The organism is Bradyrhizobium sp. 195 (assembly GCF_023101665.1).
Classification (GTDB): domain Bacteria; phylum Pseudomonadota; class Alphaproteobacteria; order Rhizobiales; family Xanthobacteraceae; genus Bradyrhizobium.
On the sequence record NZ_CP082162.1, the window covers coordinates 115,042 to 227,920 of the forward strand.

Sequence of the window (112,879 nt, forward strand, 5' to 3'; positions counted from 1 at the left end):
GCCGCTTTGGCGATAATTGATTACGACGCGACTTCCGCTTCGGGTCAAAATGCGAAGAACTCAACCTTTAGCAAATCTAGGGCGTGGACTCATTAGCGCGCAACCAAATTCGGATTGATGCGAGTTTGACGAACGCCAGATAGTTGACCGCGAGTTTGTCATATCGGGTCGCGACACGCCGACACTGCTTGATCTTGTTGAAGAACCAAGTTGCGCGTGCGATACAAATACGGGCTGAAGCAGATAGGATTTTTGCGATTTCGTTTGGAGGAATGTTCGCCCATGCTCCTTGCTGGCGAGCAAGTTCCCTGATCCAGTCGGCGTCGTAGCCGCGATCCGCGAGCAGCATCGCCTGTGGAGGCAAGGCGTTGAGGAGAACTGAACACAGTCGATTATCATGCGCCTCGCCGGGCGTTAGTGCGAGATGCACCGGCAGGCCATTGGTGTCCACGACCGCGTGAATCTTGCTGGTCAGGCCCCCTCGCGAGCGACCCATATCCTGGTGATCGTTTTTCGAGATGCAGGCTCCGTGCTGGTGGACGCGCACGACTGAGGTATCGATCATCTGCACCGCGGTATCGTGACCGGCAGCAAGCGCGTCCATGATTTGATCCCAGACGCCAGCCTGCCGCCACCGAACGAAGCGATTGTAACAGGTGGTGCGGGGACCATAGGTCGCGGGCAGGTCGCGCCCTGGCGCACCTGACCGCAGGACCCAAAAGATGCCATTGAGCACGCGGCGGTCATTTACCCGCCGAACGCCGCGCGGCTTGTTCGGCAGCATCGGCTTAATGGCGGTCCACTCATAGTCGCTGAGCTCGTAACGCATGATTCGATGCTCCGGTTTCGGAGCTTGGATCACGTCTCGGGCGGCGCCATCAACCCGCCCGGCCTATAGCGAAGGCGCTAATGCTCTGAATTTACTTCCGTTTCGGGTGTATAGCCGACATGGTCGGACTTGCCGCTGGGTCGCTCGTGTAGCACACCAAAACCGGACTTTTCGAACCGACAGAGCCGAGTAGTTTCAGAAAATGCTCATGAAGGCGGATTTCGATCCAGAAACCGTGATGACTTGATCCTGTAAGCCGTTCGTTTTTGCATAGACCGCTAGGGCAATTGCGAGAATAATCATCCAAGCACAATTTTGGGGTGCCTCTTCGTGGGAGATCGACATGACTGTTCGATCCAGAGTGTTGGTGGCCGCCTTAACGGGTTCGATATGCGCACTGACGCCAGCCGTTTCGCAGGCGCAATGGCCGGATGTCCGTGAGGCCAAGGCGATTGCCGAGGAGGGCTTCATCTATGGCCTTCCGATTGTGATGAACTACGCTGTGATGTACGAGTTCGCTATCGACCGAAGCTCAAACCAGTACAAGGCGCCGTTCAATCAGATCTACAATTTCAAGAACGTTGCAACCTATAAAGACACTGCGGTTGTCACACCGAACAGCGATACGCCCTATTCTGTTCTTTGGCTTGATCTTCGCGCTGAACCAATCGTTGTTTCTGTGCCGGCCGTGGAGAAGGCTCGCTACTACACGGTGCAGCTGATCGACGGCAACACGTTCAATTTTGGTTATATTGGCAGCCGCGCGACCGGCAGTGACGCCGGAGATTATATGGTCGTTGGGCCGAACTGGCAGGGAGCCACTCCGCCCGGAATCAAGAAAGTCTTTCAGTCTTCGACACAGTTTACTTTCGCTGCCATTCGCACTCAGCTCTTCAATCCGGAAGACATGCCCAATGTCGCAAAGGTTCAGGCCGGCTATAAAGCGCAGCCGCTATCGGCCTATCTCAAGCAATCCGCGCCGCCCGCGATGCCTGCGATCGACTTTCCCAAAGCCGATGCGGAGCTCGTGAAGAAGAGCTTCTTCGAGTATCTCGACTTCGCGCTCCAGTTTGCGCCAGCAGGACCGGAAGAGCGCACCATTCGAGAGAAGCTCGCGCGCATCGGCGTCGGCGCGGGCAAGACCTTTGACTTCAAGGACCTTCCGCTCACACACAAAGTCGAAATCGGGCTTGGCATGAAGGAAGGCGACGAGAAAGTGGAGAAGTACCTCGAGAGCGGCAGCAAGAACATCAACGGGTGGAAAGTCGAGTCGCTCTTCGGAGACCGGCTGTTCTACAGCGTGACTGGCTGAAGCGGGCCGCCGCTGCCAAAGGCGGCATTTATGGCAATGACGCTGCGGAAGCAGTCTACCGAATGACAAAAACGCTCGCCGATGGCGAAACACTCGATGCTTCAAAGCACAAGTACACAGTCACTTTTCCCGCCGGCCAATATCCGCCGGTCGAGGCGTTCTGGTCGATAACGATGTATGACGGCAAGAGCCAACTGCTGATCGAGAATCCCATCAACCGATACTTGATCAATTCACCGATGCTGCCCGGCCTGAAGAAGAATCCGGACGGCTCTCTGACGCTGCACATCCAGAAGGACTCACCCGGCGCCGACAAGGAATCCAACTGGTTGCCGGCGCCGAATGGCGAAATGTACCTCGTGATGCGGCTGTATTGGCCGAAGACCGAAGCACCATCGATCCTGCCACCGGGCACGGGCACCTGGCAGCCGCCCGGCATCAAGAAGGTTTCATAGATGACACGAACGAATTGAAAGGTCTGGAGTCATGAGAACCGTCACGCGAAGAGGATTTGTCGGTGGAGTTGCTTTGCTCCCGGCACTCCATTTCTCGGCAGCCAACGCCCAGCCCGGCGTCAGTCCGGCGGAAGCCCGCGCCATCGCCAAGGAGGCATATATATACGGCTTCCCGATCGTGGACAATTACCGCGTTCAGCATGCGTATTGGATGGATAAAACGAACCCCGAATACAAAGGTCCTTTTAACGAGATATGGAACAGCGCGCGTCTCTTTTCGCCGGCGGACAAGGCGATTCAGACACCCAACTCGGACACGCTTTACTCCTTTTATCGGCGCGGACCTCCGTTCCGAACCTCTCGTACTCACTGTGCCGGCGATTGAAAAAGAGCGCTATTTCAGCGTCCAGCTCATCGATTACTACACATTTAACTTCGACTACATCGGGACCCGAACGACCGGCAACGGAGGCGGCAGCTTCCTGCTCGCCGGGCCCGGCTGGAAGGGCGAAACGCCCAAGGGCGTCAAGAAAGTCTTTCGCTGCGAGACCGAACTTGCGTTCCCGGGATATCGCACACAGCTTTTCAACCCGGATGACATCGACAATGTGAGGAAGGTCCAGGCGGGCTATAAGGTACAGCCGCTCTCTGCATTTCTCGGCCAGCCTGCACCAAAGGCTGCCCCGGCCATCGATTTCATCAAACCGCTCACGCCCGCAGAAGAGAAGACCTCGCCAGAGTTCTTCAGCATCCTGAACTTCGTCCTGCAGTACTGCCCGACGGTCCCGTCGGAGAAAGCACTCATGGCGCGCTTCGCCAAGATCGGCGTCGGCGCAGGCAAGACCGTACGCATCCGGTGAAGGCCCCTAGCTAGGCCGCTTTCTGGGGGAAGGCTGATCGCGCTTAGGCAGCGTGAGCTATGCTTTGAGGCTGCCAATTCCAAGGCAGCAGTTCGTCAATGCGCTTGGCAGGATGATCCGGCAGGCGCGCCAGCACGTCGGCGAGCCAAGCCTGTGGATCGATGTCATTGAGCTTGGCGGTGGCGATGAGGCTGTAGATGGCAGCCGCACGCCGGCCGCCCTCGTCGGACCCGGCGAAGGTCCAATTTTTTCGCCCCACGGCGACCGCCCGTAGCTCACGCTCGGCAGCATTGTTCGACATGCAAAGCCGTCCGTCATGAAGGAAGCGGCTAAATGCATCCCAGCGGCTGAGGCAATAATTGATCGCTTTGGTCGTGTCGTTGTTCCTGGAGAGCTTGGCGCGCTGCTCGCGTAACCACGCCTCCAGCTCGGCGATCAGGGAGCGGCTACGCTCCTGGCGCACACGCAAACGCTCCTGCGCAGTAAGACCGTTGATCTCGCGCTCGATGGCGAACAGGACATCGATGCGCTTGACTGCCTCGGTCGCGATCGGCGCCTTGCTGAGCCGCGCGAGATCAAAGAACTTGCGCCTGCCGTGCGCCCAGCACGCAGCCTCGATAATTGGGCCGCCCTTACGATTGGCCTCGTAGAGCCTGCCAAAGCCGGCGTAGGCGTCGGCCTGCATCAGTCCGGCATAGCCCGCCAGATGCTGCTCCGGATGCGCGCCGCCACGGTCGGGCGAGTAGAAGAACGCGGCCGCCGGCGGATCTGGGCCAGCAAACGGACGGTCGTCGCGGACGTAGGTCCAGAGCCGGCCGGTCCGGGTCTTGCCCTTGGCCAGGACTGGCACCGTGGTGTCATCGGCGTGGATGCGCTCGGCTGCGAAGACGTGGTTCCGGATCACATCGACCAAAGGCATCAGGGTTGCCGCGGAGGCACCTACCCAGTCCGCGAGCGTCGATACGTCGAGATTAATGCCTTCACGCTGGTAGACGTCGCTCTGACGATGAAGCGGCAGGTGCAGGCCGTACTTGGCGAACAGGACATGGGCCAGCAGCTTGGGCCCTGCACGCCCGCGCGCAATCGAATGCGAGGGAGCCGGCGGCTGAGTGATCGCTTCGCAGGCTCGGCAGACGAGCTTCTCGCGCACGTGCTGGATCACCTTCCATTGGCGCGGAACGAGCTCCAGCGTCTCGGTCACGTCCTCGCCAATCTTGCGCAATCGGCTGTCGCCGCAGCATGGGCAGATGGCAGGCACCGGATAAACAATACGCTGCCGCGGCAAATGCTCCGGCAGCGGCCGGCGGGCTGGCTTGCGACGCTCGAACGATGGCACCGCAATCTTCTCGGCTGCCATCTGCGCTGCGGTCTCAGCTTGCGCCGCGTTCTCCTCCAGGTCAGCCAGCTGCAGCTCGAGCTGGTCCAGCAATGCGCCGCGCTCGGAGGACTGTCCGAACTGCTCGTGCCGCAGCTTCTTGATCGTGAGCTTGAGCTTCTCGATCAGCAAGCTCCCCGCCTGGGCCTCGGCTTCCGCGGCCAACCGGGCCGCTCGCTCGGCGCGCAGCATCGCCTGCAGCGTGGTCACATCGTCGGGAATAGAATCATCCCGTGCCCATCGCCGACCAGAGAATCACAAGACGCGGTCTCTGTCCGAACCGCCGATCCCGCTACCGATTCAAATCCCAGCGATCAGCCGGCCGCCTGCGGTCGCCAGGTATGTTGCGGCATCCGCCAGTCGATGCCCTCAAGCAGGTAGCCAAGCTGGGCTGGTGTGATCGTCACTACGCCATCAGCCGACGACGGCCACAGGAAGTGGCCCCGCTCCAGCCGCTTGGCGTAGAGCGACATGCCGAGCCCATCGTGCCACAGGATCTTGATCAGCTTGCCGCTTTTGCCACGGAACACATAGAGGTCGCCACCGTGCGGGTCTCGCTTGAAGGCTTCCTGCACCAGCAAGCCCAGCGAGTTCATGCCGCGACGCATATCGGTGTGGCCGGTCGCAATCCACACCCGCACGCCCGACGCAATGGGGATCACCGTAGGCGCCCATCTGCCAGCGCCGCCGCGGCGGCCTTCAGCGTCGCCGCGTCGACCGGACCCGTGATCCGCATCCGAGCTCCGGTCGCAAACTCGATCTCGATCGCTCCGCCGCTGCTGGCCGGCGCGACTGGACAAGGCGTCGGCCCTGACTCCGCGACCACCATCGCCGGTACGAAGCCAGGTTGATCGGCGGCGTCCTTCGGCTCCGGCCGAAACGAGCGTCGCCATCGCAGCAGCAGTGAGCGCGAAACGCCATACCGCCGCGCCGTTGCCGCGACTTGGCGCGGCGCCTGTAAGCTCTCCAGGACGATCTTGAGCTTCTCGTCCTCGGACCAGCGCCGTCGCCGGCCCGTGTCCACCACCTCAAGCCGTTCGACTTGGGCACTGCGCCTATCACTGTCCATAAGGACAGTTCTCAACAACACGCCTCATTCGGCAAGGCGGCCTTCACCGGACGGATACGCAAGACCTTTGATGCGAGCAAGCTCTCGCCCGAGATGAAGACGGCCATCGAGCAGGGCGTGGCCGACGCCTGGACTGCCTTCGCTGGTCTGAAGAAGGAATTTGATGAGGGGAAGGTGACTGCGGGCGACGTGTTCGGCACTGCGTACCTAAAGGGAAACTATCTCTACCGCATGGCGGCCGCCGTTCTTGGAATTTACGGCAACTCCAAGCAGGAGGCGATGTATCCGGTTTATTACGTGGACGCGACGAAGCAGAAGCTGGACGGTGCCAACCGCTATTCCTTGCGCTTTGCAACGGGCCCTTGCCACCTGTCAACGCGTTCTGGTCGCTGACCATGTACGAAGAGCCGCAGAGTCTGCTCGTGGCCAATCCGCTCAACCGCTATCTGATCAATTCACCAATGCTGCCGCAGCTCAAGCGCGATGCCGACGGCGGGCTGACGATGATTATCCAAAACGAATCCCCCGGTAAGGAAAAGGAAGCCAACTGGCTGCCCGCGCCAAAGGGGCCATTCTCCATGATCATGCGCCTCTACTGGCCGAAGGAAGCAGCGGTGGAAGGCAAGTGGAAGCAACCGCCACTGCAGCGGGCGGGGTGAAGCACCGGGCCGCATCAATCTCGTAAAACCCATAGGCTCTAGTGCGGTGATCGAGCTATGCTCACGTCCGATCTGGGCCCATCACGCATTTCGCTGCTATGCAGCAACACGTCGGCTATCGGGGCATAGCGGACTCTGGCGTGGCGTCAGCCCAGCAAATTTATGGGTTAACGGCCTAGTCTGCCGCGTCTCGATAAGCGGACCTCAACGAGGTGCGCCGCGACTTCGCTGATGGGCAACAGGCGACACCAAGGATTTGCGACTCGACCCCGCGACCGCGGTCGGACCTCTGGAACTCCCTGGACCTGCGGCTGTTGTAGCGCACAGAGGGCCTCATGCATGGACATGGTCACACGCGTTCGCGGTCCGGATACCATCCCATCGGGCCAAGTTTCTCCGGTGAGCTCACACGACGAGTGGGGCATGCTGGAGGAAGTGATAGTCGGAAGGCTTGAGGGGGCGGTTATCCCGTCCGATCATCCGGTTGTGACCTGCAACATTCCGGGCATGGCGGCGCGTGCCCAGGCGCTGTTCGCAGGCTTCCGTTACCCAAAGATCATGATCGAACCGGCTCAGCGTGAGCTTGATGGCTTTGTGGCGCTGCTACAGTCGCTGGGTATCATCGTAAGGCGGCCGGACGCCGTCGATCACAGGAAACGCTTCAGCACGCCGGAATGGTCCTCGCGCGGCTTCTGCAATTCCTGCCCGCGCGACAGCATGCTCGTGATCGGCGACGAGATCATTGAAACCCCAATGGTTTGGCCCTGTCGGTACTTCGAGACGCATTCCTATCGTCCGATTCTGAAAGACTATTTCCAACGTGGCGCGCGGTGGACGAGCGCGCCCAGACCGCAACTGACGGACGAATTGTTCGACCCAGAATTCCGCGTCCCTAAGAAAGGCGAGCCGATCTCATACATCCTCACCGAATTCGAGCCGGTCTTTGACGCCGCCGACTTCTTTCGCTGCGGGCGCGACCTATTCGTGACCCGCAGCAACGTCACGAATGCATCTGGTATCGAATGGCTGCGTCGCCACCTTGGCGACGGTTATCGCATCCATGAGATTGAGAGCTGCTGTCTCAATCCAATGCACATCGACACCACCATATTGCCGCTTGGGCCCGGCAAGATTCTGATCAATCCCGAATACATAGACGTCGACCACCTTCCGGCCATCTTGAAAGGATGGGACATCCTCGTGGCCCCCGAGCCCGACCCGATAACCGATCCTATGCTCAGGATCACTTCGCTGTGCGGGAAATGGCTCAACATGAACGTACTGATGGTAGATGAGAAACGCGTCATCGTAGATCCACATCATATTGCGATGACGCGTGCGTTGGAGAATTGGGGATTCGAACCGATTCTCTGTGAGTTCTTACACTATGCCGCATTTGGTGGCGGCTTCCACTGCGCCACACTCGACGTCCGACGGCGCGGCACATTGAAGAGCTATTTTGAACCGACTTCCAACACGTCTCGTCGCACCGTTCTGCCTAAGTGGTGAGAGACCGGCTTTATTCGTTACGTCGTGATCGGCAGCGCAGTGCGTCCACGAGGAGCATGCTGCGGTCGCACAGCTTCAGCGCCTCGTCGCTCCAAGAGGGCACCTCATCGAAGGTAACGAGCGACTCCTGCGCATCGCCAACTTCAGCATAGGGAGCCTTAGTCCATCGATGCCTCCCGTATCTTCGTTGAATGGGTGAGGGAGGAGCCTAGCCAGAATTTACGCAAGGCCCTATCATCAAGACTGCCGACCGGAAGGACAATCGGCGGACCGGCCAGGAGGAGTCAATCATGCGAAAGACGTCACTCCGTTCTTTGCAATTCGCTCTTGCACTCGTCGCCTTGGGTTTCACCGTGAGTCAGTCGCTGCCGCAGGCTAAAGCTGAGGAAGCCCGCTGGATCACGCTGTTCGATGGCAAAGACCTCGAACAATGGGATCAGGTCGGGAAGTCCAATTGGCATCTGGCGGACGGCACGGTGATTGCCGACAAGATGGAAGACAAGGAGGCCGGTTATCTCGTCAGCAAGAAGCCGTACAAGGACTTCGTGCTGCGCATCGAATTCTGGCCGAGCGATGATGCAAACAGCGGCATTTACTTCCGCTGCCTCGATGCCAAGAAGATCACCGACCGTACCTGCTACGAAGCAAATATCTTTGACCAGCGGCCCGATCCAAGTTACGGCACCGGCGCGATCACACGTTACATCGAGATCAATCCGATGCCGAAAGCCGGCGGCAAATGGAACACATTCGAGATCACGGCGAAGGGGCGCGACATCACGGTCGTGCTCAACGGTCAGAAAACAGCCGAACTGCGGAACGGAATGTTCGATGAAGGCTCGATCGCCCTGCAACACGGCGCGGGAACGATCAAATTCCGTAAAGTAGAGATCAAGCCTTTGTAAGGCGGGTCTGCGCGACGGCACGAGACTGCTGCACCGCGAATTTCGAGTAGGCGAATGTCGCCTGAGGGTCACAAGCGGCGGTCCGGCGCTCGCATACGGCAGGTCCGATCTTCCCTTAATACCAGACCTCCTGCGCCAATGACACCGGTCTGATCCAAGAGCTCGCGCAATAATCGGGGCGCCGCGCACCCCCATCTTGCGCGTCCAAAGCCGCCGCACCGCCGAGCCTCGTGACGGCAGGCACCACCCGTAAATTTCCCAAGTGTCGGCTAGTAGGCTCGCTGGTTAACTAGGGCGGGTTGAGCGCCGCACCATGAAAACGCGGAAGCCAAAACAGTGGGACGAGCAGGAGGTCCGACGATTGGTCAGGCTCGCCCCGTGAAACTAGAGGCGGCTGTGGGTCAGGAGGCCACCATGCCCAAACAGGTCGTGATAGCTCTCTGCTCTTTGGCAGTTGCGTGCCGGGTAGGTTTCAGCATGGTGGCGTTGGTTGCGCAAAATGGCACGAACGCTCACCACGGAAATGTGCAACGTGAGGTGAAATAGTCTGGGAAGCTGGCTTCAAACCGTAGTCTTCCAGCAAACCATCGGCGGCGGCCCTTAGTGCATGGTGCGGCCGATTGTGAAATGGATCATATTGCGAGCCAGAAATGTCGCGATAGGATCATTCCACCGGGGCTGGCCGTATATTTCACTTAGATCTTTTCACCCGGTGTCTTTTGACCATGCGAGATCGCAGCGAGAACATCGCTGCGGCCTTCGTGCAGGCCGGCTGCTTTTAATCACCAACAAGCTTTGTTTCCCTCGCTGCAAGTTCTACGAGTTTTCTGTACCGACAATTTGCGGAATCCAAATTGCCGTGGAGGACATTTATGCCCAAGGAGAATTGCCTGATTGTTCGTGCCGCCGGGAAACGATTGGACCTGTTACGAGGCGAGGCTGCCCGCATCGCCAAGGGAGCTAACGCCGGCTGGTGGACGGACCGAGCGGAGATCGGCACCAGGTTCTGCTTTGAAGATTCTAAGTCAAAAGAGCTGTTCGCACTCACCTGCGACAGCCTCGGCATCACCTGTCAGGACGGCTAATCCATTGAAAAACCCGCCGGCCTGGAAGCCGGAGGTGTTTGGACTGCAGACCAGACCGGACAGACCATGAGCAGTTGCAGCATGAAGGCTCGCCAGCTGCGAACGAAAGGCCGGGAGTTGAGGCGGTGGCCCACAAAGGGAAGCGGGATTGTGTCAGCGACGATCTGGACGCGCCTGAAGGGGCACGACTTTGTCCATGTCGCTGTGACCGGAGCGCCGGCTTTGCAGCTTCACCACCTGCTCGAGTTCGAGAGCCTCTATGGCGAGCTCATCTGCCAAGCGTTCGAAAAGGGCGCGCCTTTGCGAGTCGCTGGTTCGCCTGCTCATAAGGGCCAAATCCGCGGCATCGGCACGGAGTTTGTCCAATTTTTCCCTGAGGTCCGCCATGGTATCGGCCCCGTCCTGGACCCACCTCGTCATGTGGTGACGGGATGCAGGTCAACGGGAACAGGCTATGGGTTCTTCCTTAACCGATTGTTAGGCCGACATTCATTAGGGCCGATATGTCAACGATCGCCCGCCAGCTTTGCCGAGCGGGGGTCTGCGGCTATTTCGCTCAATCCTTCAGTGCGCACGTGGTCACGAGCAGCATGGTCCGGCTGCATCGCCAATCGGATCCCAACATTGGCTCATTGACTCCATGAGGAGTACCGATGGCCATAGTAGTACCAGCGGCCACTAGAACAGCGATGGTCAGCGCGAGCGTTCGATAGGTTGCCAAGTTCCACTTCATTGCGCTTCCCTCCAGTGGAAGCGCCCATGCTACGCGCAGAGATACCTCCCGCTTGTGAACTACTTCACACGGCATTTCTCAACAGTCATCACAGTCGCGTGCAGCAAGCCCCGCCACGTGGACCGGCGGCACTTGAGAGCAGTCCGCTCTCTTACACAACTTGCCGTCGAGACAGCAAAATTGCACTTCACCCGTTTTGGCCAGGGAAGGGGCCCACCTGCTGCGACAAAAACTCTTTCGGTAGTGCTGACTCGACCGTTGTAAACACCGTAGTATTTATTCGCACAGGCGCAGAAAAGCGTGCACAATCAATAGAGTTGACAAGACACCCCTGGTTCCGAACGCGCCGAGGCTTCCAGCGCGCTGCCGACACAGCTCAGGAGGCTGCTGCAGAGGTCGTTTTGCCCGGACTGATTACAGGCGCCGCGCCAAGTCGCGGCAACGGCGCGGCGGTATGGCGTTTCGCGCTCACTGCTGCTGCGATGGCGACGCTCGTTTCGGCCGGAGCCGAAGGATGCCGCCGATCAACCTGGCTTCGTACCGGCGATGGTGGTCGCGGAGTCAGGGCCGACGCCTTGTCCAGTCGCGCCGGCCAGCAGCGGCGGAGCGATCGAGATCGAGTTTGCGACCGGAGCTCGGATGCGGATCACGGGTCCGGTCGACGCGGCGACGCTGAAGGCCGCCGCGGCGGCGCTGGCAGATGGGCGCCTACGGTGATCCCCATTGCGTCGGGCGTGCGGGTGTGGATTGCGACCGGCCACACCGATCACGGCATTTCGTATCGGGAACGGCGAGAGAAAATCGGACGCTGGGTGGGGACGAGAGCTCAAGCCTCGCGGACGAAAATTGGACTGGCAACCAGGAAGTTGGGCGATGCGAGGATCACTTTGGCAACGAATGCCACAGGTCGGGGACGATTTCTAACGCGCTTTAGAGCATCGACAACAGACGCTTCCATCTGTTTCTCGAAATTCTCATACCTCTCTCTCTTTGCCGGGAAAGTCGGATTAATTTCGTCGCTCGTTTCTGCCATGAACTTGATGTCGTAGTAGTCGATCGTGTGGTTCGCGTCCTGTTTCGCCGCACCAATCAAACTCGACGACGAACCTATTAATGCAACGCTTTTCGAGCCGACGATGCCGCCAAAAAACGCGATCTCTGCCGCGTAATCCGCGACGCGGCCGAATGAGAGGTTGGCAGTATCATCGACATACGCTTTCGGGGCGGCAATCGTACCGCACTCCCCTCCCGCGAGAATTTGGTTTCTGATTTCTTCCGCCTTTGCGTAGATCGACTTCTCCCCGGCGTCGCTATCCACCGATGCTTCAAAAAATGGCATCTTCAGTTTTATGGCAGCTTTGATTTTGCTGAAGCGCGTCACTCCAATCTGGCTGTGAAGCATGCCCACCTTAGTTTCGGAAATGTACAGGTAGTATTTCATCGGCAGCCTCATTTGTTTGTCAAAATGCGCCAAGCGGATGCTCATCGAGTTCGGGTCGCGCTAGAAGCGGGCGATACGGCGGACAGCGGGCAGGTCCGTTACGGGCCATGAGCCGAACTTCCGCACCGGCCGTTTAGCTCCCGTTAGTGTTTGGTGATGCAGAGCTGACACGTGTCCAACCGTGTAGGGCGCTATGAAACGCGCAAAACAGACTTTGGCTTTAGTTGGCTCGGTGCTGTCGATGTCTGTCATCGCAAGCGCAACTTACTTTCTGTTTTGGCATAAGAGCCTGACGGCAATTCTTTCCTTTGTGTCTATCGTCCCCGTCTTTCTAATTAACGCCCTCGGCCTTCTGAAATTAGCTCGCGATAGGTGAGCGCACCGCCGTATATCCGCTCTGGGTCACAAGCGTTCTTCGAACGCATGCCTCCTGGAAGCGGACGTTGCAACCGTCGGAGCGAAGCCCGTTGCGGGCCAGAAGACGACTTGGAATGATATCCTCGGAGGTCGGTGAAGAGCGTGGCTGGCTAACCGTTCACTCCCTTCAAGATTGCAGAACCTCAAAAACCACGGCGACCCGTCTTCTTATCTCGTCCTCGATTTCTTTGAGCAACTGGAGGAGGTTGGGGCCGTTCATTTCCTCACGCGCCGCCCGCTTATAGCGCTCCAGGATCGTCAGCTCCGTCGTCGAAGGAGGCCCAGCCCCGTTTTCCATGCGCGTTTACCATTCCAAAGTTCGTGGCCTCTACTCTAGCTCATCGTCCCAAACGTGTTTGCGGCACGACTGGCATTGGAAGTATCGGACGTTTCGATCAGTGTTGGGATCAAACATCTTAAGGACAACGACCAACACCCCCGAACACCGAGGACAAGAAGGTCTGGGCGACGCGGTCCGCGATGTGGCGAGCTCGGTCATCAGGCATGCATAAGCTGAGTCCAGACCTTCCGCATTGTCCTGGGTTAGTAAATCAGGCCTGATCTTTGTCCGGCTCGCGCGGCTTCCCGAGGAATGTTGACGGCAGTGGCTGCCTCAACAGCTCCATGCTGCGTGCGATGAGCTCGCGCGTTCGGGCGATCAGCTCGATGTCACGCCAGGCGAGATGCCGCCGCAAATCAATATGGTCATTGTTGATCGGCTTGGACATCAGCCGCTCCTCTGCCTAGCAGGCGGGAGCGCGGCGCGTCTCTCAGTCACCGACGCCTACGGGCAAGCCTCGGCCGGTGATACACAGACCGTGGGCTTATTTCTCGCGGATAGCCAGCTAATTAAATCGGGCCATGCAAAAAGATCCAGTGTGAAGGCCGGAACATGTCGGGCTGGGTGATGCTCGCTACGTGCGAAAGCGCTGGGTTAATCGGCCCCGGGCGCCAACTGGCGGCCTTGCTCTTTGTCTTCTTGGTAGCCTCTGACCTCTGTCCGTACCGTGTAGCTAGCGAGCAAAGCGCGGCGGCATTCACTGCGGATCATCTCGCCATGCCGAGCGATGGCGTCGCGCTCGTCCCGCAGTTTGCGGGCTTCCTGGATGGCAATATCGGCACGGAAGAGCAAGGCGTCGGGCATTCGTCAAAATGCCCGCGCTTGTTAAAGGTCGCATTTGCATAGGTTAGGAATCCGGCAAGGGGCCTTTGTCCTCCACTTGGCGAGACCGCCAGAGCATTTCGCTTGAGATAGCGATGTGCTCGACGACGGCGGATCGAGCTAAGACGCTCTTGGCTTGAAGCCGTTCAAGCTCGCCAGTGATCATTTTGTGCAGGATGTCCGGTAAGGGAAACTCGGTCATCGGAACCCTCCTTGGTTCCTACAAAACGCTGTTCCCCGCGGCCGGTTCCCCCACCCAAAGTAAGGCCGCAGGCGCTGCGTTGAAACAGAACCTGCGGCCGGTGCCTCGACGTTCCGCACGATCGGCGGGGCACGCCACGTTGCTAGCACAATGGACGGCTAGCATGTACTGGCGGGCCCATTGATCATGCAAGGCTGTTTGGGGAGTTCTCACGCTCTGCCTGTCATCTCACCTGAAACAAATCCATCCCCTTCAGGGGCGCCTCGGCGCGCTGGAACGTTTGGTGCCGCGGCGCGTCCTGAAGGCATCGATCCTGTTGCCTGGATCGACCGATGGACACAGTAGTTGCCTATGCGATCTCGGCCTTTATCGTCGGCTTTGGCATCGGGATCTTCATTGCCGGTCTAAACTCTGGCGCGCCAGCTTTCTGGGCCTGCGTCGCCCTGATACCCGTTGCGATCGGGCTCCTGCGCTTTCGGTCCCAAATAAGAAATCCATCCCCTTCAGGGGCGCTCGGTGCGCCGCCCGGGACTGTACCCACGTGCCTAATCCGAATTGCCTACTGCCCAATGCGCTCCCTCGGCTGATCGACACGGGCAGAGAAACGGCCCCAGCAAAATCACGATGGTGCTGGGGCCGCTGAAGTGCCTGGCGGTAATGGGAAACGCCAAGGTGGTTTGAGCCTAGGAAAAACCGGCAATCCGTTCTGTCCGCTTTTGCACACACCGGTTATAGTTCCCGTTTGGGAACGGACCGACCGCAATGAAAGACATGCAGGCTCAGTTGGAAAAGCTCCGCACGGATGCGGCGGAGTGCGCCCTCATCCGCGATTTGGCCAGCGATGCTAAGAAGCGAGAACTCTTCAGCCGGCTGGCGGATCACCTGAGCGGGCTCGCCGCCGAAGTCGAGCGCGCGATTGCGGAGGGTGTGAAGAGCAAAGGATGACTCGCGGCTGGGGGCGGCCTTTCGAAGATCCTACCTAGGCGGGTTTCCCCAGTTGGTGACGCTGTGATACCTCGGCGAGTGCAGGAAAGGCCCGCCAGTAAGGCGCCAATTCGGCGGCCTTAGTTCATCTTCCGGCGGAGCTTCCGGATGATCTCCCGCAAATCGTTGGCGTACTCTTCAATGATCCGCCGGGCCTCCTCTAGGCGCGACGGCTTGGATTCCTTATTCCTCTGTCTGTTTGTCAGGATCGGGCATGGCCCGATAGTTTTGCCGGGGAGGTAGGAGAAGATTGATCTAGCTCAATCTCGAGCTCACTTTTCTAGCTCTTTCAAGATGCGCTCGCGGTGCTCAATGTGCTGCATCTGAGTCGCGAAGAAGTTGTTTAGGAGCTTCTGAGCCTCGGTCGTGTCGGCTCCGATGCGGGCAATGCGCGCGATCAGCTGTTCCTGCTCTGCAATGCGGCGCTCACCTTCGGCAATATGCCGCTCGGCTAGTTCGAGATGGCGAAGCTCCATTTCTCGGTCCACGGCCAAAAGCTAGAACAAAACAGGCCACCGCAAAAGTTAAATCAGCCGCTGTATTCCCGGAAAGTAGAACAAGGCCCAACTGCAGGAACAAAGGCCGCCTTTGTCAGCTTGAGGCTCGCTGGCTCGGCAACCGAGCTGGCAGAGCCGGTCCCGGCCATACCCCCAAGCCCCCTGGCAGCCGGGGCCGCGCTTCTGCTCAAGGGTCCTCACGTCGTGGACAAAAGAGCGACGGAGGACGACTTGCGGGTTCTTGTAGCCGAAGACGAAGACATGATCCGGGACGTGATCGCGGACATCCTGGAAACGCACGGCCATGAGGTGATGCAGGCCGAGAGCGGTGAGCGCGCCCTCCAGCTCTGCGCCGAGGCGGCTCCCGAGCTGTTATTCACCGACATCAGGCTGGGGGGCTCGCTGTCAGGTTGGGATGTCGCCATTCAATGCCGGGAGGCCAACCCGGGCATCCCGGTCATCTACGCAACCGGCTACAATCAGGCCGTTCCGCGTCCGGTCTCAGGCAGCATCATGCTCCAGAAGCCGTTCAGCCTCGAACGTCTACTCGAGGCGATGAAGTCGCTCACGCGCAAGTAGTGGCTGCACATCCCCGTGCGCCGCCTTGCCAATGCAACGCGGAACGATAACCTACCGCCGCCATTTCCTTCCTTTGAGTAGGAGTAGCGTATGCGTCAGTCCCCTTCGCTCGTCCCGCTGCGCAGCGTCGAAGAATACGGCGCATCGAGCTTTCAGCCGTGTGCTTGACCAGTTTGGCTAGACGACGCTATTTGCACGCACCGTAATACTGCGAAGGAACGAAACTGCCTCCTAGGATGGAGTGTCGGCTGTGCACTGACCTTCCGTCCCCGTGGCTGATCGAGGTCGTCTGTATCACTCCAGTACCCAGCGTCTCTGCGAAAGTGATGGCCTGATCACCATTGAATACAGCAACATCGGACATTCCGGCATTGCCGATGAGGACGGCCTTTTTCGTCAAACTATCTAGGGCAAATTCGAGCCTAAAACTTTCCCGCTGCACTCCTGCCGGCGAGGCCATTACATCGTACTTGCAGACCCAGCGAAGTGTGTCAGCCTTCACCGGCCCGCTTATGAAGGTTGCCGCGGCCGAGAATATTGCCACTGCGATTCTATAGATCATGATCCCCCCCGCATTCCGCATTGTACGTAGTTTGTCTGGGAGCAGGTGAACTTTCGGAAATCTCCGAAGGGTCGATAGTGGAGGCCCGATTGATTTGCCTCATCTTCTGAGGAATGATGCCGGCCTTTTGGAGCCGGTTATGCCTGCGTACCTCGTCCGAACAATCAAGGAGCATGACCTTGTAGGCGTGTTCTTCGCGTCGAATACGCGTGAATTGGCTTACCTCATAGATGAAGTCCTGGACCCCGAGCACTGCGAATATCGCCTGCTGGGTCCGGGGGGAGTGATCTGGGACGGGCCGGCTGTGAAAATCCTCCTGCCGAGAAGCAAGGACGATGATGATGATGACGAGGAAAAAGACAGTGACGTTCCTTGGAAAGATGCTCGGTTTACCGAACTCTGGTACTATGAAGGCTTCTACAAAAGGCTCGCTGGCGAAAGGTAGGTCACTCGCTAGTTGATCTTTACGGCATCGATCCAGAGACGCCCGACCCCGAACCGCCGCCCCCTCCTGCCAAGAAGCGCCCTGCTGCTAAGGTGCTGCCATTTAGACGGCGCCATCAATCCGAATGAATGTTCAACTTGAGACCCAGCCCGCCGCTTGCCGGGCGCCATCCGGCATACCAAAGCACGCGCTTGCCGGAATAGGAAATGAACGGAAGCCGAGCCCAGCCGCACTTGATGATTGACCATTTCCAGCCGCATTGCGGCGGGACTGCATCATATAGCGTCGTCAGCATGATCGGCGCCGGCCCTGTCACCGTGTAATCGTAACCCTCAACGCCAAGCACGAAGCCCATGAAGTTGCCCATGGGATTGCGGCAGAACCAATAGAGGTTGCGGAGCCATTGTGCCTTTACGCCCGGCAAATACGGTTCGCCGTTGTTGATATCTGGCGCGGACCAACTGTCGCCATTGCGCAGAAACCAGAGGAATCCCTTCGGCCAAGGCGTGGCCGTAACGAATGCGGTTTCCGTCGTGCTCACAAAACCCTCATGATCTTGTTAAGCGCAATCGTCGGCTGCATGTTCGTGAACGCCGTACTTGTGCCGCCCTGCGCCGTTCCTGTGAACGTAGAGGTGCCCTGTGATGCGGAGATGCTGGCACCGCCCGAGCTGGGGATACCAAACGCGCCGCCGCCTGTCGTGGTGGATGAGTTTTGGCTGTTGGCATTATGCGAAATGGAAATCGAGCCGTTCGTGATCGTACCGGCCGGCGTGTATGGAGGCAGGTTGGCAGTCACCAACCCGCTGGACTGTCCGCCGCCCGTGGCGCCCAGCCTCGCGCCAGACGGCGCCATGGCGGCCGAGATCGTCCTTCACCAGGTAGACCGTCTCTTCGTCGCCGCCCGGCACGATCGAGGGCGTCCAGCCCCTACCCATGACGCAACTCCGCAACGCGAACATAACCGGGATTCAAGCCTGGTTTCTGGCAATGGTTCCGATTGCCTACCAGAGGCCACAATTTCAACCTTTGAGTTGACGGCCGGTCGCGTGAAATCACGGGACGCTAGCGGCATTGTATTTTCGCGTTTCGGAGGGGAAGCCCGATGCGCCTGGTGTTGCCATATCTCGGAATTGGTCTGTGCGCGGCGCTTGCGGCGTGGATGTCGGTGATGCTGCTTCACTGAGGGGGCAGCAGATCTTCGCTCGGTGCCAGCAGCTTCACGTAGGTTCCACTCTCGTGAAGCATCAGCCAGCCCTGCTCGACCGCATAGCGCAGTCCGGCTCCGAACTCCGCGCCGCTGGCCTTCAGCGTGAACAGGAAGGGCGCGTTGATCTTCTCGATGTGGACGCGGCCGTCGAGCGGCTCGACGCCGGCGGCGAGTTCGACCAGCTTGCGCGCGGCGGCCTCCGGATTGGCGTAGGGACGGGGCTCGGCGTGCTTCATGCACCTATCCCCGGTGGGCGGCCTGGATGTGGGCTTCAATGTGGTCGATGGTGATCGTCTCGCCGCAGAAGCAGCGCGAACGGCCGTCCTGGTTCTGCGTGGGCATGCGGCAGTCCGTGTCCCACATGCGACGTTTCCAGGCTTGGAAGTCGCGGTCTTGGCGCCAGCTCTCGAACTGATCCTCGGTCAAGGTCGGCGCGAGCTTCGACCAGGCGGCCTCGAACTGCTCGCGGGCTTCCTCGAAGGACGAGGCACTACCGGTGAGTTGGCTCCGCATGCCTGGATGGAAGCCGAGAATCCATCCCCACTGATCGGTATGACCAGGCACTCCCGATCGCCGGCCAATCTGCCCGATGCGTACGTCGCCGAAATAGATCTGCCAACCGTTGTGATTGTCCGATCTGCGGGTGAGGGCAATCATGGCTTAATTCTATCGAGCCTGCTGCAGGTGACCCACCAAAATAGACGTTCCAAAAAGCGAATCCACTGTTCATGGACAGGTGGTGGCCCACCGGCCGACGAGTTGATTACCCTATTGAGATGCAGGGGTACGACGGCCCCCCTTGCAGCTGAATCTCAAGAAACCTTCCGGTGATGTCCTTCCGGATCTGTGCCGAGGAATGTCTAGGCAGGCTCAGATTTCCTGCACTGTGAATCACGAGGCCAGCGACAATCCGTTTGAGAAGAACGGTGATGTTCACTCTTCTAGCGTAGCGTCGCTCTTGATCGGAAGAGAGGCCTTTGATTTCTTGGACAAGATCGAGCAGCCCTGCTTTTAGCTCGTCGCCAGCTTGGCCGAGCAATGCTGGGTGAGCCAGAAAAGCAAGAACGGTGATCTCAAAGTCTTTGTATGTCCAGGCGGAGCGGCTACAGGCGCCATCACTCAAGACCTGCTCGCATACGAGGACCTGCACATTCGAAATCCGATGGAAGATGACTTTGCTGCCGCAATAGGCACACAAGCATAGGTCACCGAAAATGTTAGCGAGATCATTTCCCTTGCGCCCACGATGCGCCAGATTCTGTTGGCGTGCCGCCTGCGCAGCATCAAAAGTGGTTTTGTCTATGACTGCAGGGTAATAGCCGGAAATGGGATGGCCGCTCGGGATACCTCTCTTATGACCCCCGGCGAAGGACTTCGGCTGGTACTCACCGTAGGTCGCCCGGTTCCTGAGCATGGAGTCTATGGTGGCGTTGTCCCAGTTAAGCGATTGGGTGAAGGTCGGCACCTTTAGTTCGTCGAGATAATTCGCGATGGCGTAGCTGCCCATCCCGCCGATTGCGAGTTGGAAAATCTTTCGCACGGTTTCGGCCCGGTTCGGCAGGAACACGAAGGACAACCGGTCTTGAGTGAGGCCAAGCCAACTTGGCGCCGCTGAGATCTTTTTGCTGCTCTCTTTAGACATAGTGATCCTGGTCCGAATGGCTGGCTGCGATGTCGAAGCGGACATTCGATTCGTCCCCCAGAGCAAATCGATTCCCGCCTTCAGGTGCACTAGACGTGGATGTTCCCGCGTTGGGGATCCATTCGTCGGCGAGGCACTCACGCCCCTGTGAGCGCCGGAACTTTCATACCTAACAATAGCTTAGGCAAGAATTCCCCTCAAGAAACTGCGTGATTTTTGTGCAACACCTGTCCGAAAACAAGCTTCATAGGCCCGTTTCGGAGCGTTCTCTTGTTGTGTGTGCATGGGGCATCGATCATGGTGACTGCGCGACGGAGGGGGGCATCCCGAGGTCGTCCCGTTTAGGTCATTTCGCTTAAGTCCCTCGCGTTCATGCGGGTGTGTCCGAAGACGCGAAGGGGACCAAAGCGGTGATTTAGAGGGGGTTGGGGAATTGGCCGTCCGGTCAGTGACCTTCCCTGAAGAGCAACTTGGAGGTTTAACATGAAGTTGGTTAAGAGCCTTTTGCTCGGCTCAGCGGCGGGTCTGATCGCCGTGGGCGGAGCGCAGGCAGCCGATCTCCCCGTGAAGGCCAAAGCGGTCGAATACGTGAAGATCTGCTCGCTCTACGGAGCCGGGTTCTACTACATCCCGGGCACCGACACCTGCATCAAGCTGGGTGGTTATCTGCGCGCTGAAGTCGCGCTGAACACCAACTCGGTCTTCAGCGGCCAGCAGACCGGTAACAACGGTGCGCGCAACCGCCTGACGAACTACTACACCATGCGCGCTCGTGAAGATCTCAACATCGACACGCGCACCGCGACCGAGTACGGCGTCGTCCGTACCTTCTTCGACGGCGTGTTCTCCTGGACCACCGGCAACTACTCCGGCACCGGCAGCGCAACCGGCGCGACCGCCTACAGCAGCACGCTGGCGCTCAACACCTCCGGCGCCACCCCGGCGCTCGTTGGTTCGGCGGTCAACGGCACTGACGGCGCGACCTCGGGCGGTTCGCTCGGCGTGTACTACGCCTTCATCCAGTTCGCTGGCTTCACCATGGGTAAGGCCGTGTCGCAGTTCGACGCGCCCTGGACCAACTATCCCGGCAACAACTTCGACAGCCTCGTCGGCGGTTCCGGCACGGTCACTGGTGTCAACCAGTTCACCTACACTGCTGACTTCGGTCAGGGCGTGACGGCGTCGTTCTCGGCTGAAGACGCGACGGCCTACTACCAGGCCGGCAACGTCAACATGACCGGCGCTTCGGTGGCTGGCATCGCTGGCGGTGCGTATGGCTCCAACGCCATCGGCGGCTCGCGTTCGCCGAACCTCGTCGGTATGGTCCGTGTCGACCAGGCCTGGGGTCTGTTCCAGGCGTCGGTCGCTGCTCACGACAACCACGTTGCCTACTACGGCGCCACCGAGCCGACTGGCCACCCCGACGACAAGTGGGGTTGGGCTGTTCAGCTCGCTCTGTCGATCAAGAACATCCCGACTGGTGCGGGTGACGTGATCAACATCCAGGGCGTCTACACCGACGGCGCGTCCCGCTACAACTTCCAGAACCTGGCGGGCGGCAGCTACTCGATGTTCGGCAGCTCGGGCGTTGCCTACCAGAGCGTCGGCTTCGCCTTTGCTCCGGACACCGTGTTCGTGACCGGCTCCTCGCAGGAGACTGTGAAGACCTGGGGCTTCCGTGGTGCGTACACCCACAACTGGGATCCCTACTGGAACACCGCGATCTACGGTGCCTACGCTCAGGCGCAGTTCGGCTCGCTGGCTAAGACCACGATCTGCGGTCCGACCGGTGTTGGTGGTGTGTTCGGCGGTCTCGCCGGTGTGACGGGTTGTAATCCTGACTTTGCCATCGGCCAGGTCGGTATCATCACCCGCTGGACTCCGGTCAAGAACCTCACGTTCTCGGCTGACCTGAACTGGACCCACCTCGACCAGAAGTACTCCGGTACTTTTGCTTACCCGGGTTCGGGCACGACGGCCAAGCCGGCCGCTGTGTACGAGCTGAAGGATCAGGACACCATCACCCTGCTCCTCCGCGCTCAGCGCAACTGGTAAGTTCGGTCTAACGACTGCGCATTGGAGCTCTTGGTGGGAAGCCGCCGAGAGCTCCTCAGAGCCCTCGGCGGGAGACTGCCGAGGGCTCTGGCGTCTTGGCTAGATTCCGAAGATCACAAGATTTCGATTGCCAACAGTCGGGCGGCCAGTCGAACATTCTTGGCGATTGCCAAAAGCGCAGTGTTCAACTCAGCCAGCCTTCCTTCACCAAGCTCGGCGAACATCGTTGAGCTCAGGCTTGCCTTCTTTTTGGATAGCTTAGCGATTGCAGTCATCGCTTGCTCAGTTAATGACATCGGCACGAAGCGGGCATCATCCGAGCGCGTTCGGCGCACAAGAAGGCCTGCCTTTTCCAGGCTCTTGGTTTGATTTGCTACATACGCCGGGTGGACACGTAGCTTGCTGGCAATGTCAATTCCCGCGACTCCAAGTCCTTCATCCAAGTCCGCAATCGCCATCAGCATGAGCCACTGAGGCTCGCTGATACCGAGCAGTCGAGCCCAGACATTGTGAATGTCCTCTAGTTGGGAGTGGATTTCGATAATATTCCAAACGAAATCCGTCATAGCTCTGTCGAGTTTCGTCTCACCCATGAAAGTCCTGCTTCGCTTGCGCCCAATACTCCTACGTAATAATCGCCGCCTGCGATTTGATGGCTGCGGCAATCAATACGGGCTGTAGGGCGGCGGCATAACGAGTGCACGGCCTAGTTTTCCGACTCTGCTTCTCGCGCGAAGCTCAATCTATCGATGCCAGTCCGCAAACAGAAGAGTGCGGCACCCATAATCACCAATGCGCTCCGCAGTCGTCGACCGGGATCCGGGCGCTCGCGCGAGGACGAGTACCCGTAAATTTCCAGGTAAGGTCGCCGTAGTGGGTGGCCTCTTTTCACGGAATCTTAGGAGCCAGTGGCAAGCCTCTGGCTTGGTGCTGTGCTCCGGCCCCATGTCCCCCCCTGCGGGTCGGAGTAAGTCCCAACGGCCCCAGTCACCGCCAAATGGCTGGGGCCGTTTCTTTGGTCCGCCGCCGCGTGAAGCCGCTCTCCGCCAGAGCCCTAACTTTCTTAAAGTGCAAGACCCGCCTCAGTTCTCGTAGTCCCAGACCGCGCGCCGGAACATTCACGAGTGCGCGCGCTTGGGAGACCATGACCAGCTCCATCATCCTCATTCCCGGCATGCTGAAGCCGCTGCGGCTCGCCCGCGTCTACGGGTTTCTGGTCGAGCGCGGAGACGGCATGTATCACCCGGGGGGCAGCCAACCGGCATGTTCGTTAGGATTGGCGCAGAAGATGGTTGAAGGTGGCTGGCTGGTGAAGCAGGGGCAGCGCTATGAGCCCACCGAGCAGGGACTAAGGGCGGCAGAATGATCTGACGGGTGCGGCCCTCGGGATATCACCTGTGTGCTCGCGCGTCTTGGATCCGCAACGTTCTCGGTGAGGTTGAACCTTTTGATAACGGCCAAGACCCATGTCTAGGATCATAATCGCGGCGTTCATTTTACCTTGCCGGAGGTCAAATGAGTTCGCATCAGCAGCATTGCGCCCTGCCAACCCACACTCTCCTAGAACTGCTGGACAGAGACGTAACCAGTCTCAAGCAGCAGCGGCGCCGCCTAGAGAGATTGCGCGACCGGGTGAGGCGAGCACAGGTTCTCGCACCGACTTTGGGCGTCAAAGAGGTGCAAGGAACGTCAGGGCAGCCCGGGCCCAGATAGCCTCTGAGGTTTCGTGATGAGGAATCAAATTGAAGATCTGCAGATGCTACGCCTCATAAAGGCATTCCAGAAGATCAAGGATGAGAGTAACCGTCGCCTCGTGCTTCGCTATGTCGAAGAGCTCTCAGAGAAAGAGGCTCGAACGCACGGGAAAGAGGCGACGAACTGAATCGCTCCGGCGCGAGATCCCCCAATCGCGTGCGTCGATTTCTTTCTCCCATTGGTGGCAGCGCCGGCTTCGGCGGTCGCTTCTAGGATTCTTGTGGCTGCAGCGTACATCGGTGGCGAGGAGAGTTGGAGAGGCCGCCAACGCAAGCACCGCTACCCTTTCAGCTTTCCTCTGATCGTCTTCAGGCAAGCCAGCCTGGACAAGCTCCGAGCTGATGCAACGCAGGCGGTGTAACGCGCGATCTTGCGACGACCCAAATATGCGCGCTGTATGCGAAATTAGCCGATCACTTCACTGCATTGATCAGCGAGGTAGAGGCGGCTAAGAGCCGGTCGAACCCTGATTGTGGGAGCGACGTCGGGTGCGCGGAAATGTAATGGCGCTCGTTTACATCCGGCGCCGGGGCACGGCGGCAAGTTGTTTGAAATGCTTCCACGAGGTTCCCTTCTTGCGCACTTTCCTGCATAGTTCGGCATGGCAAAAGTAAAAGTGAGCTTCAAACCACTCCGTAAGTCTGAGGACGACTGGCTGTCATCGCCGAGTACCCAGGCGCAGAACCCCGAAATCACGGGCTTTACGAGCAAAGCCGATATTGACGATTGGATGAATGGAGAGCGTCGGATCGCCTGGCTCCGATCACAGGGTTACGCGAAGTGACACAATAACTCCTTCCTCGGCTATCGCATGGCTGTGAAGCTTCTACAGGCGCTCTCGGTGAAGATCCGGCTACGACCTCTACTCCGTTTCATTCGCCGGCATTCTCGTTGTTAGTCGAGGCTGTCTCATTCGCGGTGGGACCCGATGGCCGGAAGTGGTCCGTCCCCGAAACTCAACGCTAGCGGCCCGACCTCTCGGTCTAAATGAAGGGGTCATTAGCTCGCTTTTCAAGTTGGCGGTCAGCTTATAAAATAGCAGTCACGGCTGCAGAACAATGCGCGGCCGTGATCAATGGGAGCAAGGATCATCTATGGCCAAACCGAAACGCAACGCCGAGCAGCAGATCGCTGATCAGGCCGACCTAAAGGCGCAAAACCCGAATGGGGCGCGGCAAGCGATTGCGGATAGCCAAGCAGATCCAGAGTTCCAGGAAAACCATAGACGTCTCAGAGCGGAGCGCTTGGCGCGAGATGCCGGGCCCAAAAGCAAGAATTGACCCCTGAGAGAAGCATCAGATCGGATAAGATGACAAAAGAATTTGGTGAATACGAGCCGCCGAAACCAATCAGTAAAGCAGAGCGTGAAGCTCGCAAGGCCTTCCGCCAAGTCGACGCGGAAAAGGCCATGTCCGAGCACGCGCTCGCCGATAAGGCCTTTGCTCAGAATCGAGAGCGGCTGAAGGCAGAGCGGTTGGCACGGGAAGCCGCAGCGGCCCCGGTGCCAAAGAAGCAACCCAAGACGAAGAAGAAGTGAACCCGCACGAGTGGTGTTATGTCGAGTGCGATGGAATTGATTGTAGATGGCTACGCCGGCCCGAAGACTATCAGTCCCTTGAGAACCTGAGATGCACGGCCGGCGCTCGGCGGTGAACCTCAAGGCTAGAACAGGCTTTGACTGCCGGGCATCAATTTTTCAGGTGGAGGAGGACGTCGCGGCTATGGCGAGACTTCAGACGCTTCCGGCGGGATCGGGCATAGCGTCGGCGGAGATTTCCAACCCTTTCGCCATTGCCCATTCCATCAATGCGGGGGAAATATGCGGGATCATTGAGGGTGATCCCTATGGGGCTTTCTATCCGCTTCTACCTGCCGGTGGACTCTATCCAAGGACGATCTGGACGCTATTGCGGACGATATCTGGCGGCGGAAAACAGCCAGCCAGCCCAGGATCGAACGGGCCAGAGGAGCCGCGCCTAAGCCGCCCAAGGTGACGTATGAAGCGAAAGAAGTCATACAGGAGGTTCAAGGGCGGATCACAAGCATCGACAACAAACTGCGGTGGCTCAGCGAACTCGATCTCAAGGGGTTTGCCTTCGAGGCCGACGAAATCTCCAAAGGAGACACGAGTCGCCCAATTTGGCTGGGTGTTGTTCAACTTGCCGATCGCTATCGCGAGATCCAAGCACGCCGGCGTAGCGGTAAAGGCACCTGGTACGCGGTTCTGACCATCATGCGTTGGGACACCGTTCGGCGAGCGGCGGAGACGACCGCGACATTTCACAAGCAGTGCAGCTCAAAGGCACAAGCCGAGGAAACCGCACGAAGCATGCTCGTTGAGCACGCCAAAGACTTCAACGGTGAGACCTCGATTGAAGCCGAGGTCCTGTGCGACCTTGAGTGGGACGAGGAGGGGGAGATGAGGTTGCTGTGAGCGCCGTTTTGACCGGCAGGAATGAATTGGAAACTACGCAACGAATTCGCAATGAAATGGGCGAAAATGGCGTGAACAAAACGTGACGATAGGTGGCGCCACCTTAAGAAACATCAATGACTTAGAAAACATTCACTGCGTTCGGGACGCACGGGTCGCAGGTTTCGCAACTACCGGCCATAGATTTACAATTTGCTTGTAACTAATTGATTTCGTTGGGCCAGATTTCGAGGCCTTTTACAACTAAGTGCCTGAACTAATTCGCTAAGCACGAGACTCTTAATCAGCGGGTCCCAGGTTCGAGCCCTGGTGCGCCCACCATTTAAAGGGCTTAGCGACGAAAACCGTTTGAGCAACTGATTTCTCAAACGGTCTTCTCAGGCCAAATAGTCAACCAGCCCTCGATAGCGCGAGCGGCAGCGTCGCCCACACTCCAGAAATTCGCCCCATGAGTGAGGCCTCGGCCGACTTCAGCCGAATGAGCAGGAATGATGCTGCAAAGGATTCAACACCGCGATGGGAATCGTGGGTTTGACTCCCACTCTCGGCACCGTTGCCACCAGTCCCCACGGAGCTTCGCTTCATAGCCTCAGCTCAACGCGTGACCGGCTAGCCCGTACACCCACGGCTCATTTTCCTTGCGGTTCAGGAATCGCCGGCCCTTAGACATCGTTGTGACGGTATCGGTCATTCCGAGGCGGCTCTGTTGAAGGAAGTCGGCAAACAGACCCGTCTGCTCCCGCGTATCGACGCGGACGAATTGTCCCGCGAGATCCTCGAGATGCACGGCGGTGAGATGGATCGCGTCACAATCATTGCTGGCGACGATCGGGCCGATCACATGACCGCGCCCGAATTCTCGCTTCATGGAAAAACCGACGGCCTCTCCGCCACGGCGCAAGACGGAGATTGACGCACCTTCAGAAAGCAATGCGAGCAGCTTCCGCCGGTTAGTTCCGAACGCGCGCTCATCCAGTGCCGCGATCTCTCCGATGTTCGCCGCAGATAGCGAGCTCAATTCACCGGCCAGAGCCGGCACCGGCGGAGGTGGTGAGACGATCTCTCCTTGCCATAGATATACGGTGGCTTCCTTCGTGAACCCCAGTGATAGATACAGGTGATAGGCGGCATGGGTCGAGTTGAGGGTCAAATTCCGGTCGCCACACCGCTCGAACACCTGCTCCATGAGCCAGCGGCCAGTACCTTGTGCCTGGGTTCGGGGCGATGTGATCACCAGGCCAATCGTCGCGAATTCCTGGCTATAAGGGAACCACATCGCGCTGCCGAAAACGCGGTCTATGCCATCCACGGCGACGATGCCGTGGCCGGCGCGGCGTAGAAAATCCCAGTCCTTGGGGCGATGCGGCCAGCCGACACCGATCGAAAGCGCGTGGAGCAGCTTCACATCAACGTCATTGATGTCCTTGGCCACCAGTTCAAAGGACTTCACGCGTACCGTTCGTCCCATTCAGCTCATCCATTCCTTCGCGGGGCTCAAAAGCCGCGGCCTATCCCCCGCCGGCCTTCTGCTGCGTGCCGCGCAAGCCCTCTTTTGCAGCAGCATAGCGCGGAAGGCCAGCAGGTTTCGCCTGTTTGGCAGGCGGTAATCGGAATGTTTCGCCGCCAGTGCAACTCGATTCAGCAGGGAAAGCTACTGGTCGCGGCCTATCGATATCCGACAACAGCAGGCAGGGTGAGCCCCAGTGAACGTGAAGGCTTCGCGCGAGGGCTCGCCGCCTTTCCAGCCCTCGGTGGCCGGCCAGGCCGGTCTCAACGCGCCGCATCCCGGGCGAGGACCTGAGAGGACCACGTCGATGGCGTTCCTTTTCAATTCCGATGCTGCTCGGGCGGCTATATTCCGGCAGGCCTTTGCGCGCGAGCTCCCTGATCTTGAATTCTATCATTCCGGTGAACGCGTTGATCCGGAAAAGATACGTTACCTGCTGACCTGGAACGTACCCAATGATGTCGCGCGGTTTCGAAACCTGGAAGTGGTCTTTTCCATCGGTGCGGGGGTCGATCAATTCAAGCCGGAGGCTATACCTGGCCATGTCAAGATCGTGCGCATGGTCGAGGATGGCATCCTACGGATGATGCAGGAATACGTTGCGCTTGGGGTACTGACACTCCATCGCGAGATGCTTGCCTATCGGGAGCAGCAGGGAAGAGGCCAATGGCAGGCTCTTGCAACGCCCCAGGCGGCCGATCGGCGCGTCGGCTTTCTGGGCCTGGGCATGTTGGCACAAGCTGCGATTGACCGTCTGAAGCCGTTTGGATTCCCGCTTGCCGCGTGGAGCCGCAGCAACAAGACGATCGAGGGCGTCACCTGCTTCCACGGCGGTGGTCAGCTCGGCGACTTCCTGAAAGGAACGGACATTCTCGTCTGTCTTCTGCCTCTGACGGAGCAAACAAGCGGCATCCTGAACGCACAGCTGTTCTCTCTCCTACCGGCGGGAGCAAGGCTGCTGCATGTCGGCCGCGGTCCGCAGCTTGACCAGGACGCACTCATCGAAGCGCTCGACAACGGACATCTCGCCGCAGCGATGCTCGACGTGACCGATCCCGAGCCGCTGCCGGAAGCCCATGCGCTCTGGTCGCATCCGAAGGTGATCATCACGCCGCACATCGCGTCGGTGACGCAACCGCATACGGCCGCGCAATCCGTCATAGAGAACATCCGGCGCCACCGCGCCGGACGAAATCCGATCGGCCTCGTCGATCGAACACTCGGCTACTAACAGGAAAGATGCCATGTCACTTCTGATTGCTATCGACACGAATCCGAACTTCGCACCGAAGAACGCCGTGCCGGCGCCGGAACGGCTCATTTCGGGCAATCCGTCCTTCAAGACCTGGGCGCAGGACGCCTCGAAGGTCGAGAAGGTGCTGACTGGCGTTTGGGAGGCAACACCCGGCGAGACCCATTCCATCAAGGGCACCACCTTCGAGTTCTGCCATATCCTCTCAGGTCTCATCGAAATCGAGGAAAAGGGTGGCGAGACCAGGCGGTTTCGGGCCGGCGACAGCTTTGTCATGAAGCCAGGCTTTGTCGGCGTCTGGCGCACGATCGAGACCGTGCGAAAGATCTACGTCTGCCATTATGACTGAGACGATGCCCGAGGGCTGAGCCGCGGTTGGAAGATTCGACTTACGAGGCGGCATCTGACGAGATTCAGAGCCGCCAGGCACTTCATTCTCAATGAAAAATGCGGCGTGCGGGCGTGTATTGCTCGCACGAGCCGGCTTCGCCGCGCCACTCGCAAATCAGGCAGTGACGGCAGGGTCGAGCCCGAGGCAAGGAGGACAGCCATGATTGCATTGAAGGACAAGGATCTGTTTCGGCAGCAAGCACCGATCGGCGGCAACTGGCGGGACGCGAGCACGAAAGCCGTTGTTGATGTCATCGATCCTGCGAGCCAGAGAGTGCTTGGTACCATCCCCGACATGGGCCGAGACGAGACCAGGGCAGCAATCGAGACGGCGGCCGCTGCATTCAAGCACTGGAAGGCAAAGGCTCATGCCGAGCGTGCCGCGCTGCTGGAGCGCTGGTATGACCTCATGCAGCGCCACGAGGAGGACTTGGCGCTTCTGCTGACGCTGGAACAGGGCAAGCCACTTGCCGAATCGCTCGGCGAAATCCGCTACGGGGCCTCCTTCGTCAAATGGTTCGCAGAGGAGGCCCGGCGGATCAACGGATCGACGATCCCGTCACCCACCGTCGACCGCCGTATCCTGGTGCTGAAAGAGCCGGTGGGCGTCTGCGGGATCATCACGCCCTGGAATTTCCCGAACGCGATGATTACCCGCAAAGTGGCGCCTGCGCTGGCCGCGGGCTGCACCGTGGTCATCAAGCCCTCCGAATTTACACCATTCTCGGCCCTTGCCATCGCTGTTTTGGCTGAGCGGGCGGGGATACCGGCGGGCGTGATCAACGTCGTGACGGGCATGCCGGCGGACATTGGCAAGGAGCTGATGGCCAACGAAACCGTCCGCAAGATCTCGTTCACCGGATCGACCCGCGTCGGCGCCTTGTTGATGAAAGGTGCTGCCGACAACATCAAGCGGCTCAGCCTCGAGCTCGGCGGCAACGCGCCGTTCATCGTCTTCGACGATGCCGATATCGACCGGGCCGTCGAGGGCGCGATTGCGTCGAAATTCCGCAATGGCGGGCAGACGTGCGTCTGCTGCAATCGCATCCTCGTTCAGTCCGGCATTTACGACGCCTTCGCCCAGAAGCTTGCCAGCCGGGTGGCGAAAATGAAGGTCGGTCCCGGCACGGAAGACGGCGTTGCGATCGGGCCGATGATCAATGCAGCGGCGATCGAGAAGATCAAGCGGCACGTCGTGGACGCCCTGGACAAGGGCGCAAAGATCATCTCGGAGAGTGAAACGGTGGCGGAAGGTCGGCAATATGCCCGCCCTCTGGTGCTCGGCGGCGCCACGACTGAGATGCTCCTGGCTTCGGAAGAGACCTTCGGGCCGGTCGCGCCGCTCTTCCGCTTCGAGACCGAGGACGAGGCGATTGCGATCGCCAATGGCACACCCTTCGGCCTTGCCGCATATTTCTACACCGAGAGCCTCAAGCGTTCCTGGCGTGTTGCCGAAGCGCTGGAGTTCGGCATGGTCGGCCTGAACACCGGCCTGATCTCGACGGAGGTCGCGCCTTTCGGCGGCGTCAAGCAGTCCGGCATCGGACGCGAGGGATCGCAGCTCGGGATCGAAGAATATCTCGAGACGAAGGCGCTCCATGTGGGCGGGCTGGACTGACTGGCCCATCGGATCGGCGGCGGAAGCAAAAAAGGGGGCGGCTGAACCGCCCCCTTTTCCTTGACCAGCGCAGATCTCTCTTACTGAAGTGCCGCGAGATATCCCGAAAGGATTGCGCTCAGGCGCTCTTGCGAAGAGGCTCCAGGCCGACTGCGGCAGCCAAGCCGCCGATGCCGGAGACCTCGGTGTATTCATAGAAGGGGTTCGCTGGCTCGTGACCGCGGTTCACCCATACCTTGCTCTTGATACCCAGATCGTAGGCGGTCATCAGATCGTAGCGGAACGAGGAGGAGACGTGGGTGATATCTTCCGGGCCGCAGCCCAGCTTGTCGAACATGTACTCGAAGCCTTTCATGTGCGGCTTGTAGGCGCCAGTCTCCTCGGCCGTGATGACCGTGTGGAAGGGAGCACCGAGCTTCTCCACGTTGGACATGATGAGGTTCTTCATCGAGTTCGACAGGATGACCAGCGGGATCTCCTTGGCAACCTTGGCCAGGCCAGCCGGGACGTCGGCATGTGGACCCCACGTGTGGATCTCATCATTGATGCGCTGGGCGTGCTCCGGCTTAAAGACGACACCATTGCGCTTGCAGGCGCGCTCCAGCGCGTTGTGCACGACCTCGAAGTACGGTTTCCAGGCGCCGAGAACCTCGTCCAGGCGATAGGCTGCAAAGTCCTTGATGAACTTTGCCATCGCCACGGCAGAAAGCTCCGAGCCATAGACACGGGTCGCAGCGCCGGCCATGTCGAAATTGGTCAGCGTTCCGTAGCAGTCGAAGGTGATGTATTTCGGTCTGAATGTCGCCATAGCTCCAATCCTTGCGATCTCGCACCGCTTGCCGGTACGACACACAGCCTAGCGAGCACCGGCGAGATAAAGCGCCGATGTCGCGGTGGTCGGGAGCAGATTGTGTCGTATCGTGTCGGAGCCGTGGCAGAGAGTTGCGCGACGACGGCTCTCCTCGTTTAGCCTCAATGCCGTCGCCGAACCATGCCGGCATAAGATGCCGCAGTGGTGCCCAATCAAAGTCAAAACGCCCTCAGTCCATGTCCTGCCTGGGAGCAAGTGCTGTCTTAAGCAACTTATGTTGAGCCCGGACACAGCGGCTGCTCGCACAAACGTCGCGGCCGACCTGGAGGACAATATGTTGAGCAACTCGCTAATTGAGCTCGATCGCGCGCATCTGATTCACCCGGTCTCTTCTTATCGCAGCCACGAGGCGACGGGCGTCCGCGTGCTGAAGTCAGGCAAGGGCGCGACGCTGACCGATGTCTCGGGACGTCAATTGCTGGACGGCTTTGCGGGTCTGTGGTGTGTCAATGCCGGTTACGGACAGGACAGCATCGTTGAAGCGGCTACGCGACAGCTGCAGGAGCTGCCTTATGCGACGGGCTATTTCGGTTTGGGCTCGGACCCGGCGATCCGGCTGGCGGCCAGGTTGGCTGAATTGGCGCCTGGTGATCTGAACCATGTCTACTTCACCTTGGGCGGCTCCGACGCCGTCGACAGCACCATCCGGTTCATCCGCTACTATTATCATGCCAAGGGTAGGCCGCAGAAGGACCAGTTCATTTCCGTCGAATCTGGCTACCACGGATCGTCGACGGCAGGATCAGGCCTGACTGCGCTGCCGGCGTTTCATGCGGGCTTTGGAGTGCCATACAACTGGCAGCACAAAATTTCGTCGCACTACGCCTATCGCAATCCTGTCGGCTCGCATCCGCAGGCTATCATCGCGGCGTCGGTCGCGGCCTTGCGGGCCAAGATCGCCGAACTCGGCGCCGAACGCGTCGCCGCCTTCTATGTCGAGCCGATACAGGGGTCGGGAGGCGTCCTCGTTCCGCCGCCGTCCTGGCTCAAGGCGATGCATGCGGTCTGCAAGGAGCACGATATTCTGTTCGTGGCCGATGAGGTCATCACCGGCTTTGGCCGTGTCGGTCCGCTCTTCGCCTGCGAGGAAGATGATGTCGTGCCGGATCTCATGACCACGGCAAAGGGGCTGACCTCGGGGTACGTGCCGATGGGGGCCGTTCTCATGTCAGACGGCGTCTACAACACGATTGCCGACGGTGCCGGCAAGGCGGCCGTCGGCCACGGCTACACCTATTCCGCTCATCCCGTCAGCGCAGCCGTTGGGCTCGCGTGCCTTGATCTCTATGAAAACGGCTTGCTGGACAACGGCCGCAAGGCCGGGCACCGCCTGATGGAAGGTCTTCGCGCGCTTGCCGATCATCCGCTTGTCGGCGATGTCCGCGGTCGCGGCATGCTGGCCGCAATCGAGCTCGTGACTGACAAGGAGCTCAAGACGCCTCTGCCGGCGGAAGCCGACGCAGCGCGCCGCATCTTCGATCGCGCATGGGACAATGGTCTCGTGATCCGCGCTTTCGCGCAAGGCGTGCTGGGCTATGCGCCGCCGCTGTGTTGCACCGATGACGACATCGACGGCATTATTGAGCGGACAAAGACTACGCTCGACCAAACGCTCGAAGACAAGGACGTCCGCGCGGCGATGAAGGGATGATCATCGGCGCTGCCGGTTGGCGCCATGTTCTTAGCCATTGAAGATGCTTTCGAGCGGCAGATGGGATTTCACGATCGGGGACTTCAGCACGACGAAACTGAAGTACTTGTCGATGCCGATATCCATCTCGACCAGGCGTTCCATGACAGCCTGATATTCGCTGATCCCCGCGGTGATGAACTTGACGAGATAGTCGTATCCGCCTGAAACCAGATGGCATTCGACGACCGCATCGATCTTTTCGATCGTCGTGAGAAAGCGGGCGAAATCGATCTGCCGGTGATTCTTCAGGGTGATTTCCGCGAAGACCGTCAGGGTTTGTCCGAGCTTGGCAACATCGATCTGGGCGGAATAGCCGGTGATGAAGCCCTCAGACTGAAGCCTCTTGACGCGCATCAGGCACGGGCTCGGCGAAAGATTTATCAGCTCCGCGAGCTCGACGTTGGAAATGCGCCCGTTCTTCTGCAGTTCGCATAAAATCCTGATGTCGATCTTATCGAGCTTCATAGCAATGCCATCAGATGGGGCCAACAACGGCGTCAGGGCTTTGGGTCTTCAGCGTCATATGCATCCTAATAGCATCAACCAGCACCTTTTCCCAACGAGTCGGAAACCGCAATTCAGAACTCGGCCACCTTGCCCCAAGCCCCTGTTTTGAGCCGCTCAGGCCTGTAGGGGCGCGGATCGACGATCGGCGTACGACCGGTGATGATGTCGGCAATCATATGCCCGGCGCCGGGGCCGATTCCGAAGCCGTGACCGCTGAACCCCGCCGCGAGGATGAAACCTGGGATCGCCTCAACTTCACCGATTGCCGGAACGCCGTCCGGCGTGCTGTCGATATAGCCGGCCCAGACGTCGGAGATTGCCACGCGCCGGAGTTCAGGCAGCAAATCGCAAGCTCGTTGATGCGTCAGCCGAATCTGTCTCTTGTTGGGACGGGGATTGAGTGTCCGATTCCGCTCCATCGGGGTCACCTCATCAAGCGCCCACTTTGCCAGTGATTCATGACCCTGCCGCAAGCCCTCGAAGGCCCCAGTGGCAAGGCTTCGCCACCGCCGGACGAACATGGGCAGGAATTCGCGGCTGAACCTGAACTGCTGCGGCGTCGGATCGACGCGTGCGCGACCACTGATTGCCAGCGTGTATCCGCCGTTGCGACGTCGCGTGACCGACACCAGCGAGTTGTGCAGGGCGTCAGGCAGGCCAGCCGCGCCGGGTCCCACGGCGAGAATGGATTGGCGCACCGATGCCTGCGGGAAACGAATTCCAAGCTGGTTGCAGAACGACGAAGCCCACGCGCCTCCTGCCATGACCACCGTTTTCGTGCGGATCGTGCCGGCTTCGGTCACCACTCCGGTGACGCGGCCGGCACTGAGCTCGATGCCGCGCGCGGCGCAATGCTGGTGCACCGTGCCGCCCGCCGCCATGATCGCGCGCGCAGCGACAGGCACAGCCTTCGACGGGTCTGCCGTTCCATCCGTTGGCGAGAAGACGCCGCCTTTCCACTTGCGGCCCGTCGCCTTGCCTCGCTCACTTGCCTCTTCAGTGCTCAGCATGTGCGTCGTAACGCCCGCACTCCGGGCGAAATCGCGCCACTTCGCCCAGCCCGCCAGCTCAGCTTCGTCGTTCGACAGATACAGAAGGCCGCATCGGCGGAAGCCCGTATCCTCACCGGTTTCCTCGGCAAATCTCTCCCAGAGGTCGAGGCTCCTGGTCGCGATCGGCAGCTCGCGCGCATCGCGGTTCTGTTGGCGGCACCATCCCCAGTTGCGGCTGGACTGCTCGGCGCCGACGCGGCCCTTTTCGAGCAATGCAACCTTGATGCCGCGGCTGGCGAGATAATAGCTCGTGAACACACCCACCACGCCGCCGCCGATGACGACGACGTCTGCCTCGCCAGGCAGGAGGGGACTGGATTCAATATGCAGGAGCGGCGCGCTCATCAGACTGGTCTCCGGTGGCTGCCGTAACGTAATTGAGAAATTTGCGGCAGGCCTCGCGAACTTGCGTGATGAGACGGAATTTCCTGCGGTTCACTGCCTTTGATAAAGGCTATTATTGCGAAAATGCTTTGCATGCTGCAGCTTGCAGGCGGCCAGACCGTCGCACCCTCCCGCACGCGGCATCGGCCTTCTTTGGGCCGGGCGCCTCGGCAGGCTTGGCGGCACAGACTGAAATGCCAAATCGGACTTCGTTTTCGGAAGTTCCTGCTGCCTGGATGTCCCCTTTCGGCGATTCCGCGGAGATGAAAATCGCCAATATCGGCAGAACCACTCGATCGGTGGGTCGAAGTCCACAGAGGCAACCTGCATGAGTCCAGGAGCAGACCTTGGCGGAAGCGATCAGGCCATGATGCCGATGCCGTCTGTGCTTCGCTTCGATCGAGTTGGCCGATTGGGTCGGTGCTGCGCTCCGAGCAACAGTTCTTGCTTGTTGCGCGAAGAGGCCTGAATCATGTCGCAGCCTCCAACGAAGGAATGGCAAGTTGAGCGGCAAATTATCGACCTGTCCAAGGAGCGTGAAGGCGCAAGGAGCCGAAGCCGCCGGCCGCGGCAAGACGGCACTGGCTTGAAAAAGGAGGACGCTCTCATGGCCTCTGGCATCCAGGTGGCGAGCCCCGTCGATGTCGCGCTGTCGGTGCGCGAGCTGACCGTGAGTCTGCCGGAAGGCATGGAGCGGGCCTACGCCGTCGAGAATATCTCCTTCGATCTGAAACGCGGGCAGATTCTCTGTATCATCGGGGAATCCGGATCGGGCAAGTCGGTCACCGCGAATGCGATCATGGGGCTTCTACCGAAAGCGATCCGGGTCACCTCGGGGGCGATCCACCTGAATGGGACGAACATCGTAGGTCTCTCGCCCGACAAGCTCCGCAGCCTGCGCGGCCGCATCGTTTCAATGATCTTTCAAGATCCTCTCTCGGCGCTCAACCCGCTGATGACAGTGGGCGCGCAGATCGAGGAGGTGATGGCCGCGCACGACGTCGGCACGCCGGCCTCGCGTCGCAGCCGAGCCATCGACTTGTTGGTCGAAGTGGGTCTGCCCGATCCGCAGCTGATGTACCACCAATATCCATTCCGGCTTTCGGGCGGACAGCGGCAGCGCGTGATGATCGCCATGGCCCTGGCTCTAGAGCCCGCGATCCTGATTGCGGACGAGCCGACCACCGCCCTGGACGTGACGACCCAGGCGCAGATCCTCAAATTGATCCGCGACATTCAGCGCCGCAAGGGGATGAGCGTCATGTTCATCACCCACGACTTCGGCGTCGTGGCTGAGATCGCCGATTCCGTTGTGGTGATGGAGAAAGGCCATTGCGTGGAGCAGGGCAGTGCCGAGCAGGTGCTGAAGTCGCCCAGCCACCTCTATACGCGCCGCCTGGTCGCAGCCGTTCCCCACCTGACCGGCAAGAACCGTGTGCCCCTGGAAGCTGCTCAACCAGTGGCCATTCTCAAGGTCGAATGCCTCGCAAAAACCTATCGCAGCGGCAGCGCGCTTTTCCGCACGCAGCGCATCGTGCCTGCGGTCAATGGGGTCAGCTTCGACCTCACGTCGGGTCGCACGCTCGGCGTCGTCGGGGAGAGCGGTTCGGGCAAGTCGTCGCTCGGTCGGCTGCTGATCAAGCTCATGGAGTGCGATAGCGGCTCGATTCTGTTCGAAGGGCGCGACATCGCCGGGCTTTCCGAGGCCGAGTTTCGATCGCTGCGGCCCAAGATCCAGATGATCTTCCAGGATCCCTTTGCCTCGCTGAATCCGCGATCGACAGTCGGACATATTCTTACGGTCGGCCCTGTCGCGCATGGGGTGCCATACGGCGAGGCTTGCGAGCGCGCGCGGGAGCTTCTTTCGCACGTCGGCCTCGATGCAGGAGCCTTCGACCGCTATCCGCACGAATTCTCCGGCGGGCAGCGCCAGCGCATCGGTATCGCGCGGGCGCTGATGTTCAAGCCGAAGCTGCTGATTGCGGACGAAGCGGTCTCTGCGCTCGACGTATCGATCCAAGCCCAGATCTTGAAGCTGCTGGATCAGATTCAGCGCGAGACGGGCGTCTCGATGGTCTTCATCACGCATGATCTGCGCGTCGCAAGCCAGATCTGCGATGAAATTGCCGTCATGCATCGAGGACAGATCGTTGAACGCGGGCCGCCGTCTCAGATCTTCCTCGATCCGAAATCCAGCTACACGCGAGAATTGGTGGCAGCGATCCCCGGCGAGCAGCCCGGGACCCAAGATGAAAGCCACGTCGGACACCACAGGCAAGGAGAGACGTTATGACCGAGCGTTCTGCGACGACATCGAACTACTCTCGGCGCGATGCCCTGCGCATGGTAGCGATTGGTGGAGCTGCCGGCCTCTTCGCGCCCAATCTCTTGGGCAAGTCGGCCTTCGCGCGCACCTCTCCGGCAAAGCCAACCGGCCGCGTGATCGTCGGACTTGGACAGGAGCCGACCGTCTTCAATCCGCTGATGGTCCACATTGAAGTCGATGATGGCGTGCACTTCTCGGTTTTCGACGCGCTGTTCCGCATCGATCCCCAAGGCGTCATTCAGCCCAACCTTGCCCTGGAAGTGCCGAACCAAAAGAACGGCGGCATTTCTGAAGACGGTCTCAAATGGCGCATTCGTTTGCGTGACGATGTCCGCTGGCACGACGGCAAGCCTTTCAGCGCCGAGGACGTGAAGTTCACGCTCGAACTGATCACCAACCCCAACTTCCGGAGTTGGCGCACGTCCGGCCATTCTCTCCTGCGCGACATCACGGTGGTCTCGCCCACGGAGATCTCGTGGCGAATGGAGGAGGCCTTCGCGCCGTATTTGTCGTTCTTGACCGAAACCTTCATCGTGCCCAAGCACATTCTGGAGAAAGAGGCGAATCCGAACACCGCCGCCTTCAACCAGGCGCCGGTCGGCACCGGCGCGTTCAAGTGGGGCAAGCGGGTCGCTGGTGATCATCTCGAACTGGTGGCCAACACCGAATACTTCGGTGAAGGCCCTCATATCGAGCGGCTGGTGTTCAAATACATTCCCGATCTCACCGTCCTCTACACCCAGTTCAAGAGCGGCGACATCGATCTCGTGGGTCAGCCCTACATCACTCCCGATCACTACGGTGAAGCCAAGACGCTGCCGAACCGCGTGGTGACGCTGGTCCCAAGGGCCTCGTTCGAGTCCTTCTACCTGAACCTCGAGCGTCCGCAGTTCAAGGAGCTTGCGGTCCGCGAGGCGCTTTACGCGGCGATCGACAAGGAGGCGATCATCCAGGGGCTCTACTACGGCGTGCCGACGCCGACGGAGACTTTCATGCCGCGGCAGTCCTTCTACTTCAATGCCAATCTACCCCTGCACCAATTCGACGTGAATCGCGCGGCCAAGATCCTCGATCAAGCCGGATGGGCAAAGGGCGCGGACGGCATTCGTGCCAAGAACGGCGTTCGCCTGTCCTTCACCAATTCGACCACCTCCGGAGATCCGCTCCGCGAGCAGGTGCAGCAGTACCTGCAGCAGGCGTTCGCGCAATTGGGGATCGAGATGAAGATATCGAACCTGCCCGCCGCGGTGATGTGGGGCGAGTTTTGGATGCAGTCGCAATTCGATTCCGTGATCGTCGGCAGCTCGTATCTGATCGGCGCCGATCCGGATGTCACTAATCGCCTGCACTCGCGCTCGATCGGCGCGAAGGGCGGTCGCGGCTCGAACAACGCGCAATATGCGAATCCGGAGGTCGATGCCCTGCTCGACAAGGGCGCGCGGACCTTCGATCCTGAAGCCCGGCGCGCGATCTATGCTCGCGTCCAGGAACTTGTTCGTCGCGACCTGCCGTTCCTTCCGTTGTACCAGAGCAATGCGGTCGAAGGTCTCAAGAAAGGCATCAACGGCTTCGTGCCGAACGGCAATACGCGCACAGAATCCTGGAATGCGCTGGCCTGGTACTGGGCGAGCTGATCTCTTGCCGCCGGACCTGCAGGCCGGCGGCAGCGCTGTCACGCTAATGGAGGGCTCGAATGTTCGCCTTTCTGCTCAATCGTCTGTCGCAGAGCGCCGTGCTGCTCGTGATCGTCTCGATCATCGGCTTCACGGTTCTCAACCTCATGCCTGGCGGTCCTCTTGCGCAATTCGGGCTCGATCCCGGCATGACGCAGAAGGACATCGCGCGGCTCGCAGAGCAGCTAGGGCTGAACCGGCCGCTGTGGCTTCAGTATCTCGACTGGGCCTGGCGGCTGATCCGGGGCGACTGGGGACACTCCTTCCGCGATGGCTCTGCGGTGCTGGCGGTGATCGGCCGACATCTGCTAGCGACGCTGCTGCTGATGGGAACGTCCACCGCATTGGCGGTCGCGGCCGGCACCTGGATTGGCATCCGCGGTGCTACCAACCGCTATTCCCTGTTCGATTATTGCGCGACGGTGGGTGCCATGGTGGCACTTTCGGTTCCGACCTTCTGGTTCGGGCTCATTGGCATCTACATCTTTACGCTGAAGCTCGGTTGGGTTCCTGCAGGCAACATGTACACGATCGGCGACGGCTCGGTGCTGGATTATCTGCACCATCTGATCCTCCCGAGCTTGGTGCTGTCGCTGGTTCATGTTGCGATCTGGAGCCGCTACATGCGCTCGGCGACGCTCGATGCGCTGAGTCAGGATTTCGTCAAGACCGCCCGCGCCAAGGGCGTGAGCGAACGGCGCATCCTGCTGAAGCACGTCGTCGGCAATGCGCTGTTGCCGATGATCACCCTGGCCGGGATGCAATTGCCCAGCATTCTGACCGGCGCACTCGTGACCGAGACGGTTTTCACCTGGCCGGGAATGGGGCGGCTGTTTCTCGATAGCCTCGGCTACAGTGACTATCCGATGGTGATGGGACTGTTGATCTTCTCGGCCACCTTGGTCGTGCTGGGAAATCTGATCGCAGACATCGTCATCGCTACCGTGGATCCGCGCATTCGTCTGGGCTGAGCCCGCCGCTCACCCTTGTTACCAGGAGGCAGCAGATATGACCGCCATCGTCGTGCACGCAGCTCCTACTCGCTGGTGGCACAGCCGTGCAGTGGCGCGCTTCATGCGCCATCATCTGGCACTTGTCGGGATCTCCATGATCACCCTGCTTGTGTTGGCGTGCGCCATTGGCCCTTATGCCTTACCTTACGACACCCTCCAGATCGATCTGCGCGCACGCTTTGCACCGCCTCTCACCGGTCACCACTATTTCGGCACCGATCCTCTCGGACGTGACCTGGCTGCGCGGCTATTGATGGCCGGGCGCGTGTCGCTGCTGGTCGGATTCTCCGCGATGCTGCTGTCGACACTGATCGGCACCCTGGTTGGCGTGACGGCAGGCTATCGCGGCGGCTGGGTCGGGGCAGCGCTGATGCGCATGGTGGACGGTTTCCTGTCCTACCCGTCGATCTTCCTCGTCCTGGCGCTGGCCGCAATGCTGCGGCCGAGCCCCGTGATGATCACCGTCATCATTGCCGCCACGAGCTGGATGGAGACCGCGCGAATCGTCGAAGCCGAAGTCCGTTCGCTGCGCGAGCGCGAGTTCGTTCAGGCTGCGCGCATGGTCGGGCTTAGCAGAGCGCACATCATGTTCCGCGAGATCCTGCCCAATGCCATGGGCCCCATCATCGTCGCCGCGAGTCTGGCCGTTGCCCGCGCGATCCTTCTGGAGGCCTATATCAGCTTTCTCGGCTACGGCATCCAGCCGCCGCTGCCCAGCTGGGGCAACATGCTCAATGGCGCCCAGCAATATCTGGCGAGTGCTCCCTGGCTTGCCATCATTCCCGGCGCCGCCATTACGATGGCGGTAACGAGCTTCAATTTCATCGGCGATGGCTTGCGAGATGCCCTCGACGTTCGAAACGACCACATCTGAACGCTTTCAACCGAGTCGCGGCTGAACCCAGCGACCATACGAGAAGCAAAGCCATGCACGCGCCGAGAGTTGCCGAGAAGGCCACGCCCTATTGGTGGGAAGCTGCGCCGCTTAAGCCGCCGCCCCAGCAGCCAATAGCCAAGAAGCTCGACGTGTTGATCGTGGGCGCGGGCTATGCAGGGCTCTCGGCCGGTCTGGTGCTGGCGCGTGAGGGCCGCTCGGTTGCGGCCTATGATGCCATGGACCCTGGCGAAGGAGCTTCGACCCGCAACGGCGGTATCACCAGCGGATCCATTCGGCCCGATTACGCGACGCTCACGCGCCGGTTCGGAGAGGAGAAGGCGCTGGCGATCGAGGCGGAAGGCAAGGCCGCACGCGAGTTCCTGTACGATTTCATCAGGACGGAAGGCCTCGCCTGCGACTTCCAGCCGGTGGGGCAGTTCAAGGGCGCCTTCGGCTATGAGCAATACGAGGCCATGGCGCGCACCGCGGAGCGGTTCGCAAAGAAACTCGGGATCGAAGCCTACGCAGTTCCCTATGCCGAGCAACGCCAGTATATTGGCACCGATGTCTATCGCGGCGGTACGGTTCGGATGGACATCGGCGGGCTGCACCCGGCGAAATTCCACGCCGAACTGCTGCGGGTCGCATTCGCTTCCGGATTGACAGTCCACGCGCGGACGCCCGTGATCTCGATCGACAGAGATGGCTCCGGTTTCCGCGTCGTCACCGCGGCCGGTCCGGTGCAGGCGCGTCAGGTGCTGGTGTGTACCAACGGTTACACCGATGGCGCCGTGCCCTTCCTGCGCCGTCGGCTGGTCCCGGTTCGCAGCCGGATCATTGCGACGGAGGAGCTAGCGCCCGAAGTCATGGCGCGGCTGATGCCGAAACGCATGATGATCACGGAGAACCGGGAGGTCGGCTTCTATTATCGGCCCTCGCCTGATGGCAAACGCATCTTGCTCGGCGGCCGCGACAGCTCTCGGGTCGGCGACCCCGTCGCTCCGAAGCTGCTTCTGCGCAAGGGCCTGGTGAATCTGTTCCCTGAGCTGGAGGCCGTTCGCCTTTCACACAGCTGGTTCGGCCATGTGGCCATGAACCGCGACATGATTCCGCGCATTTTCGAAAAGGAAGGCATCGTCTATGCCAGCGGCTTCTGCGGGTCGGGCGTGGTCTGGGCGCCATGGGTCGGTATGCATGCGGCCCACAAGCTCATGGGACACGAGGAGCGGGCGCGCACCGCGTTCGACTTCAGGCCACCGGCCTTCATCCCGTTCTATCGAGGCAATCCGTGGTTCATGCCTGCTTTCATTCAGGGCTACCGGATGCGCGACCGGATCGCGATGTGGCGCGCCAGCCGTTGACGGCCGGCAGCACAGCTAACCCAGGGTGCGAGTTCCGGAGGCACTTCCGCCTCTCGAAAGAAGATTGACAATGCAGTACGTATCCACGCGCGGCCATTCAGGCCGCAAGCAATTCTGCGAGGCATTGCTTGAAGGCCTCGCGCCGGAGGGCGGGCTGTACGTCCCCGAGACCTATCCTCGCGTTGGCCACGCCACGCTGGATGGGTGGCGTACGCTGTCCTACGCCAACCTGGCTTTCGAGATCCTGTCGCTCTATGTCGGCGATATTCCCTCCGCCGACCTGAAAGCCATCTGTGCAAAGACGTACACGCCGGAGATATTCGGAAAGCCTGACATCGCGCCGCTGCGAAAGCTGGAGAGGGGACTTTACCTCCAGGAGCTGTCGAATGGTCCGACGCTGGCGTTCAAGGACATGGCGATGCAGTTGCTCGGCAATCTGCTCGAGTACGAGCTGTCGCGCCGGCAGGAGAACTTGAACATTCTTGGTGCGACCAGTGGCGACACCGGAAGCGCCGCAGAATACGCCATGCGCGGCAAGAAAGGGATGCGGGTGTTCATGCTCTCGCCCCGTGGGCGAATGAGCGCCTTTCAACAAGCTCAGATGTTCAGCCTCCAGGACCACAACATCCACAACGTCGCGATAGATGGCGTCTTCGACGATTGCCAGGACATCGTCAAGCGGGTGGCGAGCGATCTGGAGTTCAAGCAGAAATACAAGATCGGTGCGGTGAATTCGATCAACTGGGCGAGGCTCCTTGCGCAGGTCGTCTATTACTTCTCCGGTTATCTGCAGGCATCCGAACGGGGGGCGACAGGTGTAAGCTTTGCAGTGCCTTCGGGCAATTTCGGCAACATCTGCGCAGGGCATGTTGCGCGCATGATGGGCCTTCCAATATCCCGGCTGGTCCTGGCGACCAACGAGAACGACGTGCTCGACAAGTTTTTCCGCACCGGGGTGTATCGCGTCCGAAGTCGCGCTGAGACGCTCGAGACCTCAAGCCCGTCCATGGACATCTCCAAGGCCTCAAATCTCGAACGCTTTGTATTCGACCTGTTAGATAGGGACACAGAGCGAACCAAATCGCTGTTTGCTGATCAGCTCGGGGAGCGAGGCTCGTTCGATCTGAGTGGAGAATCCAGATTTGCAGAGGCCGCAGCCCGTTTCGGCTTCCGGAGTGGAAGGAGCACACATGCCGACCGGCTCGCGACCATCCGTGACACGTGGAAGCGCCTGAACGCCGTGATCGATCCACATACGGCGGACGGCGTGAAGGTCGGGCGCATGCACGCGAGCCCCGAGATGCCGATGATTGTGCTCGAAACTGCACAGCCGATCAAATTCGCCGCGACGATCAAGGAAGCTCTGGGCCGGGAGCCAGATCGCCCGCAACGCTACGAGGGCATCGAGAAGCTGCCGAGGCGAGTCAAGGTACTTCCCGCGGATGCACAGGCGGTCAAGAACTACATCACCGAGATTGTGGACGAGAAAGCCTGCTGAACGGCAGATATCGGAACAAAGACCGCGTCAACCATGGCTGTATTCACAGAACTCTCAATGGATCAAGTCGCAGCGCTCTTTCGAGCGCTGGGTCTCGGAGCGCCTCGTTCCGTTCGCGGGATCACAACCGGAATTGAGAACACGAACTACTTCGTCGATACGGATCGGGAAGAGTACGTGCTTACCATTTTTGAGCGTCTCACATTCGAGCAACTGCCGTTTTACCTCCACTTCATGAAGCATCTCGCGGCACGGGGAATGCCCGTCCCCGATCCGGTCGCTGACCTAGATGGCGCAATCCTTCACTCACTCAAGAGGCGACCTGCCGCGGTCGTTAACAGGCTTCTCGGTGCAAGTGAGACGGAACCTACGGTCGCGCATTGTAGGTACGTCGGAAAATTTCTCGCGCAAATGCATCTGGCTGGGGCCGATTACCCGCGACAACAGATAAATCCGCGCGGCCTTCAATGGTGGAACGAGGTTGTGCCGGTGGTCGGCCGCTACGCGTCCGCTGGACAGCGCGCGCTGCTGGCGAGTGAATTGGCGTTTCAGAACGAGGTCGCTTTATCCTCGGCCTACAGGCAACTGCCCAAGGGGCCGGTGCACGCCGATCTCTTTCGCGACAACGCCTTGTTTGAGCGGGGGCAGCTGTCCGGCGTTCTTGATTTCTATTTCGCCGGATGCGACGCGCTCCTGTTCGACATTGCAGTGTGCCTCAACGATTGGTGCATCGATAGTCCCGCGGGCCGTTACGACGACGAGCGAGTCATCGCCTTCCTGGGCGCATATGAGAGCGTCCGGATTCTGACTCCCTCGGAACGCTTGCTGCTTCCCGCGATGCAGCGCGCTGCGGCATTTCGGTTTTTGCTGTCGCGCCTGTGGGACGTATATCTGCCCCGCAAAGCTACGCTCCTGAAGCCACATGATCCGGGTCATTTCGAGCGCATGTTGCGCATGCTGCGTGGAGAGATCCCCATGATGATCGCCGAAATGGCGCCTAGCGAGAATTGGGGGTAATTATGACGCCGACTCTCGAAGTCCGAGTTCGTGAGCTTCTCTCTCAGCTCGTGGCCGATGGGCTGTACAAGCGCGAGCGCAGGATCAGCAGCGCGCAAGCCGGACGGATCCGCGTGGTTTCCCAGGCTTCCGAGCGCGAACTCGTCAATCTCTGCGCCAACAACTACCTTGGCCTGGCCGATCATCCCGAAGTCATCGCAGCCGCCAAGCGAGGCTTGGACGAGTTCGGGTTTGGCATGGCGTCGGTACGCTTCATCTGCGGGACGCAAACCCTCCATCGTGAGCTCGAGTGCACCATCGCACGGTACTTATGTAAGGATGACGCCATCCTGTTCGCGGCCTGCTTCGACGCCAATGGTGGCGTTTTCGAGCCGCTCCTGGAGGCCGAAGACGCCATCATTTCTGATTCGCTCAATCACGCTTCCATCATCGACGGCGTGCGTCTTTGCAAGGCGAATCGCTACCGGTTCGCCAACGGAGACATGAACGAGCTCGAGGGTCGGCTGAAGGAAGCGGACAAGAACGGTGGGCGCTTCAAATTGATTGCCACGGACGGCGTGTTCTCTATGGACGGATACGTGGCCAAGCTTCCCGCGATTTGCAACTTGGCCGAGAAATACGGCGCCGTCGTCATGGTCGATGACTGCCATGCCACGGGCCATCTTGGCGAATCCGGTCGCGGCACGCCTACGCTGACAGGCACAAGACATCAGGTCGACATCGTAACGGGTACGCTAGGCAAGAGCCTGGGCGGCGCCACGGGCGGCTTCGTCGCGGCGTCGCAACCCATTATTGATTTGCTTAGACAGCGAGCGCGTCCTTATCTGTTCTCCAACAGCCTCGCTCCGGCAGTGGCAGCCGGATCGATCGAGGCCATCCGGATCGCGGAAAGAGCTGACGACCGACGGCAGCGCCTGACTGCCCACGCTCGGCGCTTTCGGTCGGGGTTGGAACAGGCGGGATTTGAGCTGCTGGCAGGCGAGACGCCAATCATTCCAGTCATGATGCATGACTCGCGGCTGGCTCAGGACATGGCAGCCGCGCTGGATGAGCGCGGCATCTATGTCTCCGCCTTCTTCTATCCCGTCGTTCCCCAAGGAAAGGCGCGGATCAGGACACAGATGTCCGCTGCCCTGTCCGATAGAGACGTTGATTTGGCCGTCGAGGCCTTCACGGACGCCGGCAAAGTGCTCGGCGTGATTTGATGGCGAGAAAGGTGCTCTCATGAAAGCTCTTGTCAAAGCGGCAGCAGAACCGGGGCTCTGGCTCGGCGAAAGGGTGATCCCGCAGATCGGGCCGGATGACGTTCTCATCAAGATCAACAAGACCGGGATCTGCGGCACGGATATCCACATCTACGCTTGGGATGAGTGGGCGCAGCGGACCGTCCCTGTTCCGATGGTCGTCGGTCACGAGTATGCCGGCGAGATCGCCGAGGTAGGCGCAACGTCACGAAGTTCGCAATCGGTCAGCGCGTTTCCGGCGAGGGCCATGTTGTTGGTATGAGCAGCCGCGCTGCGCGCGGAGGACGGTTTCACTTGGATCCTCAAACCAAGGGGATCGGTGTCAACATCCCCGGGGCCTTTGCGGAATACCTGCGTCTGCCTGCCTTCAATGTCGTGCCGCTCCCTGATGCAATCGATGATGAGATCGGGGCTATCCTCGATCCGCTCGGCAATGCCGTCCACACCGCGCTGTCGCTCGACCTCGTCGGGGAGGATGTCCTCATCACAGGAGCAGGTCCTATTGGCATTATGAGCGCCGCGGTCGCCCGACACGTGGGCGCACGGCACGTCGTGATAACCGACGTCAATCCGCACCGTCTGGCCCTGGCATCTGCTGTGGCGGACGTTGTTCCTCTCGACGTGGCCAAGGATGATCTTAGGTCCGTGATCCGGCGCCTCGGTATGAAGGAGGGTTTCGACGTCGGGCTCGAGATGAGTGGTGCTCCCGCCGCATTCGACCAGATCGTCGACAATCTCGTCATGGGCGGCAAGATCGCTACGCTCGGCATTCCCGCTCGGCCGGCGACGGTCGACTGGACCAAGGTTGTCTTCAAGATGCTCACTGTGAAGGGAATCTACGGCCGGGAGATGTTCGAGACATGGCACAAGATGCTCGCAATGCTCGAAAGCGGTCTCGACATCCGAAAGATCATCACCCACCGTTTGCCTGTCGCAGAGTTCGAGACCGGCTTCGAGATCATGCGCAGTGGCAATTGCGGCAAGATCGTACTGGACTGGAAGGCTTGATGGCGTCAGCTCTGATGGCCGCTTTCGAATGCCGTCTTGGCGCGCCAGCCGCTGACGGCAGATTGGCGGCGCCGAGCCATGAACAATGAAATTCTATGCCGAACTTTGCTCCAGTCCAATTGTGTAATGCTGTCACGTGCAACGTACAGTGCGGACGAAGCGAGGATCAGGTGGCCCCCGCCGTCAATCAGGTACTGGCGATAAGTACCGCTAGCAAGAGAAACGTCGACCAATGATGAAGCCCGCATCTTACCAGGCCGGAGATTGCGACGATCGAGCCGCGGTGCTGGTTCCATTCGCCAGATCGCACCTGGAGGGCGCCCTGAAGCTCTCGCAGGAGATGTCCTGGCCGTATCGGCTCGAGGATTGGGATGTCGCGCTGCAGTTGGGCAAAGGCTTTGTTCTGGAACGCGGGGGGACGGTGATCGGGACCGCGGCGTGGTGGCCGTACGGCGAGACTCACGCTTCCGCAGGCCTGATCATTGTCGCAAAGACCGCGCAGGGCCGTGGCTATGGGGCCCGGCTCATGGATGCGTTGCTGACGTCCGCGCGTCCACGAAGCATTGCGCTGAATTCAACCGCGGAAGGCCAGGCGCTTTACCAGCGGCGCGGTTTCGTCCCCATCGGGGTCATCCACCAGCATCAAGGAATTCCCAGAGGACGTCATGAGCCGCCGCCGCTCAAGCTCGTCAGGCCAATGGCTGCCTCGGATTTCGAGGTGGTCATGCGACTCGATCGCGACGCAACGGGCTTGGAGAGACGACAGATGCTCGAAAAGCTGCTCCACAGCGGTAATGGCTATGTCCTGCAGCGCGACGGCATTGCAGGCGGCTACGCCATCTCCCGGCTTTTCGGCCGCGGGCATGTTATCGGTCCTGTCGTCGCCGAAACCTCGACCGATGCACAGGCGCTGATCGAGGCTGCGCTCGCGCGGCTCGGCAGTGTTTTTGTCCGCATCGACACCTCTGCCACATCGCAGCTCGGGGATTGGCTCGAAAGGATCGGCCTGGAGCAGGTCGGTGACGCCACCACCATGATCTTGGGCACGCCGGCGTCGTCGAGCGGGCCGGCGCACGTGTTTGCGATTCCCAATCAGTCGTTCGGCTAGGAGACATCGACGTGCTACGCGAGGAGATGAGCGGAACGGATCACCAGAGCTCCGAGACGGCTGCAACGCTCGGCACGCTGGCAACGCCGGCTCTGCTGCTCGACGAGCATCGACTCGATCGCAATCTCGCCCGCCTGTCCTCGCGCATGGCGGCGCGGGGCGTCGTGCTGCGTCCCCACATGAAAACCGGCAAATCCATCGACGTGGCCCGACGGGCCTATCCGTCCGGACCGGGGCCGATCACTGTCTCTACCCTGGCGGAAGCCGAGTATTTCGCGCGGCACGGTTTTGGCGACATGACTTATGCGGTGGGTCTGGCGCCCCACACAGCTGAAAGAGCAATGCGTCTGCGCAAAGCAGGCGTTGACCTCAAGGTACTGCTCGATTCGCCAGAGCAGGCAAGAATGCTCGGCGCCGCCGGTCGTGCCGCTGGTGTGACACCGACCGCGTTCATCGAGATCGACTGCGATGGTCACCGCGGCGGGCTGACCGCGAACGATCCAAAGCTCATTGCAGTCGCGGTCGCGCTGGGCGAGGCCGGCGTCAGGCTTGCCGGCGTTCTCACCCATGCCGGCGAATCCTACAGCCTGTTCACGCCCGAGGCTCTCGTCGCGGCCGCGGAGAATGAGAGAGCGGTGGCGGTTGCCGCGGCGGAGGCCTTGCGGGTGGCCGGGCACCAATGCCCCATCGTGAGCGTCGGCTCGACCCCGACCGCGCATTTCGCCGAAGACCTGACCGGCGTCACGGAAATGCGGGCTGGCGTCTACATGTTCTTCGATCTGGTGATGCACGGCGTCGGTGTCTGCACGACCGACGACATCGCGATCTCGGTTCTTGCCACAGTGATCGGCACCAAGCCGGAGAAGGGGTGGATCCTGGTCGATGCGGGGTGGATGGCGCTCTCGCGCGACCGCGGCACCGCGGCGCAGCGGGTTGATCAGGGCTATGGTCTCGTCTGCGATCTCTCCGGCAAAGTCTATCCCGACCTGATCGTCGCCCAGGCAAGCCAGGAGCACGGCATCCTCGCGATGAGATCGGCATCGACACAAGCTTTGCCGCATCTCCCGATCGGCGCGAGAGTCAGGATCCTGCCCAATCATGCTTGCGCGGCGGCGTCGCAGCACGACTCGTACAACGTCGTCTCCGCCGGCAGCGACGCGATTCACGCCCGATGGCCCCGGATGCGCGGCTGGTAGGGCTGGCCCGGCCATTCCCCGGCACCTCGGCCCCGTGGTTTCTGCCGCTGATCGGCCTCTTACCGGATCAAGGATGGGTTCCAATGACCTCGCCCCTTCGACACCTGACGGAAGCAGGCTTCATCGGAAAATTCTACATCGACGGTGAATGGCGGAAGCCGATCGGATCAGTCAGGGCAGCAGCAACCGTCGTCAATCCGGCGACGGAGCAGCCGATCGCTGACGTCGCGCTCGGCGATGACGATGACGTGGACTGCGCCATCGTAGCCGCGAGACGAGCCTTCGCCAGCTGGTCCATGACCCCGCCTGCCGAGAGAGCGGCGCTGCTCGATCGGGTCCATGGCTTGCTGCTCGAGCGGCTTGAGCTGTTCGCGCAAGCCCTCACCTGCGAGATGGGAGCCGCCATCACCTACGCGCGTCGAGCCCAGGTGCCGCTGGCCGCCGAACATATCCGCGTCGCGCGCGACAATCTCGCAACCTATCCGTTCATCACCCCGCGCGGCAGCACCGCGATCTTGCGGGAGGCGATCGGCGTGTGCGGTCTCATCACGCCATGGAACTGGCCACTTTATCAGATCACCGCAAAGGTGGGCCCGGCGATCGCAGCCGGCTGCACGGTGGTGTTGAAGCCGAGCGAATTGTCGCCGCTGAGCGCCTTGCTGTTCGCCGAGGTGATGGACGATGCCGATTGTCCGCCCGGCGTCTTCAACCTCGTCAATGGAACAGGTCCGATCGTGGGCGCTCGTCTAGCGTCGCATCCGCAGGTGGACATGATCTCGATCACCGGCTCGACGCGGGCTGGCGTTCTCGTCGCGCAAGCGGCAGCGCGCACCGTCAAGCGCGTTGCCCAGGAGCTCGGCGGCAAGTCGCCGAACGTCATCTTGCCGGACGCCGATCTCAACCGGGCTGTTTCGCTTGGCGTCGGCGCAGCCTTCCGCAATCTCGGCCAATCCTGCAGCGCTCCGACGCGCATGCTTGTGTCCCGCTCACAGCTGGAGAAGGTCGAGATCCTGGCGGCGGCGGCCGCTTCTGAACTGGTGGTGGGCGATCCGCTTGCGGAAAGCACGACCCATGGCCCGATCGCCAACCGGCCGCAGTTCGAGCGAGTGCAGACCATGATCGGTGTCGGCCTGGAAGAAGGCGCCAAGCTCGTCATCGGCGGGCCCGGGCGGCCCGGCGACCTGCAGATTGGCTTCTATGCGCGGCCGACCATCTTCTCGAACGTCCGTCCCGACATGAGGATCGCGCAGGAGGAGATATTCGGCCCGGTGCTGTCGATCATTCCCTACGACACCGTGGACGAGGCGATCGCGATCGCCAACGACACCGTCTACGGTCTCGGCGCACACGTGCAGGGCACTGATATGGAAAGGGTGCGAGCCGTCGCCAGGCAGATCCAGTCGGGGCAAGTGCATCTCAACCATCCCGACTGGGACCCCAACGCACCTTTCGGCGGCTACAAGCGCTCCGGCAACGGTCGCGAATACGGCATCGAGGGCATGGAGGAATATCTTGAGACCAAGTCCGTTCTCGGATTTTATCGATGAATGCTGGCAGTCACCAGAAGCCGCTTTCAAGCCCAGGCATAGAAACACCCGTGATTGCAACAGTCGACCAGCTTTCTTGCGCGTCAGCTTCAACCGAAACCTATTTTCGCGCAGCCGCCGCAGTCTTGGCCATGCGGTCCGACTCCTCCGGACCGGACATATCCGCGGCGCTGCTGAAGCTTCACTACGGAGTGACCGGCTCGATCGCGACGTTGTCCTCTGAGATCGAGCGCACCGTTGAGGTCAACATCCCGGGCGGCCGCCGGTGCATCCTGAAGACGTCGACCAGACCGGAGGCTGTCGACAGCTTCCGCTTCCAGGCCTCGGCCTTGGCAGGCTTGGAGGAGGCTGTGGGCTTCGCTGCACCCGCAGTGCTGCGCACGAGCAGCGGGGAATTGATGTTTGAGGAAGAAGGCGTATGCGGGTTCCTGCAAACCCGGCTCGAGGGCATTCCGCTACACAAGGTCATTCGCACTCCCGACCTGCTATTTCGGACTGGACGCGCCCTCGCGCTGCTTGACTTAGCGCTTGCGCAAGTCAGGGTGCCTGCAGCCCATCGGCCGGTTCTTTGGCATGTCGGGTGCTGGTCGCGCCTGATGGAACTAGCGCCGTATCTGCCAAGCGGGAGCGTCGCCGATTGCGTTCGCGCCGCCATGGCCGAGTATCTGGAGTTTGTTGAGCCACAAATCTCGAACGTCGTCTGGCAGGTCACCCATAACGATCCCAGTCCGTTCAATATGATTGTGACTGGCCGGGGTCTGGGCTTCATCGATTTTGGCGACGGCTGCTGGAGCCCCAGGATTCAGGATCTGGCGATCGCAGCAAGCCACTTCGTATCAGATCCGTCCCTTCCTCTCGGCGGCGCCGAACATCTCATTGGCGGCTACGCCTCTGTCATCGCGCTTTCGCCGCTCGAAGCAAGTCTCCTCGTCGCACTGATGCGGGCGCGACAAAGCGCATTGATCTTGGTCAATTACTGGCGCGCCCACCTTTTTCCAGCCGACGCCCAGTACATCAAGAAGAACGTCGCGCGTGCCGAGCACGGTCTTTCGATCCTGGCGCCTCTCGATGTCGCAATGGGGGAGGCGGCAGTCCTGACGGCAGTATCGTCGTCCTCACCGTGACGCCGCTGAGGTTCGCCCAGTCGACAGGGTCGTAAACTTTGCGAAGTGACCAGGATATTCTCTCAAACAGGCAGCAGCTCATGTCCACAGATCTCATGCCCAATCGTTACAGGCCCGGCGAATCGGAGCTTCCCAGGCGCGAATCCGAGCTGATTGCTCGCCGTGACAAAGTTCTGGGCGCTTCTTATCGGCTCCAGTACCGCCGGCCCGTGCACTTCGTGCGCGGCGAAGGTATGTGGCTGTACGACCCCGACGGGCGAGCCTATCTCGACTTCTACAATAACGTGCCGTGTCTCGGCCATTGCCACCCGGAAGTAAACGCGGCCATGGCGGAGCAGGCGGGCCGAATAAGTGCCAACACGCGCTATCTCGAGCCACAGCTTGTCGATTATGCCGAGCGGTTGGTGGGTACTTTCCCAAACGAGCTCGACCGCGTGGTGTTTACTTGCACGGGGAGTGAATCCAACGATCTGGCGCTTCGCATTGCGCGATGTGCGAGCGGCAACGAAGGCGTGATCGTTTCCAATTATGCCTATCACGGCACGAGTGCTACGACTTCAGCGGTTTCGCCGAACCTGGGCGACGCAGTCAAGCTCAGCCCATTCGTGCGGATGGTGTCACTACCCGGGCCGGCAGGCATACCGGAAGCCCAGTCTGCGGACTTTTTCGCGACGCAGATCCGTTCAGCCATAGTGGATCTGAACCGTCGTGGAATCGGCGTTGCGGCGCTGCTCATCGACAGTATTTTTTCCAGCGATGGCGTATGGGTGGATCCTCCTGGCTTCATCGCGAGTGGAGTTGCGGCGGTGCAGGAGGCAGGTGGTCTCGTCATCGCCGACGAAGTTCAACCGGGTTTTGGGCGAACCGGCGCTTGCATGTGGGGCTTCGAGCGCCACGGGATCGTTCCGGATCTTGTTACCCTTGGCAAGCCGATGGGCAACGGATTTCCGATTGGCGCTGTCGTTGGTCGCAGAGCATGGATGGACCAGTTTGGTGCCACCTCTCGCTATTCGAACACATTCGCTGGAAACACAGTCGGAATAGCAACAGCGAACGCCGTGTTAACGATCCTGCAGCGCGACCAGATCCCGCAAAAGGCGCTTGCGGTGAGCCTGCGTCTCCGCGCCGGATTAGAGAAGCTTGCAAAGCAACGACACGAGGTTCGCGCCATCCGAAATGCCGGTCTCTTCTTCGGCGTCGACATAGGGTCTGAGAGAACCCCCGCGACAGGCCGTCGTGCGATGGCTTTGGACCTGGTCAATGCAATGCGGGATGACGGCGTGCTTATCAGCACGACCGGAGCCAATGAAGATACGCTCAAAGTGCGCCCACCGCTCGTTTGCCAAGCCGAGCATGTTGACCTTTTCCTGGCAACCATGGAGCGCGCACTCATCAAGGTGGCAGGCTAGATTGCAGAAGTCATCGGGGGCAGTTCTCGTTCTTTGGCGAGCCGCCGCAGAAGGCTATCAAGCCTGATGCCATGCCTGAATGGAAATTTGCACTTGTCCTTGCAGCCATCGAGCTAGCTCGAGTGCTTTTCCGGTCAGTTCAGCTTCTCCCGTCCAGATCAGGCCGTAGTGGCTTTCGTCGGGATCGAAACCGGCAGGGGCGATGAGCCGTCCTCTATCGATGTCGTCGGTAGCAAGGACCCACGGACTGAGGGCAACGCCCAATCCTGCCGATGCAGCTTCAACAATCAGGAAGTGATGGTCGTAGAAGCGGATTTCCGTGGGACGCCGCATTGACGGATGGGTGGAAAGCCACCGCGACCAAGCGTCCGGTCGGGTCTTTGAACCCAAAGCGATGTACTCCCCCGAGGCAAAGGCTGGCGCGAGCTGGGGGCTCATGACCGGCCCCACCTTTTCAGGAAAAAGACGCTGGACATGCCACGCCTCCGGAAGCGCAAAGTCGAGCCGGCGGATAGCAAGATCGATGCGCTCGCGGCGGAACTCGACGGGGCCGCCGCCGACTGACAGATGCAGAGCGATATCGGGGTGGTCGGCCTGAAAGCTTGCAAGCCTCGGAATAAGCCAGCGCATAGCGACTGAAGGCTCACATGAGAGTACAAGGGCATTCTGCCGAGCGTTGGCAGCGCGCAAGCTCTCAACGGTTGCCGCCAACTCGGCGAAAAACCGACCCACTGTAAGGTTGAGCACCTCTCCAGCAGCGGTGAGGCGCAAGCCACGTCCGCTTTTTTCGAAGAGTTTGAAGCCAAGGTCTTCGGACAGCTTGGTGATACGGCGGCTCACCGCTCCGTGGGTCAAGGCAAGGCTGTCGGCCGCAACGCGGACGGAGCCGAGGCGCGCCGTGGTCTCGAACGCGCGTAGATCGTCCAAGGAAGGTATTTCTGACCGCTTCATTGGTGACATAATATCACCAATAATCGCAAAAACTATCGCTTTTTTATGCTGGACTCAGTTGGGATAATTGACCCATGCGAACCAATGGCTCCTACACAATCGGCATTCTTGCCGACGACCTGACCAGTGCCGCGGATGGGGCCGCTCCGTTTGTCCAGCGGGGACTGCGAGCCGTTGTCGGACGACGCCGACTGCCTCTATCGAACGCAACGATCCTCGCCGCCGATAGCGGATCGCGATCGCTTCAAGCATCGCAAGCGGCAGAGCGAGCGTCGAAACTTGCCGCGCAACTTGCTTCACGAGATGTCCTCTACAAGACGGTGGACTCGACTCTTCGCGGCCACGTGAGGGCCGAGATCGAAGCGGCCTTCACCGCGAGCGGTCGCAAGATGCTGGTCTTCGCACCTGCGTTTCCGGGTGCTGGGCGTACGACCGTCAGTGGCGTTCAGCTTGTCGATGGCATCCCGGTCGCGGAGACCGGCTATGGTCGCGATCCCGTCCATCCGGCGCGACACTCGCGGCTGGTTGAGCTCGTCCCGACCTCCATCGGCAATGTCGTCATCCTTGATGCTGCGACACAGGACCAACTTGATGCAAAGATCGCAGCATTGCCGGATCCGGAGTCGATCCTTTGGGTTGGCTCTCCAGGCATGGCTCTGGCCTTGGCGAAGCGGCTTGCGCCAGTTCAGGTTGCGTCTGACGTGACGCTGGCCGGGGGCAGCGAGATTCTTGTTGTCATCGGCAGCGCTAACCCGCGCAGCCATCGTCAGGCGGACCGGATAGGGGTCGCGCGCGGTGTTGCCCTGTTACGAGCCCCGGTCGACCGGATCAACGACCCCCATTCCATCCTGCGCGAAATTGCGCATGCTGCGGCTCGAAGGTTAGTCGATGAGCGTTTCGACGTGGTGATAGCCACTGGCGGGGATACGATGGAAGCGATCCTCGATGGCCTGGACATCTCTGCGTTTGAGATCTTGCAGGAGCTCGAGCCGGGCTTTCCGCTTGGCCGCGCGTTCCTAAATGGACGAGAGCTCCTCCTGGCCATGAAAGCAGGTGGCTTTGGCGACGACAATACGCTGCGTCGTGCGATCGCGCAGCTCCGCCTGGGCGCCTCTGTATCAGGACAGGTTCTGTGATGACCCCAATCGCTCCCCTCGCCATCACCATGGGCGATGCCTCCGGCATCGGCCCGGAGATCGTGGCGAAGACATTGGCCAAAGGCGGCGAAAGCTTGGTCGTCTTCGGCAGCTCGGTCGTGATGGAGAATATCGTCCGTCGTCTGGGTCTCGGCCTCAAGGTCAAGCGCATCGCCGAGCCTCGAGAGGCGGTCTGAGCCGCGGTCCATCGAGGTCATCGAGGCGACGCAAATCGTCGCCCCGCCCCCGCTCGGGAGCGTCAGCGCCATCTCCGGCCAAGCTTCCTTCGACGCCATCGTCGCCGCCATCGCGGCAGCCAAAACCGGCAAAGTCAGCGGAATCGTCACCGCACCGATCAACAAGGAAGCGATGGCAAGCGCGGGCATTCGTTATCCCGGGCACACCGAGATTCTCGCCGAGTATGGTGGTGCGAAACGCGTCGCGATGATGCTGACCAACGACGATATCCGAACGGTTCTCGTCACGATCCACACGTCGCTGCGTAAAGCGATCGACGAAGCGGATTTCGATGCGCAGATGTCGGCGATCCGGCTCGCACATGAGGGTGGGAAGGCACTCGGAATCGCGGCACCGCGCGTTGCGGTCGCAGGGCTCAACCCGCATGCCGGCGAAGGGGGGCTCTTCGGCGACGAGGAAATCCGGATCATTGGTCCCGCAATCGAGGCGGCACGCGCAGAGGGCATAGACGCCAGTGGCCCCTGGCCCGGCGACACCGTCTACATGCAGGCCCGCAAGGGCCGCTTCGATGTGGTCGTGGCCCAATATCACGATCAGGGCTTGATCCCCGTGAAATATTTAGGCCTCGAAAAGGGTGTGAACATCACGCTCGGCCTGCCGTTCGTCCGTACAAGCCCTGATCACGGTACGGCGTTCGACATTGCAGGCCAAGGCATCGCCGACACCGCCAGTCTCGAGACCGCGCTGGCTTACGCGCGACGGCTCGTCGCCGTGCAAATTAGGACCAAGGAAGGGGTAGTCTAATGGGCCTTCGCTTCATCTTCATGCTCACGCGCAACGATCGCACCGTCGAGGACGCTTCGGAACAACTGAAGACCGCGCTGAGCCTCGGCGTTCGTCATATTGGCTTCAAGGACATCGGGCTGCCGATCGACCGACTCAAAGTCCTCAATCAGGCTATCAAGGCAGACGGCGCGACCTCCTATCTTGAAGTCGTTTCACTCGACCAGCAGAGCGAGACCGTTTCAGCGAAGGCGGCGGTCGAAATCGGCGTTGACGTCTTGCTCGGCGGCACGCGTGTTGACGACGTCCTGCCGATCCTTGGCGGCACGGACATTCAATACTGCCCCTTCCCGGGTCGCATCACCGGTCACCCGAGCGTGCTCGAAGGGAGCATCGGGGAGATCGTCGAGAGCGCCAAGGCGCTCGCCTCGCGGGAGGGCGTGCATGGCCTCGACCTGCTCGCCTATCGCTCCAAGGAAGACGTCCCGGCCCTCATCAAAGCGGTGTGCGCGGCGGTGCCCAAGCCCGTCTATGTGGCCGGCTCGATCGATACGCCTGAGCGGATCGCCGCCCTGAAGGACGCGGGAGCCGCCGGCTTCACCGTCGGCACGGCCGCATTGGACGGCAAGTATCCAGCGGGCGACAAGGATGTCGGTCGTCAGCTCGGGGCCATCATTCGTGACGTGGCCGCGCTCAATCGACATCTCTCGCCGCTCCGCAAGAAGAACCTGGCCAGCTCGTTCGGGCAGCTCAAGGAGACCTGGTCTCCGAAGATCGCCGGTCAGATCAACGACATGCAGATCAAGCTCGCCAAATTCGCTGGCGAGTTCGCCTGGCGCTTTCACCGGAGCAGTGACGAACTGTTCCTGGTGCACAAGGGCCGCCTGCTGATGAAGTTCCGCGATCGGGATGAGATCATCGAGCAAGGCGAGTTCATCGTGGTCCCGCATGGGGTCGAACATTGCCCTGTCGCGCTGGACGACATCTGCGAGGTCGTGCTGCTCGAACCCGGCACAGCCCGGGATGCCGGCACCGCTCACGAGGTCGCAGGCTAGGCTGCCTGCCTTCGATCGAAATGTTTTGTTGCCGTCGGCCGGCCTTCCGGTCGGCCTCGTTGCCCCCGAGCGCGATTACTCGTCGCCGTCCTCCTCCACCACCAAAGAAAGCCTGTCGCCATGTCTCTTCTCGTCAAGCTCGACCTTGCCCCCACCGCCGAACCAAAGCACTCCAAGACCCTGCCGGGCCGCCTGGTTTCCGGCGATCCGTCCTACAAGACCTGGGAGCAGGACTCCTCCCGCGGCGGCTCGGTGAAAACAGGGGTCTGGGAGGCCACGCCTGGCGAGAACCGCTCGATCAAGGGCGAGACCCTCGAGTACTGCCACATCCTTTCCGGCGTGGTGGAGTTGACCGAGGAAGGCAAGGAGCCTCGCATTTTTCGCGCCGGCGACAGCTTTGTGATGAAACCCGGCTATGTCGGCGTCTGGAAGACGATCGAGCCGGTGCGCAAGATCTACGTGGTCGTTAGCACGCCGGCGGCCTGAAACTGCCTTCGGGCGCCGGAGCAAAATGGGCTTTCCCGCGCGAGCGCTGCCTTCTCGGCGGCGCTAGCGGCTCAATCACGTTCTGCCCCGAGGCATATTCCCAATTTGCGGCGCTCTTTATCTTCGCCGCTCAGTGCTCTTGCGCACTGCTGCGATTGCCTCGTCAACGGCGGCGCGATCGACGTCGATATGGGTGACCCAGCGCATCCGTCCACCCGGCCAAAAGCTCGCGGCGATGCCTGGCTCACGCAGCGAGTCGGATAGCCGGGTCGCCAACTCGGGCGCGAGCTCAACAAAGACCATGTTGGACTGCGGCGGTGTGACCGTCAGTCCCTCGATTCCCATAAGTCCGTCCGCGAGCGCCTTGGCGTTAGCGTGATCATCGAGCAGGCGATCGACGTGATGGTCGAGCGCGTACAGCCCCGCCGCTGCAATTATTCCGGCTTGCCGCATCCCGCCGCCGAGCATCTTGCGCCATCGGCGTGCACGCGCGATCAATCTGAGATCTCCGACTAGCACTGATCCAAGCGGCGCACCCAGTCCCTTTGAAAGGCATACGGACACGCTGTCGAAGCCTTCTGCCAAGGTTGCAACGTCAACGCCGAGTGCCGCGGCCGCGTTGAATAGCCGCGCACCGTCAAGGTGGGTGGCGAGCTTCCGCTCCCGTGCAAACTCGACGACCTCGGCCAAATGGTTTCGGGGCAGAACCCGCCCGCCGAACGTATTCTCGATCGTGACCAATCGGGTGACCGCGAAATGCGGATCGTCGGCCTTAACCGCGGCGTGAAGATCGTCCATGCGGATCGTGCCGTCGGCCCGGACCGGCAAAGGCTGCGGCTGAACGGAGCCGAGCACGGCCGCGCCTCCAGCTTCCCACAGATAGGTATGAGCTCCGCTTCCACAGAGATATTCCTCGCCGCGCTGACAATGGCTCATGATCGCAGCGAGATTGGACATGGTACCGGTCGGCAGCAGCAGTCCCGCTTCCTTGCCGAACAGCTCGGCAACGCGCGCCTCCAGCGCCTTGACCGTGAAATCGTCGCCGAGCACATCGTCGCCTACCTCGGCGGCCGCCATCGCCGCACGCATTTGCGGGGTAGGGCGGGTGACCGTATCGGAGCGGAAATCGAGGCGGATTGCACTGGACTGCATGATCGAGACCCTATCGGTTTGCCTGCTTCGGTGGTGCTAGCAAAAGAATAGGCGTCGGACTATCGATACGGCCTGACGGGTTATGGTCAGATGGGATCACCAATGCAGCAGTTAAACGTTCCTCGCACCCCGACTTTCCAAGCGAACATCTCTGCAAAACCGTAGCCGGGTATTGCCGATCAGCTTGCGTCGGGACGATCGCACTTGAGCAGCTTGTATCACTCAAGCGGTCAAAACCCCGAATATGTTGCGAAGTCATGGGTGATTTCAGCACATTCTATTGCGCGTACGATGCGATGAACAGTGATCGGAAACTTGCTTTCCGCATTTGGCAGCCGAGGTTCGTTGGAACATGTCGCCCCACGTCGAGCGCATTCACAGCGATGAGCGTCTCCCGGCCGAGGCCGACGTCGTCATTGTCGGCGGCGGCATCCTTGGCTGTACGGCCGCCTATTACCTGGCGAAGCGCGGTCTCTCTGTGGCGCTGATCGAGAAGGGCCACGTCGCCTGTGAACAATCGAGCCGAAACTGGGGTTGGTGCCGCCAGCAGAACCGCGACCGGCGCGAACTGCCACTCTCGGTGCTCTCCATGCGGCTGTGGGACGAACTCACGCGCGATATCAATCGGGACCTCGGATTTCGACGCTGCGGTCTCGTCTATGCGACCCATGACGAGGCTGTGCTCGCCGGCTGGGAAAAGTGGCGCGAGGTTGCCAGGGAGTACGACGTCGACACCCGCGTGCTGAGCCGGGCGGAGGTGGCCGAGCGCGTCCCCGAAGCGCGCGACAAATGGGTCGGCGGGACCTATTCGGAGCGGGACGGCAAGGCCGAACCTGCGCTCGCCGCGCCGGCTATTGCTGAGGGGGCCAGAGTTCTGGGCGCCACGATCCACCAGGGATGTGCCGCGCGGGCGCTCGACCTGGCCAATGGCAAGATTGCGGGCGTGCACACGGAGAAGGGCTACATCAGGACCAACGCGGTGCTTTGCGCAGCCGGCGCCTGGTCCTCGCGCTTCCTTCGGCCGCTCGGGGTCAGTTTCCCCCAAGCGAGCATACGGCAGACCGCGCTGCGTTCCACCCCGACAATCAATATCGGTGAGGCGGTCTCGACACCCTACTGCACGATCACGCGCCGACTGGATGGCAGCTACACGCTTGCGATCAGCGGCAAGGCGAACCTCGAAATCACGCCCCAGGCTATCCGGTATAGCCGGGAATTCATGCCGCAGTTCTTGCGTCGCCTGAAGAACGTCAGGCTCGGCATCGGCCAATCGTTCGTTTCAGGGCCGGATTCATTGCCCGCGCTGCTGACCAACGACGACCGGATCTTCGAAGAGAATCGCGTGCTGGACCCTCCGCCCTTGAAATGGCTGGTGAGCCAAGTGGTGGAGAGCGTCCGGAAAACCTTCCCCCAACTCGGCGAGATTAAGATCGACAGCGCCTGGGGCGGCTTCGTCGATTGCACGCCGGATGCAGTGCCCGTGGTGTCGCAGGTGGACGGGGTGAAGGGCCTCGTGCTCGCGGCCGGTTGCTCGGGTCACGGCTTCGGTCTGGGCCCGGGCCTCGGCTATCTCGCCGCACAACTTGTCGTAAACGATACGCCTTGCGTCGATCCCACACCGTTCCGGCTGTCGCGTCTGGTCGACGGCTCGAAGCTGGACATCTCCGCCATCTGAAGATGGAGCCGGAAGTCACCAGTTCCGAAGGAGCGTTTCCTCCCCAACTTGAGCCACTCCTTGGGAGTGGCTCTTTCTTTATCTTAGAAGGCGGTCTGGGCGATCGAGGGGTGTCAACGAAGACGTGGTTCAAGAGGCAGACGTCCGGTCCAGCGGAGGAACGATCGCGCCGGCGTTCATGATATCAGCCGGATCGAAGGCGGTCTTGATCCGGCGCATCGCCGCGATACGCCCGACATCACCGTAGCGTTCCAGAAGGTGCTTCTTGAAACGACCGACGCCGTGCTCCGCGCTGAAGGTGCCGCCGAGCGCGGCGGCCGTGTCGTAGAGTTGTAACGACAGGCTGCCCTCGATCCGTTTGGTGAACTCCAGCCGGTCGACATCAGGAGGAACGAGCACGTTATAGTGCAGATTACCGTCGCCGACATGGCCGTACACGGAGAGCTCAAGGTCGGCGTCATACGATCGCACCTGCGAGCCGGCCAGATCCAGGAAGCGCTGAATGGAGGAAAGCGGTACCGAGATATCGTGCTTGACCGATCCGTTTCGGCGCTTCTCGCCCTCGGGGATGGTCTCGCGGAGCCGCCACATCGCGGTCCGCTGCGATCCGCTCTGCGCCAGCAATGCGTCCTCGATCCATCCGGCCTCGATCGCCTCGGCGAGTACGGCTTCCATCAATTCGTCGAGATCGAGATGACGTGAGGAAGAGGCGAACTCGACGAGGACGGCGCCTGCTTGGCCCGCTCCAAGGGAGGGCCGGTCGGTCATTGCGTCGGTCGCAAGCGCGATGGATCGGGCCGCCATGAATTCGAAAGTGGTGAGCAGATCCGCGGACTCGCGACGGACCAGGGCGAGAAGTTCAGCGAGCGGCGCGCCTCGCGCGAGCTTCAGCCAGGCAGTCGCGCGGCGGGTCGGCAAGGGCGCCAGACGCAACACTGCGCCGGTGACGATGCCGAGAGTCCCCTCGCTTCCAACGAAGCACTGTTTGACATCGTAGCCGGTATTGTTCTTTCGCAGCTTGCGCATGTCGGAGACCACCGTGCCGTCCGAAAGCACTGCCTCGATTCCGAGCAGCAGATCACGCGTCATCCCGTACCTGACCACCGATAGCCCGCCGGCGTTCGTGCCGATGTTGCCGCCGATCCGGCAACTGCCTTCCGCGCCGAGGCTGAGCGGTAACAGAAGTCCGGCGGCCGCCGCGGCGTCTTGTACGTTCTTCAGAATGGCGCCGGCGTCCACAGAGATGCTCATTGAGACGGGATCGACTTCGCGAATCCTGTCCATCCGCTCGAGGCTCACGATAATCTGGCGTCCCGAGGCGTCCGGCGTCGCGCCGCCGCAGTAGCTGGTATTGCCGCCCTGCGGAACGATGCCGATGCCGTGGTGCGCCGCCAGCCGCACGATGTCGGCGACCTGCTTCGTCGTCGTTGGCTTCAGTACGGCAAACGTCGAGCCGGTGAAGAGCTGGCGTTGATCCGTTGTGTAGGCGGCAATCCGCTCGGGGTCTTCCACGATGCCTCCGCCCTCCACAAGGTCGCGAAAGGCCTGAAGGTGTACTGACTGGGACATGCTTCAGCTCCCGATTGACATCGGGTCATCTTTGCGCGTTTGCGCGGCATTGGCTGCCGTTGGGGAGGCATTTAGAAGAAACCAATGCCGAAATGCTACGATTGTCGGCAGCTTGAGCCGCTGTCGAACACTTTCTCGCGAGGCTTTGGGACTTGAGAGGAGTAGTCGATGATTCACGGGTAATCTATTGCGACCTGGTGCTTGAACTAGGGCGTCGCTTGCTCGCCAGGTCGCTACCCAAGATCGTGGTTTGCCCTGCGCTGAATGAAAAACGGTGCATATTTCAACGATGATTGACTGACACTCTCTCCGCCGCACTTATGGGGCGGAGAGAAAAGGCAGCCTACTTTCTTGTCATTGGATGATATTATCTCTGATCGGATCTCATTGGAGCTCAGTTCATTCTGTATCACGCGCCAGGTACCAGCCGCCCTTCGGAGCGGGCAATTGAGCGATTGTCTTGTCGGTGAGAGAGATTCGAATATAGGTCATGGAGAGAGTCCACGGCGCCAAAAAGGTTTTCAAACGGTGTTGGCGGATTGAGCAGTTGGAAGGTTTGGCTTTCGACGGAGCGCGACGCTGTGCGAGAAACACCTATAAACAAAGGGTTTCTCAAATCCTTGTCGTAGAGTGGCGTGGCTTTGGAAACTGCAGCGAAGAGGTAGGCTTGAACTCTTAATCAGCGGGTGCCAGGTTCGAGCCCTGGTGCGCCCACCATTTCAATGACTTAGCCAGCAAAGCCGTTTGAGCATCTAATTTTTCAAACGGCCATTTTCGACCGACGGCCCGCAGCGGCCGATAGAGGCTTGCGTCGCGCGACACCTCAGCACTTCTTGTGTGATTAAGAGCTGACTGCCATCAGCGCATGGCGAGATCCACGAGTGGCGCTCCGGCTTGTCCAACGATGGATCGGAGCGAGAGTTCAAGTTTTCAATTGGATAGGCGGCGGCGTGTGCACGACATGTGCACCGGGAGATCAAGAAAACTCTCACCACGGCTAACGTGAGCAGGCTTGCTGCGCATGCGCATGATCTGAATTTGAGAGGCCAGGAGGCGGTGAGTTCTTGCGCTGCAGTCTCGGCTGTTCGAGGCGGCGTGCGCGGCTCACGGGGACGGGATAGCCGAATCTTTCTTTCAGTGGCTTCAATCGGACATCGACCGCTGAGGCTGAATCAAACTTGACCATGATGGTCGGGAGGAGCCGGAGGCGGCACTGCCATTCTCGCCTGCCGGCGAAAGGCAGCAGCGCGCCTCACACTTGAACGCATCCATTTCCTTCGCGAGATCGTTCAACAGCTGACGCTGCTCATCGTGACTAATCGCACCGCTTGCTAATTTGCGATAGCGATCGCGATTCGACTGGCTGAAGAATCTTGACATTCCTGGTGCCGGCTTCCGCATCCTGATACTTTGGTGCGATCTGCTCATTGCAATCTTGCTCCATCGATCGAGGGATCTCGCGCGAACACTTTCATCATGTCCATTCTGTATCCGTTCAAAGCTCAGAGCACACAAACGAATTCTGTTGACGTTTCAATGCAAGGCGATTGCACGGTGCGCGATGGATTCTCGCGATTCGCAACGATGAGGAGGACGATTCGAACCGATGATGATGTTCTGCCGCCTACTTGAAGCGTCCCGTCCATCGAGCTTTCATTTGCTATCTTCCGATGAGACGACTGCAGTACAATCGGGCCGTTGCGCGACCAAGGGAAACTGACCCTCTTTAATCGGGTTTGCGAAGACTACTTAGCTACCTCCAAATATATTGATATCGAGCGGCATTTCTACTTCCGGCCGAGCGTCTGGCTCGATCCGGACCTGTCGTCCTGGACGGGCGGAGTTGGCCTGCAACCTGGCCGGTCTACATTTGGCCTTCTTCGGGTTTTTCGACCTTTTCTTGCGGCCATGGACGGTCCGGCAGACGTCCTCCAGCTGGCGCCGTTCGGTAGACGTTGGCGGACATAAACTGATCGCCGGCGATGGCCACGCGGTGACGTTCTTTGATCTTGCCGGCGGTCGGCCGATGGATCGCGAGCCTTTAGCAAGAACAACTGCTTAGGATCGGGATAGCGAGGCTATCCTGCGGCGGCGCGCTTGTGGAACGTCGGCCAATTCGTCACCGCCAGTTGCCAATCCGTTGTGTCGACCGGGCAGCCATGGGGAATGACGGCTTGGCCGAAGGTCTAATCCGATATTGCACGAACAAGCAAGAAAGCAAATTCAATTGACATTTTGCTGCAGCAATTATGCTATGAAACGATGGATATCGAACTCGCCAGAACTTTCATCGAGATCGTGTCAACCGGTAGCTTCATCAAAGCTGCCGACCGTTTGCATGTCGCGCAGACCACGGTCAGCGCACGTGTGCGTCTCCTCGAGCAGCAGCTTGGGCGGCCGCTGTTCGTTAGAAACAAGGGCGGTGCGAGCCTCACCCCGGCTGGCGAACAGTTCCTCCGTTTCGCGCCGAGTTTCGTGCAATTGTGGCAGCGCGCAAAACAGCAAGTGGCGGTGCCGGAAGGACACAGCGCTGTCTTGACGATTGGAAGCGAAGTCAGCTTATGGCGGCCGCTTTTAATCGAGTGGGTCAGGACGTTGAGGCAATCACACCCAGACATTGCGCTTCGCGTTCACGTCGACGTTCCTCAGGATTTGATTACGCACGTTGCTGCCGGGCTTGTAGATATCGCGATCATGTACGCTCCCCAACATCGACCAGGGTTGGAAGTCGATCTGGTCATGGAGGAAGAACTTGTTCTCGTGACAACCGATCTCGCGAAGTATCATGAGAACGATCCTCGGTATGTTCACGTCGAATGGGGTTCTGAGTTCGCTCTTCATCATGCGGTGAGCTTTCCGGAAACCGTGCCGAGTCTCGTAACAAATCTCGGTCCGCTTGCGCTGAGCTATATCCTCCTGGAGGGAGGTTCAGGATACTTCCGAATGCATGCGGTTCAGTCATATCTTGCCGAGGGCGCACTTCACCTAGTTCCTGGCGCGCCTCGGTTCTCATTCCCCGTCTACGCCACACACGCGACAAACGTCGACGCCTCAGCGTTGGAGGCGGCACTCGTCGCGCTGCGCAAGGCTGCAAGCGTCGGGAAGTAGCTCGACCTGCAATCGCGTCAGCATTGGCGAGGCGCTAATGGCGACGGTCGCCAAGACCGTCACCATGCATCGATACGCTGTGTCGCCGATCAGGTCGGCGGTGATAGTCCGCTCGCTCGCACTTCAAGCACCGCGAGGCTTCGTTCCCTACCACGCTCAGTCCAATGAATTGTCTGCCCAGGTCCGAGTCCAATGAGGGCGATGCCAAGCGGACTTAGAACCGAGATGCAATGAATGGTTCTGGTTTCGTCCGGAAGAACGAGACGACCGCGACGAAGATGTGAGGTTCCATGCTCGACGCACTTCACCTCGCATCCGAGTCTGACGGCTGAACTCCATGCGGCGGTGTCTGAAATCAGATCGGCGCGATCAATCTCCTCTCGAAGAAGGCAATCGGTATCGACGCTCCTCGTTGGCAAGTCTCGAAGCAGCCTGAGCAGCTTTTGTCGGTCCATTTTCGTTAGAACTATGGACGGTCGGTCAGGACGTCTCTTTCCAGCGTTGGCCATGGTACTCGTCTCCCGGAGAGGAGCACCTTCCCATCGGCCGCCTTCGACGACAAACGAGTTTATTTGCCCGTTCGGTGCAATGAAAACGCTGGGCTAAGCGACGCAGATCTAATGCGGCAGCGTGGCGAAAGTCGCAGCGATAAGAGCCACTAAGCGCGCTGTGCAATAGTCGCGGGGCAACGTTCAAGCCCGTATCTCGTCGCGTTTTCAATCCGCGGAGATCGGAAGGTGTCTAAGTACGAAGGTACGAAGCATTTCGCGACAAAACGGCGCGGACCAACGGAGTATCTTGATTTCGCGGACCGTCGCGCCAAGTATGTTGGCATGATTATCATCGCGCTCGATCAACAATACTCCGTCGAGGGCCACCAGCAAATTGGCAGGTGACCCGGGTAGCCTTAAGGCTGTCCGGGCATAACTAATTTTGCAGCAATCTTTCCTGCTCTGTCACGAAGTGCGCAGCACGCGCTGCGCGCTCGTTTGATATGAGCATGTCGGCGAAGGTGCGCCGCAATACGAAGCGTGGTCAACTGGCGACCGGCAACCTGCTGCACTATCGAGCTAATACCGAAGGAGTTCAAGCGATGACAGAGGCGAGAGAGATCGGGCGGGTGTACATGAACGCCGCGAGCGATGTAGTTGCAACCATTGCAGAGCATAGTCGCAAAACCGTGCAACTGGCCGGCAACAACACGTTGCAGTCATTTGCATATCTCGCCCGCCTTGCAGGCGCCAGAACCGGCATGGAAGCGATCGAGGTTTCAGACGCGTATTATCGAAATCAGATAGGTGCGCTGGGGCAGCACGCGAACAATCTGATCGACCTAACCCGGAGGATGCGAAGCATATGTCTAGCCCCCTCCGAGCGCCAAGGGGCGGACAAAGGCGTCTTACCGGCTCGTGAAAACTGAGGGGTATTGCGCGATGTCAAGCATCCAATTCGATTCCACCGAGCAATTGCCCTCGATCTTCATAGCGCGACGAGACCATGCGCGCCTTGAACGGTTAGCCGATGATGCCGTGAAGGAACGTCATCCGGTTGGCAGATTCCTGATGTCAGAGATTCGTCGGGCCGTCGTGTTCGATACGAACCAGGTACCGGATGGTACTGTCCGTCTCAACGAGTGGGTGACCTACAGGGTCGATGGTGGTCGGCAGTCCGAAAGCAAAATCCTGGTGTGCCCGCCAGATCTTAGAAACGGGCTGATGGAACTATCGGTCCTCTCGCCGCTTGGTGCCGCCCTTCTCGGAATGAGAGTTGGGCAGCGTATGAAGTTCTTCAGTATCGAGGGCGGGCTTCATTCCGTCATTGTCGAAGGCGTCCTGGCACCGGCGGGAGCACCCCTGTTGTTTCCGGCAAAATCCCGCCCCAGCTCCGGTCGGGCTTCCACTAGCTCTCCGGGATCCGATGACGACGGCCCTCAGGCGGCTTAGGAGCGGATGTGTTCGCAGAGAGCTGGATCGCTCGATAAGACTTGAGGAGTGGGAAATGCAGCGCGACAGAGTAGCTGAGATGAGACCGCCGATTGCCATTGATGCTGATCATTTCGCCAGACTATCGGCGCTCTCGTCGACGGCTAGCGGGCCGATGGCCGAAGTATGCGAATATCTTCGGGAGGAACTCGAGCGAGCGCATGTCCTGCCGGCAGATAAATTCCGTCCCGATATCGTCACTTTCGGCAGTAAAGTGAAATTTCGGGATGAACAGACCGGAAAGGTTCAAGAAGTAGTTCTAGTTTATCCACCTGGTGCCGATATTGCATGCCGACGTGTATCGGTGCTAACGCCGGTTGGCGTCGCACTTCTGGGACTTTCGGTCAATCAGACGATTTCGTTCCGCACCAGGACCGGCGAAAGGCGCGAGCTAACCGTGCTCAAGGTCGGCCGCGAAGACTAGTCGGGCGCCGAAGAGAAAACGTGGACGCGACGGGTGCCGTCGCGCCCACTTTGATCCAATCAGTCGTTGCTGGGCTGCGGTTGGCTATACCTAATCCGACCGATATCTATCGTGTCGCGGATTCGCATCGTGGTCGATCTCCCAAAGGGTCCACACGAGGGCAATGCCCAGGCAGACAATAATTGCCAAAAGTAGCAATGTCAGTTGGGGCGCTGTGAGCGCGGGGGTGCCCATTGCATGCTTGGCGAAAGTTTCGAGCGGCAGAGGCATTGCATCCGTTGTGATAGTCCGCGTTCGGCGTCCCCATGGAGCCTCCTGAGTTGTCGTCCATTATGCGAGTCTTGCAAACGAAAAATGTTGTCAGTTCTCATCGACGAGATTGTTAGGTGCAACGCCCGGCAAGTCGTGCGTCCACGGTCGTTTAGATTGAAGAATTCTCGCCCCATTTTCCTTCGGTCAATCGGCATCAACCGATGATGGTTTTCGTTTGTCGAATGTTGGTCGACGTGCAGGGTGACCTCAGCGTGATCCGCGCACCAGGAGCGAGAGAAATGCCGACCGACCATACCCTCGAGGAACCATTGCGGTGCCGTCGACGTTCCGAGCTTCAACGTATGTCGAACCAAGGACTCTGATGTACAGAAGGATTCTCCTGGCTTTTGATCGATCACCGGAAGGCCGCGACGCACTCGTTCATGCCCAGAATGTGGCGGCCGCGTGCGGTTCGATAGTTCATCCCGTTGCGATCGTTGAATCGCCCGAGCGAATGCTCACCGTCGAGGCGGGGGCATCGTCCTTCGTGAATCAGGGAGTTGAGACCCAGGCAGTGCTCGACGAGGCTGTGAGGCAGCTCACGGGCACCGGATGCGCGGCAGCAGGCAAGCTGCACTACGGGAAGCCGGCGGAGCAGATAATGCTCGCCGCCGTTGAGACAGGCGCGGATCTGATTATCGTCGGTCGCCGAGATCACGGAGCGCTCGCCCGCTACTTCAATGGCCTGGCAGATGGGTCGACCTTGTCTCCACTGCCATGCAGCGTGCTTGTAGTGGCGAAGTCTGAGCGCACGCAAGCAGCTTAACGCCCATGAGGCGCAGACGAGGCTACCGGGCGCGCAGCCTCTTTTGTCGAACCCCGCTGCGCCACCAATCCTTCCTGGTCTGACGGCGGCTGATGATGCTCGCCTGAATCGAGTTCGCAGCAGTGTGACTGTGCGGCAAAAGTCCGCAGCTGCCTTGGGATCCCGTCTTTAGACCGTACATGAGAGCGATGATGTTTAATCGAGTTTCCAAGCATTCTCCTCGCAGCCCGGGGTATCGACAAATCCGCTCGTGAACCGGGCGTGCGCCGCATCGCGTGCTCGCGCCCGGAGGTCCGAAGCCCCCAAATCTGGTCCCGCATTGAAGCAGGGGCCTCGTCTTGCGGTCGCAACCCCTTGCCGCAGGAAATCCATTCGCCAACCACGCATTCAGCGCGGTCGCGGAGAAGGTCAACAGGTTTGGTTGTCCGCCGAGATAGGAGAGATTAGTCGTGACAAGAGAAATTGAGACCCGAGAACAGCGCGAGAGACGGGAACTGGATGAGGAATTGGACAGGCAGCTGGAACAAACATTTCCCGCGAGCGATCCGCCGAAAATCACGCGCTCTGCTCCAGCTAGGGGAGGCAGGTAGGGCAGAACGGTCCGGCCCGCGGGGCTTCTGCGACCGCGGATCATGGACGCCCTGACGGGTCTTTCCCCATACTCTCCCCGCAGACAATACGGGCGCGCGGGCGCTGCGATTAGGTGTTTTTATATCCGCGGCGCGAACTTGGCCTTGATCCATCGAGAGCGCGAGAAAATGTTGCTAATCACGAGATAGTCAAGTCTCGCATCGCGCTCGGTTACCGGCCGATGCGAGGCTAAGGCGCTCCGGAGGTGCTCCGGCCGAGCAAGATTTCCCTAAGAACGACGGCATCGTTGTGAGCAGCATCATGCGCTGCGAAAACGAGCGTAATACGCCCCCGTTGGGCAAGGGCGCGTAGCTCGTCAAGCCGCTCGCGGTGCTGGCGCATCTCTTCCGAGTAGCGGCGGCGGAACTCGGTCCAACGATCGGGATTGTGTCCGAACCACTTTCGCAGCCCGGTGCTAGGCGCGATGTCCTTGGCCCAAAGGTCGATCGCCGCGTCCACTTTCCTGACGCCGCGGGGCCAAAGACGGTCTACCAGAATTCGCGTGCCGTCACCGGAGTGGACTTCATCGTATGCGCGCTTCAATTTGATGTTCTCCGCGATAATCTTGCGTCCCATTGATGCCTCTCCCTTCTCTCGACCGGTTCGTTCTATTCGGAGCGACGCTCTAATCCGTTCCGATTCTACTCGACGATCGTGTGGCCGTATCCGCCCGTGCAGTCTTGCTGACGACGTTGATCGGCTCGCCGGAGTCCCTGGTCGAATTCCGCACGCTGTTTCCCGAAATGGCGATCGAGATGAATAGCGCCCCGAGGACCACCCACACCGTCAACCCGCCGATCCCATCCTCTGCCCAGGGCGCTGCCGATGAGGGACGGCCATGCGACGGCAACAGATCGATCAAGGGACCAGCCAGCACGATTGCCTCCGACGGAGACCATTGCTCGCTCTTCGATCGTGAAATCGTCGCAGCAAAGCTCTGTATTGCTTGAGCCTTTGGCAGGCTCGTTAGGCAAGCCGCCTCTTGCCAGGGATCGACGTCTTGGCGTGCGAGTAGTGACAAGACGCTCAAGTTGCTCTGATCTGTCTCGCATATCGAGGCAAACAGGAAGGCGTCGTATTGAGAGTCGAGACCGCACAGCCCGGCCATGATATCCTCCCATGACCTCATTGCTTCATCGGCGCTGCGGCGTCCTACGCGCCGTCGGCGGATTTTGATTGAACATCACAAGATTGATCGGTGCTTCATTCGCAACTTGGGCACACGGGCGCCCTGCCGTGTATCGCCCGGGGCGCCATGCGACTTCGCGGAAAAGCGAGTAATCTTGGGTGGATCGCTTGCCGGAAATGTACCCTCCAGCTCATCGTTCAGTCGACGATCGATCTCTCTCTTCTCCCACTGTGCAAAAGACTCTCTGGCGGTCACGACAATCTCCCTTCGTTTCTGCATGTGCCGCGCGACACGAAAGACCTGCTGGCCCCACGTGGGCTATGCGGCGATGGCTTCAAGCTGCTCGACCTGTTTGCGGTGTAGCAGCAGCAAGTAAATGAGCTTCGCATTCAGTTTGGAGTCGAATATGTCCACGACAGCATCCTCGATCATGTCGGCCAGCATGGCCTGATTGCGGCTTGCAAATCTGATCCGGCTTCGGAGACTGCAATCGATATTGGGAATGGCGTCCGCCGCCTTTGCGCGAAGCATGCCGGTCCCGCCTCTCGCGGCAATCTCCTTTCTGAGCAGGATGCAAATCGCTCCTTGGCCCATTTCGGCCTCTAAAGCCAGGTCTGCAAGATGGGTGCAGGCCGCACGACCGATCGCTGCGTATGCGGTCAGGCCGATGTGTTCGCCGTCAAGCAGATGCTTGAGAAAGCGCAGTATCTCCTCTTTGGACCAATAGCCAAAGTAGCTGGAGCCGAGCGCATTTGCCTTGAGAGGAGAGGGCGCAAACTGCCGGATTGTGACGTCCGCGTTCGTTTGTTGGGGTACCCGGGCTTTCCGCATGATGTCGTTTCCCTGCGAGAACGAGAAGGATCTGCAGTCCTTGGCTCATTGGGCCATCGATGTCTTGGGCTGCCGCGCACCAGTACCGGCTATTCGGTCGAGTTCGACAAGCGAAAAGTAGTGCAAGTTTGCATCAAGAATGTTGTTGGCTCGTGGGAGCGCGACGGGTGCGCTTGCGCCAAGCTCCTGTCGCGCTTCCTTGCGACCGCGCAGCGTAGAGTCGAGCGGCTATGACCGCCGAAGTCAGGCCGCGCGTGTTGCAGAACGCTCTCGCTCGATGCGTTCGGTGACGTCGCGGGCCATGGCGACCGAGCCAAGCACGTCGCCGTCGACACCCTTCACGAGGGCAAAGGTCATCTCGACGTAGAGCTTGCGTCCGCTCTTATGCAGGGCTCGCGTCAAAGTCGGACGACCTTGTAGCTTCAATACGCCGGTTGACATAGCTGCGTCGAACCCCCGCCAATGCGGAGCGCGCAGATGCTCTGGAATGATCAGATCGAGACGTTGGCCGAGCGCCTCTTCCGAGGGGAAGCCGAACATGGCCACCGAAGCGCGATTCCATCGCGCGATCTCACCCGATCGGTCTGCGTAGATGACGGCGTCGGCAATTTGATCGAGAATTATCTCAGACAAGAGGTCGTTTTCCATGGAGCCCTCTAGTAAACGATATCCTCTGGCCATGGTGGGGCGTTCCGTCGTCAACTCTCGCGGGGCGCCGAAGTTCACGTTGCAGCGCTTGAACCGTCGAGTACATCGGAAACGACGCTCAAGCGTAAGAGTCGCAGAAGGCTAGATCAATTTTCTTGATCATGACGCGCAATGTTTTTCGCTTGCGGATAGCAAGCGGTGAGCGAAAATAGCGAGGTTCGACCCGCCAGGAGTCCGCCATGAATACGCCCGACGACCATCCGATTGCACTTCCTCCAGTCATGCTTTCAGAAGCGGATCGAGACAGGCTATACGCCATCGCTATCTCCGCGCTGACGAACAGCCGTATGGCGTCGTCCGCATCGAACGTACTACGGGAGATATCTCGGGCGAGAATCGTCCCTGATGACGAGCTCCCAGAGAACGTCGTAGCAGTCAACTCGCATGTGGACGTGCGCGATAATGTTACCGGCACGACAAGGCAGGTCGTCCTCGTCATGCCCCACGAAACGTCGGAACAACCGAACGCGGTTTCGGTATTGAGTCCCCTGGGAGCAGCCTTGATCGGACTATCGGAAGGCCACTCGGTCGATTGGTGTTCAGCAAGCGGCGAGCCGAGCAGCGTGACGGTCCTCCGGTCGACAGCGAGTTCGGCAAAATCGCCAGCCCATGACGACCGGCATGTATCGCGCGGTCAGTCCCGTTCATGAAGGATTGGGTCCCATGTGGTACAATTTTCACGGCCGCGCACGACGTCCGCGCTGTCGAGGTCGAGTTTCACATCCGATTGAACGGCGCTTCGTTCCGGCCGAGCTCGCGGTGCTCGGCCGGTTCTCTTCGGCCAGTTCTGATATCATTGCCCCTCGCGCCGGCTAGAATGGATCGCCGCGACGAGCAACGATCCTCTGTGCTCGTTGTCTGCCTCGAAGGTCAGGAGAACTTCTCGGCAAACTGCTTTGCCAGAGCGTCGGCAGTGGCATCGGCGATTTGATAGATGTGATGCTTCATCTCTTCCCAGGTTTGAGCCTCGGCATCGTACTGATGATCGGTCAATTGCTGGATCTGCTGGATGTGATGACTACCGTGGGCCTGGAGCAGGCCGTTCACTGTATCCTTCTGCAGATATGGGTTTGCCTTGCTCAGAAAGTTTGCAATCTCCTCAGCGTTCGACGTCAGAGACTGAGTTGCCGCGCCTTGCCTGGTGGCGTCGCCTGCGACCGTCGCTGCAAGATAGGCCTTTACGGCACCATAGTGCCCCGCAAGGAGCTTGAAGAAGGCGTCCTTGGCCGCTGCGCCGTAGAATGGCTCTACGGTCGCGGCGATGGATTGAGCGTTGGCAACGGCTTGTCGTTCTGCCGTTTTTGCGATCGCTCCCTGTTTTTCGATCGTCGCGAGCGAGACGGCTCTTACCCAGAAAATGTGGCCGATCCAAAGATCGCGGAGCGTGGCCGCCGTCTCGGAAGTCTTGTCGGTGCGAGCGTTTCCCTTGTTTGGGCGCGAGCGCCTGGCGGCGGCGAACGCGCTGTTGGAGAGAGGCAGAAGACCGGCAATAGCGGCGCCGACGGTGAGAAGCTCACGACGATGGGCAAGCTGCCGTACTACGTCTCGCGACATCAAAACCTCCTTGGGCGGACCTGAGCCGCTTTGTTGTGTGCTTGAGAGAACTGTATTCATCTGTGGTTGAGCGACGCAAACGAAATTCGTTGCCAGTTCAATGCAAGTTCGATGCAGGTGGATGTTCGACCGACAGCGTCGGATCCCTTGTCGCTTCGTCGCATGTCACACCTTCGAGCATTCTCGAGTTGTGCGTTGGTGCCGCACGAAATCCCGCAGCAACAAAACTGATATCAAGTGTTGATACATTTCGTTTGTCAAACTTGATCCCGGACATACGTTGATGACGGCTTAATCGTGCAGATCGTTGCGCCGAACGGCGTGCTGCTGAGGAATGCCGAGATGATGCGAACTTCCGCAAGTTTTCTTTTCGAAACGCTTCGGCTGGCCTTCGATGGTCGGTGGCGTCGACACCGTCCTGAAGGCTCAATGGCTATCGGCCATCTTTGCGCCAGCAGCTTGAGCGTATCGATGAAGGTGCCGGCCGCTCGCGCCGTCTATTGGGCCAAGATTGCCAGATGCTCGGCGGTCAGGCGTGTCGCTGCTGGCCGCGCACGTAAGTACGGAAAGGAAACCCGCAATGTATAAGAAAATCCTGTTGGCTTTCGACGGCTCGCCCTGTGGCCGCGAGGCACTGGCGCAGGCGGAGACGTTGGCGTCAAGGTGCGGTGCGACGGTTCATCTTCTGGCGATCGTCGACGCTGCCGAAAGCATGCTCATCGGCGAAGCGATGACTTATATCCCGCAAAATCAGCAGTTTGTGATGCAGAAGGTGCTCGAAGAGGGCGTCAAGCGTTTCCAGCGCGCTGGATGCATAGCGACCAGCGAGATCCGGCATGGGAGGCCGGCCGAACAGATAGTGCTTTGTGCCCGCGAAATAGGCGCCAAGTTGATTGTTGTGGGCCATCGAGATCAAGGGGCCCTTGCGCGCTGGTTGAACGGATCGGTGGGCGAGTCGATCTTGCATCAGCCGCCCTGCAGCGTTCTCATCGCCAAAAAGCCCCAGCGGACGGCGAGCAGCGTCGCGTCGATACCGCAATCGAAGGCGAGGAGGGGAGCATGAGCTCCGTGTTCAGAATCTCCCGTCTGTCGGCGCTCCTGCTGTTTGCCGCTGCCGTCGCGATGCCGTCGGGCGAGGTTCTTGCAAAGGAGATCGTCTTGGGAGCGTCGGTACAACTGACGGGACCCGTCGCCAATACCGGCCGCTACTACCGCGACGCTTATCAGCTCGCGGTCGATCGCATTAATGCCGCGGGGGGCGTCAGGATCGGAAACGATTCATACAAGCTCACGCTCAAGCTGTACGACAATCAGTCCGACGTGAACTTGAGTGTGCGTCAGTACACGCAGTTGGTTTCGCAGGACAAGGTCGACTTCCTGCTGGGGCCGTTTGCGAGCAATTTCGCGCTGGCGGATTCGGCCGTCTCCGAAAAATACCGAGTTCCAATGGTGCAGGGGGGCGGCGCGTCCGACCAGATCTTCTCGCGCGGCTTCAAGTTCATCTTCGGGACGCTGGCGCCGGCCAGCAACTATTTTGGCTCGACGATCGAGATGTTGAAGGGGCTCGATCCTGCGCCCAAATCGGTCGCGCTGCTGTACGCGGACGATGCCTTCGACGTTTCGGTGGCGGAGGGGACTCGACCGAAATTAAAGAAGGCGGGTCTGACGTTGGTCATGGACGAGCGATACAGCACGAACGCCACGGACTTCAGTTCACTTCTGTCGCAGATCAAAAGCAAGAACATCGATGCGGTGCTGGTCGCTGGTCATGAGACCGAGATCCTGAATTTCGTGCGACAGGCGAAGAGTCTGGCGGTCGCTCCAAAGATGTATTCCTTCACTGTGGGCGTTCCCAGCGAGGATTTCCGCAAGGCGCTGGGCACGGATGCCGATTACGCCTTCGGCATGACAGCCTGGCTGCCTTCGGCAGACCTGAAGGACCGCTGGTTTGGCGATGCCGCGCAGTTCGCGGCCGTCTACAAGGCGAAGTTCGGCTACGACCCCGATTATCATGCAGCCTCCGGCGTCGCCGACGTGGAAGTCCTGGTGCAGGCCGCGGAAATGGCAGGCTCGACGGATCCCGCGAAGGTGCGCGACGCGCTCTCGAAAGTGAAGTTCGACAGCCTGTACGGTCCGGTTGAATTCAATGAGAGCGGCCAGATCGATCTGCCCCAGACGGTCATTCAAGTTCAGGGTGGCCGCTTGGTCGCGATTTACGGCGGCAATGGCAAGATCGCGCCGCCGAAATATCCCATGCCGGCCTGGGACGTGCGCTAGGCAGACTACGAACGGGCCTTCGGCTGAGAAGAGGAAGATGTGGGCCTGCTCGCGCAAGTTCTTGTCAACGGAATGCTCCTGGGCGGTCTGTACGCCGTGATGGCGCTCGGTCTGGCCCTGGTCTGGGGCGTCCTCAATATCGTCAACCTTGCGCATGGCGCGTTCATCATGCTTGGCGGCTATTTGTCCTGGTACCTCTACACTTATGCCGGCATCGACCCGTTTCTGGGGCTGCCGCTGACTGCTGTGGTGATGTTTGCGGTGGGATACGGCGTGCAGCGAGGCCTTTTGAACCTGATCGTCAGGGCCCCGATGTTCAACACTCTGCTGGTGACCTTCGGAATCGAGGTCGTGCTCACCTACTTGGCTCAGTTGGCGTTTTCAGCCGACTTTCGCACCATCAACCCGTCCTATGTCGGCGACAGCATCGCCTTGGGAACGGTGGTACTGCCGGTGTCGCGTCTTCTGGCGTTCGGCATTGCAATCCTGCTGACTGTCAGCATGTGGCTCTTCTTGCTGCGCACACGACTCGGACGTGCGATCCGCGCCACCGCGCAAAATCTGGTCGCGGCCCGGCTCTACGGCGTCGAGCCCCGGCACCTCTACGCCATGACGTTTGGAATCGGGATTGCGCTGGCTGGCGCCGCCGGAGGCCTCTACGGAACGGTGTCGCAAATCAACCCCTATATCGGCGCGGCGCTGACGGCCAAATCCTTTGCCATCTCGATCATCGGCGGACTGGACAATCCGCTCGGTGTGATCGTCGGCGGCTTGTTCCTGGGAATCCTGGAGTCCCTGACCGCACTCTATATCGGATCGACCTTCTCCGACGTGGCAAGCTTCGGCGTGCTGGTGTTGGTGCTGATCGTTCGCCCCAACGGTCTGCTCGGGAAAGCGGCATGAAGGCGGCACGCACCATGCTACTTCTGGCCGCGATTGCCGTCCTGGCAGCGGTGCCGTGGTTCGGTTCGGACGTGCTCATCCAATTTGGCATCAATGCCCTGCTTTTGGCCGTTCTGGCGCAAGGCTGGAACGTCATCGGGGGCTATGCGGGCTATGCCTCCTTCGGAAATTCAGTCTTTTACGGGCTCGGTAGCTACGGCGTGGCCATCGCGATGGCGCAGTGGCAATTGCCTTTCGGGGGCGGCCTCTTGTTCGGCGCGGCGCTTGCGGCTGTGTTTGCGGTGCTCATTGGAATTCCGGTGCTGCGGCTGAGGGGGCACTACTTCGCGATCGCGACGCTGGCGCTCGCCCAGGTCATGGCCGCGATCGTCTCCAACGTGAAACTGGCCGGGCGGAACGTCGGACTCGTCTTGCCGCCCCTCAACAACGACCCGCTGTTTTACGAGTTGTCGCTGCTGCTGCTCGTGCTCGCGACGCTGACCGTTTACTGGCTGACGCGCAGCCGCTTCGGCTTTGGATTGATCGCCATCCGCGAAAATGAGGAAGGCGCGGCGGTGATGGGTGTCAATACGACCCTCTACAAAACCGTGGCTTTTGCCATCTCGGGTGTATTCAGCGCGCTGGCGGGCGGCATTCACGCCTACTGGGTGACGTTCATCGACCCGGAAAGCGCATTCGATATCGGCCTGAACGTCAAGATGATCATCATGGCGGTATTTGGCGGGCCCGGGACGGTTTTCGGCCCCGTCGTCGGGGCTCTTTCGCTTTCGGCGCTCTCAGAGCTTCTGTCGAGCGAGATCACGAGTCTCGCGGGCCTGTTCTTCGGCGTTGTCGTCGTCGTTGCGGTCGTCGTGATGCCGCGCGGCCTGGCCGACGTGCTGCGGCGCTTTCGCTGCATGGGCTGGCGTTACTTCGCCGAAAATATTCGGAGCCATCAGCTATGACGGCGATGCTCGAAATCAGCCACGTCACCCGGCGCTTTGAGGGCCTGGTCGCCGTCGACGACGTCAGCTTCATGCTGCTGCGTGGCGAGATCCTCGGCCTGATCGGTCCGAACGGTGCAGGCAAATCAACGCTGGTCAGCCTGATAGGCGGAACGCTGGCTCCCAGCTCCGGCGACATCCTCTTCGAAGGAAGGTCCATTGTCCACTTGCCTGCATATCGCCGTGCGAGACTGGGCATAGGCCGCACCTTCCAGATCATGCGTCCCTTTCCCGGTTTATCGGTCCTGGACAACGTCGCCGTGGGCGCACTGTTCGGACGGGGAGGCGGACAGGCCCAAATGGCGAAAGCCCGCGAGCAGGCCCGCGCTCAGCTGGAGTTCGTCGGACTGGCCAGAAATATCGATCAGCGCGCCGACGAATTGGGGGGGGCCGGCCGCAAGCGGCTCGAGCTGGCGAAGGCGTTGGCAATGAAGCCGAAGGTTCTTCTGTGCGATGAAGTCATGGCGGGTCTCAATCAGGTCGAGATTGAAGACGTGATCGAAGTGATCCGCAAGGTTCGCAATGAGGGGATCAGCGTCCTCGTCATCGAGCACGTCATCAAGGCCATCAGGAGTCTGTCGGATCGGCTACTGGTGCTGAATCATGGCGTGAAGATCGCCGAGGGCGATCCGGGCCGCGTCCTGTCAAACCAAACGGTCGTCGAGGCCTATCTCGGCAAGAGGCGGGCATGAAACCGGACCCGGCAGCCAAAGTGGTCCCGCTGCTTGCCGTGCGCGGAGTAAGTGCGGGCTACGGCGGAATGCCGGTCTTGCAGGACGTAACCCTGAAGATCTATGCGGCCGAGGTCGTGGCGCTGGTCGGCAGCAACGGGGCGGGCAAGACCACTCTGCTGCGCGCGCTGTCGCGCGTGCTTCCCTGCCAGGGCAGCATGACCTTGAATTCCCGGGATCTCTTGCCGATGACGTCTGACGGTGCCTTTAGAGCCGGCCTCGTACAGGTTCCTGAAGGTCGTCAGCTCTTCGACCGCATGACCGTACGGGACAATCTGTTGATGGGCGCGTTCGTACGCGAGGACAAGTCTGGAATAAGCCGAGACCTGAACAGAATGTACTCTCTATTTCCGCGCCTGGCGGAGCGCCGGCGTCAGCTTGCCGGCAGCTTGTCGGGAGGCGAACAGCAAATGTGCGCGATGGCCCGCGGATTGATGGCCGCTCCGATCCTCTTGATGATCGACGAGATGAGCTTGGGGCTGGCACCGGTAGTCGTGGAGCAGTTGATCGATGCGCTGGTGGCGATCCGCAGCGATGGCGTGACAGTTCTGTTGGTCGAACAGGACGTCAATCTTGCTCTGTCGGTTGCCGACCGAGGTTACGTCATGGAAAGCGGACATATCGCCCGCAGCGGGTCCGCCAAGCAGCTCATCGACGATCCAGAAGTCCGACGTGCGTATCTCGGGCTTTGAGACCTCGGCCCGCGACGGCGCGGAGGAAGGACAGTTTCGTGCCATCCGGAAAGGAGAGGACGTTGAAATGCCGGTTTTGCCCAAACCGCAATTCGAGCACACTGTCATCAAGCATGACACAATCGCTAAACTGAAATCGCTGCAACGGAGCAACGACGGCTGCAACGTGCACGGTAGCGCTGAAACGGTGATCTGCGACTTCCTCGACGCAGTCGGCTACGAAGAGATCGCACGCGAATTTCGGAAGGTCCACGAGATGTATCCGGTGGTGGTTCCCAGATACTCGAGGCCTTCCTGGCGATCTTAGGCGAGTGACACGGGCGGCGGGCCCAAAGGCTCGCTTGGTCTGAAGCGGACATGACGCTCCGCTGCCGGCGAAGAGGCTGGTTCCGCTCCTTTGGCCCAAGTCTTCAATCGCCAGAGAGCCACATGTGACATCGCGCCATGCAAATGGACCGTGGACCGCAACGTCTCTGATGTCGGCCTGGAAGAAGGACACGAATTCCAACGATCAAGAATCATGCATCTAAGCTGCAATTAAAATCGATTGCCGCTCGGGCGCTCTGATGGAAGATAGATGCAACCACTTGCTTTGAAGGTCGTGAGGCAAGCAGGTCTAGCGTTCCAAGCTTGATCGGAATTGGCGATAACAACCATGTCGACAGTCGGTGACGCGCACGATGGGGGGCAGGGACACCCAGGCGGCTGGCGTCGCTATCTCTATTCGACTAACCACAAGGATATCGGCACGATGTACTTCGTGCTCGCCATATGTGCCGGTTTTATCGGCGGAACCTTCTCGGTTTTGATTCGGATGGAATTGCAGCTTCCCGGCCTGCAGATTTTCACAGACCCCCATATCTACAACGTATTCGTGACAGGCCACGGCCTGATCATGATCTTCTTCACGCTCATGCCTGCGATGATGGGCGGATTCGGCAACTGGATGGTGCCGCTCATGATCGGAGCGCCGGACATGGCGTTTCCGCGCATGAACAACATTTCATTCTGGTTGCTGCCGGCGTCGTTTCTTCTGCTCATCATTTCGATGTTCGTCGAGGGCGCGCCTGGATCAGACGGCGCCGGCACCGGGTGGACGCTCTACGCCCCGTTGTCGACCGCCGGTCATCCGGGACCGGCAGTCGATTTCGTGATCCTGTCGATGCATCTCGCGGGTGCGTCGTCGATACTCGGCTCGATCAACTTCATCACGACGATCTTCAATATGCGAGCGCCCGGCATGACAATGCATAAGATGCCGCTGTTCGTCTGGTCGGTCCTCGTCACGGCCTTCCTGCTGCTGCTGTCTCTTCCTGTACTGGCGGGCGCCATTACCATGCTTCTCACCGACCGTAATTTCGGAACGACGTTCTTTGCGCCCGAAGGCGGCGGAGACCCGATCCTGTATCAGCATCTGTTCTGGTTCTTCGGTCATCCCGAGGTCTACATCATGATCCTGCCGGGTTTTGGCATCGTGAGCCATGTTGTTTCCACGTTCAGCCGCAAGCCGATCTTCGGCTATCTCGGGATGGTCTATGCGCTGCTTGCGATTGGGGTCATCGGATTCCTCGTCTGGGCCCATCATATGTACACCGTCGGCATGTCCAGCAGCGCGCAGGCGTATTTCGCCTTGGCCAGCATGGTTATCGCTGTGCCGACGGGCATTAAGATCTTTTCCTGGATAGCGACGATGTGGGGTGGATCGATAACCTTTAGGACGCCCATGCTGTGGGCAATCGGATTCATCTTCGTGTTCACGATCGGAGGAGTTACCGGCGTTGTCCTTGCCAATCCAGGCATCGATCGATCGCTGCAGGACACCTACTACGTCGTTGCGCATTTCCATTACGTCCTGTCGCTTGGCGCCGTGTTCGCAATTTTTGCAGGCTGGTATTATTGGTTTCCGAAGATGACCGGATACATGTTTTCGGAAACCCTCGGCAAACTGCACTTCTGGCTGACGTTTGTCGGCGTCAACATTGCGTTTTTCCCTATGCATTTTCTCGGATTGTCGGGAATGCCGCGACGAATAGCAGACTATCCGGACGCATTCGGCGGCATGAATCAGATTGCCTCCATCGGATCCTATTTCTCCGCCGCCGGTCTGATCACGTTCTTCGTAACCATAGTGTATGCCTTCGTCCGGAAAGAGAGGGCAGCCAGCAACCCGTGGGGACCTGGCGCGACTACGCTAGAGTGGACGCTTTCGTCTCCGCCACCGTTCCACCAATTCCAAGTATTGCCTCGGATTTCGGGAGATCAGTAGGGACCCTGCGCACGTTGGCGCGAAGAAGCAGGCGGCTCAGATCGCCGCGAAAGCAAGAGGCATGACAGGACGAAGAGCGCTCTTCATCGATGGAGCCAATCTGGATCGGACGGCCAGAAACCTTGGCTTCGAGATCGACTACAAAAGATTGTTGCTGGAATTCGAAAAATCCGGGAGCATTGTCCGTTCTTACTTCTACTTGGCGGTAAGAGAAAGCGCGGCCGGCGACGTTCAGCGTCTCACTGACTGGCTCGAGGTCAATCGGTTCACCGTTCGTACGAAGTTGATCAGGCGCCATGAGGATGAGGGTAGGAGGTCGAGGCGCAGCATTGGTATAGGCCTCGCCATTGACGCGCTCGAGATCGCTCCGCAACTGGATGAACTGTTCCTTTTTCTCTGGCGACGGCGATTTTCGTGCCCTCGTCGAAGCGGTTCAGCGTTTGGGGGGCAGAGTCACGGTCGTGTCGAGTCTACAGACCACACCGGCGATGGCGTCCGAAGAGCTGAGACGGCAAGCAGACGCGTTCCTCGAGTTGGCAACGCTAAGGAATTCAATCCAGAGATAGACGCGGTGGACGAATGGCGAGAGTTAGCAGCGCAAACTCGATGCAATATCCAAGTCATTTTCGGGGCTTTGAAATGCCCCCGCTGGTGACCCGCGAGTGCGGCGGAAATCGGCGTAAAGGTAAAGGTCTGCGTGAATTGCACTCCACGCGATGCGCGAGAGTGGCGAGATACAAGCGGCGCTTGAATAGATCTTGCGGGACCGCAATCGCCGATCGAGCCGCGGCGCCGCGCACGGGCACGGGATAGGCTGCAGCTTTATAGAAAGGCGGGGCATGGCGTGGGTGACCGGCCTAATGCTCCCACACAAAGCCTGGTGTACGGGACGTTATAACCGTCTACGTCAGCTCGCTTTGCGGATCGCGATCCCCTTGGAGTTGATACGACCCATCAAATCTTTCCAAGACTTGACGAAAGACTGAGCGCCGTCGTTCTGCAGCTTGGCAGCGAGTACGTCGATATCGATGCCGGCCTTCAGGAATTTGGCGAGAACCCTCTCGCAGTCTCCTCCGTCAGGATCGAGGGCCGTGTCGACCTCGCCGTGGTCTTCAAAGGCCTTGAGGGTAGCGTCCGGTATCGTATTGATCGTGAAAGGTGCCGCGAGTGCTTTGATGTAGAGGATATCGGAGGCGTGCGGATCTTTGGTGCCGGTGCTGGCCCATAGCAGGCGCTGAGGTAGTGCGCCGGCGTTGGCGGCGCGCAGGAAGCGCGGGGAGGCCAACAACTCTCGATAAGCCTTGTAGGTCCGCTGAGCGACGGCTATGCCGAGCCGGGTTGTCAGCGCGCCCGGAACCTTGCCGGCGACTGCGACATCCCAGCGGCTGACGAAGAGCGAGGCAACCGAGGCCACTGCCGGATTCAGCCCCGCCGCGATGCGCCGCTCGACGCCGCGCAGGTAGGACTCGGCAGCCGCGACGTATTGCTCGCGCGAAAAAAGCAGCGTGACGTTGATGGGAACGCCGGCAAAGATAGCCGCCTCGATGGCAGGCAGCCCTTCCGCAGTGCCGGGAATCTTAATGAACAGGTTGGGCTTGCCGCCACGCCGGTGAAGCTCGAGCGCCGCCTCGACGGTTTTGTCGCTGTCATGAGCTAAGGCGGGCGAGACTTCCAGCGACACCCAGCCGTCGATCCCATTTGTCCGCGCGAAAACAGGTTGAAACAACTCGGCGGCGCGGGTCAAATCTGCCAGAGCCAGATCGAAAAAAAGATCCTCAGCCGATTTTGTCGGCAACGCTTGCCGCGAAATGTCGACGTCATAGGTTGTGCTGTTGTTGATCGCATGGTTGAAGATTGCGGGGTTCGATGTCAGACCCGACACCGAGAGCTCGTCGATGTAATGTTGCAGAGTGCCATCGTTGAGCAAATCGCGAGTGATGTTGTCGAGCCACAAGCTTTGACCGAAATCGTAAGCGTTCTTGTCGGATTCATCGCGCTACCTCCCTGTTGAATGCGACGGGCATAGACGCGGCGCGAGGCGACGGATGTGCTCCGGTCGTCTGGCGACGGGATTGGATGACGCCGCTGTTCACACCGAAGCATCTCAGATATCCAAAGACCGCGGTTAACGTCGCGCCGTTAGTGTTGTCTCTTGTCCGCCTTTGACAAGCGATAAATATTGCGCGTCAACCTCAGAAAAGATGATAAGTGCGGATGGACTTGCATCCTTCGATAGCAGCTCTAGCGGCCACTGTTTAATACGGCGTTTCGGTCGGCGGACAGAGCGGCGGCACAACAAAATAGTCAATACCATGTCTCTGAAACTCGTTCATCAGTTGGCACCCGATCAGCAAAGTCAGTGCATGCAAGGCAATTGCAACAGCCCCGACTGGTGGCTGCTCAAGAGCGCAGGCGTAGCCGGCAGGAAGTACGATCAGGCGCTGTGCGCCACGGGTAACCGCTACGGCGACCGGCGACTGTCGGCCGTCATGAGGGCACGATACGACTATCTGACCTCTGTCCGACGGAAGGGGTCCGCCATATCGTCGTGGCCGCTGCGACTGCTGAAAAACATCAGCGCCATCAGCCCGCAACCGACTAACAGGGAGAAGAATGTTCCGAGGCCAAGGGCTATCCAGCCATGCTTTCCGATTTCCACACCGGTGGTCGCTCCCCACGTGATAAGAGCTCCAGCGCCGGTGAGCAACAATATGGCTGTTAGAATGGTCAACAGAGCGATTTCTGCGCCTTTAGTCTTCCTCATATCCTGCTCCCGTTGTTCCGAGGTTTGCGTTGGGCTGCAAGTTTGATGCGGCCGGACTGATCCGTGGCATTTACGAGGAAACACCGTGACTCTAAGCCGCGCTCGTATGATGGGTCCAGCGTCGCCGATGGACCGACCTATCTGGCTGTCATCCGAAACCGACATAACGGTTAGATCTCTTTTGCGCCTGCCGGGTGACTCGAAGTCGATCGGCTGACGCTTTTCGGCTCCGAAATTGAACATAATGAGGCGGTCGTCCGACTTGGCGGAATCTCACCAGTTCGCGGCGACCAGAACGCGATCGACGAGGAAGGCGAGCCCAGCGACCAGCACGAGCGCGGAGAGCGCCGTCACCGCCCGCCGCTCCCACGCGGCTCGCCGAAACCAGATGAGAACCGGCAGGAAAGCGGCAATCACCGCTGCCTGGCCGGCTTCAACGCCGAGGTTGAACGACACGAGCCCGCCTGCCAGGGCGGCCGGGAGCAGATCGAGATCGAGCAACGCGCCGGCAAAGCCGAAGCCATGCACGAGGCCAAACGCGAAGCCCACGGCCCAGCGCCACGACGCCGTGCGTTTGAGGAAAATGTTTTCGACCGCGACGTAGACGATCGACAGCGCGATCACCGGCTCGACGATCCAATTAGGCGGTGACGTCGCGCCCAGTACCGCCACGGCCAAGGTGATGCTGTGCGCCACCGTGAAGGCTGTGATGACGGCGAACAAGGATCCGATTCCTCCGCCGCCCAGGACGAGGGCCAGCACGAACAGGAGGTGATCAACTCCCGTCAGGATGTGCTCGATGCCGAGCCGAAAGAAGGCGAAGACGCCGCTCCCGGCATTAACCTCGGGCGCCGGGCTCCCGCTCGGTGTCGCGACGACGAGGCGAGCCTCGCGCCGGTCGCGTTCAAGGGTGTATTGCTGCACGCTCCCCAGGGCTTCGGCGTGGACAAGCGTGTGGTAGTCGCTGCCGAGGACGTCGGACAGGTCGTCGCGCAGTACAAGTTCGCGCGGCGTACCAGGGCAGGCGTAGTCGATGATAACTACGGCATTGGCGCGGTCGGGCGTGGGCGGCGTGACTGTTCCGGGCACCGGCTCGCATCGCAACCCATTCGCGGAAATGCCGATTTTGCGCGCGACCAAATCGGCCAGCGTGGCGTAGTCTCCACGGGGGGCCAGCCGCACCCCGGCGGCCTTGCCGCTGGCCGCTGCGAGCGCATCGGGGCCGAGGGTGAGGCTGTATCGGACGGTTCCGCCGTGCAGGCTCATGGTGGCATAGCCCATCGAGCCGGCGATGTGCCCTTGCGCTGGTCCGAGCAGTAGCAGCAGCGCGAGAGCAGCCCACGGCGCCGCGCGGCGGAGAGAGGCAGGAGGCGTCATCGCGCGGCCACTTCAGTCATGACCTCGGCCCATTCGCCGCCGACGAAGCGGGACATGAGGTAGAGCCGCGGATTGCCATCGATGCGCATGTACTGGAGGTACCCTTCGGGGTTGAACTCGCCGAAGCGGGCGCTGAGAACCGGCTCGCCGTCCCCTCCGTAGAGCTTCACGGAGAGCTGCGGCGGGTCGAGGCCGAACGGCGCCGGGTCGCTCCCCGCCAGCTCCGCCGCCTCGATCTCGCGGACAGGCCCGGAATTGTGCATGATCTCGACGGCCTTGCTCACCCGGAGCCCGGCGGTGCCGATGTTGACGCCATCAGACGTCGCCCACGCCGTCTCCCCCGCGCGGAGCAGGGTAACGCGGCGCGTGCCGCGGCTCAACTCCACCCGCGTGACCTCTTCCGGCGCGCGCTTAAGCACGCCTTTGGCCTCGAACCGCACGAGCTGGCGCTGCACCGGCATGGCGCCGCTCACCACCATCGCCGCGAGGTAGATGAGCGCGAGCGCCGCGAGGACGGGGTGCAACAAGTGCCTCATCGGCGCCGCCACCAAACGACACAGCCGAGCGCGATCACCAGGAGCGGCATTGCAAAGACGACCAGGAAGAACACCGCATTTGACTGCCGCCCGGTCAACACGATGAGGGGGGGCACGGGAACGCGCGCGGCGACGGCCGCCGTGCGCTCTTCACGTGCCAGCCAGCGGACCGCCGAGAGCAAAAGGTCACTGTTTGCCATATAGGGAAAGAACGAGTTGCTGGCGAAGTCGCTGTCGCCGACGATGATGGCGCGCATGGGTTCAGAGTTGCCGTCGAGGCGCCCTTCCACGGCGACGCCCAACACGCGCGGGCCGGGGACCGGGGGCGCTGCCGCGTCCTTATCACTCGCCGCGTCAGGCTCGACCGCGTGTGACCCCACCGGTTTGACCGGGCGCGTGTAGCTGTCCCGGCTGCTGAGCAGCAGCGGGGTGACGCGGAGGTCGCCCGCCGTCGACAGCATCGTGATGGGCCGGATGCCGGGGTAGAAGGTGAGCGAGACCGAGCGCGTGACCGGGTGAGGGTCGTAGCCCGTGACCGCCACGATCTCGGGGTTGGTCGAGTAGTGGCTCAAGGGATCGACGACGACCTCCTGCTCCGGGCGGACGCCGAGCTCGGCGACGAGCCGGGCGAGCCCGGGTTCGAGCACGAAACCCAGGTCCAGCAGGAGAAGGGCCGACCCGCCGCGCCGCAGATAGGTGCGCAAGGCCGCGCTTTCAGCCGGCAGGAACGTGGTCCGCGGATTAGCCGCGACGAGGAGGGTGCACCCAGTCGGCACGTCACCCTCGGTGGCGAGGATGAGCTTCCGCGCCTCATAACCCTGCGCTTCAAGCGCGCGGCGTAGCCGCCCCGCGCCGTGGCCCGGCATCTCCACCACCTGCGAGCTGGCATCGTCGTGGCTGTGGCCAGCGCCGCTTTCCAGGTGCGTGTGGTACTCGAAGTTGTCCATCGGCAGCTCGCCGTGGCCCTCGAGGAAGCAGGCCGTAATCGCGCGCCCGCGCAATACGCGCTGGATACCTATCGCGATCTCCGTCTCGTCCGTGCCTTGCACCAGCACTCGACGTCCCTCCGCCTCCACGACCGCGGCATTGTAGATCTGGATTGCCTTCTCGCGCGCGAGTCTGGGGTCCCGGTCCGGATCGACCGCGACGACTTTGAGCAGCGGGTTGCGCCGGGCCATGATCGCAAGGAGGTCGCGCGCGCGCCGCCCCGCGGCATCCTGCGACCGATAAAAGTAGGTGACGGTTACCTCGCGCGAGACCTCGTCAATCGCCCGCATGGCCGCCCCCGAGGGCGTATAGACCTTCTCGCGAGTCAGGTCGAAATGCACGTCATGCAGATGCAGCGCGACATTGGCCAGCACCGCGGCGCCGAGCGCGATCAGGATGACTCCGGCCGAGTAGGCCCGCCCCCGCCAGCCCGCGAGCCCGGTCTGCAGCGGCAGCCTCAGCCCGGTCGCGAACAGCACCAGGACGGCGGCGAGCCAGCCACCAGCCCAGAGCAATGCGTTCCAGTCGAGCTCGGGGTGCTCCATGGCGTCAGCGCCGGGCCAGCCCCCGCACGGCGAGGAACAGCCCGAGGAGGGTCACCGCGAAGAAGAAGCCGAAATCGGAAGCGTACATGGCGCCGAGGGCAAAAGGCTGGAAGCGCGCCAGCAGCGACAACCCGAGCACCCAATTGTCGATCGGCGACGGCAGCAACGCGGCCCAGGCGTCAATCGCCCACAGCATCCCGAACACGCCGAGCGAAACGACCGCGGCCACGACCTGGTTTGCGGTGAGCGCGGAAACGGCAAGACCGATCGAGACCAGGGCGCCGGCGAGCAGGGTGAGGCCGAGGTAGCCGCTGTAGATCGGGCCCCAATCGGGAGTGCTGAACCGCGCCAATATCCCTGAATACACCAAAGTGAGCGCGACCATCGCGAGCAGCATGCCCATCGAGGCTGCGAACTTGGCCAGCACGATGTCGCTCTCGCGCACCGGCGCCGTCAGTAGCAGCTCGAGGGTGCCGCCCCGGCGTTCCTCGGCGAACTGCCGCATGGTAACGAGCGGCACGAACAGGACGAGCTGCACGGCCGCCTGAAAGAAGACGCTCACCAGCGTTGCCTGCTTGGTGGCGATGAGTGTGACGGCGAAGCCGTAGCCGTTGAGCACAAGGAAGACGGCGATGACGGCGTAAGCGATCGGCGAGACGAACAGCGCGCGCAACTCCTTGGAAACCAGGGCGAGGAACGGCGTCACTGGAGTGCTCGGCTCGCCGTTAGCCGGAGGAACAGCTCCTCCAGGTCTGAAGCCGTCTCGACCGTCTCGACACTGGGGATGCCGGCGAGGCAAAGGGTCGCGGCGACGTGCGGCGCTGCGCCGGCCTCCGACACCTCCACCCGCCAGCCGGCGAGGCCGCCCTCCGGCTCCTCCCGGGTCACGCCGCCGATCCCCGCCAGGCCGGACAACGCCGCCGCGACCTCGTCCGCCCGGTCGGCTCGGGCGCGGACGCGAAGCGAAGTGCCGCGCCCCGCGCCGGCGAGCTGGTGGACGGTGAGCAGCCGCCCGTCGAGCAGGATCGCGACCCGATCGGCGACGCGTTCCATCTCGGCAAGGACGTGCGAGGTGACAAGGACCGCGCTGTCGCGGGCCAGGGTCCGCAGCAGCCCGCGCAGCTCGATGACCTGACGCGGGTCAAGGCCGTTGGTCGGCTCGTCGAGCACCAACAGCTTGGGTTCGTTCAGCACGGCCTGGGCGATTGATACGCGCTGCCGATAGCCGCGCGACAGCCGGCCAATCACGACGTCGCCGACCGGCTCGAGCGCGAGCCGCGCGCGGGCGGACTCGATGCCTCGGCGCAACGCACCTCCCCGCAAGCCCCGCAACCGGCCCATGAAGTGGAGAAATTCGTCCACCCGCATATGGCCGTAGAGCGGGGCGTTCTCCGGCACGTAGCCGATCCGCGCGCGCGCCTGGTGTCCGTCGCGGACTACATCGAAGCCGTCGATGCGGACAGTTCCTTCGCTCGGCCTCAGATAGCCGGTGATGACGCGCAGGATGGTGGTCTTACCCGAGCCGTTGGGACCGAGCAGGCCCACCACTTCCCGCTGCTTCACCTCGAACGAGACGCCGTCCACTGCCTGGCGGCGGCCATAACGTTTGCCCAGCCGTTCGACGGAGGCGACGGCGATGCCGTGCCGCGAGCTTTCAGCCGGCGCAATGCCAAGCCCCGCTGGGGCTCGGCGCGGCCGATCGGTCAGGTGCAGGTCCAATGTCGGCGTCGAGCCAGTCAATCGTAGAATTCCGGCGCCTTCTTCATCGCCTTGAATGCGTCCGGGTCGTGGGCGGTGAAGAAATTTGCCTTCTGCGTCGCCATCTCCCGCCTGATCCACTCGAAGGCCGAGTAGAATCCCGATGTCGAATAGACCAACGGGGTGCTCGGCGGTATATTCTGCTCGACGTTCTCCCGGAAATAGACGTTGTCTCCGGTGAGGATGGTGAGGCCGGTGTTCTTCAGCCGGACCGTCATCATCTGGCTGCCCGGCGTGTGGGCAACCCAGCGCTTCACGACGAGCGTGCCATCTCCAAACAGGTCCTGATCGCCTTCGAGCTGCAACATCTTCACCGCGTTTGCGCTTGGTGTCATGTTTCCGCGCAGCGGCAGGACGTCGCCGAGAACGTAATTGGAGCCGGTGCCGGGCTCCGGCCAGAAGAAGTTCTGAATCTCGCTCTTTTGCACGACGAGCGTCGACTTCGGGAACTTGGCCACGTTGCCGCCATGGTCGAGGTGGAGGTGGCTCACCACGACGTAGGTGATATCGTCGGGCGTGAGATCGATTTTCTTCAGCTGTGTATCGATCGCGACATCTGGCGTGTTGACCGGCTTCAACCCGGTGAACGCGGCACCCCAGTAGCCTGGGTCGGTGATAATCTTGTCGTTGTTACCCGTATCGAAGAGAACATTCCCTTTCGGATGTTTGATCACGTAAAAACCGACCGGAACCTGGATCGCCGGCTCCATGGGTGCGCCGTTCACCAAAAATCCTTTGCCGAGAGTCAACGCGCCGGAACTGAACGCGTAGAGCTTAAGCTCTTGGGCGCTTAGTGCCGTACTCGACAATACGCTCCCGAGAAGAGCGACCATTGCCGTCAAATATCTGCGGGTCATTCTTTGCCTCCCTCGTCGCGAATTTTGTTATGTTTTGCTTCTGTGCAAAGCCGCAGAGGCGCCGGCAGGATGCACTTAAGTTCAACACGCCGCAGTAGACCTGTCAATAATTCTGGACGGTGTCTCGGTTCACCCGACGGTACTGCGGCGGCGGTGGTCAGGATTGGCCGAGGCTCGTTGCGTGAGTGGATGGCTGGGGTAGGAGGGCATTCCTGCTGGAAACCAATGTTCAACCGCAGCAGGCCAAATATGGAATTTCAGTAGACTTATAGCTCTCCTGGGGCGCTCAATTTCCAAATGTCACGTGTCGTAATTCCAATGCCCGCTATGGTCCAATACCCAATCCTTCAAACATTCCGGTAAGAGCGTCAGCCGGGATCTGTCCACGCCTTCAACGAAGCGTCCCATCCCTAAGTCAATCCACAGCGAACGTCACTTCGCAAGCGCAAAACCAAGTGCTCATTTCGACCAGCGCCCAAGTTGCGGACCGAGCGCACCGCCATCGCCGAAACCAAGGCCAGGAGGCGCGTCTTGCGCTCGCGGACGACCTCGGCGAGCGCAACCGCCAGCTTGCGGACCTGCAGCAGATGCTCGCCACAACAATGCGAAGCTTGCCGAAGCGCAGATGATGCGCAGGGAACGCGAGCTTGAGGAGTCGGTGGCGCTGCGATACCTCGCGCTAGGGCCGCGACCTCGCGACATGCTCCATCGACAAGGAAAGCGTGAACGGCTGGCTAGTACGCGAAGGACAGGCCATGGCCTTTCGACGCTACTCCGAAGCCTACGTCGCAGAGGAAGAGCAGGCACGTTGGCGCGTAGGCTCGGGCCGGAGCTTTTATCCCACCCTGGGATTGGAGGCATCGATCATTTCGGGGACCTTGTCCGTTCCAATCGATGCGCAGCCGACAAAATGGGCAGCGTCGTCGAACCGGGTTTCGTCGGCTCGCGAATGGCGGCCAAGAGGGCTGGCAACACGCGACAATTATAGTAGCGTTGTTGCAAGAAGAAGCGCACGGCGACTGAAGCCGGGCGCGACACAAAGAACAGGGAGGACTTTCAATGCAGTTTCTCAAGGCAGCGGTTGCGGCCGGGCTTGTAGTTGCGACCTTTACGGGCACCTCGCTTGCGCAGACCAAGCCGTCGGAGCTCAAAATCGGCATCACGACGTTCCTGTCGGGCCCTGCGTCAGTCTTCGGAGTGCCGGCGAAGGCCGCGGCGGAGATGATCGCGGAGGACCTCAACAAGAAGGGCGGCATCGGCGGCGTGCCGGTCAAGCTCTCCTTCATCGACGAGGGCGCGGGCGGCGAAGCGCTCGTCTCGAATTACCGACGCGTGGTGCAGGATGAAAAGGTCGATGCCACGTTTGCTTCGATCTCGTCGGGCAGCTGCACCCAGTTGGTGCCGGTCGCCGAAGACCTCAAAGTCATGAATTTCATGTGGGACTGCGGTGCGGCCTCCATCCTCGAAACCAAGAAGTACCGCTACAATTTCCGGACTCAGGCGAACGGCACGCCGGAAATGCTGGCCGTGCTCCTTTACCTGCTCAAGACCAAGCCCGACTTTAAGACGATCGCGGTGGTCAATCAGGATTATGCATGGGGCCGGGAGAGCTGGGAGATCTTTTCGACCGCGCTCAAGGCGATGAAGCCGGACGTGCAAGTCGTCGCGGAGCTCTTCCCGAAGTTCGGCGCACCGGACTACTCCACTGAGGTTTCCCGCCTGTTGGCACTGCGGCCGGATGTGGTTCTGACCACGTCTTGGGGCGGAGATCTCGACACGCTGGTCCGCCAGGCCGGTCAGCGCGGCCTGTTGCAGCAGTCGACCTTCGTGCTCGGGATCGGCGAATCATCGATCCAGCGGTTGGGCAAGGACTTGCCTGAAGGCCTGATCGTCGGCGCGCGCGGAGACCACTGGTTCCTGCATCCCGAGAAGAAGAACGACGCGGCCTTCAAGGCGTTCAATGAAGCCTTCAAGGCGAAGACCGGTGCATGGCCGATCTACCCGGTCTATCACATGGCGCAGGCATTCAAGGCCCTGCAGACGGCCTACGACAAGGCGATCAAGTCCAACGGCGGCAACTGGCCCACGCGCGAACAGGTCGTCGACGCGACGGCGGGCACCGAGTTCGCCACCGGCTTCGGCCGTCCGATTACGCTGCGGCCCGAGGACAACCAGGGTCTCGAGGCTCAGCTGGTCGGCGTCACCAAGTCCGTTCCAGGGTACGACTTCAAGCTGCTCGACAACATTATGATCTTCGATCCGAAGATGATCACCAACCCGGCTGGCGTACGGTCGGTTGAGTGGCTCAAGACGCTCAAGCCGGACTTCGTCAAGATGGACGTGCCGACCTTCAAAGCTCAGTAACGGCACGCCCGACTGATCCCCGTCCTCCGAGCCTCGTCCCGGAGGACGGACCTTTTCCGAAGGCCATCATGAACTCGACACTCGCTATCTTGGCTATCCTCGATGGGATCAGCTACGCCGCATTGGTGTTCTTGGTCTCGGTCGGGCTCAGCCTGATCTTCGGCGTGCTGCGCGTGGTCAACGTCGCGCACGGTTCGTTGTACGCGTTCGGCGCCTACCTGGCTGCGACGTTCAGCCTTGCAATCGCGCCGATCTCGCCTTGGCTCACCTATCCCGCGCTGCTGGCCGCCTCTATCGTGATCGGCTTCGTGTGCGGCGGTTTCATCGAACGGTTTCTGCTGCGACCGCTCTCCGGACAGGAGGACGTCCTCCAGCTTCTGATCACTTTCGCCGCCTTCATGATCATGGACAACCTGCAGCGTCTGATCTGGGGCGTGCAGCCCATCTTCGCCGCGGAGCCATTGAGACTACTTCCCAACGTTGCCGTGTTCGGCGTCAGCTACACGTCGTACCAGGTCATTCTGCTGCCCGGCGTCGCATTGGCGACGCTATTCGGGCTCCGCTACTTCCTGCGCAGGACGCTATCGGGAGCGGTGATCCTTGCGGTCACGGAGGACCGCGAAGCTTCGACGGCTATCGGGATTGACGCAAAACGCGTATATTTCGTTACCTTCGTCATCGGCGCGAGTCTGGCCGCGTTGGGAGGAGCGCTGGCTTCGCCGACCACCTCGCTGGTCCCCGGTATGGGCGCCGATATGATCGTGCTTTCCTTTGCCGTCGCTGCGACCGCGGGTCTCGGCCAGATCGAGGGCACCGCGCTCACCGCGCTGATGATCGGCCTGACCCGTGCCTTCGTGATCTATCTCCAGCCGGAATTCGAAGTTCTCGTTCCCTATCTGCTGATGGTGCTGGTGCTTCTGGTGCGTCCGTTCGGCCTGTTCGGCGCCGTGCAGGTAAGGAAAATATGATGAGCGGTCGCATCAAGCCGGTCACCACGATCGCGATCATCTTCTTTCTGGTCAGCGCCGTCGCGCCCCTTTTTGTATCGAGCTGGGCGACCTTGTTCGCGTTGATCCTCGCGAAGGGCATCGTCGTTCTCGGTATCATTCTTCTGCTGCGGGCGGGGCAGGTGTCTTTCGGACATGCAATGTTCTTCGCTACCGGGGCGTATACCGCGGCGTTCTGGGGCAAGTACGTCGGTGGCGGCGACATCGTGCTCTTCATCGCGCTGGGCGGCATAACCTCCGCCGTCTTCGGCCTCTTCGTCGGGCTCTTCGTCGTGCGCTACCGGGAAATCTTTTTCGGAATGCTGAATCTGGCGTTTTCGATGGTGCTGTGGTCGCTGCTGGAGAAGATGTTTCATTACACCAACGGCGCTGACGGCATCCGGGTCCCTCGTCCGGCCCTGTTGGGGCTGTCGTTTACGCCCGAAACCTTCCAGTACGTCATTCTTTACGTGAGCCTCTTGATCGCGGTCGTTGCGTTCTACGGCGTGCAACGCTATCTCGATAGCCCGCTCGGACACATGCTGCGTGCCATCAAATCGAACGAGACCCGGCTCGAGTACCTCGGAACGTCCGCACGGCGCGTGCTTCTTATAGGCTACGTGATCTCGGCTTTTCTCGGCGGCATCGGCGGCACGCTGGTGGCGATCATCCAGCAGATCGCCACGCCCGAGTTCGGGTTCTGGACGAAGTCGGGCGAGTTCGTCTTTATCGCGATCCTCGGCGGCAGCGCCCACGCCCTCGGAGCGTTCGCCGGCGCGGCGATGTTCGAGTGCGTGCGCTTCTATGCGGCGGCCCACCTGGCCGACACCTGGCAGCTGATCCTCGGCGTGGTCTTGATCGTCATCATTCTCTACGCGCCTAACGGACTGATAGGTCTCAGGCAGCGCTACGGCCAGGCGAAGCAGGGAGGACATTGATGGCCAACGTCCTCCTTTCCGCGAAGGGCATCAAGATCCGGTTTGGTGGCGTCGTCGCCGCCGACGGTATCGATCTGGACGTACTCCAAGGCGAGAACCTCGCGATTATCGGACCGAACGGCGCCGGAAAGACCACCTTCCTCAACATCTCGACGGGTTATCTGCGGCCGCAGGCCGGAAGCATCACCTTCCTAGGCCAGGAAATCACGGCGCAGCTCCCGCGCACGATCACCAAGCTCGGCATCGCGCGGGCCTTTCAGATACCGCAGCTTTTTCTCGATCAGACTGTGATGGAGAACATGCTGATCGCCGCGGCCTCGCGGCTGGGAAGCCCTTCCGGCTTCACAGCTCTTTCCGCCCTGCCTGAGCTGCCTGAAATGGAGCGCCTTCTGGATCTCGTCGGCGTCAAGTTGTATGCGTCTCGCAAGGCGAGGGAGCTTGCCGAGGGACAACGCAAGCTGGTCGACATCGCTCTGGCGCTCGCGCTGAAGCCCAGACTGCTGCTGATGGACGAGCCCACCTCGGGCGTCGCCTCCGCCGAAAAGCTGGAGATCATGGACATCCTGACGTCCGCGCTCGCCAAGGAGGAGGTGACTTCGGTCTTCGTCGAGCACGACATGGACATGGTGGAGCGCTACGCCCACCGAGTCGCGGTGTGGAACGTCGGAAAGATCCAAAAGGTCGGCACGCCGGCGGAGGTTCTGGCCGATCCCAAGGTCCGCGAACAGGTGATCGGCATATGACGGCGATGCTGGACTTCGAGGACGTCAACGTCGCGATCGCCGATGCGCCGGTGCTGCGCAGCGTCAGCTTCTCGCTGCCGCCGGGCGCGACCGCCGCGCTCATCGGGCGAAACGGCGCCGGCAAAACCACGACGGTACGGACCATCATGGGCTTCACGAAGGCGAGCGGCACCATGCGCCTGGGCGGTCAGGACCTGGGACATGTTCCTCCACACCGCCGGCCCTTCTTAGGCATCGGCTACGCCCCCGAGGACCGTCGTCTCTTCTCGGCCTTTACGGTCGAAGAAAACATTCTTTTGCCCGGTCGCGTCGCGAAACTTAGCGCGGACGAGGCGCGCCGGCGGCTGGATCGAGCCTACTCCGTCCTGCCGGAGCTCAAGGAACTGGCGAGTCGCCCGGCGGGCTCCGTCTCGGGCGGCCAAGGCAAGATGGTTGCCCTCGGGCGCGCCCTGATGCTAGGCACCCGCCTCGTCATTCTGGACGAGCCGTTCCAGGGCCTCGCCCCTGTGCTGGCGCAGAGGTACGCCGAGGCGCTGCGTCGGCTTCGTTCGCAGGATCAGGACATTACCCTGCTGATCACGGAGTCGAACCCGAAGCTGCTCGAGACCTTCGCCAACGTGACGCTGACGATCGAGCGCGGCGAAATCGAAAGCCGGGTCCGGGTGTAGCGCTCGCCCGGTTCGGCGCGCAAAACAGACGGACAAGCCAAGCTCCATCGAGGCTTGCCGAACAGACGACTCTACTGGCGCTCAATGAGAACACGAGGCGGCCCGCGCCGGCGAAGCCGGCAGGGATTTGCGGTGGTCGCACCACGGCCGCCTGACGGCCCAGCGACGAAGCATGCTCGGCGAGACCCGAGACCACCGCGGCACGTCCGGCCGGCGAGCGTGCAGGTCGGCGGAAGGCCGGGATGTGAATCGGCATCGAAGCATGCCCCCTCCAATGTGATGTGAATCAGAGACTTATCGTGCCGATCAGCGTCGGGACCCCCACGCCGATTCACACCACGGCTCAAGGCTCAGTTCGCGCTTCAAGAGTCTTCGCGCGCGAATTCGGAGGTCCCGCGCCGAAGCTCGCCGGCGCAGAACATATCGACCAGTGACACCGCCAGGGTCACGTAGCCGATCCGGCCACGCCGCGATATCCGCTCAGGTGAATTGAGAATATCGGGAAAGCTCAGACGTCTCGATCGATGATTGGCCCGGCCGCGCCCGGGACAAGGGCCGCCAACGCTTCGCCGACCGGGCGGAGTTCGGCCTCGGTGGCCTGCGGACCCCAGTCGTCAGGGCTGACCACGGGCCCGTGGTTGTGAGGCGCCGCTTTGACGCCGCGCTGTTCGAAGTCCGGAAAGCCGTAGACCACGTCGTTCGGACCTCGCTCCAGAATGAAGATCGGGAAATGACCGAACGCCACAGTGTCGGGGCGGGTCGGCTCGAACCAGCCTACCGCCTGTCGGGTTACGTTGAGCAGCGCGCCAAGCCTCGGGAGTGCGCGACCGAGCCATGGGCCCAGCGCCAGAATCGCGCGCTCGGCGAAGAACTCCTGGTTGGCCGTGCGGATCGACACGCCGTCCTGGCGGGGCGCGAAGGTCGCGCGTTCCGGAATCACGCGCTCGCCAGCGCGTGCGCGCATCAGTCTCATGACGACACCGGTCCGCAGGATCGCGCCACCGTCTTGTACTACGACGTCCCAGTCGTCGGGCAGGGTGAAAGCCGGAAATTCTTTGTTCGCTACGGTCGCGGTCAACATCGGATCAGGGCGCCCTTTCGCGATCGCGGCCGCGCGTGACGACGCCACCATCGCAGAGCCGGGGAGGCCTGCCTCCAAAACAGGGGTTTCCGTCAGAATCGTTTGACGGCTTTCGGCCTGCAGCCGGATCCAACCGGCATGAGCCTCGTCGCTCAGGCTGGTGTAGTCGGGTTTTCGAAATTGAAGCGACGGAAAATTCGACATGAACCATGTGACGAGCCTCGATCCGAACCGAGTCCGACAGGGTCGAAGCCGAGCGCATCGACGCCGGCATCCAACAATGAGTTGAGCGCTGCTCCGCCCACGAGTCCTAGACCCAGCACGGCGACTTCGCATTTTCGCATGAAGGCCTCGCGAGCGATGCTACGACTCGCCGATCATCCTGATGATTTCGCGGGTTTACAAGGTCTACGGGAGGGCGATTACGTAGCGAAAGGCACCGCGGGGCGACAGCGGGCCAGATCCGAAAGTCTGAATAGGAGCCGCAGTCAAACGGCGCCCGACTCCATAGCCGTAGGAGCAGGTCGGTCGCGGCTCAGCGCGACCAAGGCCACGCGAATGACGGTTGCGGTTTTATAGCTTGCGGCCTGGCAATTGGCGCCGGCTTCGGCGGCTGGGCAACATTGGCCGACTGCCGCGGACGTGGCAATGGTACTTCCTGCATGACCTTTGGCTTTTCTGGGATCGCGTTCGTAACTTCAGGCATCATCTCCTTTGGCGCCGAGGCGTTGGCCGTGGCGCGGGCGAGTTGCTCCTGGTTTGCGTTGAGGCGATCGGTGAGCGTTTGACTTTCGCGTGCCATCTGGATCTGGATCCCTTTGACGTCGTCGATGACACGGTTGTTACGTGCGAGTTCTTCCCGGCCTGTCTTGAGTTGGCGCGCGACATTTTCATTGTCGTGGACCAATTTCTCTTGCGTCACGTTAAGCTGTTCGACTGCTTGCCTCAAGCCAGCGAGATCGCGCGTCATCGACTGCAGCTGCTGCGTCAAGTCGGAAACCAGGGCGATTGCAGACGGCGCCGCGTCTTTCGGCGCCGCAGCATTCGGGGGCCCCGCGTCAGGGGTGCAGGGTCCGAAGGGGCTCTCATCGCCGGTTGAGCGGAGGACGACCACCACCACCAAGCAGCAAAGGATACAGCCAACAGAGAGCAGACGAAGGCCACGTGGAGCTGTTTCGGCGGTTGATGGTTCGTTGCGGGTGCGCGAGACGTCTCCATGGTCGGCTGGACCGAGGGACCGTCTTCCGCCTTGCGCGTCAGGTGCGAAAGCTCCTCCGCGATCTGCCGTTCCGCGACGCTGTCGTCCCGCGTGGAAGCCATTTGGTGCTCCATATGAACCCTTGACGACGGTGCTGAGTTTCGTTGTTTAGCACAGTTTTAGCCCGTGCGCTCGGGCCCGGGCGCTGCGCGGCTGGATGGTGACGCGAACCCGATGGGAGGTCCTCGATGATCGCGCAGCCCGCGCGATTGAGCAGTCTCGCTTCCTCATCGCGGAGCGCAAGGAGGTTCTGGACGAGCGGGGGCTGATCTACGCGCGAAGATACGAAGCTGCGCGGAAAGCCAAGGTGTTCAGAAGTGCCAAGCCGATCTCGTTGCCAACTCCTAACGGCCGCGGCTTACCCCGACGGCCTGACTTCGAATATCCACTGACAACGGATGAGATATTACTGCCAGCAATTTCGACAGCTTCATGAGCTCGCGACGCGCGCCCGCAAAGCGCCGAAGACCGGCTCAGGCCCGCTAACGGTTCGCTGAATTCCACTCTGCGCCGATAGTCATGAAGCAACTGCTCCTGTCTAAATTTCCGCTCAGCGAGATCCATCTTGGCCTTCAGTTTCCGTCTCGCCAGGTCTCTCTCTGCACCGATCTTCTGGACGTTGAAAGCTCGCGACGAGTGGCTATTGCGATGCTCGGTGCGCTCATCTCGGAGCACGCTGCGCGGGATCGTGAAAGACAGCCCCCCGGCGCGCGATTTGAGCGCGCGTGCCAACTTGCAGAACCTTCGACCTGCGCTCGCGGCTCAGCCTTTGATGACAATTTCCCACGGGGGTGTAGCCCGCGCTCGGGCGGAGCTTGATTCGTCATGCTGGAAGCTATTCTCATGCTGCTGGGAATTGGAGCCGTGGCCCTTCTGCTTATTGCGCTTTGGGGACTGCATAGGCACGTGTGAGCGGGCCCGGCGTGCTCGAGGAATCTAACGGTGGACGCTAGCCGGTTCACGACTGGCGAATTGTCTCACGGTCTCAAAAGAGCGCTCGGAGGGCTCAGCAGTCCGCTCTCTCAGTTGCCGTAGAGACAGCAAAATTGCTTTTCACCCGTCTTGATGAGGGAAACCACCGTTACGAGATCCGCATCTCGACCTTTGTGCACTTCGACGTAATCCGCGCCGGCGCCAGGCGTTCTGCCGATTGTCGTGGATCGGCGATCATGCATGGATCGTTTACCAGCCCGCCCAATGCTCCCGGCTGCCGATCCAATTGCGGGTAAGAGCGCCGGAGCAACGACGAAGGGCCGCATGAGCGCCTAAAAGCTTATAGGACGTCTCCTGCGGCCAGCGCCGGCACGTTCCGCACGATCGGCGCGGCACTGCGAGTGCTCGTACAGAGGCTGGTCAGCGTGAAGGGCAGGGGCCCGCCAATCAGGTGATTTTAATAATTGGGAGGCTTGTCTGCCCGGTTGAGCAGTCCCAAACGCCGTTCAAGCTCTTCCTTCTTGGCCACCAGTCTCGCGGCAAGAATGTCATTGACCACCGCATGGAGTCGCCAAAGTTCTTCGAGAGACATGCTCTCAAACGGCTGTCGTTCCATGAATCCCCCCGACTCACAAATTGCCCATAGCTTGGGCTCACGAGGGGCCGATGGCAACTTCGGGGGTGGTTACGCGCAGAGTTACCTACACCTACGGCGCCGACCTAGTTTCTTGGAAGCTGAACGACTCGACCTTGACCGCGAGCGGAGGGGCCCGGTTAGGCAATTTCTCTACCACTGCTTCCCATAGAGAAATCCCGTGATTGCCTACCCCTCCGCGCCTGCCGGCACACCCGCAGATTAAATTTACGATCCTCTATCATTTGAGACTCTGCACGAGAATTTCGGGCCGAACGATATCAACCGGCGCGCCGCGTTGAGTTTGGTGCGTCGGGCGGTCTCGGTGCGTCTCGGTCCAGCCCCGGAGATGCCCGGGGCCGTTCGCTGGGCAGCAGGTCGGACTCAAGGCACAACCCTACAACCGGTAAATCGCTTTAAAGTTGTTATCGGAACAAAAAGAGGCCGCGGCGGGAAGTCGATGTGCACTTCTGCACTGACGTGCCGTGTAATTTGGTAGATGTTCCCGCTCAGCCCCATGAAAGACATGCAAGCCCACCTTGAGACCCTTCGTTCGCAGATTAAAGAATGCGAAAAGCTGAGAGATGCTGCGAAGGGTGAGCTAAAGCGAGCGACCTTTGACAGGATCGTCGCTCACTACAAGGTGTTAGCCTCCGAGCTGGAGGCCGCGATCGCGCGGATGAAGGCCGGCCAGGAGTAAGGGCCGCCCGAGTAGGCAGCTTTCCGTGATGTTGTCCAGCAAGGAACGACTCTTCAGCGGCGAGGATTAAGACTTCGGTCTGTGGCGCGATACCTGTTTCCGAGTTCAGGGTTTGCGACATCCACCCGGGACGGCCCATCGTTCGAACGCGCGTTTGACGATGGGTCGCTCTCGCATTCGCCGCAGCCTCTTCCCTAGGAACGACCGGCAAGCGACTGGATTGGTGCTGTGCTCCGGCTCCATGCCCCCCTGCGGTTCGGAGTAAATTCCAACGGCCCCAGCCGCCGCCAGTAGCTGGGGCCGTTTCTTGCCTAGGAACAATGAGGGCGCCGGAGAATCGTATGGGCAGCTTTCCCGCACTCGGGAAATGCCATGCGATATTTAGTGTACGCGGTGGATTTATCCGGCGTGGCTCGCGCAGCTTACGAGCTTAATTGCCCTTCCGACAAAGACGCCGAGGTTAGAGCCAAAACATTCTTAGAGGCCCATCCCACCGTCGAGGTTTGGGAGGGTCCGCGCAGAGTAGCGCGGTTAATACGCGAGAGCGGGACGCTGAACATTAAAAATGAGGGCGGTTTTGCCGCTAAAAGGCCGCCAGTTCACGCTGGGGCCATGTTAGCATTTTGCGTGCCCCGCCGATCGTGCGGAACGTCGCGGCAACGGCCGCAGGGATTGTCTTCGGGCAGCGCCTGCGGCCGTTTGTTTTTGTTTCGCGTAAGGCATGATGAAAAGTGGAGGCCGCCGGTAGACCCGAGCCTTAATTTTCTTGGACCCCCTTTACCGGCGCTGGTTTCCTAGCTCCCAAAGCTTTTTCTGATGGGCTGATTTAGTGGCTGCCAGCCGCAGCCGCACTAATAGGTATTACCAATCAACTCGGGGGCCCCATCACGGGCGACGTCCATGACGTTAGATCAGGTTCGTTCAGCGATGCCATCAGGCAAGGAAGAGTGCGACCTCTACTGTAACCACAATGCTGACGTGTGGAGGACTGTACGTTGCGGTTCTGCAGGCCGGGTCGCTCATTACATTGCGAAGGCGACGCTAGCATTCGGCCATTGTGCAATCAGCCATAACGACTTGGCAGCCGCATCGTTCTGTGGCCGTCGCACAGTCGGCAAAGCTGTTCGAGAGCTTATCGAGAAAGGCTTTATTTCATACGAGGGGCGCACCGCGACCGGCGAGCCCATCTACAAGGCGATCTGGGAGCGTGCCGAGGCATGCGCAGCGCGATACGATTTCGTGGCTCCCGAGGGTTCTCTGGAGCAAACGAATGCCCAAGAAGCAGCGTGATTTCGCGCCAACCTACTGGGTGCGCTCCAATCTTCGCGACGACATAAACGGAGATTCGAGGGTCACTCATACAGCGGCTCGCTTCTTCGAAAATTGCTTGCCTCCTACAGCTGGAAGAACGGCTATGCGGAGTGTGCCGACACATTTATAGATCGTGACATCCCGATTTCCCCGGCCTCAATCAAGCGCGCTCGCAAACTGCTGTGCTCGCTTGAACGAATTTGGATTATACGGCGGGGTGTAGTCAACCTGCCGACACGCTATGGCATCGCGCTCTATTACCGAGGTTCAGATCGCTTCCGTGAACTCAGCGGCGGCGAGCACGCAGTGGACTTTCGCACCAGCCCGGTCACCATGCCGAACGACTATCACTTGGCCGGCCTGCTAGCGGGGCCGCCCCAAGGGGGCAAAGACGACCTTCCCAAGGTATCAAAAGTGCGCTCCCAAGGTGTCATGGTGACCCCCAAACCCATCCTCTTACAGAGGATAATATAGGCGCCCCTAAAGGAGCGCGCCCTGTTGAGGGCGCGCAGGGTGGCGCCAAGAAAGAGGAAAGTGCGGCGCGGTGGCATGCCTCTGAGGGAGGTCGGTTTGCGAAGTGGCGCATCGTCCACGCTGAATATGTCGGCAAGAAGGGAGCGGACGACGAGGAGAAGGACGTCTTGCTGGTCCACCTTCGGAGCGCACGTGGTGCCAAGTTTACACTGCGCTGCCATAGCGACGAATACGCAAGCCTCGACGATGCCTTAGGCGTGGTTGGCGAGCCTGAGAGGTTGGCCAACCAAGAGGTGATGATGTCAACCGGAAATGCCGCAAAGACGTTCCGCAGATCTGCACCACTCCCATGGTGCGAGGTGACAATCCTATCTGGGGAGTCTGATGAAGACGGTAGCGCGCGTGTTCAGGTAGCGTTCCACGACAAACATGGAGGCGAGTTGACAATAAATCTGTCAGCAGAAACGGCAGCCGCGCTTGCGGCCGAATGCGGCGGCGAGGACCAGTCAGTTGGTTCTCGCGTCCGGTACCGGATCATGCCGGACGATTCATATGAATGGAGGCTTGTCGTCGCGGCCAACCGGACGGCCGCCTGACCGGGTAGGGGGCCATTTCAATCCCTCCCGCGGTCGGCCCTGGTTACCCGGCCCAAAGTTGCGGACGCGACGCCGCAGATTTCGGGATTATTTTTCAGGCCGCGCAGTCGGCCACATTCAGCACATCACGTGAGGACTCAATGAACAAACATACTCCGATCGAATCCCGGCTTGCCCGCGCCGGCCGTCATGCCGACCTTCGCCTCCTCCAAGATTACGCTGCGCCTCACGCGCCCTCGGCCTGGATGCCGGCGAACGACAACGAGGTTGGCAGTACTCAGGTTGACCGGGTCGCTGAGATCCGGCCGAGTCCACGCGAGCAGATCAGGATTGCTGTGAACGCTGCCATCAAGGCGCGAGGCTGCTACGGTCCAATATCGCCAGCAGAACTTGATGCTGCGGCCCGACGCAATATTAAGGTCGAGGGTGGGCGGATCACCCAATGGCGCGGCAGCGATGGCAAGTGGCGTGACGCCACTGAACTGCACAGACAGGCGAAGGGCGCTCGCCGCAAGACCGATGAGGAGCGGGAGGCGGACAACCAGCGGCACCTTTCCATTCGCGCCAGCGGTGGGTTTCCGGCGGCGCCGGCGTATTGTGAACGGGGCAGTCAGGGCGAGGACTATCGGCGGATACGCGCGGCCAGTTGGGCGCAGACCTTATGTGCCTGCAACGATAGTCGCCGGGTCGAGATAGACCGCGCCGGCCTTGGCGGTCGACATGCCTTCGCCGCGGCTCGGAGCAATGCTGGCTTAGCGCCCGCCGAACGGTGCCCAGGGGGATTGCCAAGGGCGCCGAGTTCATGGGCTATCGTCAGCACCGCAGCGTCACCGCGACGCCCGGGAGCTTCGTTGGCCCTGCTAGCGGCCCCGAGGATGCCCTGATCGCCGCCCTAGACGCGCGCATGTGAAGGCTGGACTTGGGGAGCACTTCGCGGTGCTGGAGGCGAGCTTGGACGGCCTGTCCGCACGCCAGATAGCCGACACAAAAGGCTGGGGCTTAGGCAAGTCCGGGGAGCGCAAGGCCGTGGCGGCGCAGGATAGGGCCTTGGAGGCGCTGGCTGCGATGGAGAAAAAGCCCGTGGCCTAACAATGAAACCATGGTCTAGCCCCATTTGAGACCGGAATCGCCGATCATATCTGCCGCGCGCTAGAGCGGGGGAGACTGCGACACGTGGCGAACGAGCGGCGACGCAATGTCTATGCTGCACAGATTCTAGTCGACGGCAGTCCTGTGCGGTGCAAGGTCCGCCACCTCACGGAATCCTCTGCGATCGTCCAAATCGATAACGCGCCTTTCCTGCCCGAGGCTTTCGGCCTGCGCGTTCCAAGTGCTGGCTTGGATATTGATTGCTCGGTTGTATGGCGTGATGAGCGTCGTCTCGCTGTGAAGTTTCTGAACTGACCGCCAATATTTTTGTACACGCGCGTCCCTACCCTGAACCCGGACCGTATTCCAATTGTAGGGATGCTGATCCCGACGTGACGTGCACCACTAGCGCCGGTTCGATCCCGTCGCACACTTTCCGGCTTTGAGCCGTGGAAGCCGCTAAGCGGCTTTTTATTTCGCCCATCAATTGCAATTCTTAATAATGGAGAATGGCCGCGTGGCCAGCTTGAACAACGCGCTCGACAGCATCGAGCGCCATCTCGACTTCCCGCGAAGTCGGAGAATCGGCATTGCCCGACGCATGCAAGAATCCGGCATCCTGCCGATCGGTGCACCAGGCGTCGCGCCGGACAGACGATCTTCGTCGGTAAAGGGCGTCTTTACAATCGCCGGTTCCTGCAGATGTGCAGCCACTATCTAGTCGATCCAGTCGCCTGCACGCCAGCGTCTGGCTGGGAGAAGGGGCAGGTCGAGAACCAGGTCGGGCTGGTCAGGGAACGCTTCTTCACGCCGCGGCTGCGGTTCAAAAACCTCGACGAGTTAAACGCCTGGCTACTCGACAAATGCATCGCCTACGCCAAGGCTCATCGCCATCCGGAGCTGGCCGATCAGACGATCTGGGACGTGTTCGAAGCCGAACGCCCCAAACTCGTTCCCTATGCCGGCCGGTTCGACGGCTTCCATGCGGTGACGGCATCGGTCTCGAAGACCTGCCTGGTGCGCTTCGACAACAACAAATACTCGGTAGCAGCCAGCGCAGTCGGACGACCGGTCGAGGTTCAAGCCTATGCCGATCGCATCGTGATCCGTCAGGATGGACGCATCGTTGCCGAGCACCCGCGATCCTTTGGCCGCGGCGATACCGTCTACGACCCTTGGCATTTTGTGCCGGTGCTCGCCCGCAAACCCGGCGCCTTGCGCAACGGTGCTCCCTTCAAGGACTGGGTGCTGCCGGCCGCGATCGAGCGGATCCGGCGCAAGCTTGCCAGCACCGACGATGGCAATCGGCAGATGGTCGACATCCTCAACGCGGTGCTGACTGACGGTCTGCCCGCGGTGGAAGCGGCCTGTGCCGAAGCGCTCGATCATGGCGTCCATTCCGCCGATGTCGTGCTCAACATCCTGGCTCGTCAACGCGAACCCACCCCACCGGCCAACATCATGACGCCGGCCGCACTGACGCTCCGCCATGCGATCGCCGATTGTGCCCGCTACGACAACCTCCGGAGTACCATCTGATGGAACGAACCCAAATCTTCGACCTCATGGGCGAGCTCAAGCTCTACGGCATGAAGGCTGCCTTCGACGAGATCATGGCAACTGCCGTCAAGCGCCAGCACGAACCCCAGCGCATTGTCGGCGACTTGCTCAACGCCGAGATCAACGAGAAGCAAGCCAGGTCGATCAAATACCAGCTCACCATTGCCAAGCTGCCGTTGGCCAAGGACATCGCCGACTTCCAGTTCGACGGCACGCCGATCAATCAGACTCTCGTCAATGATCTCGCTGGCGGCGGCTTCATCGCCCAACAGCGCAACGTCGTGCTGGTTGGCGGCACCGGCACAGGCAAAACCTACCTGGCCATTGCCATCGCCAGAAGCTGCATCCGATCCGGAGCTCGCGGCCGCTTCTTCAACGTCGTCGACCTCGTCAATCGCCTCGAGACCGAGACCCGCAATGGACGGCAAGGTCGGCTCGCCGAGCATCTGACCCGCATGGACTTCATCGTGCTGGATGAACTCGGCTATTTGCCCTTCGCCCAATCCGGTGGCCAGCTTCTCTTCCACCTCGTCAGCCGGCTCTATGAGCGCGCCTCCGTCATTGTGACCACCAATCTCGCATTCGGCGAATGGCCGACCGTGTTCGGCGACGCCAAGATGACCACCGCGCTGCTCGACCGGTTGACCCATCACTGCGACATCGTCGAGACCGGCAACGATAGCTGGCGGTTCAAAAGCCGAGACGACGATCACGCCACCCGCGCTCGTCTCGCCTCCGCTATCCCGGCCAGCTCCGACGAGACGAGCGCTACCAGCAAACCCCGCCGCGCAAAGGGGTCAAAATTGGACGCCGATGAGGGGTCAACTTTGCAGGCCGATTGACACTTCACAAGCTTATTTCAGCGTTGGTTTTCGGACAGCTCGACCACTTGGACAGGAATCTTCACCGATGCATCAAATTCTCTCGAACACGGGAATGCAATGAGAGTCTCGAACGTATCGGCAATGTGCTCAGTGACCTGAAGCGCGCCGAAACCCTCCAGGTTCTCATCGCCATCGCTTAGGATGAGAACGCCCTCAATACCGCCCTCAATCATGCTGGTCACTGCCCTAGGCGCATGGAAGCCTTTAAGCCCCCTGCGAAAGTGTGGGCTCTTTACTGTAGCGCAGTCTCGTTGGTGGCGAAAATCAGCGCGACCTGAAAGACCGGTCCTGACGCGGTCCGCACTTCGATTGCGATATCTGACCGAGGATGATCCTGGCCCGCAACTTCTTGCGCCATATCCCGCGCCAATTGCGCCAAAGTCCCGACAGCCTCTGCCTCGGCCTCTCTTTGCGATTGCAGTTCCACGCCTTCCTCGTCCGGGAAAAGGTCCAACCCGTCCCTGACATCGAAAAAGTATCGGGTCACAGCATCGCCCCTTACGGCAGCCGGTTGTCACAGAACCTGGGCAAAATACGGGTGGTCGTTAGCACCTTGACGTGTAGCGTCTAGACGTAAAATCCTACCAGAAACCGGATGGCAAAGAACGCGCCGACGGCTACTACGGCGGTCGCGCTGATCGCAAAAAGAATGCGGAGGGGTTCGTCCATTGTCCCTCGCATACAGCACGGCCCCCGCGGGGGCAACGCGGAGGCCGCTGTTAGGACGCCTCAAGCCAAGGGGGGATTGAACCTGAGGCAACTGAGAAATGTCGGGAGAGCAGAATGGTTCCTGTGCCGTGTCACCCCTAGGGAGTTACATAGGGCCACTATCCTTGCACCGGCTTGCCGGGCCAGAAATCCAGCTATTGGCCTCCGCTTCCGTCGCGAAGTCCCCAACACGTGAGTCTGGACCAACACCGGTTTTCACGACGACAAACCAGCGTCCATCTTTTGCACTTTTAGGCTCGAAGCGGGGAAACCCTTGGCTCCGTGCGGCCATCGGCGGATCGTCGGTCATTTCTTCTGACCCAGTCCTTTTCGCATCAGCGTCCGAATGGCCTCTGGACGGGTAGCGACGTCGTTTTGTTCTGCCATCCAATTGTCGACGGCTGACAAGTCGTCTGGCTGCAGACGAACGCCGACGAGCGTGCCTTTCCCGGTTGCGGGCGGTCCTCGCTTTTTCTGTGTTATCACGGTTTGAGGCTTCATAGAATCTGTGTTAACACAGTTTCGGCGCCGGTCAAATGAGCCGGACGACAGGGGAAGTAAATGTCTAATCTAAATCTTAAGGCTAGCGCGGGTATCGATCTCTCCACGCCTTTTTGCGCATACACGTATTGTACGGGCCTCCGAGCCCAGGGTTGTGAACCCGTAGTCCAACGGGGTGCGCTCTACATCAATTTGGAGTCTGGCGCGTCTGCGAGCGAGGTGGGTCGGTGGGCAGCGCGCCACGACCCGAAAGGTACTCTGCGGATAGAGTACGCGCGCATGATGTGGTCAGCGCGGGCCTCGGATGACGAAATCATTCGGCTGGGCGCTGCGCCCGAGCTGGCCTGACCGTTTGGTATACTGAGGGGCAGGCGGGTGAATCGCCGACCACTGGATTGCTGACACCCAGCAGCGAAGCGCCAGCGGTTCACCATCCACCTTGTGCGTCGGCTCACGCCGGCGAGGTAAGCAGAGCAATCTTCTTACTCGGGGGCGCGCTCTTGCCCAATCCAGCAAACGACAATCGTGTGCAGCCGCGTGGCCTGCGACGCGCTGAGGCGGCGCGATACTTGGGGATCAGTCCCAGCCATTTCGACGTCCAACACAAGGCCGGCAACGGCGCCGAAACAGACGCTCGGCGTGGTGCTGTGGGACCGCCAGGATCTCGACCAGCTGTTCGATGGTGTTTCAGTCTCCAACGACAACGATGACTATTGGGACAAGGCATGCGGCGGCGAAAGCCCAAATACGTAAACGAGTACATCGATAGACACGGCAAGCCTCGCGTATATCTACGTCGGCCCGGCAGGGCGCAAATTGCATTGCCCGGCGCCCCTGTACACGCCAGAATTTTGGACCGCGTACCGTGCTGCCATGGCGGACGAGCCGACCGCCGACGTGCGACGAGTTAAGGCCGGCAGCATAGCGGCTCCCGTGAAGGGCTATTACGGCTCAACTGAATTCAAGGTGCTGGCTGAAACAACAAAGGCGACCTATCGCGGCGTTTTGGACCGCTTTATTGATAAGCACGGCGATGGGCCGATTGCTGGCCTTCAACCAAAACACATCAATACGCTGATTGACGAGATGGCCGACACGCCGTCCGCCGCGAGCAACTTCCGGAAGCGGCTCAAAGGTCTGTTGGACTATGCCGTGTCGGCTGGCCTGCGCGCCGATAATCCCGTGGTCGTGGCCAAGAAAGTGAAGCTCAAAACGACTGGCCACCGGACGTGGACTGAGGGAGACATCACCAAGTTCCGAAAGCGCCACGAGGTTGGAACGCCGCTACGGCTTGCCTTTGAGGTATTGCTGCATACGGGCTTGCGCCGATCTGACGCGGTGCGTCTTGGCTGGCAGCACCTAACTCAGGACGGCTTCGTCATCAGCACAAAGAAGAGCCAGGGCCATGTTGAGTTATGCATCCCAGTGCATAGCGACCTCGCGCGCTATATCGCCAACTGCCCGAAGGATCGCCCGGCCTTCATCGCAACCATGTACGGCCGCGCTCGCAGCGCGAGAAAGCGTTCTCCGCATGGATTAGCGAAGCGGCATTCGATGCTTGCCTTCCCCTGAAGTCTTCGCCACATGGCGTGCGCAAGGCCGCGTGCCGGCGCTTGGCTGAGGCCGGATGCAGCGCGCTCGAAATCATGTCCATTACTCGATTGGAACCTCTTCAGTATTGGCGGGTTCATCGACAAACAATCCATAGGAGTTTGCCTTGAACAAGATGTATTTATCGCTTGGGACGGCAACCCTGATCGCGATCTCGATTGCCAACGCATCTGCGAAAAATAAGCCCAGCGAAGCCTTCCTCAAGAAAGCAATCCAGGGGAATTTCGCTGAAGTGGGGATGGGAGATCTGGCCCAGCAGAACGGTCAAAGCGATGGCGTTAGGTCATATGGCAAAATGCTTGCCACAGATCACGCTGCCGCCAATCAGAAGGCATTAGATGCTGCGAACAGCCTAGGAATGAACCCGCCGAGCGGACCGAACGCGAAGCAAAAAGCCGACTACAATAAGATGTCCAAAATGTCAGGGGCGGGTTTCGATAAAATATTCGCAACACACATGGTTGCAGACCACAAAAAGGATATCGCCGAGTACAAGAAGGCAGCCAAGAATAAGGATGCTGCCGGGGAATATGCTTCGGGTCAGATCGATACGTTACAAAAGCATTTGGACGCCGCAAAATCATTGAAAGCCGGAAATTAATCGTAGAAATCCGTCGGCAGCAGAAGCGGCTAGCCAAGACACAACGCTAGGTGGAGACAATGGCGGCTCAGCGCTTGTGATGCAGATGGATCAAAAGATCATCTCGCTTAGGCACGGTAGATGGAGCTGGAGCGATGCTTCAGCTGCTTCTGGCAACAACCTATCGAACCCGCACGAGTTCGACTTGGCGAGGCAATGTGGGTCGCGGCTAATCCAGGCAGTTTAATCCTTTTCACTGTCCCCCGGTACGACCGGTGAATTGGACGTTGGTTCGATTGAGCCGCTTTGTCGCCCGCAGTAAACCTCTGTGAAGAAATTGCGTCACTAGAAGACCGCAATGCGCTCAATCATTTCAGGATGACCGCACCACTTGGTGACAGCTCTATCGGCAGCCCTCTTGGCTTTCGTTCCGGCCTTCCGCACGGATATCTCGCCTGCTTTCTCTGCCCTGGCCCTCGCCTCGCACTTTTGACGCAGCTCCGCTAATTCCTCGTCTGTGAGATGTTCGATTCCGACAAGGAATTCCGGGCGGCACCCGCGCGAATCAGTTCGTCCAGCTTCACTTGAATCGCCGCACTGTCCCGGTTTTGGGAATTTTGGATCAAGAAAACCTCAAAAAGTAACGATGGTTGTGCCGGTGTTGATAGCGAGTTGCCAAGTGTCCGAAAAGCCGAACATAGGGCCGGTGACGGCCCATACGATCACAGTGAGGAGGGCGAGAATAAAGGTCAAGTCGCCGGCGGCCTGAGAGGTCCGGTTTGCCAACTCGCCGAATAGCTTCGCCGCCTTGGGTAGTTCGTCCGTTCTCTGTTGAGGTTTCCAATCAGGCATACCGAGTTCTCTAGCTATTAACCTGAGCCAACCGGTCCTGTTCCTCTCTGGTCGACCAGCCTTTAGCTTGCGCTAGCGCAGCTGAGAGTGAATGCGGGCTACGGCCCGTTTAGGACGGACGTTGTGGTCCGGTAACAAACCAGGCATTGGCGTGACTGCTTATCGTCGCTCATCCCGGAAGGTCATTGAACGATGTTGATGCACGCGGACTGCGATCCCCAAGTTTGTGTTGTCGTTCGCGAACATCATAGTTCACCGAAGTGGCCGCGAGGGTCTGAAAAAGAATTTGCTGGGGGTGAATTTTCGGGCCACTGCAAGGGCGCTGCCCTCACAGCTTTCAAGGGCGATCTTCTGGGCCAGCATGACGTCTCCGATCGGCAGATCTCCCCGGGGCAGGAAACACAGCCCGACCTTCGGGCGACCATTTTCGTCGACCTCGCAGACGTTCGTCGAGGCTCCGGTATAGATCCTGTATCGGTTGCCAGTGTCGCCGCCGACCACGTCGAAATAGCCGCTATGGGCGTACTGCGCCCGTTGCGCCGGCGAGAGCCAACGGCGAAGGAGTTGCAGAGAGCGCCCCTCTGGGGTGCTCTCTGCGCCATGTCTAATGTAGAGAGCCTTCGTGGCTCGCATTCGCGCGCGCTCAACGGCCGCGACGGCGAAAAGCGTAAACACGACAGTGACCGACTAGCCGCCGACTAGGCGGGGAAAGAACACCGTCTCTTCCGCAACGGGATCGAAGGATCGGAGCTGCGATATCTGACCTGGACCCTTCCTAGCGGCGGCCGTGAAGCCGTCATTCGTCAGCTCACGGAATCGTTGCTCTGCTTCTTGGAGTGCTCGCGAGTCGCTTGGGTCGAAAAAATGACGACTATCACCGGTATGGTCCATTACGATTTGGATCGCCATGATGCCTCCTCGGAGTGTGTGGCCACGGGACTTCAATTGAGTATCCGGCTGAAAGCTCCGACTTTCAAGAAAGAAAGGCGGCCCCGAAAGTCGCCGTCGGCGCTGACCCTCAGAGTTTCGTACTTCCGAGGGATGCGGTCGGCGAGCAATCGTCTGACGCGTTTATGATCGGACGCCCAGTCATGCTGCCCACCGTGCCATGGGGGCGACTACCAGTCAGGTAATGCAAAGGGCCGGGCTGTTGCTGGAAATCGCGTCTCTCCTTCACATAGGATAATCCGCGCGGGAAGTGCAGGTTTTGCGGAAGAACGCTTCGCTTACTGAGGGTGGTGCATTTTCCTGATCGCGGTACCACCGTGCGCGCGTTCGAATGCGAGTGCGGCGACCGAACTTGGGATGATTAAGGCCACCTCAGTTTGGAAGCCTCTTTCTTTTTGAACGGGTCGTCCTTTGGCGCTGGCCTGTTTTCTGACCTCAGTGGCCTAAGTTGAATTTGACAGTGGCCGGCTTTGGTTCCTGAAGAT

Annotated in this window: 107 protein-coding genes and 9 pseudogenes; 69 read left to right on the forward strand and 47 right to left on the reverse strand. The window is 60.3% G+C overall.

Going from position 1 to position 112,879, the window contains the following annotated elements; genetic code table 11:
* Positions 1-76 precede the first annotated feature (76 nt).
* The gene (locus tag IVB26_RS39245; RefSeq protein WP_247973755.1) at positions 77-829 is read right to left on the reverse strand and encodes an IS5 family transposase; all 753 of its coding nucleotides are present in this window, start codon (positions 827-829) and stop codon (positions 77-79) included.
* A 343-nt stretch (positions 830-1,172) separates the two neighbouring features.
* On the opposite strand from IVB26_RS39245, the pseudogene IVB26_RS39250 reads away from it, so the two are divergent.
* Both IVB26_RS39250 and IVB26_RS39255 read left to right on the forward strand, forming a co-directional pair.
* A pseudogene (locus tag IVB26_RS39250) lies at positions 1,173-2,596 on the forward strand (DUF1254 domain-containing protein).
* A 31-nt stretch (positions 2,597-2,627) separates the two neighbouring features.
* Positions 2,628-3,438: pseudogene (locus IVB26_RS39255) on the forward strand (DUF1254 domain-containing protein); the annotation flags it as partial.
* Positions 3,439-3,499: 61 nt separating this feature from the next.
* On the opposite strand, the gene tnpC reads toward IVB26_RS39255, so the two are convergent.
* The 3 genes from tnpC to tnpA form a co-directional block, all read right to left on the reverse strand.
* Positions 3,500-5,023, reverse strand: a complete 1,524-nt coding sequence (gene tnpC / locus IVB26_RS39260; RefSeq protein WP_247973905.1) for an IS66 family transposase — start codon at positions 5,021-5,023, stop codon at positions 3,500-3,502.
* A gap of 122 nt (positions 5,024-5,145) precedes the next feature.
* Positions 5,146-5,493: an IS66 family insertion sequence element accessory protein TnpB gene (gene tnpB / locus IVB26_RS39265; RefSeq protein WP_247973716.1), complete on the reverse strand. Its 348-nt coding sequence runs from the start codon at positions 5,491-5,493 to the stop codon at positions 5,146-5,148.
* Positions 5,490-5,858, reverse strand: coding sequence for an IS66-like element accessory protein TnpA (gene tnpA, locus IVB26_RS39270; RefSeq protein ID WP_458309393.1), 369 nt, complete (start codon positions 5,856-5,858; stop codon positions 5,490-5,492). Before tnpA ends, tnpB begins: the two co-directional genes overlap by 4 nt.
* Positions 5,859-5,960: 102 nt before the next feature.
* Here tnpA and IVB26_RS39275 point away from each other — a divergent pair.
* The 4 genes and pseudogenes from IVB26_RS39275 to IVB26_RS39290 form a co-directional block, all read left to right on the forward strand.
* Positions 5,961-6,559: pseudogene (locus IVB26_RS39275) on the forward strand (DUF1214 domain-containing protein); the annotation flags it as partial.
* Between the two features lie 345 nt (positions 6,560-6,904).
* Positions 6,905-8,068, forward strand: a complete 1,164-nt coding sequence (locus IVB26_RS39280; protein WP_247973906.1) for an amidinotransferase — start codon at positions 6,905-6,907, stop codon at positions 8,066-8,068.
* 290 nt (positions 8,069-8,358) lie between these two features.
* Positions 8,359-8,973 carry a 3-keto-disaccharide hydrolase gene (locus IVB26_RS39285; RefSeq protein ID WP_247973757.1) on the forward strand — a complete coding sequence of 205 codons (615 nt, stop codon included), beginning with the start codon at positions 8,359-8,361 and terminating at the stop codon, positions 8,971-8,973.
* Positions 8,974-9,845: 872 nt separating this feature from the next.
* Positions 9,846-10,058, forward strand: coding sequence for a hypothetical protein (locus IVB26_RS39290; RefSeq protein WP_018319114.1), 213 nt, complete (start codon positions 9,846-9,848; stop codon positions 10,056-10,058).
* A gap of 153 nt (positions 10,059-10,211) precedes the next feature.
* On the opposite strand, the gene IVB26_RS39295 is transcribed toward IVB26_RS39290, so the two are convergent.
* Positions 10,212-10,445, reverse strand: coding sequence for a hypothetical protein (locus IVB26_RS39295; protein ID WP_247973758.1), 234 nt, complete (start codon positions 10,443-10,445; stop codon positions 10,212-10,214).
* 775 nt (positions 10,446-11,220) lie between these two features.
* On the opposite strand from IVB26_RS39295, the pseudogene IVB26_RS43595 reads away from it, so the two are divergent.
* Positions 11,221-11,508: pseudogene (locus IVB26_RS43595) on the forward strand (IS66-like element accessory protein TnpA); the annotation flags it as partial.
* 109 nt (positions 11,509-11,617) lie between these two features.
* Here IVB26_RS43595 and IVB26_RS39300 read toward each other — a convergent pair.
* From IVB26_RS39300 to IVB26_RS39320, 5 genes are all read right to left on the reverse strand, one after another.
* The gene (locus tag IVB26_RS39300) at positions 11,618-12,232 is read right to left on the reverse strand and encodes a DUF7019 family protein (RefSeq protein WP_247973759.1); all 615 of its coding nucleotides are present in this window, start codon (positions 12,230-12,232) and stop codon (positions 11,618-11,620) included.
* Positions 12,233-12,776: 544 nt separating this feature from the next.
* Positions 12,777-12,947 carry a hypothetical protein gene (locus tag IVB26_RS39305; RefSeq protein WP_247973760.1) on the reverse strand — a complete coding sequence of 57 codons (171 nt, stop codon included), beginning with the start codon at positions 12,945-12,947 and terminating at the stop codon, positions 12,777-12,779.
* Between the two features lie 253 nt (positions 12,948-13,200).
* Complete coding sequence (locus IVB26_RS39310) at positions 13,201-13,377, reverse strand: hypothetical protein (RefSeq protein ID WP_247973761.1); 177 nt, start codon at positions 13,375-13,377, stop codon at positions 13,201-13,203.
* Between the two features lie 206 nt (positions 13,378-13,583).
* On the reverse strand, positions 13,584-13,793 hold the full coding sequence (locus tag IVB26_RS39315; protein WP_247973762.1) for a hypothetical protein: 210 nt from the start codon (positions 13,791-13,793) through the stop codon (positions 13,584-13,586).
* Between the two features lie 43 nt (positions 13,794-13,836).
* Complete coding sequence (locus IVB26_RS39320; RefSeq protein ID WP_247973763.1) at positions 13,837-14,013, reverse strand: hypothetical protein; 177 nt, start codon at positions 14,011-14,013, stop codon at positions 13,837-13,839.
* Positions 14,014-14,775: 762 nt separating this feature from the next.
* On the opposite strand from IVB26_RS39320, the gene IVB26_RS39325 reads away from it, so the two are divergent.
* A complete protein-coding gene (locus tag IVB26_RS39325) occupies positions 14,776-14,958 on the forward strand; it encodes a hypothetical protein (protein ID WP_246917581.1) in 183 nt (60 codons plus the stop codon).
* Between the two features lie 311 nt (positions 14,959-15,269).
* On the opposite strand, the gene IVB26_RS39330 is transcribed toward IVB26_RS39325, so the two are convergent.
* Positions 15,270-15,473 (reverse strand): hypothetical protein, encoded by a 204-nt coding sequence (locus IVB26_RS39330; RefSeq protein WP_247973764.1) that lies wholly within the window; start codon positions 15,471-15,473, stop codon positions 15,270-15,272.
* Positions 15,474-15,725: 252 nt separating this feature from the next.
* Between IVB26_RS39330 and IVB26_RS39335 the strand changes: the two genes are divergently transcribed.
* Positions 15,726-16,073, forward strand: coding sequence for a response regulator (locus IVB26_RS39335; RefSeq protein WP_247973765.1), 348 nt, complete (start codon positions 15,726-15,728; stop codon positions 16,071-16,073).
* Positions 16,074-16,774: 701 nt separating this feature from the next.
* Positions 16,775-17,080 (forward strand): hypothetical protein, encoded by a 306-nt coding sequence (locus tag IVB26_RS39340; protein ID WP_247973766.1) that lies wholly within the window; start codon positions 16,775-16,777, stop codon positions 17,078-17,080.
* A 115-nt stretch (positions 17,081-17,195) separates the two neighbouring features.
* On the opposite strand, the gene IVB26_RS39345 is transcribed toward IVB26_RS39340, so the two are convergent.
* The 5 genes from IVB26_RS39345 to IVB26_RS39365 all read right to left on the reverse strand — a co-directional run bounded on the left by IVB26_RS39345 (position 17,196) and on the right by IVB26_RS39365 (position 19,931).
* Positions 17,196-17,621 (reverse strand): hypothetical protein, encoded by a 426-nt coding sequence (locus tag IVB26_RS39345; RefSeq protein WP_247973767.1) that lies wholly within the window; start codon positions 17,619-17,621, stop codon positions 17,196-17,198.
* A 186-nt stretch (positions 17,622-17,807) separates the two neighbouring features.
* Complete coding sequence (locus tag IVB26_RS39350) at positions 17,808-18,017, reverse strand: hypothetical protein (protein ID WP_247973768.1); 210 nt, start codon at positions 18,015-18,017, stop codon at positions 17,808-17,810.
* A 241-nt stretch (positions 18,018-18,258) separates the two neighbouring features.
* A complete protein-coding gene (locus tag IVB26_RS39355; protein WP_247973769.1) occupies positions 18,259-18,525 on the reverse strand; it encodes a hypothetical protein in 267 nt (88 codons plus the stop codon).
* Between the two features lie 4 nt (positions 18,526-18,529).
* Positions 18,530-18,946, reverse strand: coding sequence for a hypothetical protein (locus tag IVB26_RS39360; RefSeq protein WP_247973770.1), 417 nt, complete (start codon positions 18,944-18,946; stop codon positions 18,530-18,532).
* Positions 18,947-19,052: 106 nt separating this feature from the next.
* Entirely contained in the window at positions 19,053-19,931 is an 879-nt protein-coding gene (locus IVB26_RS39365; RefSeq protein ID WP_247973771.1) for a recombinase family protein, read from the reverse strand.
* Between the two features lie 483 nt (positions 19,932-20,414).
* Here IVB26_RS39365 and IVB26_RS39370 point away from each other — a divergent pair, with 483 nt between their 5' ends.
* Positions 20,415-21,986, forward strand: coding sequence for a porin (locus tag IVB26_RS39370; protein ID WP_247973772.1), 1,572 nt, complete (start codon positions 20,415-20,417; stop codon positions 21,984-21,986).
* 113 nt (positions 21,987-22,099) lie between these two features.
* Here the strand turns inward: IVB26_RS39370 and IVB26_RS39375 are convergent, their stop codons facing one another.
* Positions 22,100-22,579 (reverse strand): MarR family winged helix-turn-helix transcriptional regulator, encoded by a 480-nt coding sequence (locus IVB26_RS39375; protein WP_247973773.1) that lies wholly within the window; start codon positions 22,577-22,579, stop codon positions 22,100-22,102.
* Positions 22,580-23,130: 551 nt separating this feature from the next.
* On the opposite strand from IVB26_RS39375, the gene IVB26_RS39380 reads away from it, so the two are divergent.
* From IVB26_RS39380 to IVB26_RS39395, 4 genes are all read left to right on the forward strand, one after another.
* Entirely contained in the window at positions 23,131-23,352 is a 222-nt protein-coding gene (locus tag IVB26_RS39380) for a hypothetical protein (RefSeq protein WP_247973774.1), read from the forward strand.
* Between the two features lie 1,483 nt (positions 23,353-24,835).
* Positions 24,836-25,021, forward strand: a complete 186-nt coding sequence (locus IVB26_RS39385) for a hypothetical protein (RefSeq protein ID WP_247973775.1) — start codon at positions 24,836-24,838, stop codon at positions 25,019-25,021.
* Positions 25,022-25,050: 29 nt separating this feature from the next.
* Positions 25,051-25,278, forward strand: a complete 228-nt coding sequence (locus IVB26_RS39390; protein ID WP_247973776.1) for a hypothetical protein — start codon at positions 25,051-25,053, stop codon at positions 25,276-25,278.
* Between the two features lie 453 nt (positions 25,279-25,731).
* A complete protein-coding gene (locus IVB26_RS39395) occupies positions 25,732-26,175 on the forward strand; it encodes a hypothetical protein (RefSeq protein WP_247973777.1) in 444 nt (147 codons plus the stop codon).
* Positions 26,176-26,764: 589 nt separating this feature from the next.
* Here IVB26_RS39395 and IVB26_RS39400 read toward each other — a convergent pair.
* The gene (locus tag IVB26_RS39400) at positions 26,765-27,643 is read right to left on the reverse strand and encodes a GNAT family N-acetyltransferase (RefSeq protein WP_247973778.1); all 879 of its coding nucleotides are present in this window, start codon (positions 27,641-27,643) and stop codon (positions 26,765-26,767) included.
* A gap of 346 nt (positions 27,644-27,989) precedes the next feature.
* Between IVB26_RS39400 and IVB26_RS39405 the strand changes: the two genes are divergently transcribed.
* From IVB26_RS39405 to IVB26_RS39415, 3 genes are all read left to right on the forward strand, one after another.
* On the forward strand, positions 27,990-28,913 hold the full coding sequence (locus IVB26_RS39405) for a 2-hydroxyacid dehydrogenase (RefSeq protein ID WP_247973907.1): 924 nt from the start codon (positions 27,990-27,992) through the stop codon (positions 28,911-28,913).
* Positions 28,914-28,926: 13 nt separating this feature from the next.
* Complete coding sequence (locus tag IVB26_RS39410; protein ID WP_247973779.1) at positions 28,927-29,283, forward strand: cupin domain-containing protein; 357 nt, start codon at positions 28,927-28,929, stop codon at positions 29,281-29,283.
* Between the two features lie 201 nt (positions 29,284-29,484).
* Entirely contained in the window at positions 29,485-30,942 is a 1,458-nt protein-coding gene (locus tag IVB26_RS39415; protein WP_247973780.1) for an NAD-dependent succinate-semialdehyde dehydrogenase, read from the forward strand.
* A 118-nt stretch (positions 30,943-31,060) separates the two neighbouring features.
* On the opposite strand, the gene IVB26_RS39420 is transcribed toward IVB26_RS39415, so the two are convergent.
* Complete coding sequence (locus IVB26_RS39420) at positions 31,061-31,750, reverse strand: haloacid dehalogenase type II (protein WP_247973781.1); 690 nt, start codon at positions 31,748-31,750, stop codon at positions 31,061-31,063.
* 337 nt (positions 31,751-32,087) lie between these two features.
* Between IVB26_RS39420 and IVB26_RS39425 the strand changes: the two genes are divergently transcribed.
* A complete protein-coding gene (locus tag IVB26_RS39425) occupies positions 32,088-33,464 on the forward strand; it encodes an aspartate aminotransferase family protein (RefSeq protein WP_247973782.1) in 1,377 nt (458 codons plus the stop codon).
* Positions 33,465-33,494: 30 nt separating this feature from the next.
* Here the strand turns inward: IVB26_RS39425 and IVB26_RS39430 are convergent, their stop codons facing one another.
* Together IVB26_RS39430 and IVB26_RS39435 are read right to left on the reverse strand one after the other, a co-directional pair.
* Positions 33,495-33,971 (reverse strand): Lrp/AsnC family transcriptional regulator, encoded by a 477-nt coding sequence (locus tag IVB26_RS39430; protein ID WP_247973783.1) that lies wholly within the window; start codon positions 33,969-33,971, stop codon positions 33,495-33,497.
* A gap of 113 nt (positions 33,972-34,084) precedes the next feature.
* On the reverse strand, positions 34,085-35,410 hold the full coding sequence (locus tag IVB26_RS39435) for an NAD(P)/FAD-dependent oxidoreductase (RefSeq protein ID WP_247973784.1): 1,326 nt from the start codon (positions 35,408-35,410) through the stop codon (positions 34,085-34,087).
* Positions 35,411-36,056: 646 nt separating this feature from the next.
* On the opposite strand from IVB26_RS39435, the gene IVB26_RS39440 reads away from it, so the two are divergent.
* From IVB26_RS39440 to IVB26_RS39505, 14 genes and pseudogenes are all read left to right on the forward strand, one after another.
* Positions 36,057-37,742 carry an ABC transporter ATP-binding protein gene (locus IVB26_RS39440; protein ID WP_247973908.1) on the forward strand — a complete coding sequence of 562 codons (1,686 nt, stop codon included), beginning with the start codon at positions 36,057-36,059 and terminating at the stop codon, positions 37,740-37,742.
* On the forward strand, positions 37,739-39,409 hold the full coding sequence (locus tag IVB26_RS39445; protein WP_247973785.1) for a peptide ABC transporter substrate-binding protein: 1,671 nt from the start codon (positions 37,739-37,741) through the stop codon (positions 39,407-39,409). Before IVB26_RS39440 ends, IVB26_RS39445 begins: the two co-directional genes overlap by 4 nt.
* 59 nt (positions 39,410-39,468) lie before the next feature.
* A complete protein-coding gene (locus IVB26_RS39450) occupies positions 39,469-40,419 on the forward strand; it encodes an ABC transporter permease (protein ID WP_247973786.1) in 951 nt (316 codons plus the stop codon).
* 37 nt (positions 40,420-40,456) lie between these two features.
* Positions 40,457-41,335, forward strand: coding sequence for an ABC transporter permease (locus IVB26_RS39455; RefSeq protein WP_247973787.1), 879 nt, complete (start codon positions 40,457-40,459; stop codon positions 41,333-41,335).
* Positions 41,336-41,388: 53 nt separating this feature from the next.
* The gene (locus IVB26_RS39460) at positions 41,389-42,699 is read left to right on the forward strand and encodes an NAD(P)/FAD-dependent oxidoreductase (protein ID WP_247973788.1); all 1,311 of its coding nucleotides are present in this window, start codon (positions 41,389-41,391) and stop codon (positions 42,697-42,699) included.
* Positions 42,700-42,769: 70 nt separating this feature from the next.
* Positions 42,770-44,197 carry a threonine synthase gene (gene thrC / locus IVB26_RS39465; RefSeq protein WP_247973789.1) on the forward strand — a complete coding sequence of 476 codons (1,428 nt, stop codon included), beginning with the start codon at positions 42,770-42,772 and terminating at the stop codon, positions 44,195-44,197.
* A gap of 33 nt (positions 44,198-44,230) precedes the next feature.
* The gene (locus IVB26_RS39470; protein ID WP_247973790.1) at positions 44,231-45,214 is read left to right on the forward strand and encodes a homoserine kinase; all 984 of its coding nucleotides are present in this window, start codon (positions 44,231-44,233) and stop codon (positions 45,212-45,214) included.
* 2 nt (positions 45,215-45,216) lie between these two features.
* Positions 45,217-46,419: a glycine C-acetyltransferase gene (locus IVB26_RS39475; RefSeq protein ID WP_247973791.1), complete on the forward strand. Its 1,203-nt coding sequence runs from the start codon at positions 45,217-45,219 to the stop codon at positions 46,417-46,419.
* Between the two features lie 19 nt (positions 46,420-46,438).
* A pseudogene (gene tdh, locus IVB26_RS39480) lies at positions 46,439-47,466 on the forward strand (L-threonine 3-dehydrogenase).
* Between the two features lie 232 nt (positions 47,467-47,698).
* Complete coding sequence (locus IVB26_RS39485) at positions 47,699-48,574, forward strand: GNAT family N-acetyltransferase (RefSeq protein ID WP_247973792.1); 876 nt, start codon at positions 47,699-47,701, stop codon at positions 48,572-48,574.
* A 26-nt stretch (positions 48,575-48,600) separates the two neighbouring features.
* Positions 48,601-49,770, forward strand: a complete 1,170-nt coding sequence (locus IVB26_RS39490) for an alanine racemase (protein WP_247973909.1) — start codon at positions 48,601-48,603, stop codon at positions 49,768-49,770.
* 83 nt (positions 49,771-49,853) lie between these two features.
* Positions 49,854-51,317, forward strand: coding sequence for an aldehyde dehydrogenase family protein (locus tag IVB26_RS39495; RefSeq protein ID WP_247973793.1), 1,464 nt, complete (start codon positions 49,854-49,856; stop codon positions 51,315-51,317).
* Positions 51,314-52,441, forward strand: a complete 1,128-nt coding sequence (locus IVB26_RS39500; RefSeq protein ID WP_247973794.1) for a phosphotransferase enzyme family protein — start codon at positions 51,314-51,316, stop codon at positions 52,439-52,441. Before IVB26_RS39495 ends, IVB26_RS39500 begins: the two co-directional genes overlap by 4 nt.
* 80 nt (positions 52,442-52,521) lie before the next feature.
* The gene (locus IVB26_RS39505; RefSeq protein ID WP_247973795.1) at positions 52,522-53,850 is read left to right on the forward strand and encodes an aspartate aminotransferase family protein; all 1,329 of its coding nucleotides are present in this window, start codon (positions 52,522-52,524) and stop codon (positions 53,848-53,850) included.
* Positions 53,851-53,907: 57 nt separating this feature from the next.
* On the opposite strand, the gene IVB26_RS39510 is transcribed toward IVB26_RS39505, so the two are convergent.
* The gene (locus tag IVB26_RS39510; RefSeq protein WP_247973796.1) at positions 53,908-54,801 is read right to left on the reverse strand and encodes a LysR family transcriptional regulator; all 894 of its coding nucleotides are present in this window, start codon (positions 54,799-54,801) and stop codon (positions 53,908-53,910) included.
* A 74-nt stretch (positions 54,802-54,875) separates the two neighbouring features.
* Here IVB26_RS39510 and IVB26_RS39515 point away from each other — a divergent pair, with 74 nt between their 5' ends.
* From IVB26_RS39515 to IVB26_RS39530, 4 genes and pseudogenes are all read left to right on the forward strand, one after another.
* Positions 54,876-55,937, forward strand: a complete 1,062-nt coding sequence (locus IVB26_RS39515; protein WP_247973797.1) for a four-carbon acid sugar kinase family protein — start codon at positions 54,876-54,878, stop codon at positions 55,935-55,937.
* Positions 55,937-56,939 (forward strand): annotated as a pseudogene (pdxA, locus tag IVB26_RS39520) (4-hydroxythreonine-4-phosphate dehydrogenase PdxA). The gene IVB26_RS39515 and the pseudogene pdxA overlap by 1 nt, the downstream one beginning before the upstream one ends.
* Positions 56,939-57,973: a cupin domain-containing protein gene (locus tag IVB26_RS39525; RefSeq protein WP_247973798.1), complete on the forward strand. Its 1,035-nt coding sequence runs from the start codon at positions 56,939-56,941 to the stop codon at positions 57,971-57,973. The pseudogene pdxA and the gene IVB26_RS39525 overlap by 1 nt, the downstream one beginning before the upstream one ends.
* 120 nt (positions 57,974-58,093) lie before the next feature.
* Positions 58,094-58,459 carry a cupin domain-containing protein gene (locus IVB26_RS39530; protein ID WP_247973799.1) on the forward strand — a complete coding sequence of 122 codons (366 nt, stop codon included), beginning with the start codon at positions 58,094-58,096 and terminating at the stop codon, positions 58,457-58,459.
* 117 nt (positions 58,460-58,576) lie between these two features.
* Here IVB26_RS39530 and ltaE read toward each other — a convergent pair whose 3' ends face one another.
* Entirely contained in the window at positions 58,577-59,611 is a 1,035-nt protein-coding gene (gene ltaE / locus IVB26_RS39535; RefSeq protein WP_247973800.1) for a low-specificity L-threonine aldolase, read from the reverse strand.
* A 352-nt stretch (positions 59,612-59,963) separates the two neighbouring features.
* On the opposite strand from ltaE, the gene IVB26_RS39540 reads away from it, so the two are divergent.
* Entirely contained in the window at positions 59,964-61,286 is a 1,323-nt protein-coding gene (locus tag IVB26_RS39540; protein ID WP_247973801.1) for an NAD(P)/FAD-dependent oxidoreductase, read from the forward strand.
* A gap of 129 nt (positions 61,287-61,415) precedes the next feature.
* Here IVB26_RS39540 and IVB26_RS39545 read toward each other — a convergent pair whose 3' ends face one another.
* Positions 61,416-62,855 (reverse strand): FAD-binding oxidoreductase, encoded by a 1,440-nt coding sequence (locus IVB26_RS39545; protein WP_247973802.1) that lies wholly within the window; start codon positions 62,853-62,855, stop codon positions 61,416-61,418.
* 2,262 nt (positions 62,856-65,117) lie between these two features.
* Here IVB26_RS39545 and IVB26_RS39550 point away from each other — a divergent pair.
* Positions 65,118-65,963, forward strand: a complete 846-nt coding sequence (locus IVB26_RS39550) for a LysR family transcriptional regulator (protein WP_247973803.1) — start codon at positions 65,118-65,120, stop codon at positions 65,961-65,963.
* An 89-nt stretch (positions 65,964-66,052) separates the two neighbouring features.
* On the opposite strand, the gene IVB26_RS43600 is transcribed toward IVB26_RS39550, so the two are convergent.
* The gene (locus IVB26_RS43600; RefSeq protein WP_458309394.1) at positions 66,053-66,472 is read right to left on the reverse strand and encodes a GreA/GreB family elongation factor; all 420 of its coding nucleotides are present in this window, start codon (positions 66,470-66,472) and stop codon (positions 66,053-66,055) included.
* Positions 66,473-66,700: 228 nt separating this feature from the next.
* On the opposite strand from IVB26_RS43600, the gene IVB26_RS39555 reads away from it, so the two are divergent.
* The 5 genes from IVB26_RS39555 (at position 66,701) to IVB26_RS43605 (ending at position 69,447) form a co-directional block, all read left to right on the forward strand.
* The gene (locus IVB26_RS39555) at positions 66,701-66,859 is read left to right on the forward strand and encodes a hypothetical protein (protein ID WP_247973804.1); all 159 of its coding nucleotides are present in this window, start codon (positions 66,701-66,703) and stop codon (positions 66,857-66,859) included.
* Positions 66,860-66,963: 104 nt separating this feature from the next.
* The gene (locus IVB26_RS39560; protein ID WP_247973805.1) at positions 66,964-67,383 is read left to right on the forward strand and encodes a hypothetical protein; all 420 of its coding nucleotides are present in this window, start codon (positions 66,964-66,966) and stop codon (positions 67,381-67,383) included.
* Positions 67,384-67,396: 13 nt separating this feature from the next.
* The gene (locus IVB26_RS39565) at positions 67,397-67,906 is read left to right on the forward strand and encodes a GreA/GreB family elongation factor (protein ID WP_247973806.1); all 510 of its coding nucleotides are present in this window, start codon (positions 67,397-67,399) and stop codon (positions 67,904-67,906) included.
* A 55-nt stretch (positions 67,907-67,961) separates the two neighbouring features.
* Positions 67,962-68,369, forward strand: coding sequence for a nucleoside diphosphate kinase regulator (rnk, locus tag IVB26_RS39570; protein ID WP_247973807.1), 408 nt, complete (start codon positions 67,962-67,964; stop codon positions 68,367-68,369).
* Between the two features lie 634 nt (positions 68,370-69,003).
* The gene (locus tag IVB26_RS43605) at positions 69,004-69,447 is read left to right on the forward strand and encodes a universal stress protein (protein ID WP_458309395.1); all 444 of its coding nucleotides are present in this window, start codon (positions 69,004-69,006) and stop codon (positions 69,445-69,447) included.
* A gap of 819 nt (positions 69,448-70,266) precedes the next feature.
* Here IVB26_RS43605 and IVB26_RS39580 read toward each other — a convergent pair.
* The 4 genes from IVB26_RS39580 to IVB26_RS39595 all read right to left on the reverse strand — a co-directional run bounded on the left by IVB26_RS39580 (position 70,267) and on the right by IVB26_RS39595 (position 72,685).
* The gene (locus IVB26_RS39580) at positions 70,267-70,653 is read right to left on the reverse strand and encodes a DUF488 domain-containing protein (protein ID WP_247973809.1); all 387 of its coding nucleotides are present in this window, start codon (positions 70,651-70,653) and stop codon (positions 70,267-70,269) included.
* Positions 70,654-70,702: 49 nt separating this feature from the next.
* Positions 70,703-71,185: a hypothetical protein gene (locus IVB26_RS39585; protein WP_247973810.1), complete on the reverse strand. Its 483-nt coding sequence runs from the start codon at positions 71,183-71,185 to the stop codon at positions 70,703-70,705.
* A gap of 339 nt (positions 71,186-71,524) precedes the next feature.
* Positions 71,525-72,037: a hypothetical protein gene (locus IVB26_RS39590; RefSeq protein ID WP_247973811.1), complete on the reverse strand. Its 513-nt coding sequence runs from the start codon at positions 72,035-72,037 to the stop codon at positions 71,525-71,527.
* A gap of 243 nt (positions 72,038-72,280) precedes the next feature.
* On the reverse strand, positions 72,281-72,685 hold the full coding sequence (locus IVB26_RS39595) for a PAS domain-containing protein (RefSeq protein WP_247973812.1): 405 nt from the start codon (positions 72,683-72,685) through the stop codon (positions 72,281-72,283).
* A gap of 239 nt (positions 72,686-72,924) precedes the next feature.
* Here IVB26_RS39595 and IVB26_RS39600 point away from each other — a divergent pair, with 239 nt between their 5' ends.
* A complete protein-coding gene (locus IVB26_RS39600) occupies positions 72,925-73,395 on the forward strand; it encodes a GreA/GreB family elongation factor (protein ID WP_247973813.1) in 471 nt (156 codons plus the stop codon).
* A 220-nt stretch (positions 73,396-73,615) separates the two neighbouring features.
* Here the strand turns inward: IVB26_RS39600 and IVB26_RS39605 are convergent, their stop codons facing one another.
* On the reverse strand, positions 73,616-74,299 hold the full coding sequence (locus tag IVB26_RS39605) for a hypothetical protein (RefSeq protein ID WP_247973814.1): 684 nt from the start codon (positions 74,297-74,299) through the stop codon (positions 73,616-73,618).
* Positions 74,300-74,596: 297 nt separating this feature from the next.
* On the opposite strand from IVB26_RS39605, the gene IVB26_RS39610 reads away from it, so the two are divergent.
* From IVB26_RS39610 to IVB26_RS42975, 11 genes and pseudogenes are all read left to right on the forward strand, one after another.
* Positions 74,597-74,887, forward strand: coding sequence for a hypothetical protein (locus tag IVB26_RS39610; RefSeq protein WP_247973815.1), 291 nt, complete (start codon positions 74,597-74,599; stop codon positions 74,885-74,887).
* On the forward strand, positions 74,880-75,362 hold the full coding sequence (locus IVB26_RS39615) for a universal stress protein (protein ID WP_247973816.1): 483 nt from the start codon (positions 74,880-74,882) through the stop codon (positions 75,360-75,362). Before IVB26_RS39610 ends, IVB26_RS39615 begins: the two co-directional genes overlap by 8 nt.
* Before the next feature lie 59 nt (positions 75,363-75,421).
* Positions 75,422-76,576, forward strand: coding sequence for an amino acid ABC transporter substrate-binding protein (locus IVB26_RS39620; RefSeq protein WP_247973817.1), 1,155 nt, complete (start codon positions 75,422-75,424; stop codon positions 76,574-76,576).
* 39 nt (positions 76,577-76,615) lie between these two features.
* A complete protein-coding gene (locus IVB26_RS39625) occupies positions 76,616-77,479 on the forward strand; it encodes a branched-chain amino acid ABC transporter permease (RefSeq protein ID WP_247973818.1) in 864 nt (287 codons plus the stop codon).
* A complete protein-coding gene (locus IVB26_RS39630; protein WP_247973819.1) occupies positions 77,476-78,423 on the forward strand; it encodes a branched-chain amino acid ABC transporter permease in 948 nt (315 codons plus the stop codon). Before IVB26_RS39625 ends, IVB26_RS39630 begins: the two co-directional genes overlap by 4 nt.
* Entirely contained in the window at positions 78,420-79,154 is a 735-nt protein-coding gene (locus tag IVB26_RS39635; RefSeq protein ID WP_247973820.1) for an ABC transporter ATP-binding protein, read from the forward strand. The genes IVB26_RS39630 and IVB26_RS39635 overlap by 4 nt, the downstream gene beginning before the upstream one ends.
* A complete protein-coding gene (locus IVB26_RS39640) occupies positions 79,151-79,885 on the forward strand; it encodes an ABC transporter ATP-binding protein (protein WP_247973821.1) in 735 nt (244 codons plus the stop codon). Before IVB26_RS39635 ends, IVB26_RS39640 begins: the two co-directional genes overlap by 4 nt.
* The gene (locus IVB26_RS39645) at positions 79,866-80,192 is read left to right on the forward strand and encodes a hypothetical protein (protein WP_247973822.1); all 327 of its coding nucleotides are present in this window, start codon (positions 79,866-79,868) and stop codon (positions 80,190-80,192) included. Before IVB26_RS39640 ends, IVB26_RS39645 begins: the two co-directional genes overlap by 20 nt.
* Positions 80,193-80,540: 348 nt before the next feature.
* Entirely contained in the window at positions 80,541-82,151 is a 1,611-nt protein-coding gene (ctaD, locus tag IVB26_RS39650; protein WP_247973823.1) for a cytochrome c oxidase subunit I, read from the forward strand.
* A 61-nt stretch (positions 82,152-82,212) separates the two neighbouring features.
* A pseudogene (locus IVB26_RS42970) lies at positions 82,213-82,473 on the forward strand (NYN domain-containing protein); the annotation flags it as partial.
* A 55-nt stretch (positions 82,474-82,528) separates the two neighbouring features.
* Positions 82,529-82,717 carry an NYN domain-containing protein gene (locus IVB26_RS42975; RefSeq protein WP_253075761.1) on the forward strand — a complete coding sequence of 63 codons (189 nt, stop codon included), beginning with the start codon at positions 82,529-82,531 and terminating at the stop codon, positions 82,715-82,717.
* 341 nt (positions 82,718-83,058) lie between these two features.
* Here IVB26_RS42975 and tal read toward each other — a convergent pair whose 3' ends face one another.
* The 8 genes from tal to IVB26_RS39695 form a co-directional block, all read right to left on the reverse strand.
* Positions 83,059-84,105 (reverse strand): transaldolase, encoded by a 1,047-nt coding sequence (gene tal, locus IVB26_RS39660; RefSeq protein WP_247973824.1) that lies wholly within the window; start codon positions 84,103-84,105, stop codon positions 83,059-83,061.
* Positions 84,106-84,657: 552 nt separating this feature from the next.
* On the reverse strand, positions 84,658-84,915 hold the full coding sequence (locus IVB26_RS39665) for a hypothetical protein (protein ID WP_247973825.1): 258 nt from the start codon (positions 84,913-84,915) through the stop codon (positions 84,658-84,660).
* A gap of 273 nt (positions 84,916-85,188) precedes the next feature.
* Positions 85,189-86,292: a HupE/UreJ family protein gene (locus tag IVB26_RS39670; protein ID WP_247973826.1), complete on the reverse strand. Its 1,104-nt coding sequence runs from the start codon at positions 86,290-86,292 to the stop codon at positions 85,189-85,191.
* Entirely contained in the window at positions 86,289-86,816 is a 528-nt protein-coding gene (locus tag IVB26_RS39675) for a DUF4340 domain-containing protein (RefSeq protein ID WP_247973827.1), read from the reverse strand. Before IVB26_RS39675 ends, IVB26_RS39670 begins: the two co-directional genes overlap by 4 nt.
* A gap of 8 nt (positions 86,817-86,824) precedes the next feature.
* Complete coding sequence (locus IVB26_RS39680) at positions 86,825-88,360, reverse strand: GldG family protein (RefSeq protein ID WP_247973828.1); 1,536 nt, start codon at positions 88,358-88,360, stop codon at positions 86,825-86,827.
* Positions 88,361-88,364: 4 nt separating this feature from the next.
* Positions 88,365-89,066 (reverse strand): ABC transporter permease, encoded by a 702-nt coding sequence (locus tag IVB26_RS39685; RefSeq protein WP_247973829.1) that lies wholly within the window; start codon positions 89,064-89,066, stop codon positions 88,365-88,367.
* A complete protein-coding gene (locus IVB26_RS39690; protein WP_247973830.1) occupies positions 89,063-90,100 on the reverse strand; it encodes an ABC transporter ATP-binding protein in 1,038 nt (345 codons plus the stop codon). Before IVB26_RS39690 ends, IVB26_RS39685 begins: the two co-directional genes overlap by 4 nt.
* A complete protein-coding gene (locus tag IVB26_RS39695; protein WP_247973831.1) occupies positions 90,097-90,975 on the reverse strand; it encodes an N-acyl homoserine lactonase family protein in 879 nt (292 codons plus the stop codon). The genes IVB26_RS39690 and IVB26_RS39695 overlap by 4 nt, the downstream gene beginning before the upstream one ends.
* A gap of 1,059 nt (positions 90,976-92,034) precedes the next feature.
* On the opposite strand from IVB26_RS39695, the gene IVB26_RS39700 reads away from it, so the two are divergent.
* The 5 genes from IVB26_RS39700 (at position 92,035) to IVB26_RS39720 (ending at position 96,674) form a co-directional block, all read left to right on the forward strand.
* On the forward strand, positions 92,035-93,339 hold the full coding sequence (locus tag IVB26_RS39700) for an ABC transporter substrate-binding protein (protein ID WP_247973832.1): 1,305 nt from the start codon (positions 92,035-92,037) through the stop codon (positions 93,337-93,339).
* Between the two features lie 68 nt (positions 93,340-93,407).
* Positions 93,408-94,307, forward strand: a complete 900-nt coding sequence (locus IVB26_RS39705) for a branched-chain amino acid ABC transporter permease (RefSeq protein ID WP_247973833.1) — start codon at positions 93,408-93,410, stop codon at positions 94,305-94,307.
* Positions 94,307-95,263, forward strand: a complete 957-nt coding sequence (locus tag IVB26_RS39710; protein ID WP_247973834.1) for a branched-chain amino acid ABC transporter permease — start codon at positions 94,307-94,309, stop codon at positions 95,261-95,263. Before IVB26_RS39705 ends, IVB26_RS39710 begins: the two co-directional genes overlap by 1 nt.
* Positions 95,263-96,006: an ABC transporter ATP-binding protein gene (locus tag IVB26_RS39715; protein WP_247973835.1), complete on the forward strand. Its 744-nt coding sequence runs from the start codon at positions 95,263-95,265 to the stop codon at positions 96,004-96,006. Before IVB26_RS39710 ends, IVB26_RS39715 begins: the two co-directional genes overlap by 1 nt.
* Positions 96,007-96,011: 5 nt before the next feature.
* Entirely contained in the window at positions 96,012-96,674 is a 663-nt protein-coding gene (locus IVB26_RS39720; RefSeq protein WP_247973910.1) for an ABC transporter ATP-binding protein, read from the forward strand.
* A 508-nt stretch (positions 96,675-97,182) separates the two neighbouring features.
* Here the strand turns inward: IVB26_RS39720 and IVB26_RS39725 are convergent.
* From IVB26_RS39725 to IVB26_RS39735, 3 genes are all read right to left on the reverse strand, one after another.
* Positions 97,183-97,959, reverse strand: coding sequence for an N-methyl-L-tryptophan oxidase family protein (locus IVB26_RS39725; RefSeq protein ID WP_247973836.1), 777 nt, complete (start codon positions 97,957-97,959; stop codon positions 97,183-97,185).
* Positions 97,960-98,290: 331 nt separating this feature from the next.
* The gene (locus IVB26_RS39730; RefSeq protein ID WP_247973550.1) at positions 98,291-98,746 is read right to left on the reverse strand and encodes a hypothetical protein; all 456 of its coding nucleotides are present in this window, start codon (positions 98,744-98,746) and stop codon (positions 98,291-98,293) included.
* A 1,657-nt stretch (positions 98,747-100,403) separates the two neighbouring features.
* Complete coding sequence (locus tag IVB26_RS39735; protein ID WP_247973837.1) at positions 100,404-100,562, reverse strand: hypothetical protein; 159 nt, start codon at positions 100,560-100,562, stop codon at positions 100,404-100,406.
* Positions 100,563-101,079: 517 nt separating this feature from the next.
* On the opposite strand from IVB26_RS39735, the gene IVB26_RS39740 reads away from it, so the two are divergent.
* From IVB26_RS39740 to IVB26_RS39750, 3 genes are all read left to right on the forward strand, one after another.
* On the forward strand, positions 101,080-101,280 hold the full coding sequence (locus tag IVB26_RS39740; protein ID WP_247973838.1) for a hypothetical protein: 201 nt from the start codon (positions 101,080-101,082) through the stop codon (positions 101,278-101,280).
* 900 nt (positions 101,281-102,180) lie between these two features.
* Complete coding sequence (locus IVB26_RS39745) at positions 102,181-102,570, forward strand: helix-turn-helix domain-containing protein (RefSeq protein WP_247973839.1); 390 nt, start codon at positions 102,181-102,183, stop codon at positions 102,568-102,570.
* A gap of 662 nt (positions 102,571-103,232) precedes the next feature.
* Entirely contained in the window at positions 103,233-103,661 is a 429-nt protein-coding gene (locus IVB26_RS39750) for a hypothetical protein (RefSeq protein WP_247973840.1), read from the forward strand.
* Between the two features lie 137 nt (positions 103,662-103,798).
* On the opposite strand, the gene IVB26_RS39755 is transcribed toward IVB26_RS39750, so the two are convergent.
* A complete protein-coding gene (locus tag IVB26_RS39755) occupies positions 103,799-104,212 on the reverse strand; it encodes a hypothetical protein (protein ID WP_247973841.1) in 414 nt (137 codons plus the stop codon).
* Between the two features lie 400 nt (positions 104,213-104,612).
* Between IVB26_RS39755 and IVB26_RS39760 the strand changes: the two genes are divergently transcribed.
* The 3 genes and pseudogenes from IVB26_RS39760 (at position 104,613) to istB (ending at position 107,152) form a co-directional block, all read left to right on the forward strand.
* Positions 104,613-104,750: a hypothetical protein gene (locus IVB26_RS39760; RefSeq protein ID WP_247973842.1), complete on the forward strand. Its 138-nt coding sequence runs from the start codon at positions 104,613-104,615 to the stop codon at positions 104,748-104,750.
* A 639-nt stretch (positions 104,751-105,389) separates the two neighbouring features.
* Positions 105,390-106,277 (forward strand): annotated as a pseudogene (locus IVB26_RS39765) (Mu transposase domain-containing protein); the annotation flags it as partial.
* Positions 106,278-106,288: 11 nt separating this feature from the next.
* The gene (gene istB / locus IVB26_RS39770) at positions 106,289-107,152 is read left to right on the forward strand and encodes an IS21-like element helper ATPase IstB (protein ID WP_346732906.1); all 864 of its coding nucleotides are present in this window, start codon (positions 106,289-106,291) and stop codon (positions 107,150-107,152) included.
* A 17-nt stretch (positions 107,153-107,169) separates the two neighbouring features.
* Here the strand turns inward: istB and IVB26_RS39775 are convergent, their stop codons facing one another.
* Positions 107,170-107,367 (reverse strand): hypothetical protein, encoded by a 198-nt coding sequence (locus tag IVB26_RS39775; protein WP_247973843.1) that lies wholly within the window; start codon positions 107,365-107,367, stop codon positions 107,170-107,172.
* A gap of 59 nt (positions 107,368-107,426) precedes the next feature.
* A complete protein-coding gene (locus tag IVB26_RS39780) occupies positions 107,427-107,681 on the reverse strand; it encodes a DUF6894 family protein (RefSeq protein ID WP_247973844.1) in 255 nt (84 codons plus the stop codon).
* A 1,595-nt stretch (positions 107,682-109,276) separates the two neighbouring features.
* On the opposite strand from IVB26_RS39780, the gene IVB26_RS39785 reads away from it, so the two are divergent.
* Together IVB26_RS39785 and IVB26_RS39790 are read left to right on the forward strand one after the other, a co-directional pair.
* Complete coding sequence (locus tag IVB26_RS39785; protein WP_247973845.1) at positions 109,277-109,975, forward strand: tyrosine-type recombinase/integrase; 699 nt, start codon at positions 109,277-109,279, stop codon at positions 109,973-109,975.
* Positions 109,976-110,129: 154 nt separating this feature from the next.
* On the forward strand, positions 110,130-110,615 hold the full coding sequence (locus tag IVB26_RS39790) for a DUF4142 domain-containing protein (RefSeq protein ID WP_247973911.1): 486 nt from the start codon (positions 110,130-110,132) through the stop codon (positions 110,613-110,615).
* 324 nt (positions 110,616-110,939) lie between these two features.
* On the opposite strand, the pseudogene IVB26_RS39795 reads toward IVB26_RS39790, so the two are convergent.
* From IVB26_RS39795 to IVB26_RS39805, 3 genes and pseudogenes are all read right to left on the reverse strand, one after another.
* A pseudogene (locus tag IVB26_RS39795) lies at positions 110,940-111,446 on the reverse strand (low affinity iron permease family protein).
* Positions 111,447-111,698: 252 nt separating this feature from the next.
* The gene (locus tag IVB26_RS39800; RefSeq protein ID WP_247973912.1) at positions 111,699-112,079 is read right to left on the reverse strand and encodes a hypothetical protein; all 381 of its coding nucleotides are present in this window, start codon (positions 112,077-112,079) and stop codon (positions 111,699-111,701) included.
* A gap of 54 nt (positions 112,080-112,133) precedes the next feature.
* The gene (locus IVB26_RS39805; protein ID WP_247973846.1) at positions 112,134-112,355 is read right to left on the reverse strand and encodes a hypothetical protein; all 222 of its coding nucleotides are present in this window, start codon (positions 112,353-112,355) and stop codon (positions 112,134-112,136) included.
* Positions 112,356-112,879: the final 524 nt, after the last annotated feature.

Bases quoted from the DNA above. Each gene is read 5' to 3' on its own strand.
- IVB26_RS39440 (WP_247973908.1), top strand. From the start codon at position 36,057: ATGGCCTCTGGCATCCAGGTGGCGAGCCCCGTCGATGTCGCGCTGTCG.
- IVB26_RS39800 (WP_247973912.1), bottom strand. From the start codon at position 112,079: ATGCGAGCCACGAAGGCTCTCTACATTAGACATGGCGCAGAGAGCACC.
- IVB26_RS43605 (WP_458309395.1), top strand. From the start codon at position 69,004: ATGTACAGAAGGATTCTCCTGGCTTTTGATCGATCACCGGAAGGCCGC.
- ltaE (WP_247973800.1), bottom strand. From the start codon at position 59,611: ATGCAGTCCAGTGCAATCCGCCTCGATTTCCGCTCCGATACGGTCACC.
- IVB26_RS39400 (WP_247973778.1), bottom strand. From the start codon at position 27,643: ATGGGACGAACGGTACGCGTGAAGTCCTTTGAACTGGTGGCCAAGGAC.
- IVB26_RS39670 (WP_247973826.1), bottom strand. From the start codon at position 86,292: ATGACGCCTCCTGCCTCTCTCCGCCGCGCGGCGCCGTGGGCTGCTCTC.
- IVB26_RS39485 (WP_247973792.1), top strand. From the start codon at position 47,699: ATGATGAAGCCCGCATCTTACCAGGCCGGAGATTGCGACGATCGAGCC.
- IVB26_RS39560 (WP_247973805.1), top strand. From the start codon at position 66,964: ATGTCGGCGAAGGTGCGCCGCAATACGAAGCGTGGTCAACTGGCGACC.
- IVB26_RS39595 (WP_247973812.1), bottom strand. From the start codon at position 72,685: ATGGAAAACGACCTCTTGTCTGAGATAATTCTCGATCAAATTGCCGAC.
- IVB26_RS39390 (WP_247973776.1), top strand. From the start codon at position 25,051: ATGACAAAAGAATTTGGTGAATACGAGCCGCCGAAACCAATCAGTAAA.
- IVB26_RS39310 (WP_247973761.1), bottom strand. From the start codon at position 13,377: ATGTCCAAGCCGATCAACAATGACCATATTGATTTGCGGCGGCATCTC.
- IVB26_RS39615 (WP_247973816.1), top strand. From the start codon at position 74,880: ATGTATAAGAAAATCCTGTTGGCTTTCGACGGCTCGCCCTGTGGCCGC.
- IVB26_RS39725 (WP_247973836.1), bottom strand. From the start codon at position 97,959: ATGTCGAATTTTCCGTCGCTTCAATTTCGAAAACCCGACTACACCAGC.
- IVB26_RS39360 (WP_247973770.1), bottom strand. From the start codon at position 18,946: ATGATTGCCCTCACCCGCAGATCGGACAATCACAACGGTTGGCAGATC.
- IVB26_RS39445 (WP_247973785.1), top strand. From the start codon at position 37,739: ATGACCGAGCGTTCTGCGACGACATCGAACTACTCTCGGCGCGATGCC.
- IVB26_RS39505 (WP_247973795.1), top strand. From the start codon at position 52,522: ATGTCCACAGATCTCATGCCCAATCGTTACAGGCCCGGCGAATCGGAG.
- IVB26_RS39605 (WP_247973814.1), bottom strand. From the start codon at position 74,299: ATGTCGCGAGACGTAGTACGGCAGCTTGCCCATCGTCGTGAGCTTCTC.
- IVB26_RS39290 (WP_018319114.1), top strand. From the start codon at position 9,846: ATGCCCAAGGAGAATTGCCTGATTGTTCGTGCCGCCGGGAAACGATTG.
- IVB26_RS39805 (WP_247973846.1), bottom strand. From the start codon at position 112,355: ATGGCGATCCAAATCGTAATGGACCATACCGGTGATAGTCGTCATTTT.
- istB (WP_346732906.1), top strand. From the start codon at position 106,289: ATGGAACGAACCCAAATCTTCGACCTCATGGGCGAGCTCAAGCTCTAC.
- IVB26_RS39790 (WP_247973911.1), top strand. From the start codon at position 110,130: ATGTATTTATCGCTTGGGACGGCAACCCTGATCGCGATCTCGATTGCC.
- IVB26_RS39680 (WP_247973828.1), bottom strand. From the start codon at position 88,360: ATGGAGCACCCCGAGCTCGACTGGAACGCATTGCTCTGGGCTGGTGGC.
- IVB26_RS39450 (WP_247973786.1), top strand. From the start codon at position 39,469: ATGTTCGCCTTTCTGCTCAATCGTCTGTCGCAGAGCGCCGTGCTGCTC.
- IVB26_RS39540 (WP_247973801.1), top strand. From the start codon at position 59,964: ATGTCGCCCCACGTCGAGCGCATTCACAGCGATGAGCGTCTCCCGGCC.
- IVB26_RS39435 (WP_247973784.1), bottom strand. From the start codon at position 35,410: ATGAGCGCGCCGCTCCTGCATATTGAATCCAGTCCCCTCCTGCCTGGC.
- IVB26_RS39665 (WP_247973825.1), bottom strand. From the start codon at position 84,915: ATGAGGAAGACTAAAGGCGCAGAAATCGCTCTGTTGACCATTCTAACA.
- IVB26_RS42975 (WP_253075761.1), top strand. From the start codon at position 82,529: ATGAACTGTTCCTTTTTCTCTGGCGACGGCGATTTTCGTGCCCTCGTC.
- IVB26_RS39245 (WP_247973755.1), bottom strand. From the start codon at position 829: ATGCGTTACGAGCTCAGCGACTATGAGTGGACCGCCATTAAGCCGATG.
- IVB26_RS39470 (WP_247973790.1), top strand. From the start codon at position 44,231: ATGGCTGTATTCACAGAACTCTCAATGGATCAAGTCGCAGCGCTCTTT.
- IVB26_RS39425 (WP_247973782.1), top strand. From the start codon at position 32,088: ATGTTGAGCAACTCGCTAATTGAGCTCGATCGCGCGCATCTGATTCAC.
- IVB26_RS39590 (WP_247973811.1), bottom strand. From the start codon at position 72,037: ATGCGGAAAGCCCGGGTACCCCAACAAACGAACGCGGACGTCACAATC.
- IVB26_RS39715 (WP_247973835.1), top strand. From the start codon at position 95,263: ATGGCCAACGTCCTCCTTTCCGCGAAGGGCATCAAGATCCGGTTTGGT.
- IVB26_RS39785 (WP_247973845.1), top strand. From the start codon at position 109,277: ATGGCGGACGAGCCGACCGCCGACGTGCGACGAGTTAAGGCCGGCAGC.
- IVB26_RS39700 (WP_247973832.1), top strand. From the start codon at position 92,035: ATGCAGTTTCTCAAGGCAGCGGTTGCGGCCGGGCTTGTAGTTGCGACC.
- IVB26_RS39365 (WP_247973771.1), bottom strand. From the start codon at position 19,931: ATGTCTAAAGAGAGCAGCAAAAAGATCTCAGCGGCGCCAAGTTGGCTT.
- IVB26_RS39640 (WP_247973821.1), top strand. From the start codon at position 79,151: ATGAAACCGGACCCGGCAGCCAAAGTGGTCCCGCTGCTTGCCGTGCGC.
- IVB26_RS39355 (WP_247973769.1), bottom strand. From the start codon at position 18,525: ATGAAGCACGCCGAGCCCCGTCCCTACGCCAATCCGGAGGCCGCCGCG.
- IVB26_RS39705 (WP_247973833.1), top strand. From the start codon at position 93,408: ATGAACTCGACACTCGCTATCTTGGCTATCCTCGATGGGATCAGCTAC.
- IVB26_RS39300 (WP_247973759.1), bottom strand. From the start codon at position 12,232: ATGAAATACTACCTGTACATTTCCGAAACTAAGGTGGGCATGCTTCAC.
- IVB26_RS39280 (WP_247973906.1), top strand. From the start codon at position 6,905: ATGGTCACACGCGTTCGCGGTCCGGATACCATCCCATCGGGCCAAGTT.
- IVB26_RS39545 (WP_247973802.1), bottom strand. From the start codon at position 62,855: ATGTCCCAGTCAGTACACCTTCAGGCCTTTCGCGACCTTGTGGAGGGC.
- IVB26_RS39340 (WP_247973766.1), top strand. From the start codon at position 16,775: ATGCCTGCGTACCTCGTCCGAACAATCAAGGAGCATGACCTTGTAGGC.
- IVB26_RS39380 (WP_247973774.1), top strand. From the start codon at position 23,131: ATGACCAGCTCCATCATCCTCATTCCCGGCATGCTGAAGCCGCTGCGG.
- IVB26_RS39720 (WP_247973910.1), top strand. From the start codon at position 96,012: ATGCTGGACTTCGAGGACGTCAACGTCGCGATCGCCGATGCGCCGGTG.
- IVB26_RS39635 (WP_247973820.1), top strand. From the start codon at position 78,420: ATGACGGCGATGCTCGAAATCAGCCACGTCACCCGGCGCTTTGAGGGC.
- thrC (WP_247973789.1), top strand. From the start codon at position 42,770: ATGCAGTACGTATCCACGCGCGGCCATTCAGGCCGCAAGCAATTCTGC.
- IVB26_RS39420 (WP_247973781.1), bottom strand. From the start codon at position 31,750: ATGGCGACATTCAGACCGAAATACATCACCTTCGACTGCTACGGAACG.
- IVB26_RS39285 (WP_247973757.1), top strand. From the start codon at position 8,359: ATGCGAAAGACGTCACTCCGTTCTTTGCAATTCGCTCTTGCACTCGTC.
- IVB26_RS39565 (WP_247973806.1), top strand. From the start codon at position 67,397: ATGTCAAGCATCCAATTCGATTCCACCGAGCAATTGCCCTCGATCTTC.
- IVB26_RS39350 (WP_247973768.1), bottom strand. From the start codon at position 18,017: ATGGGTAGGGGCTGGACGCCCTCGATCGTGCCGGGCGGCGACGAAGAG.
- IVB26_RS39495 (WP_247973793.1), top strand. From the start codon at position 49,854: ATGACCTCGCCCCTTCGACACCTGACGGAAGCAGGCTTCATCGGAAAA.
- IVB26_RS39710 (WP_247973834.1), top strand. From the start codon at position 94,307: ATGAGCGGTCGCATCAAGCCGGTCACCACGATCGCGATCATCTTCTTT.
- IVB26_RS39375 (WP_247973773.1), bottom strand. From the start codon at position 22,579: ATGGGTGAGACGAAACTCGACAGAGCTATGACGGATTTCGTTTGGAAT.
- IVB26_RS39510 (WP_247973796.1), bottom strand. From the start codon at position 54,801: ATGAAGCGGTCAGAAATACCTTCCTTGGACGATCTACGCGCGTTCGAG.
- IVB26_RS39585 (WP_247973810.1), bottom strand. From the start codon at position 71,185: ATGGCCGGGCTGTGCGGTCTCGACTCTCAATACGACGCCTTCCTGTTT.
- rnk (WP_247973807.1), top strand. From the start codon at position 67,962: ATGCAGCGCGACAGAGTAGCTGAGATGAGACCGCCGATTGCCATTGAT.
- IVB26_RS39430 (WP_247973783.1), bottom strand. From the start codon at position 33,971: ATGAAGCTCGATAAGATCGACATCAGGATTTTATGCGAACTGCAGAAG.
- IVB26_RS39500 (WP_247973794.1), top strand. From the start codon at position 51,314: ATGAATGCTGGCAGTCACCAGAAGCCGCTTTCAAGCCCAGGCATAGAA.
- IVB26_RS39320 (WP_247973763.1), bottom strand. From the start codon at position 14,013: ATGACCGAGTTTCCCTTACCGGACATCCTGCACAAAATGATCACTGGC.
- IVB26_RS39630 (WP_247973819.1), top strand. From the start codon at position 77,476: ATGAAGGCGGCACGCACCATGCTACTTCTGGCCGCGATTGCCGTCCTG.
- IVB26_RS39405 (WP_247973907.1), top strand. From the start codon at position 27,990: ATGGCGTTCCTTTTCAATTCCGATGCTGCTCGGGCGGCTATATTCCGG.
- IVB26_RS39695 (WP_247973831.1), bottom strand. From the start codon at position 90,975: ATGACCCGCAGATATTTGACGGCAATGGTCGCTCTTCTCGGGAGCGTA.
- tnpC (WP_247973905.1), bottom strand. From the start codon at position 5,023: ATGCTGCGCGCCGAGCGAGCGGCCCGGTTGGCCGCGGAAGCCGAGGCC.
- IVB26_RS39305 (WP_247973760.1), bottom strand. From the start codon at position 12,947: ATGGAAAACGGGGCTGGGCCTCCTTCGACGACGGAGCTGACGATCCTG.
- IVB26_RS39735 (WP_247973837.1), bottom strand. From the start codon at position 100,562: ATGGAACGACAGCCGTTTGAGAGCATGTCTCTCGAAGAACTTTGGCGA.
- IVB26_RS39530 (WP_247973799.1), top strand. From the start codon at position 58,094: ATGTCTCTTCTCGTCAAGCTCGACCTTGCCCCCACCGCCGAACCAAAG.
- IVB26_RS39550 (WP_247973803.1), top strand. From the start codon at position 65,118: ATGGATATCGAACTCGCCAGAACTTTCATCGAGATCGTGTCAACCGGT.
- IVB26_RS39740 (WP_247973838.1), top strand. From the start codon at position 101,080: ATGTTCCCGCTCAGCCCCATGAAAGACATGCAAGCCCACCTTGAGACC.
- IVB26_RS39455 (WP_247973787.1), top strand. From the start codon at position 40,457: ATGACCGCCATCGTCGTGCACGCAGCTCCTACTCGCTGGTGGCACAGC.
- IVB26_RS39600 (WP_247973813.1), top strand. From the start codon at position 72,925: ATGAATACGCCCGACGACCATCCGATTGCACTTCCTCCAGTCATGCTT.
- IVB26_RS39490 (WP_247973909.1), top strand. From the start codon at position 48,601: ATGAGCGGAACGGATCACCAGAGCTCCGAGACGGCTGCAACGCTCGGC.
- IVB26_RS39745 (WP_247973839.1), top strand. From the start codon at position 102,181: ATGACGTTAGATCAGGTTCGTTCAGCGATGCCATCAGGCAAGGAAGAG.
- IVB26_RS39525 (WP_247973798.1), top strand. From the start codon at position 56,939: ATGGGCCTTCGCTTCATCTTCATGCTCACGCGCAACGATCGCACCGTC.
- IVB26_RS39410 (WP_247973779.1), top strand. From the start codon at position 28,927: ATGTCACTTCTGATTGCTATCGACACGAATCCGAACTTCGCACCGAAG.
- IVB26_RS39385 (WP_247973775.1), top strand. From the start codon at position 24,836: ATGGCCAAACCGAAACGCAACGCCGAGCAGCAGATCGCTGATCAGGCC.
- IVB26_RS39475 (WP_247973791.1), top strand. From the start codon at position 45,217: ATGACGCCGACTCTCGAAGTCCGAGTTCGTGAGCTTCTCTCTCAGCTC.
- IVB26_RS39315 (WP_247973762.1), bottom strand. From the start codon at position 13,793: ATGCCCGACGCCTTGCTCTTCCGTGCCGATATTGCCATCCAGGAAGCC.
- IVB26_RS39295 (WP_247973758.1), bottom strand. From the start codon at position 10,445: ATGGCGGACCTCAGGGAAAAATTGGACAAACTCCGTGCCGATGCCGCG.
- IVB26_RS39370 (WP_247973772.1), top strand. From the start codon at position 20,415: ATGAAGTTGGTTAAGAGCCTTTTGCTCGGCTCAGCGGCGGGTCTGATC.
- ctaD (WP_247973823.1), top strand. From the start codon at position 80,541: ATGTCGACAGTCGGTGACGCGCACGATGGGGGGCAGGGACACCCAGGC.
- IVB26_RS39330 (WP_247973764.1), bottom strand. From the start codon at position 15,473: ATGGAGCTTCGCCATCTCGAACTAGCCGAGCGGCATATTGCCGAAGGT.
- IVB26_RS39580 (WP_247973809.1), bottom strand. From the start codon at position 70,653: ATGGGACGCAAGATTATCGCGGAGAACATCAAATTGAAGCGCGCATAC.
- IVB26_RS39775 (WP_247973843.1), bottom strand. From the start codon at position 107,367: ATGATTGAGGGCGGTATTGAGGGCGTTCTCATCCTAAGCGATGGCGAT.
- IVB26_RS39325 (WP_246917581.1), top strand. From the start codon at position 14,776: ATGAAAGACATGCAGGCTCAGTTGGAAAAGCTCCGCACGGATGCGGCG.
- IVB26_RS39620 (WP_247973817.1), top strand. From the start codon at position 75,422: ATGCCGTCGGGCGAGGTTCTTGCAAAGGAGATCGTCTTGGGAGCGTCG.
- IVB26_RS43600 (WP_458309394.1), bottom strand. From the start codon at position 66,472: ATGGCCAACGCTGGAAAGAGACGTCCTGACCGACCGTCCATAGTTCTA.
- IVB26_RS39515 (WP_247973797.1), top strand. From the start codon at position 54,876: ATGCGAACCAATGGCTCCTACACAATCGGCATTCTTGCCGACGACCTG.
- IVB26_RS39460 (WP_247973788.1), top strand. From the start codon at position 41,389: ATGCACGCGCCGAGAGTTGCCGAGAAGGCCACGCCCTATTGGTGGGAA.
- IVB26_RS39415 (WP_247973780.1), top strand. From the start codon at position 29,485: ATGATTGCATTGAAGGACAAGGATCTGTTTCGGCAGCAAGCACCGATC.